This is a genomic window from Kribbella sp. NBC_00359 (assembly GCF_036097425.1).
Classification (GTDB): Bacteria; Actinomycetota; Actinomycetes; order Propionibacteriales; family Kribbellaceae; genus Kribbella.
On sequence record NZ_CP107975.1, the window covers coordinates 8,182,204 to 8,297,546 of the forward strand.

Below are 115,343 nucleotides of genomic sequence, written 5' to 3' on the forward strand. Positions count from 1 at the left end.
CGCGAGTTGGGGGGTGGTCCGCACTATGCTTCAGCGGGTTGGGGTGTGTGATTCGAGGAGAGGACGGCATGGTCACCGCGATCGTGTTCATCAAGGCCGACGTCGCACGGATCCCGGAGGTCGCCGAGCAGGTGGCGGCGATCGAGGGCGTCAGCGAGGTGTACTCCGTCACCGGCGGGCTCGACCTGATCGCGATGGTCCGGGTCGCCCACCACGACGACCTGGCCACCGTCATCCCGGACCACGTGAACCGGGTGCCTGGCGTACTCAGCACCGAGACGCACATCGCGTTCCGCGCGTACTCGACGCACGACCTGGATGCCGCCTTCAGCCTGGGCCAGGAGGACGGTGTCTGAGGGCTGGGAAACCACGGCCTCGCTGACACGACCTGAAGTTACGGTGAACGCATGAGCAACCCTCCCGAGGGCTGGTACCCGGACCCCACCGGCCAGCCGAACACCATCCGCTGGTGGAACGGGAAGCAATGGACCAACCGCACCCAACAAGAAGACCTCACCGCGACCGGCCCGGCAGACCCGAACCCTGCCGAGCCCACCACGGCCACCGCCGAGCCCGTCAACGCACAGACCGGCAACCCGCAGCAGCCCGCCGTAGTCCGGTCCGGCCCGTGGCAGCAGTCCGCCGGTGAGGCGCAGTCCGAGGGATCCCAGCAGTCAGGCGACACCGCGGACGCGGGCTGGTGGCAACAACCAGCCAACGCTCAACCCTGGGCCAACGCCGAGCGAACCCAGTCGACTGGTGGACCGCACCTGTCCGCGGTCGGACAGCCCGAGAACACCACCGCCCCTGCCGAGACGGCCGCTGACGAGGATCCTGAAACCGACGAGGACGGCCTGACCCCGTTCGAACGCGCCCGCGCAACCTGGAACGCACCCGTCATCGCCCCCGCCCCACCAGAACACTGGACCCAACGCGAACCCACCCCCCTCGACGAGACAACCACCCAAGACCACCCAAAGTCCTGGACCCTAAGACTCGCCCCACCCCCCGCCGACCCCGACCCAACCGACACCCCAGCCACCGACCCCACCCCCAACGCAACCGCCGGAGCCAAAGCAGCCGACGCAAGTGACACGGTCGCCGGAGACAACCCACCCAGCGGAGCCAACGCAGCCACAGGACCCGCCGCAGCCGGCGGAACCGCCGCACGCAACGGCCTCACCGCGGTTGGAGGCACGGCGGCGAAGGGCGGACCTGCTGCGGGCGGCGCGGACACCTCCGACGGGACGAGCGCAGAGTCCCAGGCACAGAGTTGGTCAGAGGTGAGCTGGACCGGCCCCCCGAGCGCGCACCAGCAGCCGCAGCACCCCGCACAACCCGAGGACCAGCAACCGTGGGCCGCGCAGCAAGATGCCGACGAGCCCACCCAGATCCAGCCCGCCTGGGGCGCGCAGCCCGAGGACCAGCACGATCCGCAGACCTCGCAGCCGACAGACCACACCCAGCCATGGGGACCGGACGAAGCAACCGACGACCCCACCCAGGTGCAGCCAGCCTGGAGCACCGAACCCAACCAGAACCACCAGACCTGGGCCGCGCAGCAGACCAACCAATCAAATGGTTGGAGCACCCAACAACCCGGCGAGAACACCGACCCAGCACAGACCTGGGGCACCCAGGAGGACGGCCGACCAAACCAGTCCCAGGACTGCGGCCCGCAACGGACCGGCGGGCAGGACGAAGGCTGGGGCACGCAGGAAGTCGGAGAGCAGGCTGGCCTAGCGCAGAGTTGGGGCGCCGAGCAAACCGGTCACAACGACCAGGGCCAGGCCCACGGTGCACAGCAGGCCGGCGATGACGCTGCACGAGTCCAGCCGTGGGGAGCTCAGCAGAACGGCGGGAGTGAGCAGGGCCAGGCGTGGACAGCTCAGCAAAGCGAGGCGCAGGGCGACCAAGCGCAGGGCTGGGGACCTCAGCAGCCTGACGCGGACGGCGGGCATGGCCAGGCGTGGGGAGCTCAGCAAAACGGCGCGCACGGCACCCAAACGCAGGCCTGGGGAGCTCAGCAGAGCGCCCAGGGTCAGCAGGGCCAGGGCTGGGGGCCTCAGCAGAACGGCGTGCAGGGCGACCAGGCGCAAGGGTGGGCGGCTCAGCAGGGTGGGGATGATTCGGGGCAGGCTGGTGGTTGGGCGCACGAGCAAGCCGGGACCGACCCGTGGCAGCCGACTTCGGATGGCGGCGGCTGGGGTGTAGGTGACCAGGGCGCCCAGGGGGCCGCTGCAACCTGGGGTGGAGACGAGCAGCAGGCAACTGCCAACGGTCAGAGTGCGCAGCCGACCGGAGAGGCTTGGAGCGCCCAGCAGGCAAGCGGCGAGTCCTGGGGTAACGGCCAGCAAGACAACGGCCAAAGCTCCGGCGGCGGGACCGCGGCTTGGGGTGCGCAGCAGTCCAGCGGTGAGAACTGGGGTAGCGGCCAGCCCAGCAACGGCCAGGGGTCGGGCGGCGGGACTGAGGCCTGGGGTCAGCAGAGCGGCCAAGCCTGGGGTGCGCAGCAGTCGGGCGGTGAGTCGTGGCGTAGCGGCCAGTCCGGCAGCGGCGAGAGCTCGGGCGGCGGGACAGAGGCTTGGGGTGCGCAGCAGTCGGGCGGCGGGACTGAGGGCTGGGGTGCGCAGCAGGCCGGCGGGGAGTCGTGGGGTGGCGGACAGAACGGTGGGCAGGAGGCGGGGGCTGCGGCTTGGGGTGGGCAGCAGGGTGGTGGTGAGGCTTGGGGTGGCAGGCAGATTGGCAGCTTGAACTCGGGCAGTGAGCAGCAGACGGCGGGTGCGGCGTGGGGTTCTGAGCAGCAGAGCACGGCTGCGGCGTGGGGGGCACAGCAGGCGGTTGTGGGTGAGCAGCAGAGCGGGGCTGCGGCGTGGGGGGCGCAGCAGGTGGGTGGGGGTGGGCAGCAGAGTGGGGCTGGGGCGTGGGGGGCGCAGCAGGTGGTTGGGGGCCAGGAGACTGGTCCTCGGGCTTGGGGGGAGGAGGATGAGGCTTGGGGTGGTGGACAGCAGGAGCTGGGGGCGGGTGGGGCTGGGCGTGGGGGGAAGCGGGAGAAGAAGGGCAAGGGGGATGGTGGCGGGCCTTCGGGGATGAAGGTGCCGTTGATCATCGGCGCGGCGGTTGCGCTGGTGATGTTGGTGATTGCGGCGGTGTTCCTGATCGTCAACCCGGGCGGCGACAAGAAGGCAGGACCGGACACCACCGGCACGCCGACCGCACAGCCGACCGGCAGCCAGCCGACGAACCAGAGCAGCACAAAGCCAGGTCAGTCGAAGAACCCGAAGCTCCACGAAGGCGCGCGCATCTCGTCCGACGCGATCTCGTTCCCCCGTCGTACGCCGCCGTGGTCGGACCGCAAGCGGTTGGTGCCGCAGCTGCTCGACTCCAGCGGGCAGTACGTCGTACTGCAGGAGAAGTTCGACGGCACGAACGACTGGTACGCCGACATCTTTGTCGGCGCGCTGGGGACCGGCTCGGGCTTCAACGGCGACCCGAAGGCGACCGCGGCGGCGCTGTCGATCCAGCTGCGGACCTCCATGTACGGCGATATCCCGGTGACGTTCAAGACGGTGGCCAACGGTGCCGTGAAGCGTTCGGACAAGACGGGCTGGTTCTTCCAGCAGACGGTGACCGCGAAGTCGGCCAAGGTGACCGCTCGAGTGCTTACCCTGACTGTGGCCGTTTTCGACCTCGGTGACGGCACTGCAGTCGCGTACATCAGCGACATCCCCAACACCCGGCCGGATCTGAGGGCGGCCGAGAGTCAGGCCTACAAGGGAATCAACGTTGGCTGAGAACGAAAACCAGACCCCACAACCGCCCCAGCGGCCGCCCGCCCGCCACAGTGCGCCCCCACATGGCTCCGGCGACACCCCGCAGTACGGCGACCAACCACAAGCCCACCCGCCGACCCCGCCCCCCGCGGACGCGGACCCGTCGGCTCCGGGCCTGGTGCCGCCCTCCAGCGATCCACTAACCGGCACACCCCAAGCCCCACCAACGCCAAGCACGCAGTCCGCGGTGTCCGGGCAGTCGGCGGCGTCCGGACTGTCGGCGATGTCTGCGCAGCCCGCGGTGTCGGGGCAGTCCGCGGTGGCCGGGCAGTCCGGGCAGTCCACGGTGTCGGGGCAGTCCGCGGTGGCCGGGCAGTCCGGGCAGTCCACGGTGTCGGGGCAGTCCGCGGTGGCCGGGCAGTCCGGGCAGTCCACGGTGTCGGGGCAGTCCGCGGTGTCCGGGCAGTCTGCGGTGTCCGGGCGGTCTGCGGTGTCTGCGCAGTCCGGGGCTGATGCGTTGGGTGGTGGGTCGTCTGATCCGTTGTTCGGACAGTCGCCCGCGCCGGCGCCGCCTCCTCCTCCCCCGCCGGTGCAGTCCGCCGAGGGCCGGCAGTCGCCTGCTGGTACGTCGTTGCCCGCGCAGCACCCGGGTCCGCAGCAGCCGTACGAGCAGGGCCCCGGGCAGCAACCTCCGTCGGCGCCACAACACTCGGCGCCGCAACACGCGGCACCTCAGCAGCCGCCTGCCCAGCACCACTGGACCCAGCAACAGCCTTGGCCACAGCAGCAGGCCGGTCCGCAGCAAGCGGGCGCCCAGCAGGCCGGACCGCAACAGCCTGGCGGATGGCAGGCCGGGCCGGGGCAGGCTGGCGGCCAGCAGCCCTGGTCGCAGCAGCAGAATCCCCAGCAAGCAGGCGCCCAGCAGGCCGGCCCGCAGCACGCCAGCCCGCAGCAGCCAAACGCACCGCAGCCCGTTCTGCAACAGCTAGGCCCCAATCAAGCGGGTGCACAGCAGGCCGGTGGGCAGCACGCCGGTCCACAGCCCAATGCACAGCAGCTCAGCCGGCAACAGCAGAGTCCCCAGCAAGCGGGCGCCCAGCAGGCCGGCGCACAGCGGCCCGGTGCACAGCAAGCGGGTGCACAGCAGGCCGGTGGACAGCCGGCCGGTGGACAGCCGGCCGGTGGACAGCCGATGTGGGGACTGCAGTCGCCTCCGGCGCGGCACGGTGGGCAGCAGCCGCTCGGACAACAGTCGGCTGGGTATCAGCAGCAAGGTGGCTGGCAGCCTCAGCACGGGCAGACGCAACCCGGTCGGCCGCAGGTGGGGGCGCCTCAGCTGGGGCAGCCGCAGCCCTCGTACGGTGGGCCGCAGGCGGCGGGGTCCGCCGGGCAACCCGGTCACCCGGCACACGGGCAGCAGGGCGCGCCAGCGGCGTACGGGCAATTGGCTGGTGGGCCGTCGCATGGTCGGCACGCCGGGCAGCCGCCGCACGCGCAGCAGGGTGGTCCGGCGGAGTACGGGCAGCAGGCGGGTCAGGAGGCGCGCGGGTCGGCTGAGTATGGGGTGACTGGGCGGGCGGGGCGCGGTGGGAAGGCGCCGATGGATGCTGGGACCAGGGCTCGGTTGGTGGGGGCGTTGGTGTTGGTGCTGGCGGCGTTGGCGACAACGGGGCTGAGTGTCGGCTGGATCTGGAACAAGGCGGACGCCGTGTCTCCCGTCGCGTTGCCCTCGGGGAATCAGGCGCCGATCGAGACGGTCAGTCCGTCGGTGAAGCCGTCCGAGACGCCCAGGCCGTTCGGCAAGGTGCTGGGCACCGAGATGCTTGCCGCGAACAACGACACGATGCCGATCATGAGTTCGGCCTGGACGAACTACGACGACGAGACCGGCCTGTGGGGCGGCGCGGCGATCTGGTTCACCGTGCACAAGAACTACGACGGCAAGGGCAACAACTGGGGAAACTACGCGGCGTTCGGGCAACTGGCTCCCGACATCCCGTACAAGAACACGGCGGCCGGCCTGAAGGAGGCCGCGGTGCAGGCGGGGTCGCGGGCGATCATCGGCCTGTACACCAAGAACGTCAAGATCCTGCCCGGCACCACCCACAAGGCGATCACGGTCGGCGGCCACCCCGGCCACGAGCTCGTCGCCAAGGTCGTGGTGAATCAGCCCGGTGTCAAGGAGACCTTCTCGACGGTGATGATCGCGGTGATCGACCGCGGCAACGGCACCGCGGACGTGGCCATCGCCGACATCGCCGGGTCCACGCCGGACTGGCAGAAGGTCTGGCGCTTCAAGGTCAGCCAGATCAAGATCAACGGATAACGCGCAAAGGGCCGGCGGGGACTCCCCCGCCGGTCAGCCGCGCACGTCGGCGCAAGCCGCGATCCACCGATCCAGTGTCTCCTTCGCCGCACCGGAGTCGATCGCCTCCGCGGCGCGATCCATCCCACTCCGGATCCGGCTGGTGATGTCCCCCGGCAACGGCTCATAAGCCGCCAGCGCCGCCCCGGCGTTCAGCAGTACGACGTCCCGCACCGCCCCCGGCTCACCGTCGACCAGCGCCCGGACGACCTTCGCGTTGTACGACGCATCCGCGCCCCGCAACGCGTCCGCGCCCACCGGCTCGATCCCGAGTTCCCGCGGATCCACCGTGAACGGCCCATCCACCGACCCACCGCCGACGACCCACACCTGCGACGTCGTCCGCGTGGTCAGTTCGTCGAGCCCGTCGTCACCATGGAAGACCAGCGCATCAATCCCACGCCGCGCCAGCACGCCGGCGATCAGCCCGGCGATCCGCTGGTCCGCAACGCCGACCGCCTGCGCCGACGGATCACCCGGGTTCGCCAGCGGCCCAAGCAGGTTGAACGTCGTCGGCACGCCGAGCTCACGCCGAGGTACGGCGGCATGCCGCAACGCCGGGTGGAACGCGGAAGCGAAGCAGAAGGTGATCCCGGCCCGCTCCCCCACCTCGGCGACCTGCGCGGCGGTGAGGTCGAGCGGAATGCCCAGCTCCTCGAGCACGTCGGCCGCACCGCACGCCGACGAAGCCGCACGGTTGCCGTGCTTGACCACCTTTGCGCCCGCACCCGCGGCGACGATCGCCGCCATCGTGCTGATGTTCACGGTGTGGGCTTGGTCACCGCCGGTGCCGACCACGTCCAGCGTCCGGCCCGGCACTGAGACCTTGCCGGCGAACTCGCGCATCGTCGCGACCAGGCCCTCGACCTCGGTCACGGTCTCGCCCTTGGCCCGCAGCGCGATCACGAAGCCGGCGAGCTGCGCCGGCGACGCCGCGCCGGACAGGATCTGTTCCATCGCCCACGCGGTGGCGGATGCCTCCAGGTCCTCACGCCGCAACAACGGGTTGAGAACCTGCGGCCAGGTGTAATTCGACTCGGCCATCGTCCGTCAGGCAGTGGTGGCGGGCAGCGTGGCCAGCCGCTGCCGGAGCAGGTCTGCGGTGACCTCGGCCAGCCGGAGCGGGTCGATCGGGTGCGAGACCGCGCCTTCGGCCCGCGACCAGGTCGCCAGCCAGGCGTCCTGCGGACGGCCGGTGATGACGAGCAGCGGCGGGCACTGGAAGATCTCGTCCTTCAGCTGCCGGGCGATGCCCATGCCACCGGCCGGCACGGCCTCGCCGTCCAGGATGGCCAGGTCGATCCCGCCCTTGTCCATGGTCTTGATCACGGCCGGCTCGGTCGCGCACTCGACGTACTCGAGCTCGGGCAGATCGGCGGCCGGCCGCTTGCCCAGGGCCAGCCGGACGGACTCCCGCGTCGTACGGTCGTCGCTGTAGACCAGCACCTTCAGCGGACGCTCTGAACTCATCGATCCATCCCAAGCTGTGTTCTAAGAAGACTGGACACCGCGAATGCTACCGGGGTGGCTGCGCGGCCCGGCGAGCCTGTTCCTCCAACCGGTCCAGCCGGCGATCCTCCCGGCGCGCCTCGCGCTGCGACTCGCGCACCCATTGGACGAACAGTACGGCGAAGAACACCACGCCGATGAGGTCACCGGAGCCCCAGAGCAGGCCGCCGGCGATGTACTGGTCGCGCAACGGCGACGGCGGCCAGGAGCGGCCGAAGCTCGTGTACCAGTCCTCGGCGATCAGCTTGTTCGCGGACATGATCGTGATGCCGAGGAACGCGTGGAACGGCAGTGTGAGGAATATCAACAGCAGCCGGAACGGGTAGATCACGCGCCCCGGCACCGGGTCGATCCCGAGCAGCGGCCAGAAGAAGAGCGAGCCGACCAGGATGAAGTGGACATGCAGTAGGTCGTGCAACACGGTCGAGTGCAGGGTGGCGTCGTACCAGCCGCTGAAATAGAGCGCCCAGGGGCTCAGCACGAACAGGGTGAAGCCGACGAGCGGGAAGCAGAGCACCTTCGCGAGCCGGGAATGCAACACGGAGAGCAACCACTTCCGGGGACGCTGCGGAAGCGTCCGCAACGCCAGCGTGATCGGCGCGCCGAGCGCCATCGCCAGCGGCGACAGCATCGACAGGATCATGTGCTGGACCATGTGCACACTGATCAGCACCGTGTCGTACGTCCCCAGCGCCGATTGGGTCGCGATCACGGCACTTCCGAGCCCCACGCCGACGAACGAGAACGTGCGGCCCCGGGACCACTTGTCACCCCGCTTGCGCAGCTTGTGGACGCCGTACAGATAAAGGCCGCCGAGGATCACGATCACGCCGAGTAACACCGGTTCGAAGGTCCATGCCGTCAGCAACCGCAGCGGCGTGAACGGCTCGATCTGGTCGCCGGGCGTGGCGTGGAGGGGAAGCACGCTTCAACAGTAAGAACAACGAGTTGACGACATGCATGGGGGTGGTCGTGGCGGTTGATACCCGGACCGACATAATGACGGCGTGGCCACTGCAACCGCGCTCCCAGCGTCTCGTGAACACGGACACCACGACCGTCCCAGCATGGTCAGTGTCGGCACGATCGTCTGGCTCTCGAGCGAACTGATGTTCTTCGCCGCCCTGTTCGCGGCGTACTTCACGATCCGGTCGGTGACGACCGCTTCCGCCGCGCCCGGCACGGAGACGCTCTGGGACGTCTCGACCGCGCAGCTGAACGTCACGTTCGCCTCGGTGAACACGTTCATCCTGGTCGCGTCGTCGTTCACCTGCCAGGCCGGTGTGTTCGCCGCCGAGCACGGCAAGGTGGGCCGGACCGGCCCGCTGGCGAATCCGCGCAACTGGGGTATGCGTGAGTGGTTCATCCTCACGTACCTGATGGGCGCGACCTTCATCGCCGGCCAGGTCACCGAGTACGCGAACCTGGTCCACGAGGGCATGACGATCTCGTCGTCGCCGTACGGATCGGTCTTCTATCTGGCCACCGGGTTCCACGGTCTGCACGTGACCGGCGGTCTCATCGCTTTCGTGTTCGTCCTGGCCAGGACGTACATGGCTCGTAAGTTCACCCACGAACAGGCCGTCTCGGCGATCGTCGTGTCCTACTACTGGCACTTCGTCGACGTGGTCTGGATCGCCCTGTTCGCGACCATCTACCTGCTCAAATGAGTGAGAAGAGACTTTCCTTGTCACCGGCGCGCTTCCTCTCCGCACGTCGACGGCACCGGTCAGCCGGCCTCGTCGTGCTCCTGTTCGGCCTCTTGGCAGTGGGTTCGGCGTACGCCGCCTTCGCCCCTGACAACGCGGTCGCGGACAACTCGGCCCAGTCCCAGCAGATCGAGGAGGGCAAGAAGCTCTTCGCGGTCGGTTGCGCCAGCTGCCACGGCCTGAACGCCGAGGGCGGCACCAACGGCGAGGGCAAGATGGCCGGCCCGTCGCTGATCGGCGTCGGTGCGGCCGCGGTCGACTTCCAGGTCGGCACCGGCCGGATGCCCGCGATGCAGACGGGCTCGCAGGTCCCGCGCAAGGAGCCGGCCTACACCCAGGCGGAGATCGAGGCGCTGGCCGCGTACGTCGCCTCGCTCGCCCCCGGCCCGGCGGTCCCGGCGCAGGAGTCGTACGACGTCAGCAAGGCCACCGACGAGCAGGTCACCCGCGGTGGCGAGCTGTTCCGCACCAACTGCACGGCCTGCCACAACTTCGCCGGCCGCGGTGGCGCACTGCCGAACGGCAAGTACGCGCCGTCGCTGATGGGCGTCAGTGAGAAGCACATCTACGAGGCGATGCTGACCGGCCCGCAGCAGATGCCGGTCTTCTCCGACCAGGTGATGACGCCGCAGGACAAGCGCGACATCATCGCGTATCTGAAGGCACTGCAGAATCAGAAGGACCCGGGTGGCTTCGGTCTCGGCCGGCTCGGCCCGGTCTCGGAGGGTCTGTGGGGCTGGCTGGTCGGTATCGGCCTGCTGGTCTGCGTAGCGGTCTGGATCGGCGCCAAGGGCGTCAAGGCCAAGGGAGCGAAGGCCGAATGAGTCACGACGAGAACCTTCCCGCCGTGAAGGCGGACGAGGAGCACAGCCAGGTACAGGTGGCGGAGCCGATCCCGGACCCGGGCATCGAGCCGCACGAGTACCGGATCACCGACATCGACCCGAAGGCGGCCGACCGGGTCGAGCGCCAGGTGTCGACCATGTTCACCCTGGCCGCCCTGCTCGCGCTCGGCTCGTGTGTGGCGTACTTCGCCATCCCGCGGGACGGCCGGATCGTCTTCGGCCCGCTGTCCGGCAACGCGAACAACATGACGATCGGCCTGTGTCTGGGACTGGCGCTGTTCCTGATCGGCGCCGGCGCGATCCAGTGGGCCAAGAAGCTGATGGTCGACGAGGAGATCTCCGAGGAGCGGCACCCGGCGAACTCGTCGCCGGAGCAGATCGCCGAGATCACCGAGGCGTTCAAGCAGGGTGCCGCGGAGTCCGGTTTCGGCCGGCGCAAGATGATCCGCCGCTCGCTGATCGCCGCGATGGCCCTGCTCGGCCTGCCGGCCATCGTGCTGCTGCGCGACCTGGGTCCGCTGCCCGGCCGCAGCCTGTACAACACGATCTGGGCGAAGGGCATCCGGGTCGTCAACGACGTCACGGGCCGCCCGATCAGGCCCTCGGACATGGTCATCGGCCAGTTGGTGAACGCGATCCCGTCCAACCTCCAGGCGCTGCAGGACGTGAGCGCGGTCGCGTACCAGAACCAGCGGGCGAAGTCCGCGGTGATCATGGTCCGGATCAGGCCGAGCGAGATCCAGACCCCGCCCGGGCGGGAGAACTGGGGTGTCGACGGCATCCTGTGCTACTCCAAGATCTGCACCCACGTCGGCTGCCCGATCTCGCTGTACGAGCAGACCACCCACCACGTGCTCTGCCCGTGCCACCAGTCGACCTTCGACCTGGCCGACGGCGCCAAGGTCGTCTTCGGCCCCGCCGCCCGTCCGCTGCCTCAGCTACCCTTGACGGTGGACAGCGAGGGCTACCTGGTTGCGCAGAGCGGCTTCCTTGAGCCGGTCGGCCCGAGCTTCTTCGAACGAGGGTGACTGCAGTGTCAGACAAAGAGTTCCCCGGGCCGGTCAAGTATCTCGACGATCGCCTCGGGATCGGCAAGATCGGCCGGAAGAACCTGCGCAAGGTCTTCCCGGACCACTGGTCGTTCATGCTCGGCGAGATCGCGCTGTACAGCTTCATCATCCTGATCCTGACCGGCATCTTCCTGACCTTCTGGTTCAAGCCGTCGATGGCCGAGGTCGAGTACCAGGGCTCGTACAGCCTGCTCAAGGGCCTGCACATGTCCGACGCCTACGCGTCGACGCTGAACATCTCGTTCGACGTCCGCGGCGGGCTGCTGATGCGGCAGATCCACCACTGGGCCGCGGTGCTGTTCATCGCCGCGATGATGGTGCACCTGCTCCGCATCTTCTTCACCGGCGCGTTCCGCAAGCCGCGCGAGCTCAACTGGGTGATCGGGTTCACGATGCTGTTCCTCGGCATCATCGAGGGCTTCATCGGATACGGCCTGCCGGACGACCTGCTGTCCGGCACCGGTCTGCGGATCACCCAGGGCATGATCCAGGCGTCCCCGGTGATCGGCACGTATCTGAGTTTCTTCATCTTCGGTGGCGAGTTCCCGGGCGACCAGATGGTGTCCCGGTTCTTCACCGTGCACGTGCTGCTGATACCGGGGTTGATCCTTGCCCTCGTCACGGTCCACCTGTTCCTGGTCGTGTACCACAAGCACACGCAGTACCCGGGTCCCGGCCGGACCAACAACAACGTGGTCGGCTACCCGCTGATGCCGGTGTACATGGCCAAGGCCGGCGGCTTCTTCTTCGTCGTCTTCGGCATCACTGCGCTGATGGGCGCCCTGCTGCAGATCAACCCGGTCTGGCTGTACGGCCCGTACAACCCGTCAGAAGTGACGGCGGGATCCCAGCCGGACTGGTACATGGGCTGGCTGGAAGGCTCGGTCCGAATAATGCCCGGCTTCGAGTCGCACTTCTGGGGCATCACACTGAGCTGGAACCTGATCATCCCGGCCCTGCTGATACCTCCTGCCTTCGTCACCCTGGTCGCGGCCTATCCGTTCATCGAGGGCTGGATCACCGGTGACAAGCGCGAGCACCACCTGCTGGACCGGCCGCGCAACATGCCGACCCGGACCGGTATCGGCGCCGCGTTCATCACCTTCTACGCCCTGCTCTGGATCGGTGGTGGCAACGACCTGATCGCCACCCACTTCGGGGTGTCGCTGAACCACGTGACCTGGTTCCTCCGGTTCGCGGTGTTCCTCGGCCCGGTGCTGGCGTTCTGGGTGACGCGGCGGATCGCGATCTCGCTGCAGCGCGCCGACAACGACCGGCTGCTGCACGGCCTGGAGACCGGTGTGATCGTCCGCTCCCCCGAGGGCAAGTACACCGAGCGGCACGAGCCGATCGGCACCTACGAGTCGTACACCCTCACGGCCCGGGACCGGCTGCTGCCGCTCGACATCGGTCCGGAGACCGACGACAACGGCGTCCGCGCCCCGCGCCGGGCCCTGAACAAGCTCCGCGCGCGGCTGTCCCGGTTCTACTTCGCCGACGCGGTGCAGAAGCCGACCCGGGAGGAGCTCGAGGAGGGTCACGAGCACGCTCACGACTCCGACGAGATCCACGACCTGAGCGAGACGGAGACCTACCGCGAGGTCACCAGCGACCGCTCCTGACGTCGTACCGAACGAGAAGGCCCCGGCATCACGCCGGGGCCTTCTCGTTTATCCGAGCGCCTGGGAGACCGCGGTCAGGTAGTCCTTGACCAGCGATTGGTCGCCGGGGGCAAGGGCTTGGGTGATGGCGATCAGGCCGTCGAGGAGCGGGCCGAAGAACTGCCAGCCGAGGGCGATCGCGGTGTCGGAGACCTGGAGGTGGGCGCTGCGGCCGTCCGAGCGGCTTCTGAGGCGTTCGACGTGACCGGCGGCCTCCAGCCGGTGGATCACGGCTGTCGTCGCCTGAGAGGTCATCCCGAGCTGCTGAGCGAGCCAGCTCGGCGTGGCGTCCAGGCCGGCCCGTTCGGCGTCCAGGAGGCGGATGAGCGCCCGTACGTCGGTGCCGTGCAAGCCGGTCGTCCGGGCGAACTCCCCCGCCGCCAGCTCGAGCCGCACCGCGACCTCACGCAGCAGGTGCACCACCTCCAGCGCTGCCGCCCGCTCGGGATCGGCCGGCCGTACTCCTTCACGCATGCCAACAGATTACCTCACTGAGTGAGCTATTCTCGGCTCATGACCTTCCAGGACGCGTACGACGCTCTCCTCGCCCGCTGGCGAGTCCCGGTGGAGCAACTCGAGCTCCCGGACGAGTTCGGCACCACGCACGTGAACGCCTGTGGCCCGGCCGACGGCCCACCCGTCGTACTGCTTCCTGGGTACGGGGCGACCTCGCCGGTGTGGTTCGCCGTCGCGCCGCGGCTCGCTGAGCGGTACCGCGTCTATGCGATCGACCTGATCATCGACGCGGGTCGCAGTACCAACACCGGCCGGAGGCCGAAGACGCCGGACGACCTGCATACCTGGCTGACCAACAGCCTCGACAAGCTCGGGCTCGACCAGACCGCGCTCTGCGGTCACTCGTACGGCTCGTGGATCGCGCTGACCTACACGCTCGCGCACCCGGACCGCGTGCGCCGGCTGGCGCTCATCGACCCCACCGACAGCTACCTCGGCCTCCGACTCCCCTATGTCCTGCGAGGGTTGCCGGGTCTTCTCCGCCCCTCGAGGGATCGCACGACGTCGTTCCTCCGCTGGGAGACCCAGGGACTACCTGTCGACCCGGGCTGGCTGGAGCTCGCCGGCCTCGCCGCCGAGCAGCCGTCCACCCCGTTCGTCCGCCCGAAGCACCCCACCGACGACCAACTGCGCACCCTCCCCGCTCCCCTGGTCTTCGTCGCCGGCCGCACCAAGAGCCACAACCCCGACAAGCTCACCCAGCGCGTCACCACGCTCACCCCGTCGGCCACCGTCGTACGCCTGCCCGAAGCCACCCACCACTCCCTGCCAACCCTCCACGCCGACGAGGTCGCGCCGGCGCTAGCCCAGAACTTCTCCGCCTGAAACAAACGACCCCCTCCCGGTTGCTCATGGCGACGACCTCCGCGACCTGCCGTTGAAGCCTTGAGTTGAGCTCGGCAATGAGACACACCGCATCCAATGCGGTCCAGACCTGAACAGCTGATCATTCTTATGTGGCCAAGTGCAGGGCAATCAAACCCAACGGTCGGCGCTGCAAGAATCCTGTCAAGGAGGAGGGCATGCGCTGCTGGCAACACAAGCACGCGCCAGTCGCCAGGCCCAAGCGCTCCACAACACGGCGAAGGGCTTCGAGTGGCGCTCGATCGATTGGGCAGCGACGGACCACCGTTCGAAGAACACCAAACCGCAACTCGCGCGGCAATGCGACCAGGCGCTCACGCGCGGGCCGCAAGCCAACCGAGCCGCGAGATCGCTCCTACGACCGCCTCACACCTGCAAAACAGGAGCGAGTCGACAGCGCTATTCAATTCTGCGCAGATGCAGTCACCGATGGCTGGCAGGAGGCCGTCGCTGGGCGCGCCGCTGACTACGCATCATCGGAGACGTTCAGAAAGCTCATCCGTGCGAGGCGCCGTCGTCACTGTAAAGCGCTCGCAGAGGTCGCGAAGCTCATTCTCGCGGCGAAAGCCAAGGCGCATGAACTCCTTGGTGTGCTTGGTGGCGGAGTCTTGTCCTTGTTCGGTCTCGGCGACCTCGCGAAGCGGTTCGCTCGGGAACTGATCGAACACATCCCATTGCCTCTCGATGCGAAGGCGATCGCCGCTGCTCGCGGTGTGCAAGTCACCGGTGTTCTGCTGTGCCTTCTGAACGGCGAAGACTTGCGCCGCTGTCAGTGCTTCATCGATCTCGCACTCGAGCAATCGAAGACGGCGGTGAAGAAGATCATGACGACTGCGATGGAGGATTGGACCCAGCTCGCATGGTTCGGTGCAAAAGCTTGAGGGCGGTCCGAGTGCGTCGGACCGCCCTCCAAATCAATCCCCACTCAGGAGAGGGCGGAGCCGGCCTTGTAGGCGGCCCAGGTGGTGTTCCAGTCGGTCCAGCCGTTGCCGGGCTCCATGTGGCGGGTGGTGCCGGTGACGGTGACCGGGTCGCCGCGCAGCGTCTGGTTGTAGAACCACTGGGCGTCCGCGAGGCTCATGCCGACGCAGCCGTGGCTGACGTTCGCGGTGCCCTGGCTGCCGGCCGACCACGGCGCCCCGTGAATGAACTCACCGGAGCTGGTCACCCGCTGGGCCCACTTCACGTCGCTGATGTTGTAGTAGTTCGGGTCACCCGGCTTGATGCCGATCGTCGCGGCGTCCATCCGCTTGGTGGGGAACTTCTCCATGATCACCTTCACCCCGCTGCGGGTGGTGAAGCCGTCCTTGCCGGCGGTGATCGGGATGGTCCGGGCCAACTTGCCGTTGATCATCACGGTCATCGTGTGCTTCGTGACGTTCACGGTGCTGACGACCGACTTGCCGATCGAGAACGCGATCTTGCGGCTGCTCGTGCCCCAGGTGTTGTTGCCGGCGTTGACGCCCTGGGTGTCGATGTTGACGGTCACCTTGGTGCCGGCCGGCCAGTAGTTCATCGGCCGGTAGTTGACCTGCTTGTTGTTCACCCAGTGCCAGGTGCCGGTGACCGGGACCGAGGTGGTCACCTTCAGCCGCTTCTCCACCGCCGCACGGTCCTTGACCGGGTTGTTCCAGTAGATCTGGATCGGCAGCGCGACGCCGACGGTCTCCCCGTTCAGCGGGACGACCGAGGCCTTCAGGCTCTTCGTCGCCCTCAGCGTCTTGAAGTTCGAGCTGATCGGCACGGTCCCGCCGTCGGTGCCCTCGGCGGAGCCGCTCAGGGTGTACGACGCGCCCGGCTTGAGGTGGTCCGACGAGGTCCACTGGGTCTTGTCCGTGTTGAAACTGCCGTCGACCTTGTTGCCGTCGTCGTCCTTCAGCGTGACCTCGGACAGCTTGCCCTGGGAGGTGGACACGGTCACCGGCTTGTCCGGCTGCACCGACGACGCGCCCTGGGCGGGCACGATCGTGAGATTCGCCGCGGCCGGATCGTTCGGAGTCGTCGACGCGCCCGGGGTCGTCGACGCGCCGGGTGTGCCATTGCCCTGCGTCGTGGACGCACCTGGTGTTGACGGGCTGTTGCCGCCCGCCTCCGTGTCGCTGCACGCCGTGCCGGCCAGCAGCAGCACACAGATCCCCGCCACGGCAAGGCCGTGCTTCCTCACCGAACCGCTCACCATTCCCCAGCTCTCCCCTGTTTGGTCAAACCGCCGCAAGGGTAACCCGCCGAACGGACAGTCCCGTGCAACACACCGCCACACCGGAGTGGTACGGACCACAACGGCCTGTTACCGGTGGCGTCTCTAAAGACGCACGAAAACGCCGCCCGGTTCGTTCCCGGACGACGTTTTCGTACGATGCTCAACTAGTGAGCGTGGTCACCGCGGTAGTACTCGAAGATGAAGCCGCTCAACGTCACGATGCCGATGCCGCAGCCGGCGATGAACAACCACCAGCCGAAGACGATCCCCAGCACGGCCACCGCCAGCGTCAGGGCGGTCCACAGCGGCCACCACGAGTACGGCGGGAAGAAGCCGAGCTCTCCGGCTCCCTCGACGATCTCGGCTTCCTTGCGATCCTCCGGACGGGGGTCCATCCGGCGGGCGGTGATGCTCAGGTAGAACGCCACCAGCAGGGACAGGAAGAACGTCATCACCAGCGCCGTGGTGCCGGTCGGGTCGTTCGACATCAGCCAGTAGATCGGCGTGACGACGACCACGAACACGCTCAGGATCCCGAAGACCCAGGCTTCGATCTTCACGCCTTGTCCTTCCCCTCGGCGTCGCTATCCGCGGCGACGACCTGCTCCAGGTGCTCGACCCGGCCCTTGTCCTCACCCGCGTCCAGCAGGTTGTCCTGGCCGGCCCGGTTGTCCGGATACTCGGCGAGGGCGAGGTCGGCGTGGTGCAGGTCGAACGCCGGGCTCTCGGACCGGATCCGCGGCAGCTTCTCGAAGTTGTGCCGCGGCGGCGGCGAACTGGTCGCCCACTCCAGCGACCGGCCCCAGCCCCACGGGTCGTCGACGCCGACCTTCGGCGACTTGCGCGACTTGTAGACGTTGTAGAAGAACGGCAGCATCGACAGGCCGAGGATGAAGGCGCCGACGCTGGACACCTCGTTCAGCGTCGTGAAGCCCTCGTTCGCGCCGTACGACGCGTAGCGCCGCGGCATGCCCTCGACACCGAGCCAGTGCTGCACCAGGAACGTGGTGTGGAAGCCGATGAACAGCAGCCAGAAGTGCAGCTTGCCGAGGCGTTCGTCGAGCATCCGCCCGGTGAACTTCGGCCACCAGAAGTAGAACCCGGCGAACATCGCGAACACCACGGTGCCGAAGACCACGTAGTGGAAGTGCGCGACCACGAAGTACGAGTCGGACAGCTGGTAGTCCAGCGCCGGCGAGGCCAGGATGATGCCGGTCAGACCGCCGAAGAGGAAGGTGGTCAGGAACCCGATCGCCCAGAGCATCGGCGTGTCGAACGACACCGATCCGCCCCACATCGTGCCGATCCAGTTGAAGAACTTCACCCCGGTCGGGACCGCGATCAAGAACGTCATGAACGAGAAGAACGGTAGGTTCACCGCTCCGGTGACGAACATGTGGTGCGCCCACACCGCCACCGACAGGACCGCGATGCCCAGCGTCGCGCTGACCAGGCCGATGTAGCCGAAGACCGGCTTGCGGCTGAACACCGGCAGGATCTCGGTGATGATGCCGAAGAACGGCAGCGCGATGATGTAGACCTCGGGATGCCCGAAGAACCAGAACAGGTGCTGCCACAGCAGTGGCCCGCCGTTCCCGGCGTCGAAGACGTGAGCCCCCAAGGCTCGATCCGCCTCCAGCATCAGCAGCGCGCCGGCCAGGATCGGGAAGGCGATCAGGACGAGGATCGACGTGACCAGGATGTTCCAGGTGAAGATCGGCATCCGGAACATCGTCATGCCGGGTGCGCGCATCGTGATGATCGTCGTCACGAAGTTGACCGCACCGAGGATGGTGCCGAGACCGGCCATCCACAGGCCCATGATCCACAGGTCACCGCCGATACCCGGCGAGCGGACCGCGTTGGACAGCGGGGCGTAGGCGAACCAGCCGAAGTCGGCCGCACCGCCCGGGGTGAAGAATCCGCTGATGGTGATCAGGCCGCCGAACAGGAACAGCCAGAAGCTGAACATGTTCAGCCGCGGGAAGGCCACGTCGGGGGCGCCGATCTGGATCGGCATGATCTCGTTCGCGAAGCCGACGAACAGCGGGGTCGCGAACAGCAGCAGCATGATCGTGCCGTGCATGGTGAAGAGCTGGTTGTAGACCTCTTCGTTCACGATCTGCAGACCCGGCTTGGCCAGCTCGGCCCGGATCACCAGCGCCATCACGCCGCCGATCAGGAAGAACGCGAACGACGTGATCAGGTACATGTGGCCGATCAGCTTGTGGTCGGTGGTGGTCAGCCACTTGACCGCGATCTGGCCCTTGCTGCGCCGCCGCGGCAACACGGTGGTGCTGGTACCGATAGCGCCGGTGCGCTCGGCGATGTCGGTCACTTGCCGCCCTCCTGCTCCCCGTGACCGGGAATGGTGGTCGCGTCCGAGCCGCCGGTGGCGGCGCCGGTCTGGCCCTTGGCGGCCAGCTCGCGCAGATGCGCGTCGTACTCGTCGCGGGAGACCACGTTCACCGAGAACACCATCCGGCTGTGGTAGAGCCCGCAGAGCTCGGCGCACTTGCCGGCGAAGATGCCGGTCTTGGTCGGGGTCAGCTGGAACTTGTTCGTCCGGCCGGGGATGACGTCGAGCTTGAAGTAGAACGACGGCACCCAGAAGGAGTGGATCACGTCCGGCGAGGTCAGCACGAACTCGACCGACTCGTCCACCGGCAGCCACAGCTGGGCGGGCTTGGACAGTGTGCCGGTCTCCCAGACGCCCTGCTGCCCGTCGACAGTGTCCTTGTAGTTGAAGGTCCACTGCCACTGCTGGCCGACCACGTTGATGGTGTGGTCCGTGCTGGCCGACATCTTCGTGACTTCGTTGCCGTGCTCGATGGTGTAGAAGAACAACACCCCGATGATCGCGAACGGCGCCAGCGTGTAGAGCACCTCCAGCGGCAGGTTGTACCGCACCTGCCGGGGGGCGTCGTCGCCGCGCTTGTGGTATCGCACCACGACCCACAAGATCAGGCCCCAGACCAGCACGCCCACGATCAGGGCGGCGATCCAGGCACCGACCCAGAGGCTCTCGATGGCCCCGGTCCGATCCGATGCACCCACGGGGAGACCGAACCGTTTCCACTGCTCCTTGGTCGCCTGCGAACAACCGGTCAGCAGCAGGGTGCCGAGCACCACTCCCGTACCGACCAGCAGGCGTCGCTTCGCCGGACGTGTGGCGCCGGCAGGTACTGCCGAGCGCTCCTCCACTCCGGGCGTGCCGTTCGAACCCACGGGGCGCCTTTCCCTTCCCAAGTGAGACTGACGACCAAACACTACTGGACACCTTTGGCGATCTTGCGCACAGGTAGGGCTTAGCGTTTCCCGTGTGAGCGAGCGTGCGTATTTGGACGCAGCATCGGCCGAGTCGTTGCATCCGGCCGCGCGGGAAATGTTGCTGTCGGCAGTCGATTCCGGGTGGGCGGATCCGGTCCGGTTGCACCACGAGGGACGGACCGCGCGGCTGCTGCTGGACAACGCCCGCGCGGTGCTCGCGGACGCGGTCGGAGTGCGGCCGGACGAGCTGTATCTGACCACCTCGGGTACGGCGGCCATCCACGCCGGACTGACCGCGATCACGGCCGCCCGGAAGCGGGCCGGGTCCACCGTTGTCCACAGTGCTGTCGAGCATTCCGCCGTACTGCACACCGCGGGTGCCGACGGGGTCGAGGTGGGTGTGGATTCGGTCGGCAGGGTAGACCTGGATGCGTTCGCGGCGGCGGTGCGGCAGACCGGAGTGGCGGTGGCGGCGCTGCAGTCGGCAAATCACGAGGTCGGCACGCGGCAGCCGATCGAGGCCGCGGCCGAGGCGTGTGGCGACGTACCGCTGTTCGTCGACGCGGCCGCGTCCATCGGGCACGACGCCGTACCCGCGGGGTGGTCGGCGTTGACGGCGAGCGCGCACAAGTGGGGCGGACCGGCGGGCGTCGGCCTGCTGGCGGTGCGTAAGGGCACGCGGATCGCGCCGGCGTGGCCGATGGACGAGCGGGAGGACGGCCTCTCCCCCGGGTTCCCGGACGTGCCCAGCGCGTTGGCAGCCGCTGCCGCGCTGCAGGCCCGGCTCAGCGAGGCCGAGGAGCTGAACAAGCAGCACCGGGCCTGGATCGACGAAGTACGACGGCGAGTGGCCGCGGACATCCCCGATGTCGAGGTGGTCGGCGATCCCGACGACCGCCTGCCGCACATCCTCACGTTCTCCTGCCTCTACGTGGACGGCGAGGCACTCGTGACTGCACTGGACGCGGAAGGATTCGCCGTATCCAGTGGTTCGGCCTGTACGTCGAGCACGCTCAAGCCCTCGCATGTCCTGGCCGCCATGGGCGTCCTGACTCACGGCAACGTCCGCATTTCCCTGACGCGCGACACGACCTATGCGGAGATCGACCGGTTCTGTGCGGTGGTGCCCGGCGTGGTCCGGCGGATCCGGGCGGAGGCGGGGATGTGAACGTCGACCTCGACTGCAGCGGCCTGCTCTGCCCACTCCCGGTGATCAAACTGGCCAAGACGCTACCGACCGTTGCCGTCGGCGACACCGTCACGGTCCTCGCGGATGATCCGGCCGCGGCCACCGACATCCCGGCCTGGTGCCGGATGCGCTCCCAGGAACTGGTGTCGGCCGCAGAAAACACGTATGTCGTTCGACGCGTCAGCTGAGAGACTCCGCCGGTGACCGACTTCGCACACAAGCCGACATTGACCGGCGACCTCGTGATCCTCCGGCCGGTGGACGAGGGCGACTACGACGCGCTCGCCGCCGCGATGGCCGATCCGGACGTGACCCGGCTCACCGGGAGTCACGGCGAGATCGGCGAGGAGAAGGCCCGGCAGTGGTACCGCACCAGGAAGGACCAGACCGACCGGCTCGACCTCGCGATCGTCGACAAGGCCACCGGCGACACCGTCGGCGAGGCGGTGCTGAACAAGTGGGACCCGGACAACCGGTGCTGCACCTTCCGGATCCTGATCGGCCCGGCCGGCCAGGGCCGCGGACTCGGCACCGAGGCCACCCGGCTGATCGTCGGCTACGGGATCGAGGAGCTCGGGCTGCACCGGATCAGCCTCGGCGTCTACGCGTTCAATCCGCGGGCCCAGCGCGCGTACGAGAAGGCCGGCTTCGTGGCCGAGGGACGTCTCCGCGACGCGCTGCTGTGGGACGGCGAGTGGTTCGACGAGATCGTGATGTCGGTGCTGGCCACCGACTGGATACCGTCTGAGGTGTGATCGACGCCGAACGCATCGCCGTACTGACCGGAGCCGGGATCTCGACCGCGTCGGGGATCCCCGACTTCCGCGGGCCGCAGGGGTTGTGGACGAAGAACCCGGCGGCGCAGGCGATGTTCGACATCGACGAGTACGTCGCCAGTCGCGAGGTCCGCGTAGAGGCGTGGAAGCAGCGCCTGGCCGCCCCGGCCTGGACCGCCGAGCCGAACCCGGGTCACCTGGCGCTCGTCGAGCTGGAACGCCAGGGGCGGCTGACCGGACTCATCACCCAGAACGTCGACGGCCTGCACCAGAAGGCCGGCTCGTCGCCTGAGCTGGTCCACGAGTTGCACGGCACGGTCTGGTTCGTCGACTGCCTCGGCTGCGGGCGCCGGATCCCGATGGCCGACGTACTCCCCCGGCTCGAGGCCGGCGACGAGGACCCGGCCTGCGAGGTCTGCGGCGGGATCCTGAAGTCGGCGACCGTCTCCTTCGGCCAGTCCCTCGACCCGGCCGTCCTCGACCGGGCCGTCGCCGCCACCGAGGCCGCCGACCTCTTCCTCGCCGTCGGCACCTCGCTGCAGGTCTACCCGGCCGCCGGTCTCTGCGACCTCGCACTGACCGCCGGCAAGCCGCTGATCATCCTCAACGCCCAGCCCACCCCGTACGACGACGAGGCCACGACCGTGGTCCGCACACCGATCGAGACCACGCTGCCCGGCCTCGTCACCTGACCGCGACCTCCGAGGCCTTCCCACGATGGAAGGCGCGGGTTAGCGTCCGCCCAGGGTCACCGGCTGGGAGGGAACCGTGATGCGTGGTTTCAGGCGTTGGACGGCAGGCTTCACCGCGGCGGCGGTGATCGTTCTCGGGCTGGGTACGGCGACTTCCGCGCCGGCCCAACCAGCGGCGGAGCGGGTGATCACGCTGGCTGGATCGCTGCAGAGCGAGCTGGGCTGCGCGGCCGACTGGGACCCGGGATGTGATGCGACCAGTCTCGGGACAAGTGCCCCGTACGCGAAGGTGTTCGACGTCCCGGCCGGCTCGTACGAGTACAAGGTCGCCGTCAACCGGGGCTGGGACGAGAACTACGGCGCCGGCGGAGTCCTGAACGGCCCGAACATCCCGCTGCGCATCGAGGGACCGGCCAAGCTCGCGTTCAGCTACGACGACACCAGTCACGTCGTCACGGTGAAGCCGGTCGACCTCGCCGGGCCGACCGTGACCGCAGCCGACAAGACGCTGGCGTCGCCGAGTCTGCGCAAGGACCTCACGAAGGAGCGGTTCTACTTCCTGATGGCGGACCGGTTCGCCAACGGCGACAAGGCGAACGACGCCGGCGGCCTGACCGGCGACCGGTTGCAAACCGGACTGGACCCGGCCGACAAGGGCTTCTACCACGGTGGCGACCTGTCCGGCGTGATCCAGAAGCTCGACTACATCAAGTCCCTGGGTACGACGTCCATCTGGCTGACCCCGTCGTTCAAGAACCGGCCGGTGCAGGGTGCGGGCGCGAACGTGAGCGCCGGGTACCACGGCTACTGGATCACCGACTTCACCCAGATCGATCCGCACCTCGGCACCAACGCGGACATGAAGCAGTTGATCAGCCTCGCGCACCGCAAGGGGATGAAGGTCTTCTTCGACATCATCACCAACCACACCGCGGACGTGATCGACTACCAGTCCCATCAGTACGGGTACATCCCGAAGTCGACGTCGCCGTACAAGGATGCTGCCGGCAACGTCTTTGACGACAAGACCTATGCAGGCGGTGACACCTTCCCGCCGCTGGACAAGAACACCTCGTTCCCGAACGTGCCGGTGTTCCGGACGCCGGCGGACGAGACCGTCAAGGTGCCGGCCTGGCTGAACGACCCGACGCTCTACCACAACCGCGGCGACTCGACCTTCGCCGGCGAGTCCGCGGAGTACGGCGACTTCGTCGGCCTGGACGACCTGTTCACCGAGCAGCCCAGGGTCCGCGACGGGATGATCGACGTCTACAAGACCTGGGCCGAGTTCGGCATCGACGGGTTCCGGATCGACACCGTCAAGCACGTGAACATCGAGTTCTGGCAGAAGTTCTCCCCGGCGATCCTGGCCGCGGCCAAGAGCGCGGGGTCGAAGGACTTCTTCATGTTCGGCGAGGTGTTCGACGCGAATCCGCAGTTCATGTCGACGTACACGACGAAGGGCGCGTTGCAGGCCACCCTCGACTTCGGCTTCCAGCAGAGCGCGGTCGCCTACGCGAAGGGTGATCCCGGCACCAAGCTGCAGGACTTCTACGCGGGCGACGACTACTACACCGACGCCGACTCGAACGCGTACCAACTGCCGACCTTCCTCGGCAACCACGACATGGGCCGCGTCGGCATGTTCCTCAAACAGGGCGGCGCGTCGGGTCAGGAACTGCTGGCCCGGGACAAGCTGGCGCACTCGCTGATGTTCCTGACCCGGGGGCAGCCGGTCATCTACTACGGCGACGAGCAGGGGTTCACCGGTCCGGGCGGTGACAAGGACGCGCGGCAGGACATGTTCGCGACCAAGACCGCGGACTACGCCGACGACGAGGTCGTCGACGGATCCGGTACGACGACGATCGGCAACAAGGACCGGTACGACGTCAACGCGCCGATGTACAAGCACATCGCGGCCTTGGAGCAGTTGCGGGCCAAGTATCCGGCGCTGGCCGACGGCCGCCAGGTGCACCGCTACTCCTCGAACACCAACGGCCTGTATGCCTTCAGCCGGCTCGGCACCGACAACGTCGAGTACCTGGTGGTCGCGAACAACTCGAAGACGGCCGCGTCCGCGACGATCCCGACGTACGGCCCGAACACCTGGCTCAAGCCGGTCTATGGCGGCTCCGACGCGGTCAAGACCGACCGCGAGGGCAGAGTGCTGCTCAGCCAGGCGCCGCTGTCCGTGACCGTCTACCAGGCGGCCAACAAGGTCCCGTCGCGCTCCAAGGCCCCGGCTGTCTACATGAGCTCGCCGGAGCTCGGCGCCACAGTCGGTGGGCGTGCCGAGATCGGTGCGGCCGTGCCGGAGAACACTCCGGCGACCGTGACGTTCGGCTACCGGCCCGTGGGTACGACGGCCTGGCAGCGACTCGGCTCCGACGACAACGCGCCGTACCGGGTGTTCCAGGACGTGTCCGGGCTGCCCAAGGGGACGCTGCTCGAGTACCGGGCCGTGCTGCGGGATGTGTCGGGCAACTACTCGGTCTCCGGTTCGTACGGCGTGGTCGGCGATGCTCCGACGCCAGGTGGTGGCGGTGGTGGGACCGGTCCCGTCGTACAGCCCGCCAACGTGAGCGTGCCGGGTGATCACAACAGTGAGATGGGCTGCGCCGGTGACTGGGATCCGGCCTGCAGCCAGGCGCAGCTGACGCTGGACCCGAAGGACAAGGTGTGGAAGGGGACGTACACCCTCCCGCCCGGTGAGCACGCCTACAAGGCCGCGATCAACAAGACCTGGGACGTGAACTACGGCGCCGGCGGCGTCCTGAACGGCGCGAACATCTCCTACACGGCTCCAACCGGTCCGGTCACCTTCTACTACGAACACGGGCGGCACTACGTCACGTCGAGTGCCGAGGGACCGATCATCACCGTGCCCGGCTCGTTCCAGTCCGAGCTCGGCTGTCCGGGCGACTGGGACCCGTCGTGCATGCGGCCCTGGCTGACCGACGAGAACGGCGACGGGACCTACACGTGGTCGACCAGTGAGTTGGGAGCGGGGAGTTATGAGGCGAAGGTCGCGCACAACCTGTCCTTCGACGAGAACTACGGCGCCGGCGGAGTCAAGAACGGCGCCAACATCCCGTTCACCGTTCCGGGCGACGGTCTGGTCGTCACCTTCTCCTACGTCATCGCGACCCACGTGCTGACCGTGACGACGTCCCGGCCGGGTGCCCAGCCGGACCTCAGCCAGGCCAAGGCCTACTGGCTGACCCGCGACCTGCTCGCCGTACCGCCGGTCGCCCACCCGGAGCGGTCGCGCTGGCGGCTGCACTGGTCGGCGGACGGCTCGCTGAAGGTCGACGCGAACGACATCGGTGGCTCGTCGTCCGGACTGCGTTACGACCCGGCGGGGATCCCTGCGTCCGTGCTGGCGAAGTTCCCGGCGTTGAAGGGCTACACCGCGCTGAGACTCGACCACGCCGACGCTCGGAAGATCCTCACCGGACAACTCGGGCTCGCGCAGTACGACGACGTGGGACGGTTGCTGGATGCGACCGGCGTCCAGATCCCAGGTGTGCTCGACGATGTCTACGGCAGTGCCGCGGGGCGCACGTACGGCGTGAACTGGCACGGTGGTGCGCCGACGTTCACACTGTGGGCGCCGACCGCGCAAGCGGTGACGCTGCTGGTCGGGTCCAGCCGGGTGCCGCTGCGACTCAACAACGATGGGTCCTGGTCAGTCGACGGACCACGGTCGTGGAAGAACGCGTCGTACCGCTATGAGGTGAAGGTCTACGCGCCTTCGACGGGCAAGGTGGAGACGAACATCGTCACCGATCCGTACTCGGTCGCGCTCACGACGGACTCGGCGTACTCGGTCGCCGTCGACCTGAACGATCCGGCCGGGAAGCCGGCACTCTGGTCGGGTACGCCGGCGCCGAAGCTGGCGCGGGGTGTCGACTCGACCATCTACGAGCTGCACGTCCGCGACTTCTCGATCAACGACAGCAGCGTGCCGGCCGCCCACCGCGGGACCTACCTGGCCTTCGCGGACCAGGGCAACGGGACGAAGCATCTGCAGGCACTCGCGGCGGCCGGTCTCAACACCGTGCACCTCTTGCCGACGTTCGACATCGCGTCGATCCCGGAGACCGGGCAGCAGACGCCGGCCTGTGATCTGAAGTCGTTCCCGGCGGACTCCGATCAGCAGCAGGCCTGCGTGACGGCGGTCGCGGCGAAGGACGGCTTCAACTGGGGCTATGACCCGTACCACTGGCTCGCGCCGGAGGGTTCGTACGCGACCCAGAAGGACGGGCTCTCGCGGGTCGCCGAGTTCCGCACGATGGTCGGCGGACTGCACAAGTCCGGGCTGCGCGTCGTACTGGATCAGGTCTACAACCACACCCCGGCGGCCGGTCAGGCGCCGACGTCCGTCCTGGACAAGGTCGTGCCCGGGTACTACCAGCGGCTGAACGCGACCGGCAAGGTGGAGACGTCGACCTGCTGCAGCAACATCGCCACCGAGCACGCGATGGCCGAGAAGATCATGGTCGACAGCACCGTCAGCTGGGCGCGCAACTACCGGGTCGACGGCTTCCGCTACGACCTGATGGGCCACCACAGCAAGGCGAACATGCTGAAGATCCGCGCCGCCTTGGACAAGCTGACCCTGGCCAAGGACGGGGTGGACGGCAAGAGCGTCTACCTGTACGGCGAGGGCTGGAACTTCGGCGAGGTCGCGAACGACGCGCTGTTCGTCCAAGCGCGGCAGGGCAACCTCGGCGGCACCGGGATCGGCACGTTCTCCGACCGGCTCCGCGACGGGGTCCGCGGCGGCGGTCCGTTCGACGACAATCCGCGGATCCAGGGCTTCGGCTCCGGTGAGGCGAGCGACCCGAACGGCGACCCGATCAACGGCACGCCCTCCGAACGCGCTCAGAGACTCGCCCACGACACCGATCTGATCCAGCTCGGTCTGGCCGGCAACCTGCGCTCGTTCACCTTCCGCTCCGCCTCGACCGGCGACGTCGTCCGCGGTGACGCGGTCGACTACAACGGCGCACCGGCCGGGTACGCCGACCAGCCGGACGAGGTGATCAGTTATGTCGATGCCCATGACAACGAGACGTTGTGGGACACGCTGACCTACAAGTTGCCGACAGCAATGACGATGCCGGACCGGATCCGGATGAACACAGTGTCACTGGCAACGACCGCGCTGGCCCAGACGCCGTCGTTCTGGCACGCGGGCGCCGACATGCTGCGGAGCAAGTCGCTCGACCGCAACTCCTACGACTCGGGTGACTGGTTCAACACCCTCGACTGGACCGGCGCCGACAACGGCTTCGGCCACGGTCTGCCGCCCAAGGCCGACAACGAGGCCAAGTGGTCCTACATGAAGCCGCTGCTCGCCAACCCGGCGCTGAAGCCGACGGCGGCCGACGTGGCGACGGCCTCCGCCGCAGCCGCCGACCTGCTGAATCTGCGCTTCTCGAGCCCGCTGTTCCGGCTCGGCTCCGCGGAGCTGATCAACCAGAAGCTCACCTTCCCGGTCAGCGGCACGACGCCCGGTGTCATCACGATGCGCATCGACGACACCGTAGGCCCGAACGTCGACCCGGCCCTGAAGGGCGTCCTGGTCGTCTTCAACTCGACGGGAGCGGCGGTTACACAGCAGGTCCCAGGCCTGGCCGGCGCCAACCTGGTTCTGTCCCCCGTCCAGGCGAACGGCTCCGACGCTGTCGTCAAGCAGACCACCTGGACCGCCGGAACGGGCACAGCCACAGTCCCACCGCGGACCGTCGCCGTACTCGTTCAGCACTAGCCGGGCGAGGAGTACAGGCCCTCACCTGACCAGGCTGTGTCAGGTGAGGGCTGCGAAGCGACTGGCGGCGACGAAAGCGGCAAGAGCCAGCAGGGCCGTGTTGGCGGCGACCGGCTTGGGTTCGCGGAGCGAGGCGTGGGAGGTGGCGGCGCCGATCATGACGATGGACAGGCCCACGGCTGCGAGGGGTGTGAGGACTCGGGCGTGGTCGGTCAGCCAAGGGGCGAAGAGTCCGACGACGGCCAGGAGTTCGCAGATGGCGACGACGCGGACCAGCGGCATCGGGAAGGGCGCGATGCCGGTCTGGCCGGTGGCGAGCAGGCGGGCCCTAGACATGGTGGCCTTGACGGCACCGGAGTACGCGAAGATCGCGGCCAGGATGCCGGAGAAGACCCAGGTGACTGTGTTCATGCCGATTGCAGACGATCGGCGATCCGATCCTGTGACAGTGTCACTGGGAGACGTCTTCGATCGTCTGTGAAAGGTGTGATGGAGGAACTCAGGCCACTGCTGCTGTCGATCGCGTACCGGATGCTGGGGAGCTTCGGTGACGCGGAGGACGTCGTCCAAGAGGCTTATCTCCGGCTGCATCGGGAAGCTGCGGTGGACTCGCCGAAGGCGTTCCTGACCACGGTGACGACGCGGTTGGCGATCGATCAGTTGCGGTCCGCGCGCCGGCAGCGCGAGACCTACCTCGGCCCGTGGCTGCCCGAGCCTGCCGTCGACGAGTACGTCGACCTCGCCGACCGGGCCGCGTTGTCGGACTCGCTGTCCACCGCGTTCCTCGTCGTACTCGAGCGCCTCTCCCCCGACCAGCGCGCGGTCTTCCTGCTCTGCGACGTCTTCGGCTACTCGTACGACGAGGTCGCCGGGATCATCGCGAAGACGCCGGCCGCCTGCCGCCAGCTCGCCGTCCGCGCCCGGCGCCGGATTGCCGACAATCGACCGCGCTACGACGCATCACCCCAAGAGCGCGACGAACTGGTCCGGCGCTTCGTCGCGGCCGCCGAGGACGGTGAGCTCGACGCCCTCGTCGACCTGCTCGCACCCGACGCCACCTTCACCGGGGACGGCGGCGGCAAGGGCGGCTTCCCGCGACCGGTGCACGACGCCGGCAATGTCGCCCGGATGCTGATCGGCGCCTTCGGCAAGTTCGGCGGACACCGGCTCGCCTTCGAACCCGTGCATGTCGGCGGTCAGCCCGCCCTCCGGATCCACGACCCGGCCGACCGCACCGTCGCGATCTGGTCGTTCGTCGTCACCGAGGGCCTGATCACGACCATCCACGGCGTCGTCAATCCGGACAAGCTCACCCACCTGCAGGCTTCGGAGGCACCCGCACGACCAGGACCGACGGATCGACCGAGGCGCTGAGCGAGCGGCCGTCCGCGATCGTGTCGCCGTCCAGCTCGCGGCGTACCGTCTTCGCGGCCGTCACCTGGATCTTTCGCCCGGTGAACCGCTGGACATGCTGCTCGCGCATCGACTTGACCACCAGACTCAACGCCAGCCGCGGCCATTGGGCGACGCTCCGGGGCGCGAGCACTACGGCGTCGATGATCCCGTCGTCCGGGACCGCGTCGGGCAGCAGCGGGATGTTCGCCTGCAGGGTGCCGACGTTGCCGATCACCACGGTCCGCGCCCGGCGGCGTACCGGCGGCTGGTCGTCGACGGTGATCTCGACCCGGACCGACGGGTGGTTCAGGTTCTTGATCGTGGACACGACGTACGCCGCCCAGCCGACCCGCTTCTTCAGGTCGTCCGGTGCGTCCGCGATGATCGCCGCGTCCAGTCCCATGCCCGCCATCACGACGAACCGGTCGGAGGTCAGTTCGTCGCCCTCGATCAGCACACTGTCGATCCGCCGCTCGGTGCCGTCGAACACCTCGGCCAGCGCGTCGTCCATGTCCAGGGAGATCCCGAGGTTGCGGGCCAGCAGGTTCCCGGTCCCGGCCGGCAGGACGGCGACGGGGATGTCGGTCCCGGCGAGCTCGGCGCAGACGACCCGCACGGTGCCGTCCCCGCCGGCGACCACGACCAGGTCGACGGCGTCCTTGACCGCCCGCTGGGCCATCGCCACGCCCGGGTCGTCCTCGGTCGTCTCCAGCCACAGCTCGATGTCGACGCCGCGCTCGGTCACCGCGGTCTCGACCTTACGGCGAAAGTCCTCGGGGACCTTGATCGGGTTGACAATCACAGCTGCTCGTCTGGCGGTACTCACCTGATATTTGTCCGTTCGGGAAGATAGCGTGCCTGAGGTGAGCAGACTTCCACGGAGTACACCAGAAGCCCAGGGGTTGTCCGCCTCAGCGCTCGACGCTTTCGTCGCGGCGCTCGACGCGTCCACGCCGGAGATCCAGACCGTCATGCTGCTGCGGCACGGTCACGTCGTCCTCGAGGAGGCCTGGTCACCGTATCGGCTGACCGACCCGCACCTGCTGTTCTCTGTCTCGAAGAGCTTCACCTCGACCGGCGTCGGCCTGGCGATCGACGCCGGCCTACTGTCGCTGGACGACCAGGTGATCTCGTTCTTCGACGCCGACGAGCTCCCCGAGACGATCAGCGACAATCTGGCCGCGATGAAGATCCGGCACCTGCTGACCATGACCACCGGGCACAGCCAGGACACCGTCGAGGCGCTCTCCCGGGACCGCCGGATGATCAAGGTCTTCCTCGGGCTCGACGTCGACCACGAGCCGGGCACGGTGTTCGTGTACAACAGCGGCGCGACGTACATGCTGTCGGCGATCCTGCAGCGACTGACCGGTGAGCGGCTGCTCGACTACCTTCGCCCCCGGCTGTTCGAGCCGCTCGGTGCGACCGAGGCGTCCTGGCAGGTGTCGACGGAGGGCGTCACCGTCGGCGGCTGGGGTCTGAGCATCAACACCGAGTCGCTGGCCTGCTTCGGTCAGCTCGTGCTCCAGCGCGGCGTGTGGGAGGGCAAGCAACTCGTCCCCGCCGAGTGGTACGAGGCGGCCACCTCCAAGCAGGTGCCCAACGACAACGAGGAGAACCCGGACTGGAAGCAGGGGTACGGCTTCCAGTTCTGGCGCGGCCGCCACGACACCTACCGCGGCGACGGCGCGTTCGGCCAGTTCTGCGTGGTCTTCCCGGCGTACGACGCTGTCCTGATCGTCACGAGCGCGACGGAGGACATGCAGGCGATCCTGAACACCGTCTGGGATCACCTGCTCCCGGCGCTCGAAGGCAAGGAGGTCACCCCGGTCGCCCGCCCCGAGCGGCTGGAGCTCGCGCCGCCGACCGGTGCCGCACCGACGGGCGGCAACGGGCAGACCTACCGGTTCGCCGACGACAACGCCACCGGACTGGCCGCGGTCCGGCTGGATCCGGACGGGACCGGCACGTTCACCTTCGCCGGGCTCGAGCCCGGCGCGACCGAGCCCGTGGACATCATCTGCGAGCCGGGCGACTGGCGGGCGCTCAACTCCGTCGGCGTTCTCAAGGAGGCCGATCCCCAGGTCCGGCAGCGCGTCGTCTCCAGTGCGTACGCGGACGGTGACAAGTTCGTGGCGACGATCCGCTTCCTCGAGACGCCGTTCGTCCTCACCCTCGCCTGCCACCCGCCGACAGACCATCTGACCATCGACGTCACCCAGAACGTGTCCTTCGGACCGACCTCGTTCACGGTCACCTCGGAGGCGTGATCGGCGTCACTGTCACACGCTGAGGCCGGCGCGTGTCCTCCGGGTCGTAACGACAGACGACGGAGGAAATGACATGAAGGTCTTGGTAGCAGGTGCGACCGGCGGACTGGGCCGGTCGCTGGTGCCGCAACTGGTCGCGGCCGGGCACGAGGTGACCGGGATGATCCGGTCGGAGTCCGGCGCGGCCGGGGTGCGGGCGTTCGGGGCGGACGTGGTCTTCGCGGACGGCCTCGACGCTGCCGCGGTGACAGCTGCGGTGGAGTCGGTCCGACCGGAGGTCGTCGTACACCAGATGACGGCCCTCAAGGGTGGGATCGACTTCAAGAAGTTCGACGACAGCTTCGCGCTGACGAACCGGCTCCGCACCGAGGGCACCGACAACCTGCTCGCCGCTTCCCAGGCTGCCGGCGTACGACGGTTCGTCGTCCAGTCGTACGCCGGCTGGAACTTGCAGCACGGTGGCTCCGCGACGAAGACCGAGGCGGATCCGCTCGACGCCGAGCCGGTGCCGGCGCAGCGCAAGACGATGGCGGGGATCAGGCACCTCGAGTCGGTGGTGACGAACGCCGAGGGGATCGAGGGTGTCGCGCTGCGGTACGGGAGCTTCTACGGCCCGACCGGTGACATCGGCAAGGGCGGCTCGATGGTCGAGCTGATCCAGAAGCGCAAGCTGCCGGTGATCGGCGACGGGGCCGGGGTGTGGTCGTTCATCCACTACGACGACGCGGCCGACGCGACGGTGAAGGCGGTCGAGAGCGACGCGACCGGAATCTTCCAGATCGCCGACGACGACCCGGCGCAGGCGGCGGTGTGGCTGCCGGAGTTCGCCCGCATCCTCGGGGCGAAGCCGCCGCGGCACGTCCCCGCCTGGCTGGGCCGGCTCGCGGCCGGCGATGTCGGGGTCGCGGCCTTCACCGAGATCCGCGGCGCGGACAACAGCCTCGCCAAGGCGACCTTCGGCTGGCAGCCCGGCTACGCCTCCTGGCGCGACGGCTTCCGCAACGGTCTCTAAGACGTGGCCGGCCGCCAGACCCGCCCTAGCGCCGGTCGAACGAGAGAGCTTCGCCGCGGGCGCCGGTGGGTGTACGGAGATGCCAGTCGGTGGCGGCTTGGTACGCCTCGCCGACGCGCAGGGTGAGCGCATCCGCGTGCCTCGCCGCAACCACCTGCAGTCCAACGGGAAGCCCCGCCCGCGTGAACCCACACGGCACGCTGAGCGCCGGCTGCTGGGTGAGATTGAACGGATAGGTGTACGGCGTCCAACTCGTCCAATCCGGTGACGTCGAACCGTCCGGCACGTCCTGGCCGACCGGGAACGCCGTGATCGGCAGCGTCGGCGTAACGAGGACGTCGTACGTCTGATGGAACCGCCCCATCAGCTGCCCGAGCTCCATCCGGGTTGTGGTCGCTTCCAGGAAGTCCGAGGCCGAGTACGACGCTCCGAGCGCGGCAACCCGGCGCAGTCCGGGATCAACGCGATCGTCGACCTCGTACGCCGACAGCAACTTCGCGGCGCCCGACCACCACAGCACGTGGAACGCGTCGACCGGGTCCGCGAACCCCGGATCGACTTCGCTCACCTCGGCCCCGGCCGCCTCAAGCACCCCAACCGCCGTGCGGACGAGTGCCTCGACCTCGGGGTCATTGTCGACAATCCCAAGATCGGACGAGAAGGCAATCCGCAGGCCGGCGACACCGTCGTCCAGCCCGCGCAGGAACGACATGGCCGGCGTGGGCATCGCGGACCAGTCGCGGGCGTCGTACCCGGTGATCACGTCGAGCAGCGCGGCCGCGTCCCGGACCGACCGCGTCATCGGCCCGCCGTGCGACAACGTCCCGAACGCGCTCGGCGGATACAACGGGATCAGCCCGTACGTCGGCTTGAGCGCGACCGTCCCGGTGAACGCGGCCGGGATCCGGACCGATCCCCCACCGTCGGTGCCGACCGACCACGCGCCCATGCCGAGCGCGACCGCGGCCGCTGATCCGCCGCTCGAACCGCCGGGGGTCGTCGACGGATCCCACGGGTTGCGTGTCACGCCGTACCTGGAGGAGTCGGTGACACCCTTCCAGGAGTACTCAGGCGTGGTCGTCTTGCCGAGGATGACGGCGCCGGTCTCCCGGAGGCGGGCGACAGCCGGGGCATCCTCGTCCCACGGGCCGGCCTCGTCGATCAGCGTGCTGCCGCGAAGGGTCGGCCATCCCTTTGTCCACAAGGCATCCTTGATCGACGTCGGTACGCCGTCGCCGGGGCCTAGTGGCTGCCCGGAATGCCACCGGGCCTCCGACTCCTTCGCGGTGGCGAGGGCGCCCTCGGCATCCACCAGGACGAATGCGTTGACCTGGTCGTCGTACTGCTCGATCGCGTCCAGCGCCGCTTGCGTCGCCTCCACCGGCGAGATCGTGCCGTTCCGGTATCCGTCGACCAATTCGGTTGCCTGCGTCATCGGGCTCCTGTCGGGATGTAGCCGAGCTTCTTGTCCACGACGTTGAGCAGGGGTTCCCCAGCTAGCCAGCGCCGGACATTGGTGGCGAACTGTGCGGCCAGTGTGTCCCGCCAGCCGAGCACGTCGCCGGACATGTGCGCGGTGATCGTCACGTTCGGCGCGTCCCACAGCGGATGGTCCGGCGGCAACGGTTCGCGGTCGACGACGTCGAGGGTGGCTGCGATTCGCCCGTCCTGCAAGGCGTTCAGGAGCGCGACTTCGTCGACAATCGGACCGCGTGCGACGTTGATGAGGTGCGCGCCCGGGCGCATCGCCGCCAGTACCTCGGTGTCGACCAGTCCTCGCGTGGCATCTGTCAGCGGGGCTGCCAGGACGAGGTGATCGGCCCACCCCACCTGCGCCGAAAGATTGCTACTGGCAACGACCTCGCCGAAGTCCGGGTCGTCCGGGCGTGCGACCCGCCCGGCTCCACGGACCTGCAGACCGGCCGCGCTGAGCAGCCGGGCCGTTTCCCGTCCGATCGCGCCGGTGCCGACGATCAGCGCGGTCGCGCCGAGGATGCTGCGCGTCTCGCGATGCTGCCACTCGTGCCGTCGCTGCAACTCCAGGCTGCGCCGGCTGTCCTTGGCCTGCGCGATCACCGCGCCCAGCACGTACTCCGCGATCGGCCGGTCGAACACGCCATGGGCATTCGTCACCACGACATCCGAGTCCCGAAGCTCGTCGAACAGCAACGTGTCCACCCCGGCCGCCGTCACATGAATCCACTCGACCGAACCCGCCTCAGCCCACACATCCCGAACCGCCGTCGAAAAGAAGTCCCACAGCATCAACCCCCGAGCCCCCCGCACCGCCTCCCCCAACCCACCCACATCACAAAACCGAAACTCAACCCCCAACCCGTCCAACCCCGGCGGCACCAGCAACCCACCCACACCCGGCTCGGCCTCCACCCCCACACCCACCACCGAGCCCACCCCCGAATCCGGGTCAGCGCCCGCACGCACACCCGGTGCCGCGCCCACACCCACCTCGGCGCCAGCACCCACCTCGGCGCCAGCACCCAATTCGGCGCCCGTGCCCGCACCTGGCACCCTGCCCGCACCCGGCTCGGTGCCCGCCGCTGGGGACCGTTTGCAGAGCACCGTGATGATGGGGCGCTCGGCGGGGGGTGGCATGCGTCGAGGCTAGGAACCCGGCCGTAGGATTGTCAACAATCCTGCCCCAGCCGCACGAGCGACCACCAGGAGGTAGTTCCGTGCAAGCTCTTCCGTACGCCGCACGCGTCGCCGGGCTCGTCGGGTCGGTGATCGACTCGAGTACGTCGTTGCTGCACAAGCAGACCCACGACATCGTCCGGTTCGCGATGGGATCACCGGCCGCGGAAGCAGTACCGTCGGCCGTCCTCGCCGCCATCGCCGCCGAACAACTGAGCCGCCCCGACGCGTACGACTACGCGGCCACCGAGGGAGATCCACCGCTGCACGCCGCCCTCCTCGAGATGCTCCGCGGCACCACCGACGAGACCACGGCCGACCGGCTCACCATCACGGCCGGCGGGATGCAGGGCCTCGACCTGTTCTGCAAGCTCTTCGTCGACCCCGGTGACCTGGTCGTCGTCGAATCGCCGACGTACACGAACGGCAGTGCGACCGCACTCTCGTACGGCGCCGAACTGCTGGAGGTTCCGGTCGATGTCGACGGGATGATGGTCGACGATCTACCACGGCTCCTCGACGGAAGACGGCCGAAGGCGATCTACACGATCCCGACGTTCCAGAACCCGTCCGGCGCGACACTCTCCCTCGAGCGGCGGCACAAGCTGCTCGACCTCGCCCGCTCCTGGGGCTCGATGGTGATCGACGACGATCCGTACGGGCTGCTGCGGTTCGCCGGTGATCCGTTGCCGTCACTACGTGAGCTCGGCGCGGGCGATCCGCTCGTGTTCGCCGTACGCACGTTCTCGAAGATCGTCGCGCCGGGACTCCGGGTCGGCTGGGTCGACACCGATCCCGAACTGCAGCCGTTGCTGATCAACGCGAAGCAGGCGATGGACACCTGCACGAACCTGCCGGCCCAGCGGCTGCTCGCCGGGTTCCTGACCGGCGGCCACCTCGAGGAGCACCTGGTCACGCAGCGGCTCGAGTACAAGCGCCGCAAGGACGCGATGCACACGGCGCTGCAGGAGAACTTCGCGGACATCGCCCGCTGGACCGATCCCGAGGGTGGCTTCTTCCTCTGGGTCACGTTGGAGAACGGCGTCGACACGAGCGAGTTGTTCGAGATCGCCCTGGCCGAAGGCGTCGCGTTCATCCCCGGCCCGGCCTTCTCCCCCACCGGCCGCTTCCACGACGCGCTCCGCCTCTGCTTCGCCTCGACGCCACCGGACCGCATCCACGAGGGCATCGCCCGCCTACGCCGCGCCGCCGACAAACTGTTGCCCTAGGCAACCCCGACCCGTGGGCCGGGCAACCGCAGCCCGCAGCACCGGGCGACCGCAGCCCCGCGCGGCCGGGCAACCGCAGCCCCGCGCGGCCGGGCGACCGCAACACGCGGGACCGAGCAATCCCAGCCCGCGGGCGCTGGTAGGGCTCTCTGTTCTCTCACCACTTCCGTCGCCGGTGAGAGGATTCGTTAACCGTCTCGTTACACCTCAGGACGCCCACCGAAACCGGCACGCCCTGAACTAAAGAAGACCCGCCGCCAGGGCGGGGCGCCCCTAGGGTTCCGCTGCCGATCGCGGCAGGTCTGGTCCGAGAGGGGAGGCGGTGCCGTCACGACGGCGCCGTTCCACGGCGGGACAAAAGCCCGGGAGGCCTTGAAGGCCCCGGGTGCCGTGTGCGTTCCGGGCCGATCCGATGGAGGCCGGAATGTCAGCCACCCCTGAAACACTGACCTCACCCACCGACGACCTCGGCGCGAACGACCTGGGCCGGTTCGGCTACACCCAGCAGCTCTCACGCCGGGTCGGCACCTACGCCTCGTTCGCGGCCGGCTTCTCGTTCGTGTCGATCCTCACCACCGTCTTCCAGCTGTTCGGACTGGGCTTCGGCTTCGGCGGTACGGCGTTCTTCTGGACCTGGCCCGCGGTCCTGGCCGGCCAGCTGATGGTGGCGTTGTGCTTCGCCGAACTCGCCGCCCGCTACCCGTTGTCCGGAGCGATCTATCAATGGGCCAGGCGGCTCGGCGGCGCCGTCGTCGGCTGGTTCGCCGGCTGGACGATGGTGATCGCGCAGATCATCACGCTGGCCACCGCGGCGATCGCGCTGCAGGTCGTGCTGCCCGCGGTCTGGTCCGGCTTCCAGCTCGTCGGGACCGACTCGGCGCTCTCGTCGAAGGACGGCGCGGCGAACGCCGTCGTCCTGGGCTGCCTACTCCTCATCGCCACCACCCTCCTCAACGCGACCAGCGTCCGCATCACCGCGGTGGTCAACTCGGTCGGCGTGACCTGCGAGCTGGTCGGTGTCGTGTTGATCGTCGTTTTGTTGACAACCAGAGCCGAGCGCGGGCCGTCCGTCGTACTGCACACGACGAACCTCGACAGCACCACCGGGTACGTCGTACCGCTGCTCATCTCGGCGCTGATGGCGGCGTACGTGCTGGTCGGGTTCGACAGCGCGGGTGAGTTGTCGGAGGAGACCCACCGGCCGAGGGCGACCACGCCGCGGACGATCATCCGGGCCGTCGTCGCGTCCGGGATCGGCGGCGCGTTCCTCATCGTCGCCGCGCTGATGGCCGCGCCGTCGCTGACCGATGGCGATCTGGCCACGCAGGGTCTGCCGTACGTGCTGACCAGCCGGCTCGGCACCACCCCCGGCAAGCTGCTGCTCCTCGACGTCGCGCTCGCCGTGTGCGTCTGCACGCTCGCGATCCAGACCGCGGCCGCGCGGATGATCTTCTCGATGGCGCGCGACAACGTCCTGCCGGCGTCGCGTCAGTTGCGTCAGGTGTCCCGCCGTACCGGCACGCCGGTCGCGGCGACCATCGTGCCCGGCATCCTCGCCGCCGTCTGCCTGGTGGTGAATGTGGGCAACGCGGGCCTGTTCCTCGGCCTCGCCAGCGTCTGCATCATGCTGCTCTACGTCGCGTATCTGATGGTGACCGCACCTCTGCTGGTACGACGGCTGAGCGGCAGCGGACCCGCCGCCGGGGTCGACGAACAAGGCCGGCCGCTGTTCTCGCTCGGACGGTTCGGTCTGATTGTCAACATCGTCGCGGTTGCCTACGGGCTCGCGATGGCAATCAACCTCGGTTGGCCGCGAGCTGAGGTGTACGACCCGGCCGGCGCGGGTTGGTATCTGCACTATCTGCCGCTGATCACCCTCGCGATCGTGGGCCTCGGCGGAGTGATCGCCTACCGGTACCAGCGCCGCGCATACCACGCCTCGATCGGCCTCGTCCTGCCGTCCGCTGCGGCGCCCGCCGTCGCCGAAGCGGAAGGAGCCGGCGCATGAACCACGACATCCCTGCCGCCGCGGCTTGGTCGGCACCGCTCCGGGCGGGGCGAAGCATGACCCTCACCGCGCTCGCCGACGGCGCGAATGCGTCGGTGCTGATCATCGGGTCCGACCGGCTCGATCGGCTGAACATCCCGGACACACTGAAATCGCAGATGTCCGCACGAATCCGGTCCGGCATGGTCCTGATGTCCGACCGCGGCCTCGCTCTGGCCACCGCTGTCGCCTCCACGCTCGATTGGCACGACTGCCTAACCGGCGGGCGCCCCGATCGCTTGGTGCTGCTCGAACTCGCCAAGCACGGTTTCGGAGCAGCCGATCTGCATGCTTGCATCAACTTCTTCTCGAAGGTCGCGATCTCTGACGACCCGCGCGGATCGCTGGCGTTCGTACCGGCACACGCACGAGCCGGCGACACCGTGACGCTGCGAGCCGAGCAGGACCTGCTGGTCGTCATATCCACCGCGCCGCATCTGCTGTCCGACGGTCCGGCCGCGGGAGTCGCCGTACACATCGAAGCCGCTACGCCAGGTGATCCGGAGCTCCGCGAGGAAGCGAAGCGTGCGCTCGTGCTGACCCAGGAGCTGATCGCATGACCATCACCGAGACGAGTGCCGCTCTGGACACGGTCGTCGAGCCTGGCGATGGCGCACTGCTCACCGTGCCGGCCGGTGGTCGATTGCAGATTGTCGACCTGCATGGCAATCAGGCTGTCGACACCTTGCTGTACGACGCGCACGACATCGACAACCGCTACTCCGCCTTCGACACGATCCGCGAGCAGCGGGCCGTCTACCTCACGACCGGATCACGGCTGCTGTCGACCAGACTCGACGAGCTCGCGGTGATCAGCGACGACACCTGCGGCCGGCACGACACCGTCGGCGGCGCGTGTTCCCAGGAGAGCAACGTCATCCGGTACGGCGTACACATCCGGCACCAGCACGCCTGCCGCCAGACTTTCCTCTGGTACGGCGCGCAGGCCGGCATCGGCCAGCGTCAGCTCACCCACAACATCAACTTCTTCATGAACGTCCCCGTCACCTCCGGCGGAGACCTGAGGTTCGACGACGGTCTCTCCGCCCCGGGCCGGTACGTCGAGCTCACCGCGTCCCGGGACATCCTGGTGCTGATCAGCAATTGTCCGCAGGTCAACAATCCCTGCAACGGCTGGAATCCGACGCCGATCCAGCTCGTGGGCTGGTGGTGACGGTGGCCGTCATCAGCATCGTCAATCCAGGGACCCAGACCACGATCCAGGACCTGACCGGCCGGCCGGGGCTCTGGGACGTCGGCGTACCGCCTTCCGGTGCGGCCGACGAACTGACCTTCGCACTGGTCAACGCCGCGGTGGGCAATCCGGACAGCGCGGCCGGACTGGAGTGTGTCGTCACCGGACCGGCGCTGACCTGCGACGAGGACCGGCTGATCTGCGTCGGTGGCGCGATCCGCAACGCGACCATCGACGGATTCCGCGTCCGCCCTGGCATGGTCGTCCGCCTGCCTGCCGGAGCCGTGCTCGACCTGGGTGCATTGGACGGCCCGGGTCTGCGCGCGTACCTGGCGATCGAAGGCGGCCTGGACGTCCCGCGCGTCCTCGGCAGCCGATCGACCTTCGTGCTCGGCGGTTTCGGCGGTCACGACGGCCGCGCGCTCACGGCAGGCGACCAACTCCCCTTGGGCCGGCGCGAGAACCTGCTCACCCCGCTGTCGGTCGACCTTCCGGAGCTCTCCGGCAGTTGGCGAGTCCGGGTGATCGCCGGCCCGCACGGCGCGCCGGACCATCTCACCGCTGAGGGTGTCGACGAGTTCTTTGCCAACAGTTGGATTGTCGACCATCGCTCCGATCGCACCGGCATCAGGCTGGTCGGACCGGTGCCGGGCTGGGCCAGGACCGACGGCGGTGAGGCCGGTCTGCATCCCTCCAACGTGCACGACTCCGCGTATCCGGTCGGCGGCATCATGCTGTCCGGAGACACCCCGGTCATCGTCGGCAAGGACGGCCCGTCGCTCGGCGGCTTCGTCGTACCGGCCGTGGTGATCGAGGCCGATCGATGGATGCTCGGCCAGCTCCGCGCCGGCGATACCGTCGAACTGGTCCCGGTGACGATGGCAGCGGCGACCGAAGCGATCCGGGTACGGCGTCACTGGTTGAGTGATCTCCGCCAGGACCCGGCCGAGCTCGCCTCCCCGATCAGCACCACGGACCGTCCGAAGGCTCTACACCACGCCGAACGCGTGACCACGGCACCGCCGTACACAATCAGATGCGCCGGCGAACGGCATCTGCTGGTCGAAGCGGGATCGGCCGAGCTCGATCTCACGGTCCGGGTGTGGATCCACCTGCTGGCGCAGTCCTTGCGCGCCGACCAGCCGGACGGTGTGACGGAGATCGTCGAGGGTGTCCGGTCGATGCTGGTGGCGGTCGACTCGTCGCGGCTGGCGCTGACCCAGCTCGCCGAGCGACTGGCGTTCCTCGCCGCCGGGCTCGAGGATCCCGAGACCGTGGTGCTGCCGGCGCGCGAGGTAACCCTGCCGATCGCGTTCGACCACCCGGAGGCCCATGAGGCGATGCGCCGGTACGCGACCTCGGTCCGGCCGGACGCGCCCTGGTGCCCGGACAACGTGGAGTTCATCCGGCGGGTCAACGATCTGCGCGAACGCGACGAGGTCTTCGAGATCGTGCAGGCCGCGACGTACCTGGTGGTCGGACTCGGCGACGTCTACCTCGGCGCGCCGGTCGCCGTACCGATCGATCCGCGGCACCGGCTGGTGACGACGAAGTACAACCCGGCGCGCACCTGGACGCCGCAGAACGCGGTCGGGATCGGCGGGATCTACCTGTGCGTGTACGGGATGGAGGGACCCGGCGGCTACCAGTTGGTCGGCCGGACCGTCCCGGTCTGGCGGCTCTCCCCCGCCGACGAGCAGCCTTGGTTGCTCCGGCAGTTCGACCTGATCCGCTTCACCCCGGTGAGCGCCGAGCAACTCGCCCACGAGCGAGCCGAGATCGCAGCCGGCCGGGCCGACCTCCGGGTCAGCCCGTCGACGTTCTCGATCGCCGACGTACGCCGCATCGAACAGGAGGCACCCGTGGACATCGCAACCCTACGAGCCAAACGCCGAGCCGCCTTCGAAGCCGAGCGGGCGAGGTGGGGAGCATGAAGGAATGGATCACCCGCGTCGAGCCGGTCGAAGCTCGGCCCGGACCGCTGCATGGGCTCACGATGGGGTTGAAGGACAACATCGACCTGGCTGGGGTGCCTACGACCGCTGGGGATCCGCGCAACTCCGAGCCGGCGGCGCAGAACGCCTTTGTCGTCGACCGGTTGGTTGCGGCGGGCGCCGTACCGCTGGGGAAGACGAATCTCGATCAGTACGCGACCGGGCTGGTCGGCACGCGGTCGCCGTACGGCGCTTGTCACTCGGTCTACTCGGCGGAGCATGTGTCGGGTGGATCGAGTTCGGGCAGCGCAGTCGCGGTTGCGAGTGGGCAGGTCGATTTCGCGCTCGGTACGGACACGGCCGGGAGTGGCCGGGTGCCGGCTGCCTTCAATCGGATTGTCGGCATCAAACCGAGTCGCGGGATCGTCTCCGCGCGGGGCGTCGTACCGGCGTGCCGGTCGCTCGACTGCGTGACGGTGATGGCCCGGTCTGTTGCCACTGCGCGCCGCGCCTTCGATGTGATGGTTGCCTTCGACTCGGAGGACGCGTGGTCCCGGCGGTACGAGTCGCTGCCGCACAGCCGGTCGGGACGCGTGCCTGAGTCCCCGGCGGTGATCGGCGTACCGGATGTGGCTCTCGAACTCGACCCGCTGCATGAGGAGGCCTGGCAGGCGACACTCGACCAGGCTTATCGGCTCGGCGACGTGGTGAAGGTGGATGTGCAGCCGCTGCTGGCAGCCGCCGACCTGCTGTACTCGGGTCCTTGGCTGGCCGAGCGGTGGCTGGCCTTCGGGGACAAGCTTGTCGATGATCCGGCGGTGGACCCATCTGTGCGGTCGATTGTCCACAATGGTGCCGCGCTGACCGCGGCCGATGCGTTCGCCGGCTTCGATCGACTGGCGGTCCTGGCGCGGGCGAGCGAGCACTTGTGGACGCAACTTGACGCACTGCTGCTGCCGGTGACGCCGGAGCATCCGACGCTGGCAGAGGTCGCGGCGGATCCGATCGGCGTGAACAGCCGGCTCGGACGGTTCACGAACATGGTCAACCTGCTGGATCTGTGCGCTGTCGCCTTTCCTGGGCCGGACCGGAGCGACGGGCTGCCGTTCGGGATCCAGTTGCTCGCGCCGGCGGGTCACGACCGCGTACTGATCGACCTTGCTGCGACGTGGTGTCGTGAACCCGCGGAGGAGATCTTGCTCGCGGTCGCGGGTGCGCACCTGTCCGGGCAGCCGCTCAACCACGAACTGGTACGACGGGGTGGACGGCTCGCGTTCGATGCGCGGACGGATGCGTCGTACCGGATGTATCTGGTGGACGGACCGCGGCCTGGTCTGACGCGGACGGTGCCGGATCAGGGCGGCGCCGGGATCGAGGTGGAGGTCTGGAGTTTGCCGGCGGGTGAGTTCGGCGGATTCCTGGCGACGGTCGAGCCGCCGCTGGCGATCGGTCCGGTGGAGTTGTCGGACGGGCAGCGGGTGCTCGGGTTCGTGTGTACGGCTGATGGGGCGGATCCGGCGTGCGATATCACGTCGTACGGCGGCTGGCGGGCGTACCTGGCTGGGAGGTCGGCCTAGGCTAGGGCGGCATGAGCGTGACGTCCGCCGAGCAGGCTGTGCTGGATCGTATCGACGAGGATCTGCTGGTGCGGGTCACCACGGAACTGCTGCGGGCGCGTGGGCAGAACCCGCCCGGCGAGGAGGCGGCGACTGCCGCGGTCCTGGCCGCGGCGGCCCGGGAGCTCGGGCTCCTGGTGGTCACCACGCCCGTCGAGCCCGGCCGCGACAACCTCACCATCACACTCGCCGGAGACAACCGTGCCGAGAACAACGGTGCCGGCAGCAACGGTGCTTCGGGCAACGGTCCGGGGGTGTTGCTGCTTGGGCACACGGACGTTGTGCCTGTTGGTGACGGGTGGACGACCGACCCGTTCGGTGGGGAGGTTCGCGACGGGCGGATCTACGGCCGCGGCGCCTCCGACATGAAGGGCGGCCTCGCGGCGGCAATGGTTGCTCTCGCCGCGCTGCGCGGCACCCGCCTGAGCGGACCGGTCGAGCTCGCGGCGGTCATGGACGAGGAGGAGACCGGCAAAGGCATCCGCGCGTACGTCGCCGACACCCAACGATCCTTCGTCGGGTGCATCACCGCCGAACCGACCGACCTGCAGACAATCATCGCCGCCCGGGGCGACTCGTACCTACGCGTCGCCGTCCACGGCCGCGCCTGTCACGCCGGCAACCCGGCAGATGGCGCGAACGCGATCTACGGCGCGGCCGCAGTCGTCGCCGAGATCGAACGCCTGCACGCGATGCTTGCCGCCGACCCCCATCCCCTGCTCGGCCCCGCAACCTGGAGCGTCGGTCAGATCAACGGCGGCACCGGCGGATCGATCGTCCCGGCCGAGTGCGTGATCGTCGCCGATCGCCGACTGCTCCCCGGCGAGTCGCCGGCCGCCGTACTCGACGATCTCCGTCACCGCGTCGCGGCGCTCCGGCTGGAGGACCGCGGGCTGACGGTCGACCTCGACATGCCGATGGAGATGCCCGCCTTCGAGACCGCGGCCGACACCGACCTCGTCCGGATCACCGAGTCCGCCCGGGTCGACGCCGGTGGTCCCGAGCTTCCGTTGGGCGGCTGGACGGCGGCTTGCGACGGCGGGTACGTCGCCCGCGATCTCGGCGTACCCGTCGTCGTCCTTGGCCCCGGCTCGGTCACCACGCAGGCTCACCGCGCAGACGAATCCGTGGCGATCCACGAGCTCATGACGGCTGCCCGCGCGTACGCCCTCACCGCCATGCGCCTCCTGAGCTGAGCTCGATCAGCTCCCGGCAGGGCTCACGTGCACTGTGGCGCTGTGGAGTTTGGGCAGGGAGTCGGACAGGCGGTGGTGGGCGTCGTGCGCAATCGCATGTGCATCGGCGAGTGTCAGGGACGGATCGACGACAACGCTCGTCTCGGCCCGGATCCGATGTCCCGTCCAGCGGAGGCGAAGGTCTTCGATCCCGGTCACGCCGGGCGTGCCACGCAGGGTGGTCTCGGCGGTGACGAGCAACTCCGGATCGATCGCGTCCATCAGCCGGCGGTAGACGTCGGTCCACGCGCTCTTCAGTACGACGAGGATCGCGACCGTGATACCGAGGCCGACGAGTGGGTCGGCCAGCGGGAAGCCGGCCAGTACGCCGATCGCGCCGAGCACGACCGCGAGTGAGGTGAACCCGTCGGCCCGGGCATGGAGTCCGTCCGCGACCAGCGCCGCCGAGCCGATCCGGCGGCCGACCCGGATCCGGTACGCCGCGACGAGTTCGTTGCCGGCGAATCCGACCAGACCGGCGATGATCAGCGCCGCCAGGTGCTCGGGTGGCCGCGGGTCGACGAGCCGGCGGATCGACTCGTACCCAGCGACCACTGCCGACAACGCGATCATCCCCACGATGAAGATCCCGGCAAGGTCCTCGGCCCGCCCGTACCCATACGTGTAGCGCCGGGTCGCCGGCCGGCGCGCCAGTACGAACGCCGCCCAGAGCGGAACCGCGGTCAACGCGTCCGAGAAGTTGTGCACAGTATCGGCAAGCAGCGCCACCGAGCCAGTGAGCAGGACGAGACCAGCCTGGGCGATCGCGGTCAGCCCCAGTCCAGCCAGGCTGATCTTGACCGCACGGATGCCCTCCGCACTCCCTTCGAGCGCTGCGTCAACCGACTCCGCCGCATCATGCCGATGCGGCCTAACCACCCGCACCACCCACCCAACCACCCCGCGCCGCCCACCACCGACCCCATGCCCATGCCCATGTCCGCCACCAACCCCGTGACCACGCCCGCGACCAGCCTCGTGACCGTGCCCACCACCCGACTCAAGCCCATGCCGGCCTCCGGCCCCGTGACCGGCCCCGTGACCGTGCCCGCCACCAGCTCCGTGACCACGGCCCTGCTCGTGAGCGTGATCGTGACTGGCCTCATACCCATCCCCGCGACCATGCCCGTGACCGGCCTCAAGCCCATCCCCGCCACCGGCCTCATACCCATGCCCGTGACCAGCCTCATACCCATCCCCGCGACCACGATCGTGACCGGCCTCAAGCCCATCCCCGCCACCGGCCTCAAGCCCATCCCCGCGACGACGCCCGCGACCACCCCCGTGACCATGATCGTGGCCGTGATCGTGATCATGCGATCGACCGTGATCCGCTGGAGCTCCGCGTCCTGCATCCATGAGATCATGTTATCTGCGCATCCATGCATATACGCAAGTAGGCAGGTCCCGGGTAGAGTGCCGGGCATGCACTCGTCGATCGACGACTTCGAGATGCCGAACGAGGAGCAGGTGCATCTCGCCGCCGAATCCTTCCGCCTGCTCGCCGACCCAACGAGGATCCGCGTGCTATGGGCACTCCTCCAAGGCGAATCCTCAGTCGCCTGCCTGGCCGAGCTCACCGGCGCCGCACCGGCCGCAGTCAGTCAGCACCTGGCGAAACTCCGCCTGGCCGGCCTCGTCCGCGGCCGCCGCGAAGGGACGTTCGTCTACTACTCAGCCGCCGACCACCACGTCCGCAAACTCCTCGACCAGGCCCTCTTCCACGCCGACCACCTCGACCGCGACCTCCCCAACTAGCCACCGGCCGCCAAGCTACGTAGCCACCGGGCAGCCGCACCACTAGTCCACCGCGCCACCCACGCCACTGCGCTGTCCACCACCGGCACCACCAGCACCACCAGCACCACCGCACCACCGGCCCACCGCCACCGCACGACCGGCCCACCGCAACACCGCGGCACCGGCCCCACCGCACGACTTGGCCACCGGCCGACCGCGCGACCCACCACCCGCACGACCGACCCCGCCGCGCCACCGCACCCACCGACCCGCCGCGCCACCGCACCCACCGACCCCGCCGCGCCACCAGCCCACCGCGGCACCGCCTCACCGGCCCACCGGCCCCACCGCATCACCGTGCGACCGGCCCACCGGCCGACCCACCACCCGCACGACCGACCCGACCGCGCCACCGCACCCACAGGCCCGCCTCGCCGCCACACCCACCGGCCCCGCCTCGCCACCGCGCCACAGCACCACCCCGAACCACCGGCCAACCGCACCACTGGGCCATCGGGCCATCGGGCCACCGGGCCACCGGGCCATCGGGCCACCGGGCCACCGGGCCATCGGGCCACCGGGCCACCGGGCCATCGGGCCACCGGGCCACCGGGCCACCGGGCCACCGGGCCACCGGGCCACCGGGCCACAACTACACCTGCGGACCCCGGTCCTCGCCTTGCGGGCGGAGTGCGGTTTGGGCCTGACCCGTTTTGACGGACATCCGAGATCAGGAGCTGGTGCTCCGGAAGGATGTTCATCATGGAGTCTATGGGCAAGAAGAAGCCGCGGCCTCGGCGTTCGTTCACGGCCGAGTTCAAGGCCGAGATCGTGGAGTTGTGTCAGCGCGGTGACCGGTCGGTGGGTCAGGTCGCGAAGGACTTCGACCTGACCGAGACCGCGGTGCGGGAGTGGCTGCGGCAGGCCGAACGCGATGCCGGCACCGGTGATGGCGGGTTGACCACGAGCGAGAAGGACGAGCTGGCGGCGTTGCGGCGGGAGAACCGCCGGCTCCGGGAGGATGTCGAGATCCTCAAGCGGGCGACGGCTTTCTTCGTGAAGGAGACCCGGTGAACTGTTACCCGTTCATCGAGGCGGAGAAGCGAGGCGACCACAGCGTGAAGCGGGCGTGTGAGTTGCTGCAGGTCTCTCGTTCCGCCTACTACGCCGACCGCACCGGCGGCCCCTCGGTGCGCGCGCAGCGCGACGCCGTCCTGACCGCAAAGATCGTCGAGATCCACGACGAGTCCCGCCTGACCTACGGCTCGCCGCGGGTCCACCGCGAACTCCGAGCTCAAGGTGAGAGATGTTCCCGCAAGCGGGTGGTGCGGCTGATGCGAGCCGCCGACCTCCATCGCCGGATCCCGAGACGCTCGAAGAAGACGACGATCCCTGACCCGGGCGCCACCACCAGACCGGACCTGATCGGCCGCGACTTCGGCATCGACCCCGACCACCCCGGCCAGCTGGACCGCCGCTGGTGTGGCGACATCACCTACATCCAGACCTGGGAAGGTTGGCTCTACCTGGCCACCGTGATCGACCTCGCCTCGCGGCGGGTGGTCGGCTGGGCGACAGCCGATCATCTGCGCACCGGCCTGGTCGCCGAGGCGCTCACCGACGCGGTGAATCGGCGCCGGCCGGCGCCCGATGTGCTGTTCCACTCCGATCGCGGCTGCCAATACACCTCGGCCCAGTTCGCCAACCTGGCCAGGGATCTCGGTGTCAGACTGTCAGTCGGCCGCAAGGGCCAATGCTGGGACAACGCGGTCGCCGAATCCTTCTTCGCCACCCTGAAAACCGAACTCATCCACCGCCGCACCTGGCCCACCCGCAAGGCCGCCAGCAGCGCGATCTTCGACTACATCGAGGGCTGGTACAACACCCGCCGACGCCACTCGACCCTCGGCTACCTCAGCCCCGCCACCTTCGAATCAACCCAACCCACCACCCTCGAACAGGTAGCCTGAACCGACCTCACACCAACCGTGTCCGTCGAACCGGGTCAACCCCAGTTGCGAGGAGTTCGGCTAGGTGGTGGGCTCGGCGTGAGGTCCCGTGGGCGATCTGGGTGCGGCAGCTGAAGCCGTCGGCCAGTACGGCGGTTGCTTCGGGCAACGCTCGTACGGCGGGGAGCAGGACGCGCTCACCGATCGCCTTCGAGACGTCGTAGTGGTCGCGCTCGAACCCGAAGTTGCCGGCCAGGCCGCAGCACCCGGAGTCGGGCACGGTGGCGTCGATGCCGGCCGCCGCCATCAGCCGGCGATCGGCGTCGAACCCGAGTACGGCGTGCTGATGGCAATGCGTCTGCACCAGCGCCTCTCCCCCGACCTGCGGTGGTTCCCAACCCGACTCGACCAGGAACTCAGCGAAGGTCCGCGTTGCGTGCGCCGCCTGGTCGACGAGTGGATTGTCGACAATCAGATCAGGTGCGTCGTGCCGGAGGGCCGCAGTACAACTCGGTTCGAGACCCACGATCGGCGTACCCGCGGCGAGATTCGGCGCGAGGATCCGCAGCGAACGTTTGAGGACGCGCCGAGCCTTCTTCAACTGCCCGGTCGAGATCCAGGTCAGACCGCAGCACACGGGCTTGTCCGGCAGTACCACCTCGAACCCGGCCGCCTCCAGCACCTCGACCGCCGCCCGCCCGATCTCAGGCGCCAGGTGATCGGTGAACGTATCCGGCCACAACACCACCTTGCTGCCACCGGTCGACGAACCCCCACGAGCAGCAAACCAAGAGGTAAAGGTCTGCCCGGCGAAGGGCGGGACTTCGCGCTCGGCCGCGATCCCACCAAGCCGCTTGGTCAGCCGCGCCCTCGCAAAACGATTCGCCAGCCCCGGCACCGGCGACGCGAGCCGCGCCCACAACGGCAGCCACCCCATCGACCAATGCGACAACGGACGCGCCCACGGACGCCGCGCGTAGTGATGGTGGGTGAACTCGGCCTTGTACGTCGCCATGTCCACATTGACCGGGCAATCGGACAGACATCCCTTGCAGGACAGGCAAAGGTCCAACCCATCGCGTACTTCGGTCGACCGCCAGCCGTCCGCGATCACGTCGCCCTGCAGCATCTCCCAGAGCAGGTGCGCGCGGCCGCGGGTCGAATGCAGTTCGTCGTGCGTCACCTGATAACTCGGGCACATTACGCCGCCCGAACTCTGCCGGCACTTGCCGATCCCCACACATCGGCGCTGCGCCTGCGCGAAGTCGTCCCTATCGTCCGGATACGTGAAGATTGTCGGCAATCGACGATCCTTCGCCGGCCCGTCGTGACGGATCGCCAGGTCGAGCGGCGGCGGGTCGACGATCATGCCGGGGTTCATCACCCGCGCCGGATCCCAGATCTCCTTCAGTTCCGCGAACAGCCGCACCCCGTCGGCGCCGTACATCCGGCTGAGCAACTCCGACCGCGCCCGCCCGTCCCCGTGTTCACCGGAGACCGAACCGCCCAACCCGACCACGAGCTCCGTCGCCTGCTCGACGAACTCCCGGTACGTCGCGATGCCGCGCGTACTGAGCAGGTCGAAGTCGATCCGCATGTGCATGCAGCCCTCACCGAAATGCCCGTACGACGCACCGGACAGGCCGTGCCGGCCAAGCAATTCGTCAAGCCCACGGAGGTAAGCACCCAACCGCGCAGGCGGTACGGCGGCGTCCTCCCAACCACCCCACGCCTCAGCCCCATCCGCCCGCCGAGTAGCCAACCCAGCCGCATCCGTCCGACACCGCCACAAAACAGCCTGAGCCCCCGGATCCGTCACCAGACTGGCAGTCGCAGCCGCCCCACCCCCCACCGAGCCCAACCCCGCGGTCACCCCGAACGAAGCGGCGCCCGATGAACCGCCCGCGAGCGCGCCAGCGGCGGCTGACCCGGACTCGCCTGAGCTGGCCGCGGCTGAGCCGGCAGCCCGTGATCCCGAGCCCAGTGCTCCCCCGGTCGAGGCCGCGGCCGATGAGCCGGCAGCAGGTGAACCCGAGCCCGCGACTGCCCCGGACGAGGCCGTCGATGAGCCGGCAGCAGGTGAACCCGAGCCTGCGCCGGACGGGGTCGCGGCGGATGAGCCGGCGGCGGATGAGGCCGGGCCGGTGGTTGTCGTGGGTGGGGCGGAGTCGCGGAGGTCGTCGAGCATGGCCTGGGCGGCGCGGGCGGCCAGCACCTCGTCGTCTCCGCCCATCTCGACGAGCAACCACGCCCTCCCCGCCGGCAACCCGGCGCGCACCGCGGCATCGCGGACCTCCGACGGCAGGCGCTCGACGAGGTCGCTGTTGATGGACTCCATCGTCAGCGGGTGATGCCGCAACACGATCGGCACACAGTCCGCCGAACTGATCGAGTCCCCGAACCCGAGCACACACAAAACCTTTGCCCTCGGCAACTCACTCAACCGCACCGTAGCCCGCAGCGTCGCCGCCAGCCCGCCTTCGCTCCCGGAGAGCAGTGCCGCGACGTTGTACCCGTACTCCGGCAACAACCGATGCAGCGCATACCCAGAGATCTGCCGGCTGAACTGCCCGAACCTCCGCCGGATCAGCAACTCGTTCCGATCCACGAGCGCCTGCAGCGCCCGGTGCACCTCCCCCTCACGCCCGGGCCTCGCCGCACACTCGGCGCGGTCTCCGGTGGACCCGACCGTCATCCTGGTGCCGTCGGCAAGCACCACATCTAGCGATTGCAGATTGTCGGCAGTCGTCCCCCACGCCACGGAATGCGCCCCGCACGCATTGTTGGCAATCATCCCGCCGAGCGTCGCCCGGCTCCCCGACGACGGATCCGCCCCGAACGCCAAGCCGTACGGCTTCGCCGCCGCCAGCAGGTCCGTCAAGACAACCCCCGGCTCGACGACCGCCGTCCGCGCGCCCGGGTCGATGTCCAGAATCCGATTCACATGCCGCGACGCATCGATCACCACGCCACCGATCGCGTTGCCGGCCATCGACGTACCCCCGCCGCGCAGCACCACCGGCGCCCCGGCCGCCGCGGTCAGCGTGACCGCGATCGCCAGCTCCTCGGCATCGGCTGGTACCACGACCAAGTCCGGTACGGCGCGATAGTTCGAACCGTCCGTCGCGTAGAGCGCCCGGGTCCGTCGGTCGTCCGCCACGGACCCCTTGAGTTCCCGGCGAAGACCGGCCGCCAGCCGCGCGACGTCGTACCCGAGACCGGAGCCTGCCCGCGGATCGACCCGTCCAGCGGCGAGGTTGTCTGGGGATAGCATTGTCGACAATCTACCTATTTGCGCGTTTTCATCAAGGGGGACGTACGCGTGACCAGTTACATCGAGCCGCTGACGCAGGAGTCGACGCCGAGCATCATCGCCGACAAACTGCGCAAGGCGATCGGAGCCGGCGAGCTCAAGCCCGGCGCCCAGCTCGGCGAGGCGGACCTGGCCCGCAAGCTCGGCGTCAGCCGCGGGCCGCTCCGGGAAGGAATGCAGCGGCTCACCCAGGAAGGCCTGCTGGTCCCGATCCGGAACCGCGGCCTGTTCGTCATCGACATGACAGTGGACGAGATCCGCGACATGTACCTGGCCCGCGAGGCGATCGAACGCACTGCCGCCCGCCGCGTCGTCGCCGGCGACCACGAAGCTGCTGGCGAGGAACTCCTGGCCCTCGTCCGCAAGATGAGCGAAGCCGAAGGCGACCCAGCGGCCGTCGGCGAGATCGACATCGCCTTCCACGAACTCCTGGTCCACCTGGCCGCGAGCCCCCGCCTGACCCGAATCCACAAAACCCTCATCACCGAAACCCGCATGTGCATCCACGCCCTCGAGATCACGTACTCGGGCGCCGAGGCCCGCGTCGACGAACACCGACACATCGCCGAGGCCATCCGCGCCGGCGACCACCTCCAAGCCGACGACCTCCTGGCCGCCCACATGGAAGACGCCATCACCCGCCTCACCCACTAATCAGCTGGGTCGTACGAGGCTGTCAGCTCGGCTACGAGCGGGCATGCAAGCCGGTCCCGGTCTCTGACGACCTGCCCTCCGCGATCGATCTGCCACCTGGGCGCCGAGTGCATGCCGCCGAACACTGCGTTGCTCCCGGCTCTAGGGAGCTGACATCCCACGACGGGTGCTGAGACAGGAAATAGCAGGTCATCGGTCCCGAGGACCTGTCCTAGGTCCCCAAGCCTGCCCCGCTTCCGGAGGTCAGCGATCACCGGCCAGCGGCAGCGGTCGGCGTCGTTGGGCGGCCGCAGCGGGCGACCGCAGTGGTCGGCGGTGAGCGGTCGGCGTTCAGCAACAGCGGCAGCGGTCGGCGTCGTTGGGCGGTCGCAGCGGGCGACCGCAGTGGTCGGCGGTGAGCGGTCGGCGTTCAGCAACAGCGGCACCGGTCGGCGTCGTTGGGCGGTCGCAGCGGGCGACCGCAATGGTCGGCGGTGAGCGGTCGGCGTTCAGCAACAGCGGCACCGGTCGGCGTTCGCGGTCGGCGTCAGCAGCGGCAGCGTTCGGCGGTCAGCGTTAGCGGTTGGCGGACCGCGATTAGCCGCGGGGTGTCGGCTAGAGCCCACTTCTTTCGGGGGCTGGTGGGTTGGTTGACTCTGACACTGTGTGAGGGCGTAGACCGGCGGCATGATGATGACGGCTACGGAGATTGCGGGGCGGATTCGGCGCGGTGAGGTCACGTCGCGGGCGGTGACCGAGGACGTGCTGACGCAGATCGCGGATGACGACGCGGTGAACGCCATCGTGGAGACACGGGCGGAGTTTGCACTGCGGGCCGCGGATGCGGCTGATGTGGCGGTCGCGGAGGGGCGCGCGGTCGGGCCGCTGCACGGCGTACCGATGACGATCAAGGAGTGCTTCAACGTCGCAGGGATGCGTACGACGTGGGGCGATCCGGAGTTCGCGGAGTACGTCGCGGATCGGGACGCGACTGTGGTCGAACGACTCACCCGGGCCGGCGCGATCATTGTCGGCAAGAGCAATGTCCACACCATGCTCGCGGATTTCGGGCAGACCTCGAACGAGATCTACGGGCGGACGAACAATCCCGCCGACCTCACCCGTACGCCGGGCGGCTCGAGCGGAGGTGGCGCGGCGGCGCTGGCCGCGGGACTGAGCTACCTCGAGTACGGGTCGGACCTCGTCGGGTCGATCCGGCTGCCCGCGGCGTACTGCGGTGTCTACGGGTTGAAGCCGACCACCGGACTGGTCCCACTGCAGGGATTCCAAGTGCCAGGCCCGCCGGAACTGCCGAACGAGTTCCCGAACTTGTCGACAATCGGACCACTCGCGCGATCGGCCGCGGACCTGCGAACGGCACTGCAGGTGACCGGAGGCCCGGCGGCGCCGTTCTCGTGGGAGCTTCGCCCATCGCGGCGGCAGCGGCTCGCGGACTTCCGGGTCGGCGTTGTGTCCGACCATGCGGCCGCGCCCGTGTCGAGTGAGGTTGGCGCGGTGCTGTCCGAGACGATCGATCGGCTCGGTCGGAGTGGCGCGAAGATCGTCGAGGGCTGGCCCGACGGGGTCGATCCCGAGGAGCAGGCCGAGGAGTTCGGATCCCACGTCGAACTGTTCTTCGCGTTGCACGGCGGCGCGCTGTCGTCCGCGAGTCTCGCCGAGGTGGTCGAGCAGGAGCGTCGGCGGATGGTCGCGCGGCAGAAGTGGCAGCAGTACTTCGAGGATGTCGACGTGTTCGTGTGTCCGACCAGCTTCACGGCCGCGTTCCCCCACGACGACCGGCCGTTCGAGGAGCGGACGATCAAGACGTCGTACGGCGAGCAGCGGTACGACGCTCAGGCGTTCTGGATCGCCCATGCCTCGCTGATCGGTCATCCCGCGCTCAGCATGCCGATCGGCCAGACGCCGAACGGTCTGCCCGTCGGCGCCCAGGTGATCGGTCCGTGGCACGAGGACGACACCCCCATCACCTTCGCAGAACTGCTCACCGCTTGAGCCACTCGCCAGCTGCTCGAGCCGGCGAGACCCGCCGCTGGCGACGCGCAAGCGTCATCTCGGACAGCAGCACGCGAGTCTCGCCCCGAACAGGAGCACGCGAACCTCGCCCCGGACGGGAGCGCGCGAACCTCGGCTCACATGGGCGCACGCGAGCCACGGCTCAGATCGGCGGGTACGAGCCTCGACTCAGATCGGCGGGTACGAGCCTCGACTCAGATCGGCGGGTACGAGCCTCGACTCAGATCGGCGGGTACGAGCCTCGACTCAGATCGGCGGGTACGAGCCTCGACTCAGATCGGCGGGTACGAGCCTCGACTCAGATCGGCGGGTACGAGCCTCGACTCAGATCGGCGGGCGCGAACCTCGACTCAGATCGGGGGACGCGAACCTCGACTCAGATCGGCGGGCGCGAACCTCGACTCAGATCGGGGGACGCGAACCTCGACTCAGATCGGCGGGTACGAACCTCGCTCGGATGGGCGGGCGCGAGCCTCCGCTCGGATGGGGGTGGGTTAGCGTCGAGTTGGAAGGGAGTGGGGATTGTTCGCCATCGGGGAGTTTGCGCGGCATGGGCGGGTGTCGGTTCGGATGTTGCGGCACTACGACGCGATTGGGCTGCTGCGGCCGGCGTACGTCGATCCGACGACGGGCTACCGCAGTTACACCGCAGGGCAGTTCGCCGATCTGAACCGGATCGTCGCGTTGAAGGATCTCGGGTTCGGGCTCGAGCAGGTGCGGACGATGATCGCGGACGAGATCAGCCCGGCCGAGCTGCGCGCATTGTTGACAATCCGACGCGCGGAACTGGAGTCGACCGTCGCCGAGAGCTATGCCCGGCTTGCGCAAGTCGAGTCGCGGCTGCGTGGCATCACGGGGGACCTGCCCTCCGCCGACGTGGTGATCAAGGAACTGCCTGCGATCCGGCTGGTCGGACTGACCACAACGGCTGCGAGCTTCACGCCGGAGGACATCAGCCCGGTCGTCCGTCCCCTCTGTGACGAACTCGGCTGCCGACTCCCCGATGCTGATGTCCGACCGGTCGGCCGCTTGACCTGTTTGTACGAACGGTCGCGACCGCAGTCGGGCGACGATGAGGACGAGGTCGTCGTACGCGCGACTGTCCCAGCCACTGTCGATACCGGCAGCAACCTGAATGGAGCAGACAGCAACCAGGAGGTGGCTGGCGACAACACCGAACGGGCTCCGGGCACCTCGGAACGGGCTGTCAGCAACGCGGAACGATCCGGTGGCAAGGCGGAAGGGGCCGGTAGCAACGCGCGGGGCGGCGGTAGCAACGCGCGGGGCGGCGGTAGCAACGCGCAGGGCGGCGGTAGCAACGCGCAGGGCGGCGGTAGCAACGCGCAGGGCGGCGGCTACGTGGAACGGGGTGGTGGCAACGCGGAACGGCGTGGCGGCAACCTCAATGGGCTTGAGGTGATTGATTTGCCGGCGGTGCGAGTTGCGACGCTGGTGTATCGGGGGCCGATCGACCAAGTGCTGCCTGCGTGGCAGGCGCTGGCTCGGTGGATCGACGACAACGGCTATCGGTCCGGCGAGCCTGCGCGGGAGCTGTACCTCGACTGCCCGGAGGACCCGGCTGGCTGGGTCACCGAACTCCAAGAGCCGATCGAGCCATCAAGCCTTGGCGAGTAGTCGGGCTGTGGCGAGCAGTCGGGCCTCGGCGAGCAGTCGGGCCTCGGCGAATAGGTAGACCCGGGAAGTGCGGCCGAGGCGCCGGGCTGGGGATTGCGGCGCTTTCGGGCGGGTAGAGCGCCGCGCAGGTCGTGAGGTACGGGCCGGAATGGTGCGAGCCGGCGAGGTAGGCCCGGGGAGGTGCGCCCGGGGGCTCGGCCGCGCCGCGCGGGCCGGGAGACGCCGGACGCGGCGCAGGGGTGGGGCGCAGGCTGGGTTGCGGCTCTTCGGCTAGTGCGGCTCGCGCGGCACAGGCCCGGGAAGTACGGGCCGGGGATCGCGGCTCTTTCGGCGAGGACGGGAGGGCGCCCCCGCGGGCCGGGAGACGCCGGACGCGGCGCAGGGTTGGGGCGCGGGCTGGGTTGCGGCTCTTCGGCGAGGGCGGCTCGCGCGGCACAAGCCCGGGAGGCATGGGCCGGGAGGTGGGGAAATGGGTCGGGGGCCGGGGTGGGGTGGGTTATGGGGTTTCGGAGAGGGCGGCTAGGCCGGCGACTATGACGGTTAGGCCGAATTCGAAGCGGGCGTCGGTGGTGGCGCCGGAGGTGAGGGGGGCGGCTAGGGCGATGGTCAGGGGGTAGCGGTCGGCGGGGAGGGAGGCGAAGAAGTTGCGGAGGCCGGCGACGAAGGTTTCGACGTCTGCTTCGGTCCAGCCGGCGGCTCCCTGCACGCTCTCCTCGAAGGCGATCGCCGTGACATAGAGGGGGATCAGGTCGACGGCCCAGGCGGCGGCCTGGTCGGGGAGGTTGCCGGCCTTGAGGATGCCGAGGATCCGTTCGGTGCTGAGCAGGGCCCGCTCCCCCAGCGGTACCTGGCCGATCGCGGCTCGGGCGACGCCTGGGTTCGCCCGCATCACCCGGAGCAGTTCACGCATCGCGTCCTTCAGTTGCTCCTGCCAGCGCTCCGGATCCGGCGTCTCCGGGAGCTTCATGTCCTGCGCCGCGCGGTCGACCAGCAGCTGATCGAGCTCCTTCTTGTTCGCGACGTGCGCGTAGAGCGACGCAGGTCCGGTCCCGAGCGCCGAGGCGACCTTGCGCATGGACACGGCCTCGTACCCCTGCTCGACCAGCACCCGCATGGCCGCGTCGACGATCCGCTCCCGGGTCAGCGGCTCGCGGGCCGCGCGGACGGGCTTCTCGGGACTGATCGGCTGCCACGGCGACTGGGTCATGGCCCCACTGTAGCGAACACCGTACTTGACAGGAACACTGTTCGCGCGTAGAACAGTGTTCGTCAACGAACACCGTTCGCCAAATCCCAGGAGCCACCGATGAGCACCTCGACCGCCACCTCCTCGGCCGACCCGGCCACGCCTGCCACCCCAGGCAACCCAACCGCCCAACCACCAACCGGCTCCGCGAGTACGCCGTACCGCTGGCGCTGGCTCGTGCTCGCGACCGTGCTGATCGCCGAGATTATGGACCTGGTCGACGCGACGATCGTCAACATCGCGGCGCCGTCGATCCGGGCCGAGCTGGGCGGGTCGGAGTCGGCGATGCAGTGGATGCTGGCCGGGTACACGCTGGCGTTCGCGATCGGGCTGATCAGCTTCGGCCGGCTCGGCGACCTGGTCGGCCGGCGCCGGCTCTTCCTGATCGGCGCCGTCGGGTTCACGCTCGCCTCCACGATCTGCGGATTGTCGACAAGCCCTGAGCTGCTGATCGGCAGCCGGGTCGCGCAGGGTCTGCTCGGCGCAGTGATGATCCCGCAGGGCTTCGCGATCCTGAAGGCGGTCTTCCCGGCGGAAGAGATCGGCAAGGCGTTCGCGATGTTCGGGCCCGTGATGGGCCTGTCGGCTGTGGCCGGCCCGATCATCGCCGGCGCCCTGATCGACGCGAACTGGTTCGACGCCGGCTGGCGGATGATCTTCTTCATCAACGTCCCGATCGGCATCGCGGCCCTGGTCGGCGCGCTCCGGTTCATGCCCGAGGTGAAGACGCCGGGCGCGTCCCGGCTCGACGCGGCCGGTGTGATCCTGGTCAGCCTCGCGTCCGGTCTGCTGATCTACCCGCTGGTCCAGGGCCGCGAGCTCGGCTGGCCGTTGTGGACAATCCTGATGATGGTCGCGTCGGTGCCGACGTTCGTCCTGTTCGGCCGGCGTGAGCGCCGGTCCGGCAACCCGGTGATCGACCCGTCCCTGTTCCGCAACCGCGGGTACGTCGCCGGCCTCGGCGTGATCACCACGTTCTTCCTGGCGATGTCCGGCTTCATGCTGGTCTTCAACCTGTTCACCCAGCTCGGACTGCACTACAGCCCGCTGAAGGCCGGCCTCGCGATGGTGCCGTTCTCGCTCGGGATCGCGATCGGCGCGCCGCTGTCCGGAGGTCTGCTCGCTCCGAAGCTCGGGCGGAAGGCGCTACAGCTGGGCGTCGCAGTGATGACGCTGGCGATGGGCGGGGTCTGGTTCACCCTGCACACGTACGGCGATGCGACGACGATCTGGAATCTGGTGCCGGCGACTCTCGCCACCGGGATCGGTGCCGGCGTGGTGTTCGCGCCGCTGTTCGACATCATCCTGGCATCGATCGACGACCAGGCCGCGGGCTCGGCATCCGGCGTATTAACCGCTATGCAGCAGTTCGGCGGCGCGATCGGGGTCGCGGTGATCGGCACGATCTTCTTCCAGCTGCTGCCGGCGCACGCGTTCCTCGGCGCCACCAAGACGGCTGTGCTGGTCGCGATCGGGATGTTCCTGATCAGCCTCGCGGTCACCTGGCTGCTGCCGAAGCGGGCCCGCGAGGGAGCCTCGGCGCACTGATCCGGGCATGACGAAGCCCCGCTTGCCTATTGTGGCGAGCGGGGCTTCGGCGGTAGATCAGTTGAACGAGTCGCCGCAGGCGCAGGAGCCGGTGGCGTTCGGGTTGTCGATCGTGAAGCCCTGCTTCTCGATCGTGTCGACGAAGTCGATCGAGGCGCCCTTCAGGTACGGCGCGCTCATCCGGTCCGTCACGACGTTCACGCCACCGAAGCCGGCGACCACGTCGCCGTCGAGCTGACGCTCGTCGAAGAACAGCTGGTACCGCAGGCCGGAGCATCCACCCGGCTGCACGGCGACCCGCAGCGCGAGGTCGTCGCGACCTTCCTGCTCGAGCAGCGCCTTCACCTTGGCGGCGGCCCCGTCGGTGAGGATCACACCCGTGGCGACGGCCTGCTCGGTCTGCGCTTCAGTCATTCCTGACTCCAGTCATCTCGTGAGCGCCCGGCCGCGTGGCAGGCGGCCGTGCGCGGAAAGTCCGCTGTCATTCCGCACCAACAAGCGCCGATCCGGAACCATTCCCATGGTCGCACACCAATTTCCAGGATCAACTACCCCGGTCACAGGCTGGTCAGCGCGCCCAGGTGCGGGCAACACGCTCCGCAACCGCCGCGAGCGATCCGTGAGGATCCGCGAAGGCGCGCTCCTCGCCGACCAGGTCCACCAGCGAGTACGCCGACTCGACGCCCATCGTGCGCATCTCGCGGGACCCGATCAGGACCTTCCCGGCCAGTACGACGCAGGGCCGCATCGCGTCGTTCGCCACCTTCGCGACCCCGGCGATCACCTTTCCGTCGCGGGACTGGAAGTCGAACGCACCCTCGCCGCTGAGCACCAGGTCCACCCGCGACGCCTTCTCCTTCAGCCCGGTCAGCTCCGCGACCAGGTCGATCCCGGACACCCGCTCGGCGCCGAGCAGCAGCAGCGCGTACCCGAGCCCGCCCGCGGCGCCGGCGCCCTTCTTGTCCGCGGTCTTCCGGTCGGCCAGCTCGGCGAAGTGGGTCAGCCATCCGTCGACCTGGGGCTTGCGGTCGTCGGTGATTCCCTTCTGGGTTCCGAAGATGTTGGTGGCGCCACGGAGCCCGAGCATCGGGTTCTCGACGTCACTCGCCGCGACGAACTCGATCCCCGCCATCCGCGCCCGAGCCGGCCCCAGATCCACCGAGGTCAACCCGGCCAGCCCAGCCGCCCCAGCATCCAGCCGACCACTCGACGCACCCGCCGCCGGCTCACCGCCGCTCACCCGACCACCCTCGGCCCCTTGACCACCACCGGCTGCTTGACCACCATCGGCTGCCTGACCACCGCCAGTTGCCTGACCACCATCGGCCGCCTGACCACCATCGGCTGCTTGATCACCGCCGGCTGCTTGATCACCGCCGGTCGTCTGAGAACCGCTTGTTGCTGTTGCGCCGAGGGCGGCGAGTAGGCCGGCACCGGCGTCGTTCGTGCCGGAGCCGCCGAGTCCGAGGATGATGCGCTTCGCCCCGGCGTCGACCGCGGCCGCGATCAGCTGACCCACGCCGTACGTCGTCGCGTCCTCGGGCCGGCGCAGCTTCGGCTCCACCAGGTGCAACCCGCAGGCCTGCGCGGTCTCGACGTACGCCGTTTCGCCCGCGAGCAGCACCGTCGCCGGGGTGTCGTCGCCCAGCGGTCCGCGAACGGTTACCGACAGCAGCGTCCCGTCGACGACCTCCGACAGTACGTCGATGAAACCGGGCCCGCCGTCCGCCATCGGCGCCACCAGTACCTCGGCCTCCGGATCCCGCCGCCGCCACCCTTCCTCGATGGCCGCGGCCGCCTCCACGGCCGTCAACGTGCCCGCGAACTTGTCCGGCGCAATCAGCACTCGCATGCCGACATCCTCTCCTACCCCCAATCGTTGACGGGCCCGGTGGTCGACAGTTGGATCGTCGACATGAAGACGATCCTCTTCGCGTTCCGGGTGAGTGACCTCGAGCGGTCGCTCGCCTTCTACCGGGCCGTGGGCTACACCGAGCTCAGCACCGTGCCGTTCGACGACGGCTCCAGCCTCGTCTGGCTGAAGCTCCCCGAGGAACCGGCCGTGTCGCTCGAGCTCGTGCACCGGCCGGCCGACGGGTCGATCGAGACCGGCGGCTTCGAGCACTTCGCGATCGAGGTCGACTCACTCAGCGCCACCATCGACCGGCTGACCGCCGCCGGCCTCGAGCCGGCGCCGCCAGAACTCCCCGGCGGCCCGGACGGCCCGAAGACCTCCTGGCTCACCGACCCCGACGGCTACCGGATCGAACTGGTCGAGTGGCCGCCCGGCGGACCGCCCCAGGTCAACTAGCCCTAGCTAGGTTGGCTCAGCGGACCCGGGTCGTCGACGAGCTGCGCGCGGCCGGCTGGGATGTGCCGGACACGCAGACGAACTTCGTGTGGCCGGCGCTCGGCGACGACACCGCCGCGTTCGCCGAGGCGGTGCGTGCCGAGGGGGTGTCGATCCGCCCGTTCCCGGGTGACGGCGTGCAGTGGCCGACCACCGTCAGCCCCGCCAGCGCGTCGCCCCGGAGCGCCGCCGACGCGATCGCCCTACGGGAGGAGGAGCGCGGGCTGGTCGACTGGACGGATACAGGCAGGATTCCGCAGTACGTCCGCGGGCTTGATGGCCACGACGGCGGTCGGTTGTCAGCGGGCCATGCGCGGGCTGACAGGGTCCGGGGTTCGTCAGCGGCGGAACAGGCGGCGGAGGACCAGGGCCAGGGCGGCGCCGATGAGGTAGGGGGCGATGCGGCGGGCTAAGACGGGGAGGAGGGTGCTGGCGAGGTTCAGGGCCGGGACTTCGGCCGGTGTCGGGTCGGTGCTCGAGCCTGACGGTGGTGTGGCCGACATCCGCGGTGTGGTGGACGCCGTTGGCGAGGACGACTCGGCGGGCCGGGCCCCACTCGCCGCCTCCGCGGGTCGCGCCGTGCCGGCGGGTTGCGCCGCGTCGGCGGATCGCGCCGTGCCGGCGGGTTGTGCCGCGTCTGCGGTCTGCGCCAGGCCCGCGGGTTGGGCCGAGCCGGCGGGTTGGGCCGAGCCGGCGGGTTGGGCCGGGTCGGCGGCTTGCCCCGAGCCGGCGGGTTGGGCCGGGTCGGCGGGTTGCCCCGGGCCGGCGGGTTGGGTCGGGTCGGCGGGGGTTTTCAGTTTGGTTTTCAGGCAGGTGGTGAATTGGTCCAGGAGTTGGTTGGAGACGTCCTGGATCAGGCCGCGGCCGAACTGGGCGGGGCGGCCGGTGATGGTGAGGTCGGTGTCGACGGTGACCTCGGTGGAGTCCGGGCCGGCCGCGGCGAGGTGGGCGGTGACGCGGGCGGTCGCGGTGCCGTTGCCGCGACGGTCCTTGCCCTTGGCCTCGATCACCGCGTGGTGATCCGCCGGATCGCGCTCCGCGAAGGCGCCGTTGCCGGAGTACTGCAAGGACACCGGCCCGAGCTTGACCTTGCACGAGCCGGTGAACTCGTTGCCGTCGTACGACGTCAGGGTGGCGCCGGGGAAACACGGCACCACCCGTTCGAGGTCGATGAACGCGGCCCAGGTCTGCTCGATCGGGGCCGGCACGACGAACTTGTGCTCCAGCTTCACGAAGTACCTGCCGCAGCCAGGACCGCCCGGCGGGTGAGCACCGTCGCCAGGTGCCGCCGATAGTCCGCATCACCATTGATGTCGGTCACCGGCGACGTCCCGTCCGCAGCCCGGGCAGCGGCCTCGCGCACGGCCTCGGCGGTCGCGGGCCGACCGATCAGCGCGGCCTCGACCGCGCTCGCACGGATCGGCGTCGACCCCATGTTGCCGAGCGCAACGCGCGCCTCCGCGATCGAATCGCCGTCCAGCCGGACGGCCGCCGCGACGGACACGATCGACCACGCCTGGGCGACCCGGTTGAACTTCTCGTAGTGCGCTCCCCAACCGGTGTACTTCGGCACCCGGATCTCGACCAGTAGTTCGTCCTCGGCAAGCGCCGTACTGAACACGCCCTGGAAGAAGTCCGCCGCGGCCACGGTACGCCGACCGTCCGGCCCGGCGATCACGAACGACGCGTCGAGTGCGACCGCCACCGCGGGGAGATCACCGGCTGGATCGGCATGGGCGAGCGAGCCGCCGAACGTGCCGCGGTGCCGGATCTGCGGGTCCCCGACCGTTGCCGTCGCCAACGAAATCAACCGGGCATGCTCGCCGACCAGCGGATCGGACTGCACCGTGCTGTGCGGTGTCATCGCGCCGAGGACCAGCGCGTCCCCGTCGTCGCGGATGCCCCGCAGCTCGTCGATCTTGCCGAGGTCGACGATCGTCTCCGGCGCCGCCAGCCGCAACCGCAGCACCGGCATCAGGCTCTGCCCACCGGCCAGCACCTTGGCGTCGGAGTGCTCACGCAGCAAGGCCACCGCCTCGTCCACCGACGTCGGGCTGAAGTACTCGAACGCCGCGGGAATCATGACCGAGCTCCTTCCTGCAACGCCTTCCACACCCGGTACGGCGTACATGGCATCGCGACGTCCGTCACGCCGAGGTGCCGGACCGCGTCGACGATCGCATTGACGACCGCCGGCGTGGATGCGATCGTGCCGGCCTCGCCGACACCCTTCACACCCAGCTGGTTCGTCGTTGCCGGGGTCTCCGTGCGTGCCGTCTCGAACTTCGGCAGATCGGGCGCGCCCGGCACCAGATACTGGTCGAACGACCCCGTGACCAGCGTGCCGGAATCGTCGTGTACCGCCTCCTCGAACAGCGCCTGCGCGATGCCCTGCGCCAGACCGCCGTGCACCTGCCCCTCGACGATCAGCGGGTTCACGACCACGCCGACGTCGTCGACGCTCACGTACGAGCGGATCTTCGTCTCACCGGTCTCGGTGTCGACCTCCACCGCGCACAGGTGCGTGCCGTGCGGGAACGAGAAGTCCTCCGGGTCGTGCGTCGCCTCCGCATCGAGATGGCTCTCCGCGGACCCGCCGAGCTTGTGCGCCTGGAGGACGGCGAACGCGAGTTCGGCCAACGTCATCCCCGCGTCCGTGCCGCGGACGCCGTACCGCCCGGCGGAGAACTCGAGGTCGTCGATGTTTGCCTCCAGCAACTGGGCCGCGATCGGCTTCGCCTTCTCGATCACCTTGTCGGCGGCGGCCAGCACCGCCATCCCGCCGACCGCCAGCGAGCGGGACCCGTACGTGTCCAGGCCCCGCGCGGCGACCTGCGTATCGCCGTGCAGTACTTCGACGTCCTCGAAGGCGACGCCCAGGCGATCGGCCACCAACTGGCTCCACGCGGTCTCGTGACCCTGCCCGTGCGGGCTCGTCCCGGTCACCACCTCGACCTTCCCCGTCGGCAGCATCCGCACCGACGCATGCTCCCAGCCGCCGGCGACGTACCCCATCGAGCCGAGCCAGCGCGACGGCGCCAGTCCGCACATCTCGGTGTAGGTCGAGACACCGATGCCGAGCTGGACCGGATCGCCGGACGCCCGGCGGTCCGCCTGCTCCTTGCGGAGTTCGTCGTACTTGAAGAGCTCGCGCGCCTTCGCGGTCGCGGCCTCGTAGTTGCCGGAGTCGTACCGCAGCCCGGAAACGGTGTTGAACGGGAACTCCTCGTGCTTGATCCAGTTCCGCTCCCGGATCTCCAGCGCGTCGACGCCGACGCGGGCCGCGAGCTCGTCCATCAACCGCTCGATCGCGAACGTCGCCTCCGGCCGGCCAGCGCCCCGGTAGGCGTCGGTCCAGGTCAGGTTGGTGAAGACGTTCGTGATGCCGAGCTGGTACGAGGGAAACTTGTAGATCCCGTTGAACATGAATGCACCAAGCAGCGGGATCGCCGACGTGACCAGGCCGAGGTAGGCGCCCATGTTCACGACGAGCTCGACCTTGAGGCCGGTCACCGTACCGTCGGCGTCCGCCGCCAGCGTGACCTTCTGCCACTGGTCCCGCCCGTGGTGCCCGGACATCAACGACTCGGACCTGGTCTCGTTGTACTTGCAGGGCTTACCGGTCCGGCGGGCCGCGACGACCGTCAGCACCTCCTCCGGGGTGAACTGGAGCTTGCCACCGAAGCCCCCGCCGACATCCGGCGCGATCACCCGGACCTTGCTCTCCGGGATGCCGAGCACCAGTGAGGTGAAGATCCGGACGAAGTGCGGCACCTGGGTCGACGACCAGATGGTGAGCTGCTCGGGGGTCGGGTCGACAGCGATCGCTCGTGGTTCCATGAAGGCCGGGATGAGCCGCTGCTGACGGATCTCCTTCTCGATCACGATCCCGCCGTCGCGGGCGGCCGCGATCGCCGCCTCGACGTCGCCGCCGGTACCGGATTCGGCCGAGTCGTACTTCCAGACCGCGGAGACATTCGTGCCGAGATCCGGATGGGCGAGCACCTCGTCCGTTACCGCGGCCCGCAGGTCGAGCATCGGCGGCAGTTCCTCGTAGTCCACGTCGACGAGATCGGCGGCGTCGTTCGCCTCGGCCGCGTTACGCGCGACGACCATGGCAACGATCTCACCCGCGAAGGCGACGTGGTCGACCGCCATCGCCGGGTGCACCGGCGCCTTCTGATCCGGGGTGACCTGCCAGGCGTTCGGCAGGGCGCCTTGCTCGTCGGCGATGTCCGCGCCGGTCAGGACGGCGATCACGCCGGTGGCAGCGCGGGCCGCCGCGGTGTCGATGCCGGTGATCCGGGCGTGCGCGAACGGGCTCCGGACCATCGCCAGGTGCAGCATGCCGGGCAGGACGATGTTGTCGGTCCAGCGGGTCCGGCCGGTGATCAGGCGCGCGTCCTCCTTGCGGCGGCGCGGATTGCCGATCTCGGTCGCCGGGCGGTCCTCGGTGGTGGTCATCGGCCACCTCCCGCGGCGGCTGCGGCCCGGACGGCCTTCACGATGTTCTGGTAGCCGGTGCAGCGGCAGAGGTTGCCCTCGAGGCCGAGGCGGACCTCGTCCTCGGTGGGATCCGGATTGTCGGCAATCAGATCGATGGATTGCATGATCATGCCGGGTGTGCAGTATCCACACTGCAAGGCATGGTTCTCGTGGAAGGCCTGCTGCATCGGATGCAGCTGCCCGTCGGTCGCGAGGCCCTCGATCGTGGTCACCTCGTGCCCGTCGGCCTGGACGGCGAACAGTGAGCAGGACTTCACGCTCCGCCCGTCCAGGTGCACTGTGCAGGCGCCGCAGTTGCCGGTGTCACAGCCGACCACAGTGCCCGTCTTCCCCAGCTGCTCGCGCAGATAATGCACCAGCAGCGTGCGCGGCTCCACGTCGTCCGTGAAGCTGCTTCCGTCGACCTCGACCGTGATCCGGGTCATTGCCCCGCCTCCAGATGTCAGCAACCGCCGTACGGTCGATCCTGCTCCGCTGTGATCTCGACCACAAGAGATCGGATCAGTGGTGGATGCGGCCCGCGCGTCGCGAGAGGCGGTCGCCGGCACCGCCCCAGTGCTGGGCGATGATCTCGGCGGCGATGCTGACGGCGGTCTCTTCCGGGGTGCGGGCGCCGAGGTCGAGGCCGATGGGGCTGGCGAGACGATCCAGCTCGGCGTCGGTCAGGCCGGCTTCCCGAAGCCGTTCGAGGCGGTCGTCGTGGGTGCGGCGGGAGCCCATCGCACCGATGTAGGCGACCTCGGGCAGACGCAGCGCGACCTCCAGCAGCGGTACGTCGAACTTCGGGTCGTGGGTGAGCACACAGATCGCGGTCCGGCCGTCGATCCTGCCCGCCGCGGCCTCGGCGGACAGGTAGCGATGCGGCCAGTCGACGATCACCTCGTCGGCGGACGGGAAGCGTGAAGCGGTCGCGAAAACCGCCCGTGCGTCGCAGACCGTCACGCGGTAGCCGAGGAACGACCCGAGCCGCGCGACCGCGGCCGCGAAGTCGATCGCCCCGAACACCAGCAACCGCGGCACCGGCGCGTACGACGACACGAACACCCGCATCCCCTCGCCTCGCCGCTGCCCATCCGGCCCGTACTCCAACGTCTCCGTACGGCCGTTCTCCAGCAGTCCGCGAGCGTCGTCGACCACCGCGTCGTCGGCCCGCTCCGACCCGAGACTCCCGGCCGGCGGCCGGCCCTCCGGTCTGACCACCAGTCGTCGGCCGACCCGCGCCGGGTCCGGATGCGCGACCACGGTCGCGACTGCCACCGGACGCCCCGCGGCGATGTCGCCGGCCACCTCGGCGAGCTCCGGGTACGACGTCCGGTCGATCCGTTCCACGAAGATGTCGATGATCCCGCCGCAGGTGAGGCCCACGGCGAAGGCCGACTCGTCGCTGACGCCGTACCGCTGCAGGACCGGCTCGCCCGAGGCGAGGATCTCCTCACCGAGCTGGTAGACGGCGCCCTCGACGCAGCCACCCGAGACACTGCCGACGGCTTCCAGACCGGGGCCGACCAACATCACCGCGCCCGGTTGCCGCGGCGCGGAGTCGAACGTCGCGACGACGGTGCCCACGGCAACCGACTCCCCCGCGTCCCACCAGGTCATCAACCGCTCCAGCACGTCACGCATCGGCGACCACCTCCAGAAGGTCCGCGAAGCTGGCCAGGCTGTGCCCGGCGACGAGGTCGTCGACGTACGGCAGGACGGCGACGATCCCGGTCTGCACCGGCAGGTACCCGGGCTTGCCCCGATGCGGATTGAGCCAGACCACGCGATGCGCCAGCCCGGCCAGTTGCTCCAGTTGCGCCCCGAGCAGCGCGGCGTCCCCACGCTCCCACCCGTCGCTGCACACCACGACGACGGCACGCCGCGCCATCCCCCGCCGGCCCCAGCGGTCCAGGAACACCTTCAGCACCTCGCCGAGCCGGGTACCACCCGACCAGTCCGGTACGACGTCCCCCGCCGCGCGGAGCGCGAACTCCGCGTCGCGGCGACGCAGCGCCGGGGTCACCCGGGTCAACCGGGTGCCGATGGTGAAGACCTCGACCGACCGCGGGGCCCGCTGGACGATTGTGTGCGCGAGCCGTAGCAGGCTGTCGGCGTACGGGCGCATCGAGCCGGAGACATCGACCAGTACGACGATCCGGCGCGGGCGGGTGCCGCGCCGGCGGTACTGGACGCGGGCCGGCTCGCCGACCTGTCGCAGCTGGGCCCGGAGCGTCCGCCGCGGGTCGATCTCCCCCCGGTACGACGGGCGTCGCCGCGTCGCACGCCGGACCGGAACTCGCGGCCTCAGCGTGCCGAACAGGCGCGCCAGCTCGGCCCGATCGCTCGCCGACAGGTCGGCGACATCGCGGTGCCGGAGGACTTCCGTCGTACTCGCGGAGACGTTGATGGTCCGGTCAGCGTCCTCCCCCGCGGCGCCGTCGTCGGCATCGAGGGCGGCCTGCACTGAGGATTGCGGCGTACGGCGGGCGACGCCGCCCGATCGCTCTCCGGAGAACCAGGCCGAGAAGACCTCGTCGTACTTGGCCGTATCGTCCGGACCACTGCAGAGCGCGGCCCGGCCGGACCAGTACACGTCTGCGGTCATGGTCGCATCGAGGGTGGCGACCGCTCGGAGGAAGACGTGGACGCGGTCGGCGGTCACGGCCAGACCTGCGTGCCGCAGGGCCGATGCGAAGCCGGCGAGGGCGACATCCGGTGTGGTCATCTCCGGCTCAGCTCGCCAGCAACCGGTCGAGCGACGCGCGGACGCGGTCGATGTCCTCGCGGTACTTCAGGACCGCGCCGAGGGTCGCGGCCGCGGTCTCCACGTCGAGGATGTCGGTGCCGAGGGCATCGAGCGCGCGAGCCCAGTCGAGGGTCTCGGCGACGCCGGGCGGCTTGAGCAGGTCGAGTTCACGCATCCGCTGCACCGACCGGGCGACCTGTTCGGCCAGGCGGGCGGACACCTCGGGCAGGCGGGTGCGGACGATCTCCACCTCGCGGGCCAGGCCCGGGTGGTCGATCCAGTGGTAGAGGCAACGGCGCTTGAGCGCGTCGTGGACCTCGCGGGTGCGGTTGGAGGTCAGGACGACGATCGGCGGCTCGTCGGCGGTGATCGTGCCGAGCTCAGGGATCGTCACCTCGTGCGTCGAGAGCACCTCGAGCAGGAACGCCTCGAACTCGTCGTCGGCGCGGTCGATCTCGTCCACCAGCAGGACGGCGGGACTCTCGCGGAGCGCCCGCAGGACCGGGCGGGCGAGCAGGAACCGCTCATCGAACAGGCTCTTCTCCACCTCTTCGACGACCGCGTCGGAACTGGTCGCCTCGACCGTGCGCAGATGCAGGATCTGGCGCGGGAAGTCCCAGTCGTAGAGGGCCTGGGACGCGTCGATGCCCTCGTAGCACTGCAACCGGATCAGCTCGACACCGAGCGCTTCCGCGAGGGCGGCGGCGAGGGAGGTCTTGCCGGTGCCGGGCTCGCCTTCCAGCAGCAGCGGCCGGTGCAGGGCCAGCGCCAGATATCCGACCGTGGCCAAGCCCTCGCCGGCGAGATACCCGGTCCCCCGCAGACGCTCGGCAAGCTCACTCGCGGAGCCGACGGGGTTCATCTGCCCAGCATCGCCCCGTCACCCCGGGATGCCAAGGCTCAGCCCGGCCGGTGTCCCTCCGGCAGTTGCCCGACGGTGTCCACGTCCGCACCCTCCGCGAGATCAGAACACTCGATCTCCACCACTTCGTGCCGCTTGAGGTACGCGCGGGCGCCCTCGTCCCCCCGTGCCGTCGCGATCACGCCGTCCCAGTGGTCCTGTCCGAGCAGCACGGGGTGCCCAGGCTGTCCGCCGTACACGGCCCGTACCAGCGCCGACCGGCTCCCGGCGGCAGCAACCCGCCGGATGACGGCGGCCGTCAGGCCCGGAACGTCAACCGGGACCACGAGGACGGCGTCGATCCCAGCGTCGGCTCTGGCTACGGTTCGCAGGGTCGTCAGGCCGGCGCGGAGTGAAGCACCCATGCCCTCGGCCCAATCGGTTGCCTCGACCACCTCGACCGGATCGGCCGCGAGCTCGGCCCGTACTTGGTCCGCGGCGGCTCCGACCACGACAAGGACGGGCGAGCAACCAGCGGCGTCGAGCAGCCGCGAGGCGCGCACCACCCAGGTGACCCCGTCCGGGTCGTGAACCAGCGCCTTGGGGCTGCCCATCCGGCGGCCCGCTCCGGCGGCGAGCACCATTCCTGCGATCTTCACTCTCGGAGGGTAGCGATTTCACAGTCTGGGCAGTGACGTGTACCACGCAGTGGTGGGGGTGGGGCATGGCACGATGTTTGACGTGACGACTACTGCGGCCGGCCCCAAGGCTCTTCCTCTGCTGTTCCTGGGACAGAACACCGACCCGCACTCGGAGCGGGGAGTCGAGTGCCCGGGAGCGTTGCCGCCGGCGTCCGACCCGGATCTGGTCGAGCGGGCGCTGAAGGCGAAGGCGGCGCTGGGTGACCAGGTGTTCGTGCTCGGGCACCACTACCAGCGCGACGAGGTGATCCAGTTCGCGGACGTCACCGGTGACTCGTTCAAGCTGGCCCGGGACGCGGCCAACCGGCCGGAAGCGCCGTACATCGTGTTCTGCGGCGTGCACTTCATGGCCGAGTCCGCGGACATCCTCACCAACGACGAGCAGACCGTGATCCTGCCGGACCTGGCGGCCGGCTGCTCGATGGCGGACATGGCCCGGATCCAGCAGGTCGAGGCGGCCTGGGACGCGCTCGCCGACGCCGGGGTCGCGGACGTGACCGTGCCCGTCACCTACATGAACTCCAGCGCCGACATCAAGGCGTTCTGCGGCCGCAACGGCGGCGCGGTGTGTACGTCGAGCAACGCGGACACCGCGCTCGAGTGGGCGTTCGAGCAGGGCGAGAAGGTGCTGTTCCTGCCGGACCAGCACCTCGGCCGCAACACCGCCGTACTGAAGATGGGCATCTCGCTCGACGAGTGCGTGGTGTATGACCCGCACAAGCCGGGTGGCGGACTGACCCGTGAGCAACTGGCCGCGGCGAAGGTGATCCTCTGGCGCGGGCACTGCTCGGTGCACGGGCGGTTCACAGCCGAGTCTGTGGACGACGTACGGGCGCGAGTCCCAGGTGTCAACGTGATCGTGCACCCCGAGTGCCGGCACGACGTCGTGACCAAGGCGGACCTCGTCGGCTCGACGGAGTACATCATCCAGACCCTCGAGACGGCCGAGCCCGGTACGTCGTGGGCCGTCGGCACCGAGCTGAACCTGGTCCAGCGGCTGGCCAAGCAGCACACCGACAAGAACATCGTGTTCCTGGACAAGGCGGTCTGCTACTGCGCCACGATGAACCGGATCGACCTCCCGCACTTCGTCTGGGCGCTGGAGAACCTGGTCGCCGGCCACGTCGTCAACCCGATCAAGGTCGACCCGGACACCGAGAAGTACGCCAAGCTCGCACTAGACCGCATGCTCGCCCTCCCCGGCAAAACCGCCCGCGACTAACCACCGGCTCACCCGAACTGGCGGGCTCCCGTTTCAGGGGTCAACCCCGGAAGTGGCGGGTTGCCCCCGCGAAATTCGGCTGCCGAACCCACCACCTCCGGGGTCAACCCCTCAAGTGGTCAGGAGGCGGGCAGGCGGCCGGCGTGGGTGGGTGGGTGGGTGGGTGGGTGGGTGGGTGTCAGGCGGTACGGCGTGAGCGAGTGAAGGCGGCCCGGATTCGAGACACGACGCGGGACGGATGATCTAAGTCTGACCAGGTGGTCCGGACGACCTGCAGACCCAGAGCACGCAGACGATCCTCACGAGCCTTCTCCCGGGTCAGCACGTCCGGCGATCCCCCGGCGTACTTGAACATGCCGTCGAACTCGACAACCGTCTCGTACCCCGGAAAGTCGAAGTCGACCCGGGCGATGAAGCCGTCCTCGTCCTCGTACACAGCCTGCAGCACCGGCCTCGGCAAGCCGTGGTTGTACATCAGCACCCGCAGTCGCGACTCGCCGACGGACTCCGACCGGCCGTCGCCGAACCCGATCGCCGACCGCGCAGTGGGACTTCCCGGCCAGAACTCTGTCAGCCCCAGCAGCCTGAGCAACTCTTCCTCTCCGAGAGCGTGATCCCGCAACGCGGCATCCACGATGACAACAGCGGCCTCGAAAGACGTCGTACAGGCAGTCTCCAGCACAGCGCGCGCGAGCGTCGTGACGGGCAGGCCGTCGCGCTCGGTCAGGTCGGCCGACGACAGCCTGCCGCGGTGGTACCGGACACCGGCCACCGGACCGCTGTGCCTTCGCTCGTCCAGCCGGCTGAGCTGAACCTCGGACAAGTCGAGACCCCACTGCGGCAACTCGTGCAGAACGAGCGCCGACTGGTGGCTGACGGCAACGGATCCGGGCCGCAACGAGTTCATCGCCGCATGCACGAGGCGTCGATGTCGATGGAGCTGCCGGTCCCAGGGCGGCAATGCGGTCAGGTCGACCGTCTCGGCGTACCGGCCATGGCGGACGCGTTCCCACCGGCCGACCCGAACACGGTCACGGATCTCCTGCAGCGTGTACCCGGATGCCAGGGCCTGACTCCGGCTGAACACCCCACCCTGACTCGCCGCGACCAGTTTCAGCATCGGATTCACCCACCCAGGATCGCCGGAGCCGCCCCCTCCCCGCCTCCCCGGCCGCCACCCCTGTGGAAAACCCCGACCCGGCAGTCGACCCAAAATCAGGGGCTGACCCCTCAACATGTGGGTTGCGCCAGGGGATTTTGGGTCCGCAACCCGCATGATCACGGGTTGACCCCTGAAACGGGGCCGGCCACGGCTACTGGGAGACGCGGGCTGGGGTGTACCAGGTGGCGAGGATGTCGGGGAGGCGGTCGGGGCCCCAGCGGTCGACCGGGGTGATGCGGCCGCGGAGGGATGCGAGGCCTTTGGCGAGTTCGCCGACGACGTCGCCTCGCCACGAGACCGCGATGCCTTCACCCGGGCCGACGATGACGGCCGGTCCGCCGCGGTCGACGCAGACGACCGGGCATCCGGACGCCAGCGCCTCGGTCACCGCCCAGCCGGCCGCCTCGCGCAGCGCCGGCGCGAGCAGGGCGTCGGCGCGGAACATCGCCGCGAGCACGTCCTCCCGCGGCAGCTGACCCGTGAACTCGACCCGGTCGCGGACCCCGATCTCCTCGGCCAGCCGCTCCGCGCGCCGCCAGTCCGGCCCGTCGCCGATGATCCGCAGCTCCCAGTTCGCCGCCTCCGGACGCGCCAGTGCGCTGATCCCGAGCAGCACGCCCTTCCACGGGATCAGCCGCCCGACGAACAGCGCGGTCTTGATGCCCGGGGCACCGAACGGCTCGTACGGCCCGGACGCGGTGAAGCGTCGGATCGCCACATTCGGCTGCACCGCGATCTCCCGCGCGTACGGGCGGAACGCCTCGGCCACATCATTGTTCTGGGCAACCATCAGGTCGGCGCTCTGGGCCAGCTTCCGGCCCGTGACGCGACGCCGGATGCCGGTGAAGGCACGCCGTACCAGCTCGGCCGTCAGCCCACGCGGACCGAGCCAGTGCGCCATCGACAGCGGCGCCGTGGTCGACCCGCCGACCGGACCCCAGATCACCTTGGCCGACGACGGCTCGACCACGCCGGCGGACATCCAGTCGACCGCGAAGGTCAGATGGTGGATCACGTCGAAGGTGTGCTGCGCGTGCAACTCCCGGGCGGTACGCCGGGCCAGCCCCTGCCACAGCGGGTAGTACCAGTACACGTCCGACGGCCGGCGCCGCAGCCGCAGCAGCCACTTCGGCAGCTCGAGCGGTACGACGGTCAGCCCCGGAACCGGCCGGATCGCCAGCTCCTCGGCGATCTCGTGCGCGAACTTGCCCCGGGTCAGCAGCCACACGTCGTGATCGCGTGCGGCGGCCTTCGCCCAGGCCCAGCCGGCCCCCGGTTCCGAGCCACCCTGCGGCCGGCATGCGTAGGCACTCAGCAGAACCTTCGGCCGGGCCGGCATCAGCTCATCCCCTCCAGGAGCCTGCGCAGATCGGTGCTGGACGTCGAAGCGGTGTACGGGAAATAGTGCACCCGCGCGCCGACCTCGCCGAGCAGCCTCTCCAGTCTCATCCCCTTCTCGGTGCCCTTCCAGTCATCACCTTTGAAAAGAACGTCGTACCGGAGCTGTTTCCACATCTCGAACTTGTCGCTGGACCAGTCGCTGACCACCTCGTCGACCAGGCCGAGCGCCCGGACGACGTCCATCCGCTCGTCGTGCGGGACCACCGGCGGGCGACCCTTGATCCGGGCCACCACGTCGTCCTCGACGACGCCGGCGATCAGGTGGTCGCACTGCTCGCGGGCCCGGCGCAGGATGTTCAGGTGGCCGATGTGGAACATGTCGTAGACCCCGGGCGCGTAGCCGACGATCCCCATCAGGCGCTCACCCCCGGCTGCAGCGCGGCCATCTCGCGATACCACTTGGCGATCGCGGCCGCGAGGAAGAGCAGGTTGGCCGCGAGCAGAGCGCCGTACAGGACGATGAACAGCGACGGCGTGCCGAAAGCCAGGAACACCAGGCACAGGACGCCGTAGTCGGTCGGTGCGATGAGCAACGACTTGAGCACGGAATCGCCACGCTGGTTGGGCTGCTGCGCGCCGCCGTGCCGCCGGCGCAGCTGGTCGATCAGGATCAGCCCGAAGAACAGCACCGACGACATGCAGACGTAGGCCAGCGGGACCAGCAGCACCAACTCATTGCTGAAGGCATCGAAGCGGTAGAACGAGATCAGTACGGCGCTGTGCAGCAGGACGATCTTGATCGAGTCGATCATGTGGTCGAGCCACTCACCGAGCGGCGACCCGCCACCGCGCAACCGGGCCAGCTGTCCGTCGGCGGAGTCCAACCCGTACCCGAGCACCAGCAGCGCGGTCACCGCGAGCGCCAGCGGCAACGACGGTCGAACCAGAGCGATCAAGACGATGCCGATCAGGGAACAGAAGCCGGAAGCCAGGCTGACCTGGTTCGGCGTCCGGTGCCCGAGGAAGGCGGCCGCCGCGAACACCCGGCCAATCCGCCGATTCACGAACCGCGAGTACGCCGGCGTACCCGCCGAAGGCTTCTGCGCCCGGGACAGCTGTCCAACCGTCTCCCGCAACGTGCTCATGCGACGGAACTGCGGGACTGGCGCTGGTCGATGGCGGCGCGCAGGATCGGGCTGCGGGAACCGCGGCCGGCCGGCAGGACAGTGATCAGCGCCGGCGGGATCCCGTCGAGCTCGTCCACCCCGAGCACACCGTCCAGGCGACTGGCGGCGAACACGGTCCGGACCCCCAGGACGTCGGTCAGCCACTCCGGCCGTACGCCGTCCACGACGACCACCTCGTCGACACACCGCAGGTTCTCGAGGATCTGGGCCCGCTCGACCAGCGGGACGAACGGCCTCGCACCCCAGGCGTCCAGCGCCCACTCGTCGGTCAGCACTCCGACGACCAGCCGGTCGCAGGTGCGGCGAGCCCGCTCGAGTACGTCGACATGGCCGACGTGGAACAGGTCGAAGACCCCGGCCACACATCCGATCCGCGGCAAGCTTCCATCCCCCAACAAAAGCGCTGTCCCCTGCGACTCTCGGACGGAGCCGTGTGTCGATGTGCCCGGTGCGACGCGGCCCCCCACGTCAGCGGTGACTTTATACCGTTCGCGCACGGCCCGCCCAGCGTCCCCGTCGGGTCCGGCCGCTGTCCGCGTGCCGGGCGATCGCATCGGTGTAGATCCTCTCCGTGGCCGCGAGGTCACGCTCCGGGGTGAAGCGATCGAGATAGACCTGTCGGGCTCGTTCGCCGAAGGCTATCGAAGTCTCGGGATCAGCGACCAACCCCATCGCCTTCCGCAGTCCCTCCGGATCGCCGGGCTCGGCCAGCGCCCCGGTCTCACCGTCGTCGACCAGCTCCGCGAGCGCGCCGAGCCGGGACGCAACCACCGGCACGCCGTGCGCGAACGCCTCCACCACCACGAGTCCGAAGCTTTCATACGAACGCGCCGGTACGACGGCGGCGCGCGCGGACCGGAGCACATCCATACCGGCGGCCCAAGGCAGCTGACCAAGCACCTGAACAGACGGGTCCCGCCGAGCCCGTTCCTCCGCCTCGGCACGCAGCGGACCGTCGCCCACGACGACCAGCTTGCCGAGTGAGGAGTCCCACGCCTGCAGGAGATCCGCGAACCCCTTGTCCTCGACCAGCCGGCCGAGGAACACCACCGCCTCCCCCGCACCACTGCGCACCGCGCCGGCGTGCGGTACGGCGTGCGGCTTGACCACGAACTGATCTGGGTCGTAGCCGGCGGCGACGTACCGGTCCCGGACGAACTCGGATGGCACGACCAGCGTGGTGACGTACCGCTGCCAGGTGTGCAGCGTGTTGTGCACGCCGATACTCGTGGCCAGCGGCAACGTCTGTACGCGCGACTCCCGATAGCAACTGTGCCGGACGGCGGCCAGCGGAAGCTTGCCCACACAGGACTCGCATGGCCGGCCGTCGCGCTGCAGGACCGCGTTGGCGCACAGCAGCCGGAAGTTGTGCAGCGTCGCCACGACCGGCAGGTCCAGCCGGTACGCCGCGCGCAGCACCGAGGCGCTGAACAGCGGGAACGTGTTGTGGATGTGCACCACATCGGGCCGCTGCGCCTGCAATAGATGTGTTAAATCGCGTTCCGCCGAAAATGACCAGACGGAGTGGAACGGTAACAGTGCGCGATTTTTTCGGCTCATCGCGGCGATATCGTCGCTGTTCCGGGCGTACAGGTCGATCTCATGTCCTGAGTTACGCAATAAATCAACCGTTTGCGCGACGACGGTGTTCTCGCCACTGGGTTGACCCGTCCGGTAACGGTTGTGCAACATGGCGACCCGCATGGCACTACCTTAAGTCTCGCGGTGGCTACACCTGGTTCACGGGGTAATGCAACGCCCGGAGGGTGCATTGAGGAAGTTGTGGTTCGCAGCGCTTATCGCCGCTGCGCTCGCCGTCGTTACCGTGGCGCTCCCCGTCATCGCCAACGAGAACAACGCGACAACCGCGGCCAAGTCACGCTCCGCCGACTCGGCGGCCTCCCGCGTCCTTCCCTCGCACCGCGTCCCCAAGACGCCCGGCGCGCCGGCGAGCAAGCCGCCGAAGGCGACCCGGACAGCCGGTCCCTCGACGAAGCCGAGCACGACCCGGCCGAGCGCCAAGAAGCCGCAAACCACGACCCCCACTCCCTCAGTTCCGACGGTCCCCACCGTGGACTCCGACGAGGCGGGTCCGGCTGTCGCCGGTCCGTGCAGCGGCGTGGTGATCAAGCCGAGCGACGACGCCCAGTCGATCATCAACGCCAAGCCCGCCGGTACGACGTTCTGCTTCGCCGCCGGAGTGCACCGGATCGCGCAGACCCTTCGTCCCAAGGCGGACCAGGTGCTGGCGAGCGCGGACCGCGCCGTCCTCAGCGGGTCTGTACCGCTGACCGGATGGGCCAAGTCCAGTGCGAACTGGGTGGTGCGTGGAGCGCTACCCGCGGCGTACGGGATGAGCGGGCAGTGTGAGGACAACAAGGCGAACGTCTGCTACCTGCGGGAGCAGGTCTTCGTCGACGGCACGCACCTGACCCGGGTCGCGAGCGCCTCCGCGGTCTCCGACGGCAGTTTCTACGCCGACTACGCGGCGAACGCGATCTACGTCGGCAGCAACCCGGCCGGGCATGCGGTGGAGATGTCGAAGACCGCGACCGCGATCGAGTCGGGCGCGACCGGCGTGGTCGTGCGCGGCCTCACCATCGAGCACTTCGCCAGCGCACCCCAGGCGGGCGCCCTGGTGTCCGGGCCCGGCTGGAAGGTGACCGCCAACGACGTCCGCTGGAACCACGCCGTCGGCGTGATGCTGGTCAAGGCCAACAACACGAAGGTGGACAAGAACCTGATCCACCACAACGGCCAGCTCGGCCTGGGCCAGTACAGCTCGGCCGCGGCATCCGTGACCCGCAACGTGATCAGCTCCAACAACACCGACGGCTTCTGGATCGCCGACTGGGAGTCCGGCGGGATCAAGTCGACCCGGTCCTCCGGCACCGTCAGCGGGAACGTGATCAAGGCCAACCTGGGCATCGGGATGTGGGCCGACGTCGCCGACGACGGCCGGGTGATCAGCTCCAACCAGATCGTCGGCAACGCCGCCGACGGGATCCGCTTCGAGATCAGCCGCAACGGCACGATCGAGAACAACACGGTCAGCGGCAACGGTTTCGGCACCGGCCGCGGCTCGGGTACGTCGCTGTGGGACGGCGGCGGGATCAACATCAACACCTCGTCCGGCGTGACCGTCAGCGGCAACAAGGTGTCCGGCAACGTCAACGGCATCACGATCCAGTCCCGCACCCGCGGCACCGGGCCGTGGGGCACGTACCTGCTGCGCGACATCCGCGTCAGCGGGAACACGATCGAGATGACCAGCGGCACCCAGGCGACCGGCATGGTGCAGAACTCCGGCTCCCCGATCCCGGCCGGCGAAGTCGTTTTCAGCGGCAACAAGTACGTGCTGGACGCGCTCGGCGCGCAGCGGTTCGCCATGGCCGGCACCAAGCTGACCGCGGCCGGCTGGCGCGACGCGGGGCTGGACACGGTCGGCAGCTTCCTCGCGAACTGATCGCTTGCCGACCGCAACATATTTGTGCACTACGTATTGCCACGACTACCTGAGGTAGTAGTAGTCTGCGAAGCGAAGCCGCGCCATGGGGGGTGCGCTCAGGGCTCACCTGTGCCACCGGAGGCTCCGCTCTATGAAGACAGCTACCGCAGTTCTGGCGATCGTTGCAGCAGGCACCTTTGCCGCCGCCGTCACCGCCCTGCCGGCGCACGGCGTGCCGGCCGACGACCCGATCGACCTGATCCCCGGACTGCTGCCCGATGATCAGTCCGCCACTCCCCCGCCGGCCGACGGTACCTTCGCCACCGGCCCGTCGCAGGCGCCGGCCTGCACCGGCGTCACGATCACGCCCGCCCAGGACGCCGCGACGATCGTCGACGACGCCCCGGCGGGTACGACGTTCTGCTTCACGGCCGGCCTGCACCGGCTCGCCGAGACGATCCACCCGAAGGCGAACCAGGTGCTCGCCAGCGACCGGGGCGCCGTACTCACGGGATCGGTCCGGCTGACCAAGTGGTCGGCGAACAACGGCGACTGGGTGACCACGGGAGCCTTGCCCCCGGCGTACGCGCGGACCGGGCAGTGCGAGGACAACACGGCGAACATCTGTTACCTGGCCGAGCAGCTTTTTCTGGACAGCAAACACCTGACCCGGGTGGCAATGCGCGACAAGGTTGCCCCGGGCACCTTCTACGCCGACTATGCGGCGAACGCGATCTACCTCGGGAGCAACCCGGCCGGGCACGCGGTGGAGATGTCGAGGACGCCGACCGCGATCGAGTCCAGTGCGACCGGCGTCACGGTGCGCGGGCTGACGATCGAACACTTCGCCACCCCGCCGCAGGGTGGTGCGGTGGTGCTCGGGCTGGGCTGGAAGGTGATCGCCAACGACATCCGCTGGAACCACGCGGTCGGCGCGATGCTGGTGAACGCGGACAACGCCGTACTCGAGCGGAACCACATCCACTCCAACGGCCAGCTCGGCGTCGGCCAGTACAGCACGAAGGCCGCGTCGATCGCGGCCAACGAGGTCAGCTACAACAACACCGACGGCTTCTGGATCGCGGACTGGGAGTCGGGCGGGATCAAGACCACCTGGTCCAGCGGCGGCCGGGTGAGCGGCAACCTGATCCAGTACAACCGCGGCGTCGGGCTGTGGAGCGACGCGTACGACGACGGCCGCACCTTCGCCGGCAACCAGATCGTCGACAACGCGGCGGACGGGATCCGCTACGAGATCGGCCGGAACGGCGTGATCGAGGACAACGCGATCACGGGCAACGGCTTCGGTACCGGCCGCGGCTCGGGGACGTCGCTGTGGGACGGCGGCGGGATCAACATCAACACGTCGTCGAACGTGCAGGTCCGCGACAACGTGGTCGCGAACAACGTGAACGGCATCTCGATCCAGTCCCGCACCCGCGGCTCCGGCCCCTGGGGACAGAACGTGCTCCGCGACATCGTTGTCTCCGGCAACCAGGTGACGATGCGCGGCGGCACCACCGCGACCGGCATGGTGCAGAACTCCGGCGCCGCCATCCCAGCCGGCGAGGTCGCGCTGAACGGGAACACCTACATCCTCGACAGCCTGACCGCCGAGCGGTTCCAGAAGGCCGGCCAGTGGTACACCGCGCAGCAGTGGCGCCGGACCGGCCAGGACACCACGAGCGCCTTCAGGATCGGGCAGGCGATCCTGGACGCTACGGGCGTGCTGACGACAGGGCGCTGACATGCTCGACCAGCAGCTCGCGGAACACCGCTGAGTCGCGCAGGTCGGGTGTGAAGATGGAATCCACGCCCAGCAACGCGTCGACCACGGCGGCCGGCTTGCTCATCCCCGCGATCGCGGCCCTGAGCCGGTCCGCCTGCGGGTCGTCCAAGGCCGGAGTCTTCAGCACGTAGACCATCCAGGCCGCGACGGCGAGCGAGATGACCCGCGGCTCGGCTCCCGCGGCCAGGCGGTCGCGGACCGTGCCGAGCATCCGGACCGGCAGTTTCACCGAGCCGTCCATCGCGACCTGCGTGGTCCGATGCTTCAATGCCGGGTTGGCGAACCGCTCCAGCACGCTCGCGCCGTACTCGGCCAGGTCGAGGCCGTCGGGCGGGGTCAGGGTCGGTGCGACGTCCTCGGTCATCAGTGCGCGGGCCAGCGTGGACAACTCTTCGTCCTGGACCGCCTCCGCGATGGTCTCGTATCCGCGCAGTGCGCCGAGGTAGGCGAGCATCGAGTGGGTGGCGTTGAGCATCCGCAGCTTCGCCTGCTCCCACGGCGCCACGTCCGCCGTCAGCACCGCGCCGCCCCGCTCCCACGCGGGTCGGTCGCCGGCGAAGTCGTCCTCGATCACCCACTGCAGGAACGGCTCCGCAACCACGACAGCCTCGTCGCGTACGCCGAGCAGCCGGGCAGCCTCATCCCGGTCGGCCTCGGTCGTCGCCGGCACGATCCGGTCCACCATGCTGGCCGGGAATCGGGTCGCCTCGAACACGTCGGGAACCTTGCCCAGGGCCTCGAAGTAGTCCGTCACCAGCTTCCGCAGGAAGGGGCCGTTCGCAACCAGGTTGTCGCAGGACACGATCGTCAACGGCTCGCCCCGCCGCGCCAGTCCGGCGGCGAGCTGACCGACGACGGTCCGCGGCGGCCGGCCGGTCAGGTCCGCCTGGATCTCGGGATCGTTCAGGTCGAGCCCGGTGCCGGCGGCGCGATAGCCCTTCTCGGTCACCGTCAGCGTCACCACGGACACCGCCGGATCCGCGATCCGGGCGACCACCGCCTCCGGGTCCTCCGGTGCGGTCAGGACCTCGCGGATGCTCCCGATCACCTGCACCGACGGATCACCGAGTCCGCGCTCCAGAACGGCGTACAGGCCGTCCTGGGGTGCAAGCTGGTCCCGGACCGTCGCGGAGCGCTGGCTGATACCGGCGATCCCCCACCGGGTCTCACCGCTGACGACCGCGGCCCGCTCGGTGACCACGGCCTGGTGGGCGCGATGGAACGCACCGAGTCCGAGGTGGACGACGCCGACCGACAACGCGCGCGGGTCGACCTCCGGGCGGACCGGGAGGTTGGTGAGGTTCAGCCTGCTCATATGACCTCTTTCATTCTGAGGGTTCTGCCTTTTCCTTGGATCAGGGGCGGACCCGGCGTACTGACCGGGATTGATCACCAGGCGGATCAGGAACCAGGCGCGGGGCCGGTGGAGTCGCGGACGACGAGTTCGCCGTGCAGGGTGCCACGGGTGTCGACGGAGCCGTCCGGGTCGTCGAGCAGGGTCAGCAGGAGCTCGACCGCGATCCGGCCGGCCTCCTGTTTCGGCAGCCGGACCGTGGTCAACGCGGGCCGGGCCATCCGGGACATCGCGATGTCGTCGACGCCGACCACACTCAGATCGCCGGGCACCGAGATGCCCCGGGCGTGCAGGCGGGCCAGCAACCCGATCGCGACCAGGTCGTTGTAGGTGATGACCGCGGTGGCGCCCGTGGCGACGACCTGATCCGCCGCGGCGATGCCACCTTCGTACGTCGGTGCGAAGTTGCCGACCGGGGTCAGTGTGGCGCCGTGCTCCTCGACCGCGTTGCGCAGGCCGAGACCGCGATGCTGGGTCGACCAGGACTTGACCGGTCCACCGACCCAGGCGATCCGGCGATGGCCCAGCGCGACCAGATGGGCGACGGCCTGGCGCATGCCTTCCTCGTTGTCGTACGTGATGCCGGGGATGCCCTCGGCCGCGCGGTTGACCAGGACGACGTTGGTGTCCTGGGCGATCGCGGACAGCTCGGCGTCACTCGCCCGGGGCGAGCAGAGGACCACTCCGTCGACCTGCTTGGACAGCGCACGGACGAGACCGACCTCCGCCACCGCGTCCTCGTCGGTGTCCGCGACGAAGACGGCGACGTCGGACCGGCGGGCGCGGGCTTGCACGCCCTTGGTCAGGCTGGCGAAGAACGGGTTGGCGAGATCGGGCACGACCAGGCCGATCGTGCCGGTCCGGCCAGTGATCAGACCGCGGGCGGCGCGGTTCGGCAGATAACCGAGCTGCTCGACCGCGGCGGCCACCCGGGCCCGGGTCGCGGCGTTGACCATCCCCGGCATCGAGATCGCCCGGGACACGGTGGATGCCGACACACCCGCAAGCCGCGCCACATCCCGGATCGTCGCCGGCATGGTCACCTCCTCGGGGCTTGAGTCTGCAATCGGTTGCAGTGGTGTGTCAAGCGCTCACTGCGGATCCGGCGTTTGGCCGTTGATTCGCCTTGTGGACAAGTACTTGTGCGGACATGGGAGCACTGCAATCCTTTGCAGAGTTAGTTGCAGCCACTGTGAACCGGAGGACCCATGCCGAAGGCCCTGCAGCCTCATCCGGACCGCGCCCTGCCCGCCGGCGAGGCCCGTGACGTTGCGCGCCGGATCCACGCGTCGACGAAGGACCTGCCGCTGCTGTGCCTGCACGGGCACGTCGACATCAGTCTGTTCGCGACCGACGCGCCGTTCGGCGACCCGGCCGAGCTGCTGGTCGTGCCGGACCACTACGTCACCCGGATGCTGATTTCCCAAGGCATCTCCCCCGACCGCCTCGGACTTCCGCGCCGCGACGTCAAGACGACGGCGGACCCGCGCGAGATCTGGCGGGAGTTCTGCGCGAACTGGCACCTCTTCCTCGGGACCCCGAGCCGGTACTGGCTGGAGCATGAGTTCGCCGAGGTCCTCGGCGTGACCACGCATCCGTCGGCCGAGACCGCGGACGAGCTGTACGACCAGATCTCTGCGCGGCTCGCCGAGCCGGAGTTCCGGCCCCGGGCGCTGCTCGACCGGTTCGGGATCGAGCTGATCTCGACCACCGATGCCGCGACGGACGACCTCGCCCAGCACGCGAAGCTGGCGGCGGACCTGCCCGGCCGGGTGATCCCGACCTTCCGACCGGATGCCGTCGTCCATCTGGATCGGCCCGGCTGGCCCGGGCTGGCGGAGCAGCTGGGCGCGCTGGCCGAGGTCGACACCTCGACGTACGACGGTTACCTGCAGGCGATCCGGCAGCGGCGGCAGACCTTTGTTGCGGCGGGTGCGCGGGCGACGGACCACGGTCATCTGAGTGCGGCCGCCGTACCGCTGTCCGATGGGGAGGCGTCGCGGATCTATGCGAGCGCGTTGAAGGGTGACGTGTCGGCCGAGGAGGCGGCGGCGTTCGCTGGGCACATGCTGTACCAGTCGGCGGTGATGTCGGCCGAGGACGGCCTGGTGATGCAGTTGCATCCGGGCGTCCTGCGGGATCACGATCCGGCGATCCATGCGACGTACGGGCCGGACCAGGGGCACGACATCCCGGTGGCGACGGAGTTCACTCGCTCGCTGCGGCCGTTGCTCGAGCGGTTCGGCCACGCTGCCGGCTTCCGGATCGTGCTGTTCACCGTGGACGAGACGGTCTACTCGCGGGAGCTCGCGCCGCTGGCGGGCGTGTATCCGGCGGTGCGGCTCGGCGCGCCGTGGTGGTTCTTGGACAGCCCGGACGGGATGCGCCGCTTCCGCGAGCTCGTCACCGAGACGGCGGGCTTCTACAACACCTCCGGCTTCGTCGACGACACCCGTGCGTTCCTCTCGATCCCGGCCCGGCACGACCTGGCCCGGCGGATCGACGCCGGCTACCTGGCCAACCTGGTCGTGCAGCACCGCCTCGACGAGGACGATGCTCTGCAGGTCGCGCAGGACCTCGCCTACAACCTCGCCCGCGACACCTACCTCGCCTAGTCAGGCACCGCTTCGTCCGCGCACCCCTCCGGCGGGTAGTCTCTCGCAGATCTGTTCGCCGGGGTGCGTGAAGGGACGTGGATGAGGCGTCGTGGTGTCGCGGCGGGTGGTGCCGTGCTGGTGTTGCTGCTCGCGGGCTGCTCGGACTCCGGGAGTACCGGCAAGCCGCCGGAATCGGCTCCGTCGGCTACGTCCACGGTGACCGTGCCAACGGGTCCGCCTGCCGCGGCCGCCGCAGCGCTAGGACCGACAGGTCCTGGTACGGCGAAGCCCTGCCGGGGAATCGCGATCCCCGTCGGCACGGATCCGCAGACAGTGATCGACCCCTCCCCCGAGGGCAGCGTGTTCTGCTTCGCCAAAGGTGTGCATCGGATCAGCAAGGCGATCCGGCCGCGGACCGGCGACACGTTGGGTGGCGGTGCGGGCGTCGTACTCACGGGATCCGTGCGGCTGAGCGGGTGGAAGCTCGCCGGTCATGCGTGGGTGGTGCGTGGAGTCCTGCCGGCGGCGTACCCGCTCAAGGGACAGTGTGAGGACAACAAGGACAAGCCGTGTCAGCTCGGGGAGCAGGTCTTCGTCGACGGCAAGCATCTGACCCGCGTGATGAGCCTGAACCAGCTGACGCCGGGCACGTTCTTCGGCGACTACGAGACGAACGCCGTGTACGTCGGGGACGACCCGGATGGCCGTGACGTCGAGCTGTCGCGCACGCAGACGGCGATCGAGAAGTCGGCGGACGACATCACGGTGACCGGGCTGACCATCGAGCACTTCGCGAGCCGGCCGCAGGGTGGTGCGTTGCAGGTCGGTCGCGGGTGGAAGGTGAGCGCGAACGAGGTCCGCTGGAACCACGCGGTCGGGATCATGGTGATCGAGGGCGACGGCGCCGAGGTGAGCCGGAACACTGTCGCGGACAACGGGCAGCTCGGAATCGGGCAGTACAAGTCGGCCGGCGTACGCATCACCGCGAACCTGGTCACCCGGAACAACACCGACGGGTTCTGGATCGCGGACTGGGAGTCCGGCGGGATCAAGTCGACCCGGTCGTCGGGTGAGGTGTCGGGCAACGACATCGTGGCGAACCGCGGGATCGGGATGTGGAGCGACATCGCCGAGTACGACCGGCGGATCACCGGGAACCGGATCCGGGACAACGCGGCCGACGGGATCCGCTACGAGATCAGCTACCAGGCGGTGATCGACCAGAACGTGGTCGAGAACAACGGCTTCGGCACCGGGCGCGGCTCCGGCGGAACCCTGTGGGACGGCGGCGGCATCAACGTCAACACCTCGTCGGACGTGCAGGTCCGCGGCAACCTGGTGAAGGCCAACCGCAACGGCATCTCGCTGCAGTCCCGCACCCGGGGCGACGGCCCGCGCGGCACCTACGTCCTGTCCAACGTCCTCATCGAAGGCAACCTGGTCGTCCTGAGCGCCACCGCCACCACCGGCGTCGTCGAGAACAAGGGCTCCCCCACCAAACCCGACGCCATCACCTTCCGGCGCAACAGCTACCAGCTCGCGGGTACGCCCGACCGCTTCGCCTACCGCGGCAAGACCATGACCTGGGACCAATGGCAGCAATCAGGCTTCGACCAGGACTCAGTAAGTAGCTAGAGCTCTGGATCGGTGGCGTATTCGGTCGGCGTCGCAGACGGCGGCGGCCACCAGTAGGTGCAGGGTCATGGAGCTGAGGTCGGAGAGGCCGCTTTCGTTGAGGGACGCGGCAGTGACGTAGCCGAGCAGGAGGGCTCCGCAGGCGCGGATGTACGGCGTCGGCGCGCGGAGGACCGAGATCCAGGCCAGGACCAGCGCCAGCCCGACGATGATGACGGCGAGCAGGCCGGTCTCCCAGTAGAGGCCGAGCCAGCTGTTGTCGATCGCCATCACATCGATGTCGCCCTCACCGCGGCGCAGCAGCACCCGTTTGTTGCCGAGCCCGTGGCCGATGATCGCGGTCTGGATGGACACCTTCTCGTCCAGCACCGCCTGCCAGCTCGTGGTCCGCCCGCTCAGCGAACTGATCTGCTGCGTCCCCTGCCCACGCAACAACCAGGTGTGCAACGACCCGATGGTCAAGAACGCGATCCCGAGCAGCCCAGGCACTACCAGACTGGCGATCCGTCCGGCCCAGGTCTTCCGGGTGATGACCAGCGCGATCACCAGCCCGAAGGCGACCGCCGCCGCCGACGTCCGGGTCCGGCTCGCCGCGATCAGTACGCCGCCCAGCCCGATCAACGCGCCCGCCGGGAGCAGGGAGAGCTTCCGGCAGAGCAGCCCGATCAGCGCCAGCCCGAGCAGGACCGCGCCGACCTCACCCACCCGCGGCGGCAGCATCGGGATGATCACACCCTGCAGGCGGTACCCGGTGCCGAGTGAGCTCAACGGCCGCCAGGCCTGCGACGGCGCGTACGCCAGACTCAGCACGACCGTTGCCGCCAGCAACAGATGGGCCCACAGATGCGCCCGGACCAGCCGCTCCGGGACCTGCACCAGCGGCCGCCAGAGCAGGAACACCAGCACCAGCCCGATCAGGAACCGCGCCAGCCGCGTCAACGGCCCGAGCGGCTCCGCCAGCAGGAAGGCGGTGGCGCAGGCGAACAGCACGTACATCACGTACATCGTGCCGGCCGGATTGACCCGGGTCCGGAAGCCCGGCTTGGTCGCGGCCAGGGCGATCAGGAAGATGGCCCCCAGCAACAACCCCTTCATCACGCTGTTCGTCGAGCCCGTTGTGCCCTGCGGCGCGGCGACCCGCGACGACCACGGCTGGACGCCGAGGACGAACAGGCACCACAGCATCAGCCAGAACCAGGCCGGCTTCTCGATCTCCCCCGCGACCGTCCCCGGCACCGGTGGCGCCAGCCCGGTGCCACCGCGGTACGTCGTCGTGGGTCGCATCGTCAGCGCATCGGCGCGACAGCCGAGTCGAGTGGCTTGTAGTTCAGCGGGATCCCGAGCGTCTCGTCATGCGACGAAGCGCCGATCAGTACGACGCCCAGCACCGGAGCACCCGCGAACTGCAGAGCACCGGTGAGCCGCGCGACGTCCATCTCCTTGTCGAGGCCGACCTGCACCACGAGCACCGACGCGTCGACGGCGGCCGCCAGCGGCGTGATCCCGTGCCGCCCGACCGACGCCGGCCCGTGGATCACCACGGAGTACCCGGGCGGCAGGTCCGCCACGATGCCCGGCACCAGCGACGGGCCAACGGCCTCCGCCGTCTCCTCGTGGTTCAGCCCGGGCGGCAGCACATACAGGTCCGCGACCGTCCCCGGCCGGAACAGCTTCCGCGCCCGGATCGCCCGCGTCGCCGCCGGCTCCATCACCAGGTCGGTCAGCCCCTCGTGCCCGGTCAGATGCGGCAGCACCGGCGGACCCTCGATGTCCGCCAGGACCAGCAGGGTCTCGCGACCGTCGCGAGCGTTCGCCTCGGCCATCGCCAGCGCGATACCGGCCGAGTTCGGCGTGGGCGAGGCCGAGACCACCAGCAGCGCACCCGGGCCGCCACCGGCGAAGGCCCGCGGGTTGAGTTCCCGGCGAGCCAGCGCCCCGCTCGCCTCGGCGCCCAGGGCGGTGATCTCGTACTGCGGTAGTTCGGGGGCGGCCCGGTGCCAGAACCGGCGGCGGTGGCCCTCGGAAGCCGCGATGACCGGCGAGCTCGCGGCGCGCGCCGCCTGGTCACGGGTCAGGATGTACGGCGTCAGGTGCGACCGGAGCAGTGCGAGTCCGAAGCCCAGCACCAGGCCGAGGATGCCGCCGACGAGGATGTCGCGGGCAACCATCGGCGACGAGCTCGCGGTGTCGGTCGTGGCCGGCGTGGCCAACTGGCTGCCTGCGCCGACGGCGGTCAGCGCCTTGAGCATCGCGGCCGAGTCGTCGGCGGCCTGGCGGGCCTCGGTGGCCAGCCCGACGCGCTGGTCCCGGTACGCTGCGGCGGTCTGGTTGTCGCCTCGCTGGACCGCCTCGTCGATCTGGCTGACCAGGCTGCGCGACTGCTTGTTCGCCGCTGTCGCTCGGTCCTGCGCCTGCGCCGCGAGGTTCGTCAGGAGTGCCTTGGCCTCGTCGTTGCGCTGCTTGAGGTAGATGGTCGAGATCGCGTTGGCCCGCTCGACCGCCTTCGCCGCGGTCGGGCCGTCGGTGGTGACCAGGTAGGCGTTGTCGGTGACGGCCTTCACCCGGGTCACCGAAGCCAGGTCCTGAAGAGTCTGGTCGTCGTCCGGCATGCCCAGCGACTGCACCACGGCCCGCAGCAACGTCGGGCTGGCCATCACCCGGGCCTGCGTCTCGGCCGGCAGGTCCATGCCGAGCGGACCGGTCTTGTCCGAGCTGGTCGACAACTTCCCGACCAGGGCCGGCGGGACCGCCGGGCCGATCACCAGCTGGCTCGAGGCGGTCCACCGCGTCGTCTGGGAGAGCGCGAACACGGAGGCGCCGACCAGTCCGAGCAGGATGCAGCCCATGATCAGCCACTTCTGCCGTAGCAGTGACTGGGCGGTCTCCCGCCAGACCACTGTGCCCGGTTCCATCCGATACCTCACTCCCTCGCGCCAGCGCCCCAGGATATAGGCACACCGGGGCGGTGTGGACACAGCATCTCGTCCTGTGCCCTACTCTCTTCCTCAGAGTTCTCGGGGGCAGGTGGGAACTATCTACGGCGCCGTGGGTGGCGCCCGTGTGTCCGAGGGGGGACATCGCAGGATGAAGAAGAGATGGACGTTCGCGCGTCTGGGGGTCGTGGGCGCTCTGATCGCCGGGTCACTGGTCGTCGTGCTCGCGCCGCCGGCGCAGAGCACCGGGGCCTCGCTCGCGGCGACCGCCAGTGCGAGCTGGCAGACCAACGGCAGCGTGCAGGGCATCGCGGTCGCGGCCGGCAAGGCGTACGCCGGCGGCCGGTTCACCAGCGTCCGCCCGCCGGGCGCGGCGGCCGGGACCGGCGAGGTCGGCCAGGCGTACCTGGCCGCGTTCGACGCCTCCACAGGGGCACTGGTCAGCTCGTTCAACCCGGTCCTGAACGGTCAGGTCTACGCGGTGGCCGCCACCGCGGACGGCTCGCGGATCTTCGTCGGCGGTGACTTCACCACCGTGAACGGCCAGACCCGGAACCGGATCGCCGCCTTCGACACCGCCACCGGCGCCCTGGTCGCGAACTGGAAGCCCTCGGTGTCCTTCCGGGTGAAGTCGATCGCCGTGTCCGGTACGACGGTCTACTTCGGCGGCTCGTTCGGCCTGGTGAACGGCCTGGACCGGCTCCGGCTCGCGGCCGTCAGCACCGATCTCGGCACCCTGTTGCCCTGGGCACCCGCGGTGAACGGCGACGTGTATGCCGTGGATGTCGCCGACGACGCGTCCAAGGTGTACGCCGGTGGCCAGTTCAGTACCGTCAACGGCACCAACCAGAACACCGTGACCAGCCTCGACCCGGCGACCGGTGGCGTCCTGCCGTTCCCGGGCGCGTCCGCGGTCCCGCCGCCGAACGGCTCCTGCACCACGCGGGTGAAGTCGATCGACGCGAGCGGCGACACCGTGTACTTCGGCAACGGCGGTGACGGCGGCGGCTGCTTCGACGGCACCTGGGCGGTCGACATCGCGACGAACACGCTGAAGTGGAAGAACCAGTGCCTGGGCGCTACCGAGGCGGTCAAGGTCGTCAACGGCTGGCTCTACAAGGGCTCGCACGCCCACGACTGCGCCAACCAGGGTGCGGGCGGCTTCCCGCAGGGATTCGACTACCGCTTCCTGCTGAGCGAGAAGCTGACCGACGGGTCGCTCGGTCCGTGGTTCCCGAACACCGACGCCGACCCGAACAGCGTCACCAACGTCGGCCCCCTGGCCTTCGCGACCGGCGGGAACGACCTGTGGGTCGGCGGCGACTTCCTGCACGTGAACGACGTGGCCCAGCAGGGCCTGACCCACTTCACGAACGCGGCCCCGGGTGCGGCTCCGGCCAAGCCGGCCAAGTTGCTTCCCTACAGCGTCCAGCCGGGCGTGGTGCAGATCAACTTCCCGACCGTGCTCGACAACGACGACAGCACACTGACCTACCGGCTGCTCAAGGGCTTCAGCAACACCACGATCGCGACCGCGACCGCCACCTCGAAGCCCTGGGACCGGCCCTGGCTGCACTTCACCGATTCCACCGCGGTTCCGGGTGAGGTGACGAACTACCGGGTCGAGGTGACCGACGGCAGTACGACGGTCCGCGGCAACTACTCCGACCCGATCACGGTCGCCACCACGGCGTCGACGGCGTACGACCAGATCCTCAACGCCGACGGCCCGCAGGCGTACTGGCGCCTCGGTGAAGCGGCTGGTACGACGACCTCCGTCGACGCCTCGGGTCAGAGCAACAACGGCACCTTCACCGGCGTCACGCTGGGCACCGCGGGCGCCGTTGCCGGCAACACGGCCATGACGATCAGCACCACCTCGGGCCGGATGGTCGGCGAGAAGGCGTACAGCATGCCGCAGCAGTTCACGGTCGAGGCGTGGGTCAAGCAGAGCGGCGTCAACCGCGGCGGCCGGATCATCGGCTTCGGCAACTCGAAGACCGGGAACAGCGGCGGTGGCGGCGACCGGATGCTCTACATGCGCACCAACGGCTCGATCGTCTTCGGCGTGAACGACGGCACCCAACGCACCCTGACCAGCGTCTCGGGCAAGAACGACGGACTGTGGCATCACGTCGTCGGCAGCTACGACAACGGCATGATGAAGCTGTACGTCGACGGCGCGCCGGCCGGCAGTGCCCAGGTCGGACCGGCGTCGGTGTACTACGGCTGGTGGCGCGTCGGGTACGACAACACCAACACCTGGCCAGGTGGCGGAGCGACCCAGACCGGAATGGGAATCGACGAGGCCGCGGTCTATCCCTACGCGCTCACTCCGGTGCAAGTGCAGTCTCACTACTCGGCCCGCTGACCAGGTCTTACTGGGAGTTCTGCCACAAAGTCATAACGCGAGGAGGAGGTCCGCTTCCCGTGGACCTCCTCCAGCGCTAGTGTCCGCCTCTGGTGCGTGATGAGGCACGTGCTGTTCGACCCCCGCCTGTCCGAAGGACATCAATGAAGAAGTTAGTGCTGGCCCTTGTCACCGGCGCGGCTGTACTGGCCGCGGCGCTGATCCCCTCCGGACCGCCGGTGGAGGCGGCGACTCCGGGCTTCGCCTCCGCTGTCTCGGCGATCAAGCAGACCTCGTGGCAGACCAACAACAGCGTGAACGCGATCGCGATCTCGGGGAACACCGTGTTCGCCGGTGGTCTGTTCACCCGGATCCGGCAGCCAGGCAAGCCGGCCGGCCAGGGGGAGGCCGCCCGCACCTACGTCGCTGCGTTCAACCGCACCACCGGCGCACCGACCTCGTTCGCGCCGGTCCTGAACGGCCCGGTCTACAGCATCGCCACCAGCCCGGACGGCAACTGGGTGGTGATCGGCGGCGACTTCACCACCGTCAACGGCGTCAAGCGGAGCAAGATCGCGATGTTCTCGGTCGTCACCGGCAAGATGGTGTCGGCCTGGGACCCGGTCGTCGCGGCCCGTGTCAAGGCGCTGGCGATCTACGGCAACAGCGTGTTCATCGGCGGCGCGTTCACCAAGATCGACGGCGCGGTTCGCAACCGGCTCGGCGCGGTCCGGCTGATCCAGGGCGACCTGCTGCCGTGGAACCCGAACGCCAACAGCGACGTGTACGCGATCGACGTGTCCGACAACGGCACGCGGGTCTTCGTCGGTGGTCCGTTCAGCACGATCAACGGCAAGGACCACTACTCGCTGGCGATGGTGAACAACACCACCGGCGCGGCCTTCGCCTTCCCGGCCGCGGCGGCGATCCCGAAGCCGACCGCTACCTGCACCACCCGGGTGAAGGACATCGACACCCTCGGCGACAACGTCTACGTCTCCAACGGTGGTGACGGCGGCGGCTGCTACGACGGCGTACTGGCCGCGCAGGTGTCGACCGGCAAGCTGCTGTGGCAGAACAAGTGCCTGGGCGCGACCGAGGCGATCAAGGCGATCGGCAGCTGGCTCTACAAGGGCTCGCACGCGCATGACTGCTCGTCGTCGCCGAACGGTTTCGGCAACGGCACCGGGACGCACTACCTGCTGGTCGAGAGCGCCATCAACGGCAACCTCGGCCCCTGGTACCCGAACACCGATGCGAACCAGAGCAGCACCACCCAGGTCGGTCCGCTGGCGATGGCCGGTACTGCCACGGACCTGTGGGTCGGTGGTGACTTCCTGCACGTGAACGGCAAGGTCCAGCAGGGCCTGACCCGGTTCACGAACGCGCCGGGTGGCGCGGCTCCCGCCGTACCGAAGGCGCCGATGGTCACCGCGACGTCGTCCGGCCGGGTGTACGTGAAGTACTCCGACGTATACGACGTGGACAACATCTCGCTGACGTACAACGTGTTCCGGGGATCGACGAACGTCGGTTCGGCCAAGTACTCCACGTACTACTGGCAGCTGCGGAAGTCCTACACCGTGACCGACCGGGGACTGAAGCGCGGGTCGACGTACACGTACCACATCGAGGTCCACGACGGGCGCAACATCATGAAGAGCCCGTCGGTGAGCGTGAAGATTCCGTAGGAACGGTTCGGAAACGAAGGGGTCTGCCTTTTCGGGCAGACCCCTTTGTCGTAGGCAACCGGGCGGGGCTGCCGGACGTCTAGGGGGTAAGGGGATGGGGGGAACATGGGGAGAAGACTGTTTGCTGCGCTGGGCGCCGCCGGCCTCGTGCTCGGCCTGGCGCCGGCACAACCCGCGGTCAGCACCGGGGCCGGCCTGACCGCGGTCGCCGGATCGGCCTGGCAGACCGATGCCAGCGTGCTCGGCCTGGCCGTTGCCAAGGGCAAGGCGTACGTCGGTGGCCGGTTCCTGAAGGTCCGTCCGCCGGGAGCGGCGACCGGGACCAACCAGACCAGCCGGACCTACCTGGCCGCGTTCAACCAGAGCACCGGTGCCCTCGACACCGGCTTCGATCACGTGGTGAACGGGATCGTCTGGGCGATCGTCGCGTCCGCGGACGGGTCCCGGGTGTACGTCGGCGGCGACTTCACCCGCGTCGACGGCCAGGTCCGGAACCGGATCGCGGCCTTCGACACCGCGACCGGCGCACTGGTCGCGAACATCAAGCCGAGCGTGTCGTACCGGGTGAAGGCGCTCGCGATCGGCGGGACCAGCCTGTACTTCGGCGGCTCGTTCGGGCTCGTCAACGGCGTGGCGAGGAACCGGGCGGCCGCGATCAGCACGGTCAACGGCAGCCTGCTGCCGTGGAACCCGAACGCCGACAACGACGTGTACGCGATCGACGCGGCCGACGACAACTCGAAGGTCTACCTGGGCGGGACCTTCGCGAAGGTCGGCGGAACGAGCCGGTGGGCCGTTGCGAGCGTGAACAACGCGACCGGTGCGCTGCTGCCGTTCGCCGCGGCCTCCGCCGTACCCCTGCCGACCAGCGGGTGCACGTCCCGGGTCAAGGACATCGAGACATCCGGGAACCGGGTGTACTTCTCCAATGCCGGCGACGGCGGCGGGTGCTTCGACGGGACCTGGGCGGCGGATGTGGCCACCGGCAACTTGGTCTGGAGGAACACCTGCCTCGGCGCGACCGAGGCGCTCACCGTGGTGAACGGCTGGCTGTTCAAGGGCTCGCATGCGCACAGCTGCCCGGGAGCGTTCAGTGACGGCACCGGCGCGCACTTCCTGCTGCTGCAGAACCCGGCCAACGGATCCCTCGGGCCGTGGTTCCCGAACACGAACGCCGGCCCGCCGACCGAGGTCGGCCCGCTCGTCTCGGCGACCGGAGGGAGCGATCTCTGGGTCGGCGGCGACTTCACCAAGGTCAACGGCGTGGGCCAGCAGGGTCTGACCCGCTTCACCAACCTCGGCTCCGGCGCCGCGCCGCTCGGCCCAGTGCTGCCGACGCTGACGAGTACGACGGCCGGTCAGGTGAAGGCCACTGTCCAGACCTCGTTGGACAACGACGACATCACCCTCACCTACCGCTTGCTGCGCGGCGCGAGCAACACGGTCGTCGCCACCACCACGGCCAACTCCACCTTCTGGAGCCGGCCGAACGTCACCCTCACCGACACCACAGCCCCGTCCGGCACCTCACAGATGTACCGCATCGAGGTCTACGACGGGCACAACACAGTCCGCGGCGGCTACTCCACCATCACGGTGAAGTAGCCGCGCGGCGATGGGCTGTGATGGCTCGGTGGGCCTGGAACCACCAGAGCAGGAGTGTCGTGAAGGAGGCGGTGGCCAGGCCCCAGGCGGCGCCCTTTGCGCCCCAGAGGAAGGCGCCTCCGACACCGCAGATGATCAGGATGACCGAGGAGATCAGGCGGACCCGGAGACCGCGCGTGGCGGCGGTGAGGGCGCGGAGGATGGCGAAGGCGCCGGCGTTGGAGGCTCCCAGGGCCTGCAAAAGAATGACCGGGATGAGGACCTCGTGGGCCTGGGTCCAGACGCCCGGGCCGAGGAGCTGACGACCCACGAATGGGGGCAGCAGCAGGAAGATCGCGCCCCAGGCCAGTGCGCCCGCACCGACGCCGAACGAGATCGCCAGGCCGACCAGCCACAGGCGGCGGTAGGAGTGGCGGAGGGCACGGGCGGCTTCGGGGACGGAGATCATCCGGATGCCCTGGTTGAGGACGTTCACCGGGCCGAGCAGGACCTGGGCACCGCGGATGCCGGCCGTGGCCGCCAGCCCCGCGGCAGCGGTGATGCCGAGCATGTAGACCTGGATGGTGCCGGACACCGCGAGCATCTCCCCCACGTACTTCGGGCTGAGATCCCAGTTCCGCCGTACCCACTCGCGGATCAGCTGGCGCCGCGGTGACACGCCGGCCTGGAACCGCCCGGCGATCGCCGCGATCATCGCGCCCAGTCCCCACGCGAAGGTCAGCGAGGGTGCCGACGCCGTGTCGGTGAGATAGAGCCCGCCGAAGATCGCCAGCATCGCCAGCAGCCAGATCAGGTCGTTGACGAGGGCCTTCTGCCCCTCACCCACCACGAAGAACGCCCACCGCCACGCGTCCTGCAGCAACAGCCCCGGCATCGTCACCGCGAAGGCGATCAGCACTCCCTTCGACGGAACGCCGGGGAACGCCGCGATCGCCAGTCCGACGAGCATCGCCAGGAATCCGGCCAGCAGCGCAGTCGCCGTACTGGCTCGCACCGCCCGTTCCCAGTCGGGCGTCCGCGCACCGGAGTGGCGGACGGCCAGCGGCTCGGTCGAGACCGCGCGGGACACATTGAGCGCGATCGTGTAACCGCCGAACGCCAGCGCGTAGACACCGAAGTCGGCGACCGTGCTGGACCGCGCGACCACCACTCCGACCGCGAGATTACTCAGGCTGGACAGCGCCTGGTCGGCCAAACCCCAGCTCGCGCGACCGGCCGGTCCGGCCAGCCGACGTAGCTTCGGCCGCCGGAACTTCACCGCCTCACTCTAGAGGGGGCGCGGGGGACGCCGCATGATACCTAGGCCGAAACGCGGGATGCCCAGGAGATACCGGCGCCAGAGGCGCTTGGGCTCCTTGTAGAGGCGGTAGCTCCACTCCAGGCCGGCTCGCTGCATCCACAGCGGCGCGCGGTCGAGGCGGCCCGTGTGGAAGTCGAAGGCGGCGCCGACGCCGATCAGGATCGACGCGTTCAGCCGGTCCCGGTGGTCGGCCATCCAGCGCTCCTGCTTGGGTGCGCCGAGTCCGACCCACACGATGTCCGGGCGGGCCGCGTTCATCCGCGCCATCACCTCGGCGTCCTCGGTCTCGGTGAGCGGCCGGTACGGCGGGCATTCGGCGCCGACGACCTTCAACGCGGGGTGGCGCTCCTGGAAGGTGTCGCCCAACTCCTCGGCCACGCCCTCCGCACCGCCGTAGAAGTACTGCGTCCAGCCGCGGTCGGCCGCCTCCGCCATCACCCGCTCGAGCAGATCGGGCCCGGCGACCCGATCCATCCGCTCGAAGCCGGCCTTCTTACCCGCCCACACCAACGGCATGCCGTCCGGCACCGTCAGGCCGGCCGTGTTGTACACCTCGGTCAGCCGCTCGTCGGCACGGGCGTGCAGCAGTGCGTTCATGTCGGCCACGCAGACCAACTGCCGCTCGTCGCCGTCGATCCAGCGCGCGAACGTCCCGATCGTGTGGTCCAGATTGGTCACGCTGACATGGATGCCCAGGACATCGACACGATCCGCGGCGGCCAGCTCCGTGTGCATATCGGTCATCCGTCAGTCCTCCGGGGTCAGCGCGGCCAGGTCGGCGTCGACCATGATCCGGACCAGCTCGGGCACGTGAACCTGGGCTTTCCAGCCGAGCTCGGTGGTGGCTCTGGACGCGTCCCCGATCAGCGAGTCCACTTCGGTCGGGCGTTCGTACCGCACGTCGTAGTCGACGTACTCCTCCCAGTCCAGCCCGGCGTGGGCGAACGACAGTGCGACGAAGTCGCGGACCGAGTACGACGTACCCGTCGCGATCACGTAGTCGGCCGGAGTGTCGTGCTGCAGCATCCGCCACATGGCCTCGACGTACTCCGGTGCGTAGCCCCAGTCGCGGCAGGCGTCCAGGTTGCCCAGGTACAGCCGGTCCTGCCGGCCGAGCTTGATCGCGGCGACCGCACGGGTGATCTTGCGGGTCACGAACGTCTCACCGCGGCGCGGGCTCTCGTGGTTGAACAGGATCCCGTTGACCGCGAACATGTCGTACGCCTCGCGGTAGTTCCGGGTCATCCAGTACCCGTACAGCTTCGCGGCGCCGTACGGCGAGCGCGGGTGGAACGGGGTCTCCTCGTTCTGCGGCGGGGGCGTAGCGCCGAACATCTCCGACGACGACGCCTGATAGAACCGGCAGTCCAGCCCGATCATCCGGATCGCCTCGAGCAGCCGCGTCGTCCCCATCCCGGTCGTGTCACCGGTGTACTCCGGCTCGTCGAACGAGACCCGCACATGGCTCTGCGCGGCCAGGTGGTACACCTCGGACGGCTGGATCGACGCCAGCAACGTCACCAGCCGCGACCCGTCGGTCAGATCGCCGTAGTGCAGGAACAGCCGCTTGTCCTTCGCGTGCGGATCCTCGTACAGGTGGTCGATCCGGCGCGTGTTGAACGTCGAAGCGCGCCGGATCAGGCCGTGCACCTCGTAGCCCTTGGCGAGCAGCAGCTCGGCCAGGTACGACCCGTCCTGCCCGGTGATCCCGGTGACGAACGCCTTCTTCACGATGCCTGCTCCCGGTTCTGCTGGTACCAGGCGTACGTGGCGGCTACACCATCGTAGAGGTCGACGGACGGCTTCCACCCCAGCGCCAGCAGCCGGCTCACGTCGAGCAGCTTGCGGGGGGTGCCGTCCGGCTTGGACAGATCGTTGCTGATGGCACCGGTGTACCCGACCACGCGGGCGACCAGCTCGGCCAGCTCCCGGATCGTCACATCCGCACCGACCCCGACGTTGATCGGCTCCGGCGCGTCGTAGTGCTCGAGCAGATGCAGGCACGCATCGGCCAGGTCGTCCACGTGCAGGAACTCGCGCCGCGGCGTACCGCTCCCCCACAACACGACCTCGGGGGCATTGGTACGACGAGCCTCGTCGAAGCGGCGGATCAGCGCGGGCAACACGTGCGAACTGGTCGGGTCGAAGTTGTCGTTCGGCCCGTACAGATTCGTCGGCATGGCGGAGATCCAGTGCAGCCCGTACTGGCGTCGCACTGCCTGGACCTGCATGATCCCGGCGATCTTCGCGATCGCGTACGCGTCGTTCGTCGGCTCGAGCTCACCGGTCAGCAGACTCGACTCGCGGATCGGCTGCTCGGCGTACTTCGGGTAGATGCAGGACGACCCGAGGAACAGCAGCCGCGGCGTGCGGACCTCGAGCGCCGCGTCCATCAGGTTGACCTGGATGCGGAGGTTGTCGCTGAGGAACTCGGTCGGGTGATCCCGGTTCGCCAGGATGCCGCCGACCCGCGCGGCCGCGTCGATCACCACGGCCGGCCGGTGCTCGGCCAGGAACGCGAAGGTGGCCGACCGATCCCGCAGGTCCAGCTCGGACGACGTCGCGCCGATCAGGTGGGTGAAGCCGGCCGCTTCCAGGCGACGCCAGATCGCCGAGCCGACCAGGCCGCGGTGACCCGCGACGTACACCGGTGCACGATGGTCCATCAGTACGCTCCCGCGCCGTAGATCACCGCACGCACGGTCTTCCAGAGGATCAGCAGGTCCAGCGTCATCGACCAGTTGTCGACGTACCGCAGGTCGAGCCGGACCGACTCGTCCCAGGACAGGTCGCTGCGACCGCTGACCTGCCACAGGCCGGTGATCCCGGGCTTGACCAGCATCCGCCTCGAGTCGTCGGCGGCGTACAGGGCGACTTCCTCCGACAGCGGCGGGCGCGGGCCGACCAGCGACATGTCGCCGCGCAGCACGTTGAACAGCTGAGGGATTTCGTCGAGCGAGAAGCGCCGGATCCACCGGCCGAGCGGCGTCATCCGCGGGTCGTCGCGCATCTTGAAGACCACGCCGTTGCCGTCGCTCAGCGCGTACAGATCACACAGCCGCTGCTCGGCGTCGGAGTACATGCTCCGGAACTTCAGCATGGTGAACTCGACACCCGCCCGGCCGACCCGCTGCTGCCGGAACAGCACCGGACCAGGACTCGACAGACGGACGGCCAGCGCCAGACCGATCAGCACCGGTGCCAGCAGGACGATGAATCCGAGGGCGACGACGCGATCGAAGACGGCCTTCATCAGGTGCGGGCCGCCGCTCACCGACGGGCGCTCCAAGTGCAACAGGGACAGACCGGCGACCGGGCGTACGGAGATCCGCGGGCCGGCCACCTCGATGATGCCGGGCGACACGATCAGCTCGATGCCGCGCTGCTCCAGCGCCCAGGACAACCGGCGCAGCGACTGCCCCGCCAACTCCGGATCGGTGGCGACGGCGACCACCTCGACCGCGTGCCGGTCGGCGGCGGCCAGGATGTCAGGCTCGGCCAGTTCCTCCGGCTGCAGCGGCCCGTTGGCGTGCGCGTCGCCGCGCGGCCGGCACGTCGCCACCACCCGGAACCCGTCGGTCGGGCGGCTCTCGAGGTGCTCACACAGCGTCGCGGCCGGACCGCTACGCCCGACCACGAGAACCCTGTGCATGCAACGGCCTCTGACCCGGTGCCGATGGAGGTCCTTCCGCAACGCGTACCGCAGCACCAACGCGGAACCGACCATCACCGGAATCGCCAACACGACGAAGCCGCGGGCGATCTCGGTCTTGGTCACGTACGACGCCATCGCGACAGCGGCCGTGAGACCGACACCCGAGCGAAGCAGCGACCGGAACTCGTCCGGACCGGCGCCGAAGTACCGCGGGTCGTAGCCCTTTGACAGGGCGACCGCGCCGACCCAGGCCAGCGGCAGCACACTGCTGACGACCAGATAGCCACTGCCGACGTGATAGCCGAAGCGAGTCAGCAGGGCGATGGAGACACCGAGCATCGCGGCGAGCAGGTCACCGCCCACGGCGGCCCAGCGGTACACGCCGACCCAGCGCGGCTCGGTCGACCGCGACGGAAGCGGGACGATCGCCGGCACCTCGTGCGGCACCACCCAGAGCGGCCGGCGGCCATCGACCGCATCCGGCGCCTCTGCTCCGCTCACCCCGGCCCCTCGTCTCACGCTGCCAACGCCCGAACACGGTGCGTGCCCGGCGCAGTCTGCAGTCTCCCTGTCAGAACTGTCAAACGGAGATCGTCACCAAAGGTGACGGCAAACCTACTTGCCACACATCCCCAGGAGTTCACCCGCCCGTCGGCGGTGCGACATGGCAGAGTACTACGCGCGAGGGCCTGCGACGACGCCGACTCGAGAACCCTTGGATAGAATTTGCGTGGGGTGGGGGGATTGAGCCAAGCCGGTGCTGATCGTGCGCGCGCAGGAGTCCGACCGGCCGTGGTGCCGGCGCTCCGGCGGTCGGTGCTGCCGCTGATGGTGCTCGGTCTGCTCCTACTCACCGTGCCCGCGGTGGCGTACGCCGGCGACACCCGACCGGGGCGGCTGGATCGATGGATCCAATCGGTTGTCGACCACACTCCGTCCGCCGCGCGGGACAGCGCTCTCGCGCTCGACTGGCTCGGTGAGCCGACCGGCCGGGCTCTCCTGGTGCTCGCCACCGCAGCGGTGTGTCTGCTCGCCGGGCGCCGCGCCCTGGCCGTGACCGCGGTGGTTGCCTCGGTCCTGACCGCCGTACTGACGACCGGGCTCAAGTACGTCGTCGATCGCCGGATCCATGACGGTTTCCTGTCCTACCCCAGCGGCCACACCGCCGCGCTCGCGGCCATCGGCCTTGTACTAGGCCTGTTGCTGGCCGACGTGCTCCGCGCCGGCCCGATCCTCGGTACGGCGCTCGTCCTCGGACTCGCCGTACTCGGTGGAGCGTTGATGGCGTGGGCGCAGATCGACCTGACCGCGCACTACCCCACCGACACCGTCGGTGGGGTAGGCAGCGCGCTCGTTGTCGTCCCGGCGACAGGACTGCTGATCGACCGGCTCAGACGACAACCCTGAACTCAGGCGACGTCGTCGTCGACCTTCGGAGTGTCGAAGGCGTCGACGACCTCGGCCGGGATGTGCTCCAGGTCGCTGACCCGCAGGTAGTCGCCCATCGTGGTACCAGTGCACTCCGAGTCGATGTTCGGCGCGGTCAGGCCCGCCACCGCATCGCCCAGGTGCACCGTCCGCAGATCGATGCTGAACCGAGTCCGCCCCGACGTGTTCGGCACGCTGGAGTGCAACTGAGCCCCGGAGAACAGGATGATGCCGCCGGGCTTGCAGATCGGCCGGATCTGAGGTGTCAGTTCGACCTCTTCCTCCGGCACCGGCTGGATCCGGGTGTCGGTGCCGATCTGGGTCGCGGCGATCTTCCGGCTCGTCGCGTTCCACTCCGCGTAGTTGTAGACCCGGGAGCTGTTCCGGACCGGGGTCTGCCAGTACCTCGGGTGGAAGGCCAGCCCGTTGTCGTCGCTGATCGCGAAGATCGGCAGCCACCAGTTGAGCTGGAAGTGCGGCGCCGAGTACCACGTGTCGCGGTGCGGATGGAACGCGAACGCGATCCCCGTGGTGAGGTAGTCGTTCGACGTCGAGCTCCGCATCCGCGGCACGTCGAAGTACGTCTGCTCCTCGTCGCAACCGAAGTCGGCCAGCATCTCCTGGATCAGCCGCTTCGACTCCGGGTGGTGGATGAACGCCGGCTTCAGCTCGGCCAGCAGCGCCGCGTAGTCCTCGACGGCCATCTCGAACTGCGCCGTCTCCGGATCGAGCGGCGCGAAGGCCTCCCGGGCCATCGCGGCCGCGAACTCCGTCAGCGCCAGCGTGGACGGCCGCGGCGAGTAGACGAACAGGTCGCCGTCGTACAGCTTCTGCCTGCGTTCGTCGTCGCCGAACCCGGCGTCGACATAGATGGAATGCATGATGAACCCCCCTCTCGTCGAACCGGCTCCTTACCGGCTCGGACCAAGTCCCCGTACCCCAGCCGGCTGCCTCGAGAGGTCATCGGCGGGCGCGCCCCCCAGCGCGTCGTGTGTTGTGTACAGCAGTTACGTGTAGCGGCGGAAGACCGGTTTGACCGGGCGGCCGCCCATCCATCCCTTCGGGTCGCCGGTGTCGAGTGCCTCGCGGTAGACCGCGCACGCTCCGGCGACCACCTCCACCGTCCGGGCGATGTCCTCGTCGGTCAGGGCCGCGCTCACCACGAACGACGGGCCGATGACGCCGCCGAGGATTAGTTCCCGGAGGAAGAGCGTGCGGTACGGCTGCGACGGCGTCAAGGTCTCGTCGAGCGTCGCGAAGACCAGGTTGCTGGCCCGGCCGCGGACGAGGACATGGTCCTGGACCCCAGCCGCGGCGGCGACCTCACGGACACCGGCGGCCAACTTGTCGCCCAGCTCGTGCAGACGAGCCGAGATTCCTTCCTCCTCGTAGACGTTCATGGTGGCGATCGCGGCCGCAAGGGCGTGCGTCTCGGCGCCATGGGTCGTGCTGAGCAGGAACACCCGCTCGTGGTTGTCCCGCAGTCCCCCGCGCTCCATCAGCTCGCGCCGACCCGCCAGCGCCGACACGGCGAACCCGTTGCCGAGTGCCTTGCCGAAGGTGGACAGGTCCGGCGCCACGCCGTACAGGCCCTGTGCGCCGGAAGCCGAGAAGCGGAAGCCGGTGATCATCTCGTCGAAGATCAGCAGCGCGCCGTGGCGGTGGGCCAGGTCGCGCAGGCCTTCGAGGTACCCGGCCGGCGGGTCGTGCTGAGTTGCCGCCTCGAGGATCAGGCAGGCGACCTGGCCCTCGTGCTGGGTCAGCATCTCCTCGGTCGCGGCCAGATCGCCGTACGGGAAGCCGATCGTCAGCTCGCCGATCTCGCCGGGGATACCGGCCGACATCGCCGTCCGGGCGATGAACCAGTCGTCGATCGAGAAGAACGCGTGGTCGGAGCACAGCGCGATCAGCGGCCGGCCGGTGACCGCGCGGGCCAGCTTGACCGCGGCGGTGGTGGCGTCCGAGCCGTTCTTCGCGAACTTCACCATGTCGGCCGTCGGGACCGAGGTGAGGAAGCGTTCCGCCGCATCGAGCTCGATGATGCTCGGGCGGACGAAGTTGCTGCCGCGGTCCAGCTCGCGCCGGACCGCCTCGATCACCTTCGGGTGCGCGTGCCCCAGGCTGACCGCACGCAGGCCGGAGCCGTACTCGATGTACTCGTTACCGTCGACATCCCAGACGTGCGCGCCGGCGCCGTGCGAGATCACCGGCGCCATGTCCTCCGGGTACTGGTCCTCGCCCTTGGCGTAGGTGTGCGCGCCGCCGGGGATCAGGTCCTGCAGGCGCTTGTTGGCCGCGATCGAGTTGCCGAACGACGTGGTCATGACAGCCTCGCGGTGGCCAGGGCGAGGGACGGAGCCGCCTTGTCCCGGTCGGACATCAGCGTGACCGGCAGCGGCCAGGGAATGTCGAGGTCCGGATCGTCGAACGCGATCGAGACGTCCTCGGACGGGTCGTGGGCCCGGTCGATCCGGTACGACACGTCGGCCGGCTCGGTGAGCGCCTGGAACCCGTGCGCACACCCGGCCGGGACGTAAACCGTCACCTGGTTGTCGCCGGTCAGGTCGAAGACCTCACGGTTCCGGTACGTCGGTGAGCCCGGGCGCAGGTCGATCACGACATCGAACACCTCGCCGTACGAACAGCGGACGAGCTTGGCCTCGCCGGCGCCCGCGCGGATGTGCATCCCGCGGACGACGCCACGCCGTGAGCGGGAGATGCTGTCCTGGACGAAGGCGTCCGGGTCGAGGCCGGCCCCCTTCACCACATCACGGTCGAAGGTGCGCGAGAAGAACCCGCGCTCGTCCCGGTGCGGACTCGGCCGGAACACCAGCGCCCCCGCGATTCCCGGTACCTCGATGACGTCCATCGCTATTCCCCCTGTTCGATGTCCACCGCGACACGGGGCGTCGTACCGGCCCCGAACAACGCAGCGGACAGTACGTCGTACTGCCGCTCGAGTGCCTCGGCGTACTCGGCGTTCCGTGCCCGCATGGCCGGGACGACCGCGTCCGCCCGGGCCTCGAGCGCGCGGAACTGATCGATCAGCCGCGCCACGTCGAGACCTTGGATCGGCTGCCGGAACTCGGCCAGCCGCATCTGCTCCATCAGCAGGTCGCTCTTGGTCCCGTAGCTGATCGAGATGGTCGGTATCGACAGCTTCAGCGCGGACAACACGTTGTGATAGCGCGAGGCGACCACCACGTCGGTTCCGGCGAGCTGTTCCATCAGTTCACCGAGCGACTCGGCCGGCTCGCTGATCAACCGATCCTCGGCCAGGTCCGGCCGGGTCTGCCGCAGGTCGTCCTGGACCGCTTCGACCACCGACAGGTCGCTCGGGTCGCCGATGACGAGGCGGATCCGGTAGTCCTGGTCGACGAGCCAGCGGGCGAACTCGACGATCTTCGCGGTGTACTCCGCGTAGATCTCGTCGGCCCGGGCCCGGTCGGCGTTGGTGCCGTGATAGGCCATCACTCCGAGCCCGACCGTGCGCCGCGACTCATCAGCGGGCGCCGGCTCAGCGGGTTCGGGCAACGCGAAGGCCAGGTCCGGATAGACCTCGTCCCCACTCGTGTCGAGACCCATCTGCCGCATCGCGTCCCGGGAGTACCCGTCCCGGTAGGAGCGGTACGACGCAAGTCGCGCGGCCCCGGTGAACAGCCACCGCAGCGACCGCTCGCGTGCCACGTTCGCACCGACGTTGACGAACGCGGTCTTCGTGCCGGCCGTCCGCGCCGACAGCGTCATCAGGAACAGTGCGTACGGCCAGCCCCACGGCCGCAGCTCCAGCGTGGTCTCGAACACGCCCATGCCGGGCACGATCACCACGTCGTACTGGCGGAGCAGCCGCGGCATCCGGACCAGGTCGGCCACCTTGCCGAACGCCTTGCGCGCAACGGAGTCGAGCCTGGAGCGGCCAGGGCCATGTTGCTGGTACCAGGTGATGGCGACCGACGGGATGCCGTACTGCTGCTCGAACACCTCGGGTCCGGCGCACACGCAGCTGATCTCCGCCTCCGGGTGCCGGGTCCGGACGAACGCGAGCATCGCGTCGAGCGAGCCGTGGTTGCCGATGTTGCCGGATCCCAGCAGGCCGAAGAAGGCGACCCGCGGCCTGCGTGCGTCGTTCATGCCTACGAGCCCTCCTGGTGCCGGACGACGCCCGAGCTCTCCGGGATCGCGGTCGGCGGCGTGGCCGGCTTGCTGTCCTCGATCCGGCCGGTCGAGCGGCGTACGGCGCGGTTCGCCAGCCAGCGGGTCAGATGGCCGTAGCACTCCCGCCGGTCGGCCGACGACAGCGGCGCCCGCCGGATCCCGCCGACGAAGCCGCCGATGTACTCCGAGACCAGCCGGACGGTGGGATGACGCAGCCGGCTCGCCCGCCGCGGCTCCATGTTCGCCGACCGGGACCGGATGGTCGGCTTGGCCCGCTCGGCCCGATCGGGGTGGTCGCGGCGGAAGAAGAGCAGCTCGGGCACCTGGTGGAACCGTCCGTACAGGGCCAGCTCGGCCATGATCGTCCGGTCCGAGTGGTGGTAGCTGCCGTTCAGCGGCGTACGGCGCAGGATGTCGGAGCGCATCACGCCGTAGAAGTCGTCGCCGCCGACGTCGAACAGCAGGCTGCGGAACCGGTCCGGTGCGTGCGGGTTCGCGGTGTCCAGCGGGTAGTCGACCTTCAGCACGATGTCGCCGTTGCCGTCGATGATCGCCTGGTGGGCGTGCGCGAGTACCAGGTACGGGTCGGCGTCCAGCGCGTCGATGCACCGGCCCAGCAGGTCCCGGCCGTAGAGGTCGTCGTACGACGCCCACTTGAACAGCTCGGTGCTGGACTGGTCGAACGTCCAGTTGTGGTTCGGGGTGGCGCCGATGTTGACCGGCTGCCGGAAGTAGCTGATCCGCGAGTCCTTGGCCAGGTACTCCCGGCAGATCTCCTCCGTGCTGTCGGTCGAGGCGTTGTCGGAGATGATCAGGTGGAAGTCGCCGTAGCTCTGCCCCAGCAGGGCGTCCAGGGACTCCGTGAGGTACTTCTCGCCGTTGTAGACCGGAAGGCCGACACTCAGCCGCGGTTGCGCGTTCATGTGCTCCTCATCTCAGGCATCTCCTGCCGGTCAACCGCCGCGGCCGGCTCGGACTGCAGCTCCGCTTCCAGCTGCTTGCGTTCGCGGACCCCGGTCCGCAGCGTGAACCACCAGACGAAGGCGGCGCAGAACGTCGCACACGCGGCGCCCCAGGCCGATCCCCGGGCGCCACCGATCACACCGCCGGCGACGCCGCCTACCAGGTAGAACGCCGAGGCGCACAGCTGGGCCCGCAGACTCCGGCGGGCTACTCCGAGTGCGCGCAGGCCGGCCGCGGCACCGGTGTTGAACCCGGCGTTCGCCACCGACAGAGTTGCCGGCAGCAACAATGCTGAGGAGGTCAGCCAGACCTCACCGAGCAGTGCGTGCCCCCAGGCGTCGGGCAGGGCGACCAGCAGCACCAGCCCCCAGGCCAGCGCCGCGAAGAACTGGGCGCCGCCGAGCAGCAGGCAGAAGATCGGCAGGGCCCGGACCGATCGCCGCAGCACCCGCGCCGCCTCCGGAACCGCGACCAGGCCGACGCCGGACAGCACGATGAAGAACGGCCCCAGCAACATCTCGGCGCCGCGGACCGTGCCGACCGCCGCGACCCCGGCGAACGCGCCTAGCCCATACATCCGGAGCTGGTACGCACCGCTGATGGTCAGGTTCTCGGTCAGGTAGCGCAGGCTGAGATCGTGGTGGTCCCGGAGCCAGTGCAGTGCGCGCCCCACCCGCGGCATGATGCCTGCCTGCAGCCCGCTCACCAGTGCCGCGAACGCTCCGGCCCCGCCCCACGCCAGCACGAACCTGGTCACACTCGCGTCCTGCGAGGCCAGGTACAGCAGCGGCACCAGGGCGAGGGCCCAGGTGATGTCGCTGACGAACGCCTTGCCGCCTTGCCCCGACGCGAAGAACGCGAACCGCCAACTGTCCTGCAGCATCAGTCCGGGCAGCACGATGCCCAAGGCGATGAACCCCGCCCCCGTGTGTCCACCGATCAGCGCACCGACGACGGCACAGACCGCGCCAAGCGCCAGGCCGACCGCGATCGCCATCCCGGACGAACTCGCGACCGCCGTCCGCCAGAGCGGTCGCTCGACCCCGCTGAACCGCACGGCCAGGGGATCGGTCCCCAGGCCACGCGAGATGTTGACCACCACGCCGTACGTCACCCACGCGAGGCTGAACGCGCCGAACTCCAGCGCTCCGAGCTCGCGGGCGACGACGATGCCCACCACGAAGCTGACCAGGCTGGTCACGGCCTGGTCAGCCAGTCCCCAGGTGAGGCGGCGCAGCACTCCGCGCATTGTCAGCGACCCATCTCGTGGGGCTCGGGGAGCGGGACGAGGTACGTCGCACCCCAGCCGCCACCGGTCTCGAGCTGCGAGATCACCTCGTCGGCGATGTCCCAGGTCAGGATCAGTACGACGTCGGGCCGCGCCGCGCGCAGTTCGTCGATGGGCCGGATCGGTACGCCGCAGCCGCCGGGGATCCGGCGTCCGTGCTTACCGGGTGCGGCATCGACCGTGAACGGCAGCAGGTCGGTCCCGACCTTGCTCAGGTCCAGCAACACCGGCGCCTTCGAGGGAGCGCCGTACCCGAGCACTGTCCGGCCGGCGGCCTTGTGACGGGTCAGAACGTCGTGAAGCGCACCGGCGGCATGCCAGGCAGCCTCTTGCAGGCTGGCCAGCTGCACCTCGTCGGCGATGCCCGCGGCGTCCTCGTCCTCGAGCAGTACGTCGACCGACGGATCCGGCTCGGCGTCCGCGGTGTGCCGGAGCATCACCATCAGGCTGCCGCCGAACATGTCGACCTGCTTCACCGACTCGACGGTCAGACCGTAGAGCGCACCCAGCCGCTGCACCGCCCGCAGCGACAGGTAGGACCAGTGTCCGTGCCGGATGGTGTCGAACTGGTTGCCGATGAACAACGGCAACAGGTGGTGGAACTCCAGCACCAGGAGGCCGCCGGGCGCGAGCCGCTCGGCCCGGAGCTGCATCAGCTCGCCGACCGCCGGCTCGTGGGCGATGCCGTGGACGTCGACCACCAGGTCGGCCCGTTCGCCGTCACCGGCCAGCCGGCACCCCTCGGCGTACAGGTGCTCGAGCCAGGAGCCACCGTGGTGGCTGGCGAACTCGAACACGACTCCACCGGCGAGCTCCGGGTAGTCCCGCAGAAGTTCCTTCACCGACGACTCGGCGTGCGCGATGCTCGTCGCCGACTCGACCGCCAGCGGCGGCTCGGGCAGCTGCGGCTCGACCGGACCGAGCTGGACCAGCGTGCAGTCCCGGCACAGCCACAGCTCCAGCGGCCAGCGCGGATCCGGACCCGGCGTGTCCGCGGTCGGGAAGTAGTCGGCACAGGGCTGCGCACCCAGATCCACGACCGGTACGACGTTCTCCCCCGCGCACCCACGACACTTGAAGCTCACTGCTCCCCCTCCGGTCACCATGTCAACATCGCCTTGGCCGTGGTGAACGCTTCGGCGTACTTCGCCCGGCACTCCATCCCGCGCAGCCGGGCCAGCCCGGCGAAGACCTCTTCGTCGAACCAGTCGTGCGGGACCTGGGACGGGTAGGCCTTGTGCAGCCGGGCGACCTTCTCCCGCAGCTGCTCCTCGGTCAGTTCGACGTACAGCCACGGCCGGCTGATGTCGCCGTCCCACTTGGGGATCTCGTAGTGCAGCACCAGCTGGTCGCGCCACACCGTCGGCGCCAGTTCGGCGATCAGGCGGTGGTCCTGGTGCGCGTCGGTGCGGCTCGGCGCCAGCACCAGATCAGGGCGACGCCCAGAACCGGTGTTACAGCCCCGAGCCGTTGCCTCTAGCAACTCTTTGGTCTCGTTCCAGTACGACGGCAACCGGCCGTCCGGCAGCTCGGCCGAGGTGACGGTCACCTCGCAGTCGGGCAGGAACAGCTCCGCCGCGCGACGGGCCTCCTCCAGCCGGAGCGAGGTCCCGGTCGCGATCACGAACTCGGCGGTCAGCTCCGGCACCGACTCGGCCAGCTTGAGCAGCGTGCCGCCGCAGCCGATCTCGATGTCGTCCGGATGGGCGCCGAGGGCAACCAGGTGGACCGGCCCGTCGATCAGGCCGAGCTGGAACGGCAGCATCAGATCGCCACCACTACCGGCCCGTCGGCCGATCCGCCGGTGGCCTTGTCGAACACCTGGCTCTGCTGCTCGCGGGCCTCGTGGCTCCACAGCGCCCACGGCTTCTTGCCGGACCGGTACAGCTCCTCCAGCTGGCTGCGCTCCTTGAGCGTGTCCATCGGCGCCCAGAACCCGTGGTGCGGGATCGCCTCCAGCCTGCGCATCGCGGACAGCCGCGGGAACGCGTCGCCGACCAGATCCTCGTCCTCGTGCAGGACGTCGAAGATCTCCTTCTTGATCACGAAGTAGCCGCCGTTGATCCACACGTTCAGGTCGGCGGCCGACCGCAGCCCGGTGATCCGGGCATCGGTGCCGAACTCGACCACGTGGAAGGACGCCTGCGGCGGTACCGCGAGCAGGCTGGCGGTGATGTCGCTGGTCATCACGTGGTCGACGATCTTGTCCATCGGTGCGTCGGTCAGCACGTCGCCGTAGTTGGCCAGGAAGGCGTCGTCGTCCTCCAGGTACGGACGGACCCGGCGCAGCCGCTCACCGATGCTGGTGTCGATCCCGGTGTCGACGAAGGTGATCTTCCACTCGCTGATGTCGGAGTCGAGCAGCTGGATTCGTTGCCCGCCCTTCGACATCACGAAGTCGTTGGAGACCGTCTCCTCGTAGCGCAGGAAGTACTCCTTGACCGCGGACCCCCCGAAGCCCAGGCACAGGATGAACTCGGTGTGGCCGAAGTGTGCGTAGTACCGCATCACATGCCACAGGACCGGCCGGTCGCCGATCGTCATCATCGGTTTCGGTGCGGAGTCCACCCCACTGCGCATCCGCAGCCCGAACCCCCCACAGAAGATCACGACCTTCATCTGACTTCCCTTCCCCCCAACACGTTTTTCAGATCACTTCGAGACGAGGAATGGGTACGACGAACTTCGCGCCCCACTCTCGTGCGTAGCCGAGCTGATGGACGATCTCCTCCCGCAGGTTCCACGGCAGGATCACGATGTAGTCGGGGCGCGTCTCGGCGAGGCGCTCCGGGGCGAAGATCGGGATGTGCGTGCCCGGCAGGAACATGCCGTGCTTGTGCGGGCTGCGGTCCACCGTGTACGTCAGCAGGTCCTCGCGGATGCCGCAGTGGTTCAGCAGCGTGTTGCCCTTGCCGGGTGCGCCGTACCCGGCGACCGTCTTGCCGTCGCGCTGGGCCTGGATCAGGAACTCGAGCAGCTCGGCCTTGATCGTGAAGACCTCCTTGGCGAAGCCCATGTGGCCCTCGACCGTGTGCAGGCCGGCGTCCTCCTCGTCCTTCAGGACCTTCCCGACCAGCTCGGACGGTTCCCCCGCGGTCTCGATCGGTGTCGAGAACACCCGGAGCGATCCGCCGTGGCTGGCCAACTCCTGGACGTCGACCACCTTCAGGCCGGCCTTCTCCAGCGCCAGCGCTGCGGTCTTCAGGGTCAGGTACTGGTAGTGCTCGTGGTAGATCGTGTCGTACTGACGACGCTCGATCAGCCGGAGCAGATGCGGGAACTCCAGCGACACCAGGCCGTCGTCCTTCACCAGCGCACGCAGGCCCTTGGCGAAGTCGACGATGTCCGGCACGTGCGCGAACACGTTGTTGCCGACGACAAGGTCCGCCTGCCCGTGCCGGGACGCCGCGTCCTTGCCGGTCTCCTCGCCGAGGAAGTAGCTCTCGGTCCGGATGCCCTTCTCGTTGGCGATCTCGGCGATGTTCGCGGCCGGTTCGATGCCGAGCACTGGGATGCCCAGCGCGGTCGCATGCTGCAGCAGGTAGCCGTCGTTGCTGGCGGCCTCGACGATCAGGCTCTCGGCGCCGAGGTCGAGCCGCTCCTGCATGTCGACGACGAACCGGCGGGCGTGCTCCACCCAGCTGGTCGAGTACGACGAGAAGTACAGGTAGTCGCTGAACACGTCGTCGGCCGCGACGTACGCCGGCAGCTGGACCAGCAGGCAGTTGTCACAGATCCGGACGTGCAGCGGGTAGAACGTCTCACCGCTGTCCAGCTGGTCGGCGCGCAGGTAGCTCTCGCACGGCGGCGACATCCCCAGGTCGACGAACGTCCGCGTCAGTGTCTGGCCACAGAGGCGGCAGGCGACTGATTCCCCCATCAGTGCTTCTCCTCGAATAGAGCGTCCCCAGGACCGGGGAACTGGTCGTCGGTCTGCCGGCGCAGCTGGTCGTCGACCAGGCCCGCGCCGAGCAGTTGCTGGATCCGGCGCAGCCGGACGAACTGGGCGGAGTTGAAGTCGTCGAGCGTCAGGCCGTGCCGCTGGTAGGCGTTGTACAGCTCGTCGACGCCCTTGCGGACCGTCCACTGCAGCCGCAGCTCCGGGAAGGTGTCATTCAGCTTGCTGAAGTCGACCTTGTAGTTGCGCAGGTCCGGGCCGGCGCCGTCGGCGATCGACAGGGTCGAGCCGGGCACCGCCTCGCGGACCATCTCGGCGATGTCGCGGACCTGGACGACGTCCTCGGACCGGCCGACGTTGAACGCCTCGTCGTGGATCACCTCGCGTGGCGACTCCAGCACGGTCAGGAACGCCCGGCTGATGTCCTCGATGTGGACCAGCGGGCGCCACGGCGTGCCGTCGCTCTCCAGCCGGACCTGACCGCTGGTCATCGCGATCGCGGTCAGGTTGTTCACCACGATGTCGAGCCGCAGCCGGGTCGAGGCGCCGTACGCGGTGGCGTTGCGCAGGTACGTCGGGCTGAAGGTGTCGTCGGCAAGTTTCGCCAGCTCCTGCTCGGCCAGCGCCTTGGTCTCGCCGTACGGCGTGACCGGGAACATCTCGGCGTCCTCGGCAACGGCTTCGGAGCCGGCCGCGCCGTACAGGCTGCAGGACGACGCGAACAGGAACCGCTCGACGCCCGCGTCCTTGGCCGCCTGCGCGACGTTCAGCGTCCCGTCGAGGTTCACCGAGTACGTCGCGTCCTTGTTCAGGTGACCCAGTGGATCGTTCGACAACGCGGCGAGACACACCACGGCGTCGTACCCCTCGAGCTCGGCCGGCCCGACGTCCCGCATGTCCCGCGGCTTGCGGCGCCCGATCGGATCCGGGCCCCCCAGCAGGTCGCACCCCTCGTACAACCCGGTGTCCAACCCGTCCACCTGATGCCCAGCATCCCGCAGGAACGGCACCATCACGGCCCCGATGTAACCCCGATCCCCGGTGACCAGAACCCTCATCCGTCGCTCCCCACGCCTCGGTTCCGTCATTCGCTACAACAGATCACCGAGCCGGCAGTCTGATACAAGCGATCCGGAATCAGTTCACCGCACCACTCGGCGACCGAAGCCACCGCGTCGAGTGGGGCAGCATGTCGCCGGCAAGCGATTGCCGGTCACCTGATCCCTACACTCAACAGCCGCCGTCGTGGACAAGGAACGATGAGTCACAGCCGCTGGAAGACTCTGCGTGAGCGGAAGCTCGCTGCGGGCTTCACCGAGCCCGAGGACGTGGCAGAGACACGTCGCGAGATCCGCCTGTCCATGGCTCTCGCGCAGGCCGTGTACGAACGCCGCACCGAGCTCGGCCTCACCCAAAGCGAACTGGCCGCCCGGGCCGGATTGACGCAGGCCAGGATCTCGCGCATCGAAGGTTCGGACACCGCCCCGACGCCGCCCCTGCTCTCGAAGCTTGCGCATGCCCTGGACGCTTCGCTCAACATCCCGCTCGACGAAGACAAGACGGTACTGCCGACCCGCCGCCGCCGTTTGAGGGGTCAACCCCTTGGCGTGTGGGTTGCGGAACCGAAATTTGCCTCCGCAACCCACCACTCGCGGGGTTGACCCCTCAAAGGTCGCAGGCGCAGGCCTGCCGGGGTGTTCGCCAACCCACCCGCGGCAGGCCAATCACCAGCCCGGGACCGCAGGACGACACCACCCCGATCGACGCGATACTTCGCCATCGGGCCCGAGATCCGCCGACCCAATGATCAACGCAACGTTGCTAGGCGCGGCACGAGCTAGGTCAGCGGTCGCGGGACTGGGATTGGCTGGAGCTGGGCGGGGACTTGGCCGGCGCATTCTGTGGCGTGGTCCGGGAAGGGACCGCGCTGCCGGCCGGCGGGCTGTCCCGCAGAATCGCCGCCTGCCGGATCAAGCCCGCCGGCATGGGAATCCGATGCGGCGTCGTCTGCACGCCCTGCCGTTGCGGCCCGACGTCAGGGCGTCCGCCACCGGTCAACCCCTGGAGCTCACGCTGAGGTATCCCCCGCCCCCGCCCCAAGCGTTCGCCCGTGATGGCTGCGGGATCGTCCGCTCGGTGCGCGAAGGCGACCACGTGCCGGTACGGCTGAGCGTTCGGATCGGTGACCACCCGGTTGCCCTCGACCCTCGGGAGCGGGTCGAACTCCCGGTAGGTGAGCCGGTGCGACGGACCCATCGGCCAGCCGTTGGTCTTGTACTCGTCGACGACCGGCACCTTGAGCTCGGCACAGTCCCTCAGGTCATGCGACCGCGGGCCGTAGCCAAGCTGCTTGCCTTCGTACTCCCCCTCCCGACCCTCTTGCAGCGCCTTCAGGCCCTTGATGACGGCGACGTATTCCTTGGATTCGTCGCTGCGGGGGTCACGCTTGCGCGCCTCGCTCAGCGCGTTGATCTGCGCCCGGAGGTCCTGGTGGAGGATCAGGTTGTACCGCATCAGGGCCGATGGTTGTCGCCGGGAGCGTTGCCGGTCTCGTCGTCCTCGACGTCGAGATCCCAGCCACCTTCACGGGCGGCGTCCTCGAACGAGATCCAATCCTCGGGGCGGGCGTTGGCGAGGCGGTCGCGGGTGATGCCTTCTACTCGTTTCTCGAACTCGGCTTCTTCCTTCATGGCCTCGTACTCGGCCCATTGGTCGAAGGAGATGACCACGCCTTCGGGTCGGGGGTGGTCGCCGAAGAAGACGGGTTCGGTGGCGCCTTCGCGGTACAGCTGGAGGATCCGGCCAAGGCTCTGACCGACGGTGGTGGTGTCGATGACCCGGACGCGGTCGCCGGACGGGAGGTCGTACAGGGCTTCCATGATCACTCCGATGGCTGGTCGCCGAACACGTTCTGTGACTCAGGATAGATATTTCGGGGGGCGTGTATCAGGCGGCCTCGCCCACTGCTCTTCTGTGCGCTGACGTACGTGGGGGATGCCTGCGTCATGAGCCTGTGGGGGGCGTTATGAAGGTTGCCGTATTCGGCTTGGGCTATGTGGGGTCGGTGACGGCCGCGTGCCTGGCCGCCAACGGCCACGACGTCTGGGGGGTCGATGTCGACACTGCGAAGGTCGGTCCGATCACAGAGGGACACAGCCCGGTGGTCGAACCCGGCCTGGACGAGCTGGTGGCGGAGGGGGTCACCGCGGGCAGATTGCACGCGACCACCGATCCGCGGCTCGCGCTGGAGCGCGCCGACGTCTCCTTGATCTGTGTGGGGACACCGTCGACGCCGGCCGGCAGTACTGATCTGACCTACATCCGGCGCGCGGTCCGCGACATCGCGGAAGCCGCGCACGTGGTGAACCCGCCGGTGTCCGGCTTCCACAGCATCGTGGTCCGCAGCACGGTCCCGCCGGGCACGGTCGACGAGGTGGTCGAACAGGTGCTGGCCGACGTACCACCGCCGGAGGGTCTCACCTTCGGTACGGCGATGACGCCGGAGTTCCTGCGTGAGGGATCGGGGCTGGCGGACTTCTACGACCCGCCGTTCGTGGTCGTCGGGACCCGGGACAAGAGGGTCGGTACCGCTCTGACCGACCTCTTCGGCTTCATCTTCTCCAAACGCGGCCTCGAGGTCGACATCCAGATCGTCGACGTCCGGACCGCGGAGGCGCTCAAGTACGCCTGCAACGCGTTCCACGCGACCAAGGTCTCGTTCGCCAACGAGATGGGCCGGATCTTCCGGCACTACGGCGTCGACTCGCGCGAGGTGATGCGGATCTTCGTCCAGGACACCAGCCTGAACATCTCGCCGTACTACCTGAAGCCCGGCTTCGCGTTCGGCGGCTCGTGCCTGCCCAAGGACCTGCGCTCGGTGCTGCACCTGGCCCGGGTCAACAACACCGACCTGCCGCTGCTGGCCGGCACGCTGGCCACGAACGAGCGGACCGTGAGCGACGTCGTCGACCGGGTCGTGGCCGGTCCGGGCCGCGAGATCGCGCTGCTCGGCCTGAGCTTCAAGCACGCCACCGACGACCTGCGCGAGAGTCCGAACGTCGAGCTGGCCGAGCGGCTGATCGGGAAGGGCTACAACCTGCGCATCTACGACGCGATCGTGAACCCGAGCCGCCTGGTCGGCGCGAACCTGCGGCACGTGACGTCCAAGCTCCCACACCTGCAACGGGTGCTCACCGACGACCCGGCGGCGGCCCTCAAGGATGCCGATCTGGCCATCGTCTCGGCCACCGACAGCGCGGCCGTGAACGCCCTGCTCAGCTCGCCGCCGGCCCGCACCATCGACCTGAGCGGCCGG

The 115,343-nt window shown here is 69.0% G+C and carries 99 protein-coding genes, 1 pseudogene and 1 riboswitch (1 of these 101 running past the window's edge); of the genes and pseudogenes, 45 read left to right on the plus strand and 55 right to left on the minus strand.

The genetic code is table 11. The annotated features are described in order from the left end of the window. The first annotated feature begins 68 nt into the window (after positions 1-68). Together OG876_RS39695 and OG876_RS39700 are read left to right on the plus strand one after the other, a co-directional pair. The gene (locus tag OG876_RS39695; protein WP_328521881.1) at positions 69-356 is read left to right on the plus strand and encodes an Lrp/AsnC family transcriptional regulator; all 288 of its coding nucleotides are present in this window, start codon (positions 69-71) and stop codon (positions 354-356) included. A gap of 51 nt (positions 357-407) precedes the next feature. Then, on the plus strand, positions 408-3,794 hold the full coding sequence (locus OG876_RS39700; RefSeq protein WP_328521882.1) for a hypothetical protein: 3,387 nt from the start codon (positions 408-410) through the stop codon (positions 3,792-3,794). Between the two features lie 964 nt (positions 3,795-4,758). Here OG876_RS39700 and OG876_RS39705 read toward each other — a convergent pair. After that, positions 4,759-5,067, minus strand: coding sequence for a hypothetical protein (locus OG876_RS39705; protein WP_328521883.1), 309 nt, complete (start codon positions 5,065-5,067; stop codon positions 4,759-4,761). A gap of 306 nt (positions 5,068-5,373) precedes the next feature. On the opposite strand from OG876_RS39705, the gene OG876_RS39710 reads away from it, so the two are divergent. After that, the gene (locus OG876_RS39710) at positions 5,374-6,099 is read left to right on the plus strand and encodes a hypothetical protein (RefSeq protein ID WP_328521884.1); all 726 of its coding nucleotides are present in this window, start codon (positions 5,374-5,376) and stop codon (positions 6,097-6,099) included. Positions 6,100-6,132: 33 nt separating this feature from the next. Here the strand turns inward: OG876_RS39710 and trpD are convergent, their stop codons facing one another. Genes trpD through OG876_RS39725 form a run of 3 tightly spaced genes read right to left on the minus strand, consistent with a single transcriptional unit; the run spans position 6,133 to position 8,572 of the window. Next, on the minus strand, positions 6,133-7,182 hold the full coding sequence (trpD, locus tag OG876_RS39715; RefSeq protein ID WP_328521885.1) for an anthranilate phosphoribosyltransferase: 1,050 nt from the start codon (positions 7,180-7,182) through the stop codon (positions 6,133-6,135). A gap of 6 nt (positions 7,183-7,188) precedes the next feature. Next, positions 7,189-7,608 carry an Rv3143 family two-component system response regulator gene (locus OG876_RS39720; RefSeq protein ID WP_328521886.1) on the minus strand — a complete coding sequence of 140 codons (420 nt, stop codon included), beginning with the start codon at positions 7,606-7,608 and terminating at the stop codon, positions 7,189-7,191. A gap of 46 nt (positions 7,609-7,654) precedes the next feature. Then, a complete protein-coding gene (locus OG876_RS39725) occupies positions 7,655-8,572 on the minus strand; it encodes a cytochrome c oxidase assembly protein (protein WP_328521887.1) in 918 nt (305 codons plus the stop codon). A gap of 82 nt (positions 8,573-8,654) precedes the next feature. Between OG876_RS39725 and ctaE the strand changes: the two genes are divergently transcribed. From ctaE to qcrB, 4 genes are read left to right on the plus strand one after another with little or no spacing between them, the layout of a single operon-like run. Next, a complete protein-coding gene (gene ctaE / locus OG876_RS39730; RefSeq protein ID WP_442914060.1) occupies positions 8,655-9,317 on the plus strand; it encodes an aa3-type cytochrome oxidase subunit III in 663 nt (220 codons plus the stop codon). After that, positions 9,314-10,180: a cytochrome bc1 complex diheme cytochrome c subunit gene (qcrC, locus tag OG876_RS39735; RefSeq protein WP_328521889.1), complete on the plus strand. Its 867-nt coding sequence runs from the start codon at positions 9,314-9,316 to the stop codon at positions 10,178-10,180. Before ctaE ends, qcrC begins: the two co-directional genes overlap by 4 nt. Next, positions 10,177-11,229, plus strand: coding sequence for a cytochrome bc1 complex Rieske iron-sulfur subunit (qcrA, locus tag OG876_RS39740; protein ID WP_328521890.1), 1,053 nt, complete (start codon positions 10,177-10,179; stop codon positions 11,227-11,229). The genes qcrC and qcrA overlap by 4 nt, the downstream gene beginning before the upstream one ends. Positions 11,230-11,234: 5 nt before the next feature. Next, on the plus strand, positions 11,235-12,893 hold the full coding sequence (qcrB, locus tag OG876_RS39745; protein ID WP_328521891.1) for a cytochrome bc1 complex cytochrome b subunit: 1,659 nt from the start codon (positions 11,235-11,237) through the stop codon (positions 12,891-12,893). A gap of 48 nt (positions 12,894-12,941) precedes the next feature. On the opposite strand, the gene OG876_RS39750 is transcribed toward qcrB, so the two are convergent. Next, complete coding sequence (locus OG876_RS39750; protein WP_328521892.1) at positions 12,942-13,406, minus strand: MarR family winged helix-turn-helix transcriptional regulator; 465 nt, start codon at positions 13,404-13,406, stop codon at positions 12,942-12,944. A gap of 39 nt (positions 13,407-13,445) precedes the next feature. Here OG876_RS39750 and OG876_RS39755 point away from each other — a divergent pair, with 39 nt between their 5' ends. Further along, entirely contained in the window at positions 13,446-14,273 is an 828-nt protein-coding gene (locus tag OG876_RS39755; RefSeq protein WP_328521893.1) for an alpha/beta fold hydrolase, read from the plus strand. A 197-nt stretch (positions 14,274-14,470) separates the two neighbouring features. Then, complete coding sequence (locus tag OG876_RS39760) at positions 14,471-15,193, plus strand: hypothetical protein (protein WP_328521894.1); 723 nt, start codon at positions 14,471-14,473, stop codon at positions 15,191-15,193. A 44-nt stretch (positions 15,194-15,237) separates the two neighbouring features. On the opposite strand, the gene OG876_RS39765 is transcribed toward OG876_RS39760, so the two are convergent. From OG876_RS39765 to ctaC, 4 genes are all read right to left on the minus strand, one after another. After that, positions 15,238-16,476 (minus strand): L,D-transpeptidase, encoded by a 1,239-nt coding sequence (locus OG876_RS39765; RefSeq protein WP_328521895.1) that lies wholly within the window; start codon positions 16,474-16,476, stop codon positions 15,238-15,240. Positions 16,477-16,676: 200 nt separating this feature from the next. Continuing rightward, positions 16,677-17,072: a cytochrome c oxidase subunit 4 gene (locus tag OG876_RS39770; protein WP_328521896.1), complete on the minus strand. Its 396-nt coding sequence runs from the start codon at positions 17,070-17,072 to the stop codon at positions 16,677-16,679. After that, complete coding sequence (gene ctaD, locus OG876_RS39775; RefSeq protein WP_328521897.1) at positions 17,069-18,850, minus strand: aa3-type cytochrome oxidase subunit I; 1,782 nt, start codon at positions 18,848-18,850, stop codon at positions 17,069-17,071. Before ctaD ends, OG876_RS39770 begins: the two co-directional genes overlap by 4 nt. After that, entirely contained in the window at positions 18,847-19,740 is an 894-nt protein-coding gene (gene ctaC, locus OG876_RS39780; RefSeq protein ID WP_328521898.1) for an aa3-type cytochrome oxidase subunit II, read from the minus strand. The genes ctaD and ctaC overlap by 4 nt, the downstream gene beginning before the upstream one ends. A 94-nt stretch (positions 19,741-19,834) precedes the next feature. On the opposite strand from ctaC, the gene OG876_RS39785 reads away from it, so the two are divergent. The 5 genes from OG876_RS39785 to pulA all read left to right on the plus strand — a co-directional run bounded on the left by OG876_RS39785 (position 19,835) and on the right by pulA (position 28,218). After that, positions 19,835-20,950: a cysteine desulfurase family protein gene (locus tag OG876_RS39785; RefSeq protein WP_328521899.1), complete on the plus strand. Its 1,116-nt coding sequence runs from the start codon at positions 19,835-19,837 to the stop codon at positions 20,948-20,950. Continuing rightward, on the plus strand, positions 20,947-21,159 hold the full coding sequence (locus tag OG876_RS39790; protein WP_328521900.1) for a sulfurtransferase TusA family protein: 213 nt from the start codon (positions 20,947-20,949) through the stop codon (positions 21,157-21,159). Before OG876_RS39785 ends, OG876_RS39790 begins: the two co-directional genes overlap by 4 nt. Positions 21,160-21,171: 12 nt before the next feature. After that, entirely contained in the window at positions 21,172-21,726 is a 555-nt protein-coding gene (locus OG876_RS39795) for a GNAT family N-acetyltransferase (RefSeq protein WP_328521901.1), read from the plus strand. Then, positions 21,723-22,439, plus strand: a complete 717-nt coding sequence (locus OG876_RS39800) for an SIR2 family NAD-dependent protein deacylase (protein ID WP_328521902.1) — start codon at positions 21,723-21,725, stop codon at positions 22,437-22,439. The genes OG876_RS39795 and OG876_RS39800 overlap by 4 nt, the downstream gene beginning before the upstream one ends. Positions 22,440-22,518: 79 nt before the next feature. Next, positions 22,519-28,218 (plus strand): pullulanase-type alpha-1,6-glucosidase, encoded by a 5,700-nt coding sequence (gene pulA, locus OG876_RS39805; RefSeq protein WP_328521903.1) that lies wholly within the window; start codon positions 22,519-22,521, stop codon positions 28,216-28,218. Between the two features lie 39 nt (positions 28,219-28,257). Here pulA and OG876_RS39810 read toward each other — a convergent pair whose 3' ends face one another. Next, positions 28,258-28,629 carry a DoxX family protein gene (locus OG876_RS39810; RefSeq protein WP_328521904.1) on the minus strand — a complete coding sequence of 124 codons (372 nt, stop codon included), beginning with the start codon at positions 28,627-28,629 and terminating at the stop codon, positions 28,258-28,260. Positions 28,630-28,707: 78 nt separating this feature from the next. Here OG876_RS39810 and sigJ point away from each other — a divergent pair, with 78 nt between their 5' ends. Then, on the plus strand, positions 28,708-29,592 hold the full coding sequence (gene sigJ / locus OG876_RS39815) for an RNA polymerase sigma factor SigJ (protein ID WP_328521905.1): 885 nt from the start codon (positions 28,708-28,710) through the stop codon (positions 29,590-29,592). Here sigJ and OG876_RS39820 read toward each other — a convergent pair. Then, on the minus strand, positions 29,528-30,415 hold the full coding sequence (locus tag OG876_RS39820; protein ID WP_328521906.1) for a diacylglycerol/lipid kinase family protein: 888 nt from the start codon (positions 30,413-30,415) through the stop codon (positions 29,528-29,530). The two genes, sigJ and OG876_RS39820, sit on opposite strands and share 65 nt — an antisense overlap. 61 nt (positions 30,416-30,476) lie before the next feature. On the opposite strand from OG876_RS39820, the gene OG876_RS39825 reads away from it, so the two are divergent. Then, positions 30,477-31,883 carry a serine hydrolase domain-containing protein gene (locus OG876_RS39825; RefSeq protein ID WP_328521907.1) on the plus strand — a complete coding sequence of 469 codons (1,407 nt, stop codon included), beginning with the start codon at positions 30,477-30,479 and terminating at the stop codon, positions 31,881-31,883. A 73-nt stretch (positions 31,884-31,956) separates the two neighbouring features. Continuing rightward, positions 31,957-32,895 (plus strand): NAD-dependent epimerase/dehydratase family protein, encoded by a 939-nt coding sequence (locus OG876_RS39830; protein WP_328521908.1) that lies wholly within the window; start codon positions 31,957-31,959, stop codon positions 32,893-32,895. Between the two features lie 25 nt (positions 32,896-32,920). On the opposite strand, the gene OG876_RS39835 is transcribed toward OG876_RS39830, so the two are convergent. Next, positions 32,921-34,330 (minus strand): amidase, encoded by a 1,410-nt coding sequence (locus OG876_RS39835; protein ID WP_328521909.1) that lies wholly within the window; start codon positions 34,328-34,330, stop codon positions 32,921-32,923. Then, entirely contained in the window at positions 34,327-35,307 is a 981-nt protein-coding gene (locus tag OG876_RS39840) for a D-2-hydroxyacid dehydrogenase (RefSeq protein WP_328527013.1), read from the minus strand. The genes OG876_RS39835 and OG876_RS39840 overlap by 4 nt, the downstream gene beginning before the upstream one ends. Positions 35,308-35,588: 281 nt before the next feature. On the opposite strand from OG876_RS39840, the gene OG876_RS39845 reads away from it, so the two are divergent. The 7 genes from OG876_RS39845 to OG876_RS39875 all read left to right on the plus strand — a co-directional run bounded on the left by OG876_RS39845 (position 35,589) and on the right by OG876_RS39875 (position 44,764). Next, positions 35,589-36,776: an aminotransferase-like domain-containing protein gene (locus tag OG876_RS39845; RefSeq protein WP_328521910.1), complete on the plus strand. Its 1,188-nt coding sequence runs from the start codon at positions 35,589-35,591 to the stop codon at positions 36,774-36,776. 262 nt (positions 36,777-37,038) lie between these two features. Then, a riboswitch (guanidine-I (ykkC/yxkD leader) is annotated at positions 37,039-37,147 on the plus strand. Positions 37,148-37,200: 53 nt separating this feature from the next. Further along, on the plus strand, positions 37,201-38,784 hold the full coding sequence (locus OG876_RS39850; protein WP_328521911.1) for an amino acid permease: 1,584 nt from the start codon (positions 37,201-37,203) through the stop codon (positions 38,782-38,784). Then, positions 38,781-39,383 (plus strand): DUF1989 domain-containing protein, encoded by a 603-nt coding sequence (locus tag OG876_RS39855; RefSeq protein ID WP_328521912.1) that lies wholly within the window; start codon positions 38,781-38,783, stop codon positions 39,381-39,383. Before OG876_RS39850 ends, OG876_RS39855 begins: the two co-directional genes overlap by 4 nt. After that, complete coding sequence (locus OG876_RS39860; protein WP_328521913.1) at positions 39,380-39,997, plus strand: urea amidolyase associated protein UAAP2; 618 nt, start codon at positions 39,380-39,382, stop codon at positions 39,995-39,997. Before OG876_RS39855 ends, OG876_RS39860 begins: the two co-directional genes overlap by 4 nt. Positions 39,998-39,999: 2 nt before the next feature. After that, entirely contained in the window at positions 40,000-41,952 is a 1,953-nt protein-coding gene (locus OG876_RS39865; RefSeq protein WP_328521914.1) for a 5-oxoprolinase/urea amidolyase family protein, read from the plus strand. Then, positions 41,949-43,529, plus strand: a complete 1,581-nt coding sequence (locus OG876_RS39870) for an allophanate hydrolase (RefSeq protein WP_328521915.1) — start codon at positions 41,949-41,951, stop codon at positions 43,527-43,529. Before OG876_RS39865 ends, OG876_RS39870 begins: the two co-directional genes overlap by 4 nt. A gap of 11 nt (positions 43,530-43,540) precedes the next feature. After that, positions 43,541-44,764 (plus strand): M20 family metallopeptidase, encoded by a 1,224-nt coding sequence (locus tag OG876_RS39875; RefSeq protein ID WP_328521916.1) that lies wholly within the window; start codon positions 43,541-43,543, stop codon positions 44,762-44,764. Positions 44,765-44,770: 6 nt separating this feature from the next. Here the strand turns inward: OG876_RS39875 and OG876_RS39880 are convergent, their stop codons facing one another. Together OG876_RS39880 and OG876_RS39885 are read right to left on the minus strand one after the other, a co-directional pair. Then, a complete protein-coding gene (locus OG876_RS39880) occupies positions 44,771-45,682 on the minus strand; it encodes a cation diffusion facilitator family transporter (RefSeq protein ID WP_328521917.1) in 912 nt (303 codons plus the stop codon). Continuing rightward, on the minus strand, positions 45,574-46,158 hold the full coding sequence (locus OG876_RS39885; protein WP_328521918.1) for a hypothetical protein: 585 nt from the start codon (positions 46,156-46,158) through the stop codon (positions 45,574-45,576). Before OG876_RS39885 ends, OG876_RS39880 begins: the two co-directional genes overlap by 109 nt. A gap of 70 nt (positions 46,159-46,228) precedes the next feature. Here OG876_RS39885 and OG876_RS39890 point away from each other — a divergent pair, with 70 nt between their 5' ends. The 3 genes from OG876_RS39890 (at position 46,229) to OG876_RS39900 (ending at position 48,513) form a co-directional block, all read left to right on the plus strand. Further along, positions 46,229-46,561 carry an ArsR/SmtB family transcription factor gene (locus tag OG876_RS39890; RefSeq protein ID WP_328521919.1) on the plus strand — a complete coding sequence of 111 codons (333 nt, stop codon included), beginning with the start codon at positions 46,229-46,231 and terminating at the stop codon, positions 46,559-46,561. Positions 46,562-47,305: 744 nt separating this feature from the next. Continuing rightward, a complete protein-coding gene (locus tag OG876_RS39895; RefSeq protein ID WP_328518668.1) occupies positions 47,306-47,617 on the plus strand; it encodes a transposase in 312 nt (103 codons plus the stop codon). After that, on the plus strand, positions 47,614-48,513 hold the full coding sequence (locus tag OG876_RS39900) for an IS3 family transposase (protein ID WP_328518669.1): 900 nt from the start codon (positions 47,614-47,616) through the stop codon (positions 48,511-48,513). The genes OG876_RS39895 and OG876_RS39900 overlap by 4 nt, the downstream gene beginning before the upstream one ends. Positions 48,514-48,520: 7 nt before the next feature. On the opposite strand, the gene OG876_RS39905 is transcribed toward OG876_RS39900, so the two are convergent. Further along, entirely contained in the window at positions 48,521-51,766 is a 3,246-nt protein-coding gene (locus OG876_RS39905; RefSeq protein WP_328521920.1) for an FAD-binding and (Fe-S)-binding domain-containing protein, read from the minus strand. A gap of 48 nt (positions 51,767-51,814) precedes the next feature. On the opposite strand from OG876_RS39905, the gene OG876_RS39910 reads away from it, so the two are divergent. The 4 genes and pseudogenes from OG876_RS39910 (at position 51,815) to OG876_RS39920 (ending at position 56,107) form a co-directional block, all read left to right on the plus strand. Further along, positions 51,815-52,459, plus strand: coding sequence for a GntR family transcriptional regulator (locus tag OG876_RS39910; RefSeq protein WP_328521921.1), 645 nt, complete (start codon positions 51,815-51,817; stop codon positions 52,457-52,459). Positions 52,460-53,125: 666 nt separating this feature from the next. Continuing rightward, positions 53,126-54,451, plus strand: coding sequence for an amidase family protein (locus OG876_RS39915; protein WP_328521922.1), 1,326 nt, complete (start codon positions 53,126-53,128; stop codon positions 54,449-54,451). Between the two features lie 543 nt (positions 54,452-54,994). Continuing rightward, a pseudogene (locus OG876_RS44190) lies at positions 54,995-55,192 on the plus strand (MerR family transcriptional regulator); the annotation flags it as partial. A gap of 3 nt (positions 55,193-55,195) precedes the next feature. Continuing rightward, positions 55,196-56,107 (plus strand): GyrI-like domain-containing protein, encoded by a 912-nt coding sequence (locus tag OG876_RS39920; RefSeq protein WP_328521923.1) that lies wholly within the window; start codon positions 55,196-55,198, stop codon positions 56,105-56,107. Between the two features lie 496 nt (positions 56,108-56,603). Here the strand turns inward: OG876_RS39920 and OG876_RS39925 are convergent, their stop codons facing one another. Continuing rightward, on the minus strand, positions 56,604-57,314 hold the full coding sequence (locus OG876_RS39925; protein ID WP_328521924.1) for a TetR/AcrR family transcriptional regulator: 711 nt from the start codon (positions 57,312-57,314) through the stop codon (positions 56,604-56,606). Positions 57,315-57,413: 99 nt separating this feature from the next. Between OG876_RS39925 and OG876_RS39930 the strand changes: the two genes are divergently transcribed. After that, a complete protein-coding gene (locus tag OG876_RS39930; protein ID WP_328521925.1) occupies positions 57,414-58,901 on the plus strand; it encodes a DHA2 family efflux MFS transporter permease subunit in 1,488 nt (495 codons plus the stop codon). Between the two features lie 57 nt (positions 58,902-58,958). Here OG876_RS39930 and OG876_RS39935 read toward each other — a convergent pair whose 3' ends face one another. Together OG876_RS39935 and OG876_RS39940 are read right to left on the minus strand one after the other, a co-directional pair. After that, positions 58,959-59,315, minus strand: a complete 357-nt coding sequence (locus OG876_RS39935; RefSeq protein ID WP_328521926.1) for a HesB/IscA family protein — start codon at positions 59,313-59,315, stop codon at positions 58,959-58,961. A 154-nt stretch (positions 59,316-59,469) separates the two neighbouring features. Beyond that, positions 59,470-60,753: a glycerate kinase family protein gene (locus OG876_RS39940; protein ID WP_328521927.1), complete on the minus strand. Its 1,284-nt coding sequence runs from the start codon at positions 60,751-60,753 to the stop codon at positions 59,470-59,472. 63 nt (positions 60,754-60,816) lie between these two features. On the opposite strand from OG876_RS39940, the gene OG876_RS39945 reads away from it, so the two are divergent. Together OG876_RS39945 and OG876_RS39950 are read left to right on the plus strand one after the other, a co-directional pair. After that, positions 60,817-61,212 carry a VOC family protein gene (locus OG876_RS39945; RefSeq protein ID WP_328521928.1) on the plus strand — a complete coding sequence of 132 codons (396 nt, stop codon included), beginning with the start codon at positions 60,817-60,819 and terminating at the stop codon, positions 61,210-61,212. Positions 61,213-61,223: 11 nt separating this feature from the next. Then, the gene (locus OG876_RS39950) at positions 61,224-61,664 is read left to right on the plus strand and encodes a hypothetical protein (RefSeq protein WP_328521929.1); all 441 of its coding nucleotides are present in this window, start codon (positions 61,224-61,226) and stop codon (positions 61,662-61,664) included. Here OG876_RS39950 and OG876_RS39955 read toward each other — a convergent pair. The 8 genes from OG876_RS39955 to OG876_RS39990 form a co-directional block, all read right to left on the minus strand. Further along, complete coding sequence (locus tag OG876_RS39955; protein WP_328521930.1) at positions 61,590-62,483, minus strand: SRPBCC family protein; 894 nt, start codon at positions 62,481-62,483, stop codon at positions 61,590-61,592. The genes OG876_RS39950 and OG876_RS39955 overlap by 75 nt on opposite strands. Then, positions 62,480-63,334 (minus strand): FAD binding domain-containing protein, encoded by an 855-nt coding sequence (locus OG876_RS39960; RefSeq protein ID WP_328521931.1) that lies wholly within the window; start codon positions 63,332-63,334, stop codon positions 62,480-62,482. Before OG876_RS39960 ends, OG876_RS39955 begins: the two co-directional genes overlap by 4 nt. After that, complete coding sequence (locus tag OG876_RS39965) at positions 63,331-65,715, minus strand: xanthine dehydrogenase family protein molybdopterin-binding subunit (RefSeq protein WP_328521932.1); 2,385 nt, start codon at positions 65,713-65,715, stop codon at positions 63,331-63,333. The genes OG876_RS39960 and OG876_RS39965 overlap by 4 nt, the downstream gene beginning before the upstream one ends. Then, positions 65,712-66,182, minus strand: coding sequence for a (2Fe-2S)-binding protein (locus tag OG876_RS39970; RefSeq protein WP_328521933.1), 471 nt, complete (start codon positions 66,180-66,182; stop codon positions 65,712-65,714). Before OG876_RS39970 ends, OG876_RS39965 begins: the two co-directional genes overlap by 4 nt. Before the next feature lie 76 nt (positions 66,183-66,258). Then, positions 66,259-67,380 (minus strand): XdhC/CoxI family protein, encoded by a 1,122-nt coding sequence (locus OG876_RS39975; protein ID WP_328521934.1) that lies wholly within the window; start codon positions 67,378-67,380, stop codon positions 66,259-66,261. Beyond that, positions 67,373-68,464, minus strand: a complete 1,092-nt coding sequence (locus OG876_RS39980; RefSeq protein WP_328521935.1) for a vWA domain-containing protein — start codon at positions 68,462-68,464, stop codon at positions 67,373-67,375. Before OG876_RS39980 ends, OG876_RS39975 begins: the two co-directional genes overlap by 8 nt. A gap of 7 nt (positions 68,465-68,471) precedes the next feature. After that, a complete protein-coding gene (locus OG876_RS39985) occupies positions 68,472-69,347 on the minus strand; it encodes an AAA family ATPase (RefSeq protein ID WP_328521936.1) in 876 nt (291 codons plus the stop codon). Positions 69,348-69,385: 38 nt separating this feature from the next. Next, positions 69,386-69,985, minus strand: a complete 600-nt coding sequence (locus OG876_RS39990; RefSeq protein ID WP_328521937.1) for a nucleotidyltransferase family protein — start codon at positions 69,983-69,985, stop codon at positions 69,386-69,388. Positions 69,986-70,058: 73 nt separating this feature from the next. Here OG876_RS39990 and nadA point away from each other — a divergent pair, with 73 nt between their 5' ends. Next, a complete protein-coding gene (gene nadA, locus OG876_RS39995; RefSeq protein ID WP_328521938.1) occupies positions 70,059-71,249 on the plus strand; it encodes a quinolinate synthase NadA in 1,191 nt (396 codons plus the stop codon). 178 nt (positions 71,250-71,427) lie between these two features. Here the strand turns inward: nadA and OG876_RS40000 are convergent, their stop codons facing one another. From OG876_RS40000 to OG876_RS40025, 6 genes are all read right to left on the minus strand, one after another. Continuing rightward, a complete protein-coding gene (locus tag OG876_RS40000) occupies positions 71,428-72,369 on the minus strand; it encodes a type IV toxin-antitoxin system AbiEi family antitoxin domain-containing protein (RefSeq protein ID WP_328521939.1) in 942 nt (313 codons plus the stop codon). 193 nt (positions 72,370-72,562) lie between these two features. After that, the gene (locus tag OG876_RS40005; protein ID WP_328521940.1) at positions 72,563-73,750 is read right to left on the minus strand and encodes a glycosyltransferase; all 1,188 of its coding nucleotides are present in this window, start codon (positions 73,748-73,750) and stop codon (positions 72,563-72,565) included. Further along, positions 73,750-74,166: an adenylyltransferase/cytidyltransferase family protein gene (locus OG876_RS40010; RefSeq protein WP_328521941.1), complete on the minus strand. Its 417-nt coding sequence runs from the start codon at positions 74,164-74,166 to the stop codon at positions 73,750-73,752. Before OG876_RS40010 ends, OG876_RS40005 begins: the two co-directional genes overlap by 1 nt. Continuing rightward, complete coding sequence (locus tag OG876_RS40015; protein WP_328521942.1) at positions 74,166-74,897, minus strand: CDP-alcohol phosphatidyltransferase family protein; 732 nt, start codon at positions 74,895-74,897, stop codon at positions 74,166-74,168. The genes OG876_RS40010 and OG876_RS40015 overlap by 1 nt, the downstream gene beginning before the upstream one ends. Further along, on the minus strand, positions 74,894-75,319 hold the full coding sequence (locus OG876_RS40020) for an adenylyltransferase/cytidyltransferase family protein (protein ID WP_328521943.1): 426 nt from the start codon (positions 75,317-75,319) through the stop codon (positions 74,894-74,896). The genes OG876_RS40015 and OG876_RS40020 overlap by 4 nt, the downstream gene beginning before the upstream one ends. A 100-nt stretch (positions 75,320-75,419) precedes the next feature. Further along, complete coding sequence (locus OG876_RS40025; RefSeq protein WP_328521944.1) at positions 75,420-76,643, minus strand: glycosyltransferase family 4 protein; 1,224 nt, start codon at positions 76,641-76,643, stop codon at positions 75,420-75,422. A gap of 121 nt (positions 76,644-76,764) precedes the next feature. Between OG876_RS40025 and OG876_RS40030 the strand changes: the two genes are divergently transcribed. Both OG876_RS40030 and OG876_RS40035 read left to right on the plus strand, forming a co-directional pair. Beyond that, positions 76,765-78,405, plus strand: a complete 1,641-nt coding sequence (locus tag OG876_RS40030; protein ID WP_328521945.1) for a right-handed parallel beta-helix repeat-containing protein — start codon at positions 76,765-76,767, stop codon at positions 78,403-78,405. Positions 78,406-78,538: 133 nt separating this feature from the next. Beyond that, on the plus strand, positions 78,539-80,134 hold the full coding sequence (locus OG876_RS40035; RefSeq protein ID WP_328521946.1) for a right-handed parallel beta-helix repeat-containing protein: 1,596 nt from the start codon (positions 78,539-78,541) through the stop codon (positions 80,132-80,134). On the opposite strand, the gene OG876_RS40040 is transcribed toward OG876_RS40035, so the two are convergent. Continuing rightward, positions 80,106-81,491 carry a mannitol dehydrogenase family protein gene (locus tag OG876_RS40040; protein ID WP_328521947.1) on the minus strand — a complete coding sequence of 462 codons (1,386 nt, stop codon included), beginning with the start codon at positions 81,489-81,491 and terminating at the stop codon, positions 80,106-80,108. The genes OG876_RS40035 and OG876_RS40040 overlap by 29 nt on opposite strands. Before the next feature lie 86 nt (positions 81,492-81,577). Then, a complete protein-coding gene (locus OG876_RS40045; protein WP_328521948.1) occupies positions 81,578-82,567 on the minus strand; it encodes a LacI family DNA-binding transcriptional regulator in 990 nt (329 codons plus the stop codon). 171 nt (positions 82,568-82,738) lie between these two features. Here OG876_RS40045 and uxaC point away from each other — a divergent pair, with 171 nt between their 5' ends. Then, the gene (gene uxaC / locus OG876_RS40050) at positions 82,739-84,145 is read left to right on the plus strand and encodes a glucuronate isomerase (RefSeq protein ID WP_328521949.1); all 1,407 of its coding nucleotides are present in this window, start codon (positions 82,739-82,741) and stop codon (positions 84,143-84,145) included. Positions 84,146-84,226: 81 nt separating this feature from the next. Beyond that, a complete protein-coding gene (locus OG876_RS40055; RefSeq protein WP_328521950.1) occupies positions 84,227-85,762 on the plus strand; it encodes a right-handed parallel beta-helix repeat-containing protein in 1,536 nt (511 codons plus the stop codon). On the opposite strand, the gene OG876_RS40060 is transcribed toward OG876_RS40055, so the two are convergent. Together OG876_RS40060 and OG876_RS40065 are read right to left on the minus strand one after the other, a co-directional pair. Then, positions 85,748-87,046 carry an O-antigen ligase family protein gene (locus tag OG876_RS40060; protein ID WP_328521951.1) on the minus strand — a complete coding sequence of 433 codons (1,299 nt, stop codon included), beginning with the start codon at positions 87,044-87,046 and terminating at the stop codon, positions 85,748-85,750. The two genes, OG876_RS40055 and OG876_RS40060, sit on opposite strands and share 15 nt — an antisense overlap. 2 nt (positions 87,047-87,048) lie before the next feature. Then, positions 87,049-88,674: a Wzz/FepE/Etk N-terminal domain-containing protein gene (locus OG876_RS40065; protein ID WP_328521952.1), complete on the minus strand. Its 1,626-nt coding sequence runs from the start codon at positions 88,672-88,674 to the stop codon at positions 87,049-87,051. A gap of 172 nt (positions 88,675-88,846) precedes the next feature. Between OG876_RS40065 and OG876_RS40070 the strand changes: the two genes are divergently transcribed. From OG876_RS40070 to OG876_RS40080, 3 genes are all read left to right on the plus strand, one after another. After that, entirely contained in the window at positions 88,847-91,066 is a 2,220-nt protein-coding gene (locus OG876_RS40070; protein ID WP_328521953.1) for a LamG-like jellyroll fold domain-containing protein, read from the plus strand. 143 nt (positions 91,067-91,209) lie between these two features. After that, complete coding sequence (locus tag OG876_RS40075) at positions 91,210-92,736, plus strand: fibronectin type III domain-containing protein (RefSeq protein WP_328521954.1); 1,527 nt, start codon at positions 91,210-91,212, stop codon at positions 92,734-92,736. Between the two features lie 105 nt (positions 92,737-92,841). Continuing rightward, positions 92,842-94,341, plus strand: a complete 1,500-nt coding sequence (locus tag OG876_RS40080) for a fibronectin type III domain-containing protein (RefSeq protein ID WP_328521955.1) — start codon at positions 92,842-92,844, stop codon at positions 94,339-94,341. Here OG876_RS40080 and OG876_RS40085 read toward each other — a convergent pair. The 5 genes from OG876_RS40085 to OG876_RS40105 are packed head-to-tail and all read right to left on the minus strand — an operon-like array spanning position 94,328 to position 99,797. Then, positions 94,328-95,599, minus strand: coding sequence for a hypothetical protein (locus tag OG876_RS40085; RefSeq protein WP_328521956.1), 1,272 nt, complete (start codon positions 95,597-95,599; stop codon positions 94,328-94,330). The two genes, OG876_RS40080 and OG876_RS40085, sit on opposite strands and share 14 nt — an antisense overlap. Before the next feature lie 9 nt (positions 95,600-95,608). Then, positions 95,609-96,385, minus strand: a complete 777-nt coding sequence (locus OG876_RS40090; protein ID WP_328521957.1) for a WecB/TagA/CpsF family glycosyltransferase — start codon at positions 96,383-96,385, stop codon at positions 95,609-95,611. Between the two features lie 3 nt (positions 96,386-96,388). Next, the gene (gene gmd / locus OG876_RS40095; RefSeq protein ID WP_328521958.1) at positions 96,389-97,372 is read right to left on the minus strand and encodes a GDP-mannose 4,6-dehydratase; all 984 of its coding nucleotides are present in this window, start codon (positions 97,370-97,372) and stop codon (positions 96,389-96,391) included. Beyond that, positions 97,369-98,307 (minus strand): GDP-L-fucose synthase family protein, encoded by a 939-nt coding sequence (locus tag OG876_RS40100; protein WP_328521959.1) that lies wholly within the window; start codon positions 98,305-98,307, stop codon positions 97,369-97,371. The genes gmd and OG876_RS40100 overlap by 4 nt, the downstream gene beginning before the upstream one ends. Next, complete coding sequence (locus OG876_RS40105; RefSeq protein ID WP_328521960.1) at positions 98,307-99,797, minus strand: sugar transferase; 1,491 nt, start codon at positions 99,795-99,797, stop codon at positions 98,307-98,309. The genes OG876_RS40100 and OG876_RS40105 overlap by 1 nt, the downstream gene beginning before the upstream one ends. 291 nt (positions 99,798-100,088) lie before the next feature. On the opposite strand from OG876_RS40105, the gene OG876_RS40110 reads away from it, so the two are divergent. Next, complete coding sequence (locus OG876_RS40110) at positions 100,089-100,703, plus strand: phosphatase PAP2 family protein (protein ID WP_328521961.1); 615 nt, start codon at positions 100,089-100,091, stop codon at positions 100,701-100,703. A 2-nt stretch (positions 100,704-100,705) separates the two neighbouring features. On the opposite strand, the gene OG876_RS40115 is transcribed toward OG876_RS40110, so the two are convergent. The 11 genes from OG876_RS40115 to OG876_RS40165 form a co-directional block, all read right to left on the minus strand. Beyond that, positions 100,706-101,605 (minus strand): phytanoyl-CoA dioxygenase family protein, encoded by a 900-nt coding sequence (locus tag OG876_RS40115; protein WP_328521962.1) that lies wholly within the window; start codon positions 101,603-101,605, stop codon positions 100,706-100,708. A gap of 126 nt (positions 101,606-101,731) precedes the next feature. Next, a complete protein-coding gene (locus OG876_RS40120; RefSeq protein ID WP_328521963.1) occupies positions 101,732-103,048 on the minus strand; it encodes a glutamate-1-semialdehyde 2,1-aminomutase in 1,317 nt (438 codons plus the stop codon). After that, positions 103,045-103,593, minus strand: a complete 549-nt coding sequence (locus tag OG876_RS40125) for a dTDP-4-dehydrorhamnose 3,5-epimerase family protein (RefSeq protein ID WP_328521964.1) — start codon at positions 103,591-103,593, stop codon at positions 103,045-103,047. The genes OG876_RS40120 and OG876_RS40125 overlap by 4 nt, the downstream gene beginning before the upstream one ends. 2 nt (positions 103,594-103,595) lie before the next feature. Beyond that, positions 103,596-104,855, minus strand: a complete 1,260-nt coding sequence (locus tag OG876_RS40130; RefSeq protein ID WP_328521965.1) for a polysaccharide pyruvyl transferase family protein — start codon at positions 104,853-104,855, stop codon at positions 103,596-103,598. 2 nt (positions 104,856-104,857) lie between these two features. Then, a complete protein-coding gene (locus OG876_RS40135) occupies positions 104,858-105,802 on the minus strand; it encodes a glycosyltransferase family 2 protein (protein ID WP_328521966.1) in 945 nt (314 codons plus the stop codon). Beyond that, the gene (locus OG876_RS40140; RefSeq protein ID WP_328521967.1) at positions 105,799-107,082 is read right to left on the minus strand and encodes a hypothetical protein; all 1,284 of its coding nucleotides are present in this window, start codon (positions 107,080-107,082) and stop codon (positions 105,799-105,801) included. Before OG876_RS40140 ends, OG876_RS40135 begins: the two co-directional genes overlap by 4 nt. An 11-nt stretch (positions 107,083-107,093) precedes the next feature. Beyond that, complete coding sequence (locus OG876_RS40145; protein WP_328521968.1) at positions 107,094-108,215, minus strand: class I SAM-dependent methyltransferase; 1,122 nt, start codon at positions 108,213-108,215, stop codon at positions 107,094-107,096. A 14-nt stretch (positions 108,216-108,229) separates the two neighbouring features. Then, positions 108,230-108,895 (minus strand): PIG-L deacetylase family protein, encoded by a 666-nt coding sequence (locus OG876_RS40150; RefSeq protein WP_328521969.1) that lies wholly within the window; start codon positions 108,893-108,895, stop codon positions 108,230-108,232. After that, on the minus strand, positions 108,895-109,749 hold the full coding sequence (locus OG876_RS40155) for a glucose-1-phosphate cytidylyltransferase (RefSeq protein ID WP_328521970.1): 855 nt from the start codon (positions 109,747-109,749) through the stop codon (positions 108,895-108,897). Before OG876_RS40155 ends, OG876_RS40150 begins: the two co-directional genes overlap by 1 nt. A gap of 28 nt (positions 109,750-109,777) precedes the next feature. Beyond that, on the minus strand, positions 109,778-111,010 hold the full coding sequence (locus OG876_RS40160; protein WP_328521971.1) for a class I SAM-dependent methyltransferase: 1,233 nt from the start codon (positions 111,008-111,010) through the stop codon (positions 109,778-109,780). Further along, complete coding sequence (locus tag OG876_RS40165; protein ID WP_328521972.1) at positions 111,010-112,086, minus strand: NAD-dependent epimerase/dehydratase family protein; 1,077 nt, start codon at positions 112,084-112,086, stop codon at positions 111,010-111,012. The genes OG876_RS40160 and OG876_RS40165 overlap by 1 nt, the downstream gene beginning before the upstream one ends. Before the next feature lie 201 nt (positions 112,087-112,287). Between OG876_RS40165 and OG876_RS40170 the strand changes: the two genes are divergently transcribed. Beyond that, complete coding sequence (locus OG876_RS40170) at positions 112,288-112,689, plus strand: helix-turn-helix domain-containing protein (RefSeq protein ID WP_328521973.1); 402 nt, start codon at positions 112,288-112,290, stop codon at positions 112,687-112,689. Between the two features lie 181 nt (positions 112,690-112,870). Here the strand turns inward: OG876_RS40170 and OG876_RS40175 are convergent, their stop codons facing one another. Both OG876_RS40175 and OG876_RS40180 read right to left on the minus strand, forming a co-directional pair. Next, complete coding sequence (locus OG876_RS40175; protein WP_328521974.1) at positions 112,871-113,542, minus strand: hypothetical protein; 672 nt, start codon at positions 113,540-113,542, stop codon at positions 112,871-112,873. Continuing rightward, positions 113,542-113,907 (minus strand): hypothetical protein, encoded by a 366-nt coding sequence (locus tag OG876_RS40180; protein ID WP_328521975.1) that lies wholly within the window; start codon positions 113,905-113,907, stop codon positions 113,542-113,544. Before OG876_RS40180 ends, OG876_RS40175 begins: the two co-directional genes overlap by 1 nt. A gap of 146 nt (positions 113,908-114,053) precedes the next feature. On the opposite strand from OG876_RS40180, the gene OG876_RS40185 reads away from it, so the two are divergent. After that, positions 114,054-115,343, plus strand: partial view of a nucleotide sugar dehydrogenase gene (locus OG876_RS40185; protein WP_328521976.1) — the 5' portion only. The gene runs 51 nt beyond the window's last position; only the first 1,290 of its 1,341 coding nucleotides appear in the window; it begins with the start codon at positions 114,054-114,056; its stop codon lies beyond the right edge, outside the window.

Bases quoted from the DNA above. Each gene is read 5' to 3' on its own strand.
- OG876_RS39695 (WP_328521881.1), top strand. From the start codon at position 69: ATGGTCACCGCGATCGTGTTCATCAAGGCCGACGTCGCACGGATCCCG.
- OG876_RS39700 (WP_328521882.1), top strand. From the start codon at position 408: ATGAGCAACCCTCCCGAGGGCTGGTACCCGGACCCCACCGGCCAGCCG.
- OG876_RS39710 (WP_328521884.1), top strand. From the start codon at position 5,374: ATGGATGCTGGGACCAGGGCTCGGTTGGTGGGGGCGTTGGTGTTGGTG.
- trpD (WP_328521885.1), bottom strand. From the start codon at position 7,182: ATGGCCGAGTCGAATTACACCTGGCCGCAGGTTCTCAACCCGTTGTTG.
- OG876_RS39720 (WP_328521886.1), bottom strand. From the start codon at position 7,608: ATGAGTTCAGAGCGTCCGCTGAAGGTGCTGGTCTACAGCGACGACCGT.
- qcrC (WP_328521889.1), top strand. From the start codon at position 9,314: ATGAGTGAGAAGAGACTTTCCTTGTCACCGGCGCGCTTCCTCTCCGCA.
- qcrA (WP_328521890.1), top strand. From the start codon at position 10,177: ATGAGTCACGACGAGAACCTTCCCGCCGTGAAGGCGGACGAGGAGCAC.
- OG876_RS39750 (WP_328521892.1), bottom strand. From the start codon at position 13,406: ATGCGTGAAGGAGTACGGCCGGCCGATCCCGAGCGGGCGGCAGCGCTG.
- OG876_RS39755 (WP_328521893.1), top strand. From the start codon at position 13,446: ATGACCTTCCAGGACGCGTACGACGCTCTCCTCGCCCGCTGGCGAGTC.
- OG876_RS39760 (WP_328521894.1), top strand. From the start codon at position 14,471: ATGCGCTGCTGGCAACACAAGCACGCGCCAGTCGCCAGGCCCAAGCGC.
- pulA (WP_328521903.1), top strand. From the start codon at position 22,519: ATGCGTGGTTTCAGGCGTTGGACGGCAGGCTTCACCGCGGCGGCGGTG.
- OG876_RS39810 (WP_328521904.1), bottom strand. From the start codon at position 28,629: ATGAACACAGTCACCTGGGTCTTCTCCGGCATCCTGGCCGCGATCTTC.
- sigJ (WP_328521905.1), top strand. From the start codon at position 28,708: ATGGAGGAACTCAGGCCACTGCTGCTGTCGATCGCGTACCGGATGCTG.
- OG876_RS39830 (WP_328521908.1), top strand. From the start codon at position 31,957: ATGAAGGTCTTGGTAGCAGGTGCGACCGGCGGACTGGGCCGGTCGCTG.
- OG876_RS39835 (WP_328521909.1), bottom strand. From the start codon at position 34,330: ATGACGCAGGCAACCGAATTGGTCGACGGATACCGGAACGGCACGATC.
- OG876_RS39850 (WP_328521911.1), top strand. From the start codon at position 37,201: ATGTCAGCCACCCCTGAAACACTGACCTCACCCACCGACGACCTCGGC.
- OG876_RS39855 (WP_328521912.1), top strand. From the start codon at position 38,781: ATGAACCACGACATCCCTGCCGCCGCGGCTTGGTCGGCACCGCTCCGG.
- OG876_RS39860 (WP_328521913.1), top strand. From the start codon at position 39,380: ATGACCATCACCGAGACGAGTGCCGCTCTGGACACGGTCGTCGAGCCT.
- OG876_RS39870 (WP_328521915.1), top strand. From the start codon at position 41,949: ATGAAGGAATGGATCACCCGCGTCGAGCCGGTCGAAGCTCGGCCCGGA.
- OG876_RS39875 (WP_328521916.1), top strand. From the start codon at position 43,541: ATGAGCGTGACGTCCGCCGAGCAGGCTGTGCTGGATCGTATCGACGAG.
- OG876_RS39885 (WP_328521918.1), bottom strand. From the start codon at position 46,158: ATGCAGGACGCGGAGCTCCAGCGGATCACGGTCGATCGCATGATCACG.
- OG876_RS39890 (WP_328521919.1), top strand. From the start codon at position 46,229: ATGCACTCGTCGATCGACGACTTCGAGATGCCGAACGAGGAGCAGGTG.
- OG876_RS39895 (WP_328518668.1), top strand. From the start codon at position 47,306: ATGGAGTCTATGGGCAAGAAGAAGCCGCGGCCTCGGCGTTCGTTCACG.
- OG876_RS39905 (WP_328521920.1), bottom strand. From the start codon at position 51,766: ATGCTATCCCCAGACAACCTCGCCGCTGGACGGGTCGATCCGCGGGCA.
- OG876_RS39915 (WP_328521922.1), top strand. From the start codon at position 53,126: ATGATGATGACGGCTACGGAGATTGCGGGGCGGATTCGGCGCGGTGAG.
- OG876_RS39920 (WP_328521923.1), top strand. From the start codon at position 55,196: ATGATCGCGGACGAGATCAGCCCGGCCGAGCTGCGCGCATTGTTGACA.
- OG876_RS39925 (WP_328521924.1), bottom strand. From the start codon at position 57,314: ATGACCCAGTCGCCGTGGCAGCCGATCAGTCCCGAGAAGCCCGTCCGC.
- OG876_RS39930 (WP_328521925.1), top strand. From the start codon at position 57,414: ATGAGCACCTCGACCGCCACCTCCTCGGCCGACCCGGCCACGCCTGCC.
- OG876_RS39935 (WP_328521926.1), bottom strand. From the start codon at position 59,315: ATGACTGAAGCGCAGACCGAGCAGGCCGTCGCCACGGGTGTGATCCTC.
- OG876_RS39940 (WP_328521927.1), bottom strand. From the start codon at position 60,753: ATGCGAGTGCTGATTGCGCCGGACAAGTTCGCGGGCACGTTGACGGCC.
- OG876_RS39945 (WP_328521928.1), top strand. From the start codon at position 60,817: ATGAAGACGATCCTCTTCGCGTTCCGGGTGAGTGACCTCGAGCGGTCG.
- OG876_RS39960 (WP_328521931.1), bottom strand. From the start codon at position 63,334: ATGATTCCCGCGGCGTTCGAGTACTTCAGCCCGACGTCGGTGGACGAG.
- OG876_RS39965 (WP_328521932.1), bottom strand. From the start codon at position 65,715: ATGACCACCACCGAGGACCGCCCGGCGACCGAGATCGGCAATCCGCGC.
- OG876_RS39970 (WP_328521933.1), bottom strand. From the start codon at position 66,182: ATGACCCGGATCACGGTCGAGGTCGACGGAAGCAGCTTCACGGACGAC.
- OG876_RS39975 (WP_328521934.1), bottom strand. From the start codon at position 67,380: ATGCGTGACGTGCTGGAGCGGTTGATGACCTGGTGGGACGCGGGGGAG.
- OG876_RS39980 (WP_328521935.1), bottom strand. From the start codon at position 68,464: ATGACCACACCGGATGTCGCCCTCGCCGGCTTCGCATCGGCCCTGCGG.
- OG876_RS39985 (WP_328521936.1), bottom strand. From the start codon at position 69,347: ATGAACCCCGTCGGCTCCGCGAGTGAGCTTGCCGAGCGTCTGCGGGGG.
- nadA (WP_328521938.1), top strand. From the start codon at position 70,059: ATGTTTGACGTGACGACTACTGCGGCCGGCCCCAAGGCTCTTCCTCTG.
- OG876_RS40000 (WP_328521939.1), bottom strand. From the start codon at position 72,369: ATGCTGAAACTGGTCGCGGCGAGTCAGGGTGGGGTGTTCAGCCGGAGT.
- OG876_RS40005 (WP_328521940.1), bottom strand. From the start codon at position 73,750: ATGCCGGCCCGGCCGAAGGTTCTGCTGAGTGCCTACGCATGCCGGCCG.
- OG876_RS40010 (WP_328521941.1), bottom strand. From the start codon at position 74,166: ATGGGGATCGTCGGCTACGCGCCCGGGGTCTACGACATGTTCCACATC.
- OG876_RS40015 (WP_328521942.1), bottom strand. From the start codon at position 74,897: ATGAGCACGTTGCGGGAGACGGTTGGACAGCTGTCCCGGGCGCAGAAG.
- OG876_RS40025 (WP_328521944.1), bottom strand. From the start codon at position 76,643: ATGCGGGTCGCCATGTTGCACAACCGTTACCGGACGGGTCAACCCAGT.
- OG876_RS40035 (WP_328521946.1), top strand. From the start codon at position 78,539: ATGAAGACAGCTACCGCAGTTCTGGCGATCGTTGCAGCAGGCACCTTT.
- OG876_RS40040 (WP_328521947.1), bottom strand. From the start codon at position 81,491: ATGAGCAGGCTGAACCTCACCAACCTCCCGGTCCGCCCGGAGGTCGAC.
- OG876_RS40045 (WP_328521948.1), bottom strand. From the start codon at position 82,567: ATGCCGGCGACGATCCGGGATGTGGCGCGGCTTGCGGGTGTGTCGGCA.
- uxaC (WP_328521949.1), top strand. From the start codon at position 82,739: ATGCCGAAGGCCCTGCAGCCTCATCCGGACCGCGCCCTGCCCGCCGGC.
- OG876_RS40055 (WP_328521950.1), top strand. From the start codon at position 84,227: ATGAGGCGTCGTGGTGTCGCGGCGGGTGGTGCCGTGCTGGTGTTGCTG.
- OG876_RS40060 (WP_328521951.1), bottom strand. From the start codon at position 87,046: ATGCGACCCACGACGACGTACCGCGGTGGCACCGGGCTGGCGCCACCG.
- OG876_RS40065 (WP_328521952.1), bottom strand. From the start codon at position 88,674: ATGGAACCGGGCACAGTGGTCTGGCGGGAGACCGCCCAGTCACTGCTA.
- OG876_RS40070 (WP_328521953.1), top strand. From the start codon at position 88,847: ATGAAGAAGAGATGGACGTTCGCGCGTCTGGGGGTCGTGGGCGCTCTG.
- OG876_RS40075 (WP_328521954.1), top strand. From the start codon at position 91,210: ATGAAGAAGTTAGTGCTGGCCCTTGTCACCGGCGCGGCTGTACTGGCC.
- OG876_RS40080 (WP_328521955.1), top strand. From the start codon at position 92,842: ATGGGGAGAAGACTGTTTGCTGCGCTGGGCGCCGCCGGCCTCGTGCTC.
- OG876_RS40090 (WP_328521957.1), bottom strand. From the start codon at position 96,385: ATGACCGATATGCACACGGAGCTGGCCGCCGCGGATCGTGTCGATGTC.
- OG876_RS40100 (WP_328521959.1), bottom strand. From the start codon at position 98,307: ATGGACCATCGTGCACCGGTGTACGTCGCGGGTCACCGCGGCCTGGTC.
- OG876_RS40115 (WP_328521962.1), bottom strand. From the start codon at position 101,605: ATGCATTCCATCTATGTCGACGCCGGGTTCGGCGACGACGAACGCAGG.
- OG876_RS40120 (WP_328521963.1), bottom strand. From the start codon at position 103,048: ATGACCACGTCGTTCGGCAACTCGATCGCGGCCAACAAGCGCCTGCAG.
- OG876_RS40125 (WP_328521964.1), bottom strand. From the start codon at position 103,593: ATGGACGTCATCGAGGTACCGGGAATCGCGGGGGCGCTGGTGTTCCGG.
- OG876_RS40130 (WP_328521965.1), bottom strand. From the start codon at position 104,855: ATGAACGACGCACGCAGGCCGCGGGTCGCCTTCTTCGGCCTGCTGGGA.
- OG876_RS40135 (WP_328521966.1), bottom strand. From the start codon at position 105,802: ATGAACGCGCAACCGCGGCTGAGTGTCGGCCTTCCGGTCTACAACGGC.
- OG876_RS40150 (WP_328521969.1), bottom strand. From the start codon at position 108,895: ATGCTGCCGTTCCAGCTCGGCCTGATCGACGGGCCGGTCCACCTGGTT.
- OG876_RS40155 (WP_328521970.1), bottom strand. From the start codon at position 109,749: ATGAAGGTCGTGATCTTCTGTGGGGGGTTCGGGCTGCGGATGCGCAGT.
- OG876_RS40160 (WP_328521971.1), bottom strand. From the start codon at position 111,010: ATGGGGGAATCAGTCGCCTGCCGCCTCTGTGGCCAGACACTGACGCGG.
- OG876_RS40165 (WP_328521972.1), bottom strand. From the start codon at position 112,086: ATGAGGGTTCTGGTCACCGGGGATCGGGGTTACATCGGGGCCGTGATG.
- OG876_RS40170 (WP_328521973.1), top strand. From the start codon at position 112,288: ATGAGTCACAGCCGCTGGAAGACTCTGCGTGAGCGGAAGCTCGCTGCG.
- OG876_RS40175 (WP_328521974.1), bottom strand. From the start codon at position 113,542: ATGCGGTACAACCTGATCCTCCACCAGGACCTCCGGGCGCAGATCAAC.
- OG876_RS40180 (WP_328521975.1), bottom strand. From the start codon at position 113,907: ATGGAAGCCCTGTACGACCTCCCGTCCGGCGACCGCGTCCGGGTCATC.